The 115,343-nt window shown below is 44.8% G+C and carries 112 protein-coding genes, 3 pseudogenes and 1 riboswitch (2 of these 116 running past the window's edge); of the genes and pseudogenes, 81 read left to right on the forward strand and 34 right to left on the reverse strand.

Going from position 1 to position 115,343, the window contains the following annotated elements; translation table 11 throughout:
- The 17 genes from recD2 to M1E06_RS07155 all read left to right on the forward strand — a co-directional run.
- Positions 1-2,013: the 3' portion of an SF1B family DNA helicase RecD2 gene (gene recD2, locus M1E06_RS07075; protein WP_035338443.1), read on the forward strand. Its footprint begins 384 nt before the window's first position; the window shows 2,013 of its 2,397 coding nt (coding positions 385-2,397); its start codon lies beyond the left edge, outside the window; the stop codon is at positions 2,011-2,013.
- An 88-nt stretch (positions 2,014-2,101) separates the two neighbouring features.
- Positions 2,102-2,566, forward strand: a complete 465-nt coding sequence (locus tag M1E06_RS07080; protein ID WP_023855377.1) for a PRC-barrel domain-containing protein — start codon at positions 2,102-2,104, stop codon at positions 2,564-2,566.
- 15 nt (positions 2,567-2,581) lie between these two features.
- Positions 2,582-2,773 (forward strand): hypothetical protein, encoded by a 192-nt coding sequence (locus tag M1E06_RS07085; protein WP_016885531.1) that lies wholly within the window; start codon positions 2,582-2,584, stop codon positions 2,771-2,773.
- Between the two features lie 15 nt (positions 2,774-2,788).
- Positions 2,789-2,920, forward strand: coding sequence for a YrzQ family protein (locus tag M1E06_RS07090; RefSeq protein WP_003183926.1), 132 nt, complete (start codon positions 2,789-2,791; stop codon positions 2,918-2,920).
- A gap of 88 nt (positions 2,921-3,008) precedes the next feature.
- Positions 3,009-4,067: an AI-2E family transporter gene (locus M1E06_RS07095; RefSeq protein ID WP_216904361.1), complete on the forward strand. Its 1,059-nt coding sequence runs from the start codon at positions 3,009-3,011 to the stop codon at positions 4,065-4,067.
- Between the two features lie 347 nt (positions 4,068-4,414).
- Positions 4,415-7,051, forward strand: a complete 2,637-nt coding sequence (gene alaS / locus M1E06_RS07100; RefSeq protein WP_020452396.1) for an alanine--tRNA ligase — start codon at positions 4,415-4,417, stop codon at positions 7,049-7,051.
- Positions 7,052-7,134: 83 nt separating this feature from the next.
- Positions 7,135-7,401: an IreB family regulatory phosphoprotein gene (locus M1E06_RS07105; RefSeq protein ID WP_003183920.1), complete on the forward strand. Its 267-nt coding sequence runs from the start codon at positions 7,135-7,137 to the stop codon at positions 7,399-7,401.
- Between the two features lie 6 nt (positions 7,402-7,407).
- A complete protein-coding gene (ruvX, locus tag M1E06_RS07110; RefSeq protein WP_020452395.1) occupies positions 7,408-7,827 on the forward strand; it encodes a Holliday junction resolvase RuvX in 420 nt (139 codons plus the stop codon).
- 10 nt (positions 7,828-7,837) lie between these two features.
- On the forward strand, positions 7,838-8,122 hold the full coding sequence (locus M1E06_RS07115; RefSeq protein ID WP_016885528.1) for a DUF1292 domain-containing protein: 285 nt from the start codon (positions 7,838-7,840) through the stop codon (positions 8,120-8,122).
- Positions 8,123-8,316: 194 nt separating this feature from the next.
- Positions 8,317-9,429, forward strand: coding sequence for an endolytic transglycosylase MltG (mltG, locus tag M1E06_RS07120; protein ID WP_035338442.1), 1,113 nt, complete (start codon positions 8,317-8,319; stop codon positions 9,427-9,429).
- Between the two features lie 146 nt (positions 9,430-9,575).
- A complete protein-coding gene (locus M1E06_RS07125) occupies positions 9,576-10,238 on the forward strand; it encodes an O-methyltransferase (protein ID WP_020452393.1) in 663 nt (220 codons plus the stop codon).
- On the forward strand, positions 10,235-11,164 hold the full coding sequence (locus tag M1E06_RS07130) for a peptidase U32 family protein (RefSeq protein WP_020452392.1): 930 nt from the start codon (positions 10,235-10,237) through the stop codon (positions 11,162-11,164). Before M1E06_RS07125 ends, M1E06_RS07130 begins: the two co-directional genes overlap by 4 nt.
- Before the next feature lie 14 nt (positions 11,165-11,178).
- On the forward strand, positions 11,179-12,447 hold the full coding sequence (locus M1E06_RS07135; RefSeq protein WP_020452391.1) for a peptidase U32 family protein: 1,269 nt from the start codon (positions 11,179-11,181) through the stop codon (positions 12,445-12,447).
- Between the two features lie 4 nt (positions 12,448-12,451).
- The gene (udk, locus tag M1E06_RS07140) at positions 12,452-13,087 is read left to right on the forward strand and encodes a uridine kinase (protein ID WP_020452390.1); all 636 of its coding nucleotides are present in this window, start codon (positions 12,452-12,454) and stop codon (positions 13,085-13,087) included.
- A 238-nt stretch (positions 13,088-13,325) separates the two neighbouring features.
- Positions 13,326-13,802: a transcription elongation factor GreA gene (greA, locus tag M1E06_RS07145; RefSeq protein ID WP_020452389.1), complete on the forward strand. Its 477-nt coding sequence runs from the start codon at positions 13,326-13,328 to the stop codon at positions 13,800-13,802.
- A gap of 54 nt (positions 13,803-13,856) precedes the next feature.
- Positions 13,857-15,611 (forward strand): peptidoglycan D,D-transpeptidase FtsI family protein, encoded by a 1,755-nt coding sequence (locus tag M1E06_RS07150; protein ID WP_025811065.1) that lies wholly within the window; start codon positions 13,857-13,859, stop codon positions 15,609-15,611.
- Positions 15,612-15,669: 58 nt separating this feature from the next.
- Positions 15,670-16,362: a YrrS family protein gene (locus tag M1E06_RS07155; RefSeq protein ID WP_026579203.1), complete on the forward strand. Its 693-nt coding sequence runs from the start codon at positions 15,670-15,672 to the stop codon at positions 16,360-16,362.
- A gap of 39 nt (positions 16,363-16,401) precedes the next feature.
- On the opposite strand, the gene M1E06_RS07160 is transcribed toward M1E06_RS07155, so the two are convergent.
- Positions 16,402-16,605 (reverse strand): YrzA family protein, encoded by a 204-nt coding sequence (locus tag M1E06_RS07160; RefSeq protein WP_023855370.1) that lies wholly within the window; start codon positions 16,603-16,605, stop codon positions 16,402-16,404.
- A 189-nt stretch (positions 16,606-16,794) separates the two neighbouring features.
- On the opposite strand from M1E06_RS07160, the gene M1E06_RS07165 reads away from it, so the two are divergent.
- The 7 genes from M1E06_RS07165 to M1E06_RS07195 all read left to right on the forward strand — a co-directional run bounded on the left by M1E06_RS07165 (position 16,795) and on the right by M1E06_RS07195 (position 21,471).
- Positions 16,795-17,436, forward strand: coding sequence for a class I SAM-dependent DNA methyltransferase (locus tag M1E06_RS07165; RefSeq protein WP_026579204.1), 642 nt, complete (start codon positions 16,795-16,797; stop codon positions 17,434-17,436).
- 21 nt (positions 17,437-17,457) lie between these two features.
- A complete protein-coding gene (gene mtnN, locus M1E06_RS07170) occupies positions 17,458-18,153 on the forward strand; it encodes a 5'-methylthioadenosine/S-adenosylhomocysteine nucleosidase (RefSeq protein ID WP_020452384.1) in 696 nt (231 codons plus the stop codon).
- A gap of 52 nt (positions 18,154-18,205) precedes the next feature.
- The gene (locus M1E06_RS07175; RefSeq protein WP_020452383.1) at positions 18,206-19,129 is read left to right on the forward strand and encodes a PLP-dependent cysteine synthase family protein; all 924 of its coding nucleotides are present in this window, start codon (positions 18,206-18,208) and stop codon (positions 19,127-19,129) included.
- 1 nt (position 19,130) lies between these two features.
- Positions 19,131-20,273, forward strand: coding sequence for a bifunctional cystathionine gamma-lyase/homocysteine desulfhydrase (locus M1E06_RS07180; RefSeq protein ID WP_035338440.1), 1,143 nt, complete (start codon positions 19,131-19,133; stop codon positions 20,271-20,273).
- Between the two features lie 87 nt (positions 20,274-20,360).
- Entirely contained in the window at positions 20,361-20,594 is a 234-nt protein-coding gene (locus M1E06_RS07185) for a YrhC family protein (protein ID WP_011198155.1), read from the forward strand.
- Between the two features lie 405 nt (positions 20,595-20,999).
- A complete protein-coding gene (locus M1E06_RS07190) occupies positions 21,000-21,149 on the forward strand; it encodes a YrzI family small protein (protein WP_020452381.1) in 150 nt (49 codons plus the stop codon).
- A 172-nt stretch (positions 21,150-21,321) separates the two neighbouring features.
- Positions 21,322-21,471, forward strand: coding sequence for a hypothetical protein (locus M1E06_RS07195; RefSeq protein WP_164468297.1), 150 nt, complete (start codon positions 21,322-21,324; stop codon positions 21,469-21,471).
- 96 nt (positions 21,472-21,567) lie between these two features.
- Here M1E06_RS07195 and M1E06_RS07200 read toward each other — a convergent pair whose 3' ends face one another.
- Positions 21,568-21,717, reverse strand: coding sequence for a YjcZ family sporulation protein (locus tag M1E06_RS07200; RefSeq protein ID WP_003183876.1), 150 nt, complete (start codon positions 21,715-21,717; stop codon positions 21,568-21,570).
- Positions 21,718-21,998: 281 nt separating this feature from the next.
- Between M1E06_RS07200 and M1E06_RS07205 the strand changes: the two genes are divergently transcribed.
- The 4 genes from M1E06_RS07205 (at position 21,999) to M1E06_RS07220 (ending at position 30,017) form a co-directional block, all read left to right on the forward strand.
- Positions 21,999-22,604 (forward strand): class I SAM-dependent methyltransferase, encoded by a 606-nt coding sequence (locus tag M1E06_RS07205; RefSeq protein ID WP_035338438.1) that lies wholly within the window; start codon positions 21,999-22,001, stop codon positions 22,602-22,604.
- 170 nt (positions 22,605-22,774) lie between these two features.
- Entirely contained in the window at positions 22,775-25,918 is a 3,144-nt protein-coding gene (locus M1E06_RS07210; protein ID WP_035338436.1) for a S8 family peptidase, read from the forward strand.
- A gap of 265 nt (positions 25,919-26,183) precedes the next feature.
- Positions 26,184-26,759, forward strand: coding sequence for a TetR/AcrR family transcriptional regulator (locus M1E06_RS07215; protein ID WP_023855364.1), 576 nt, complete (start codon positions 26,184-26,186; stop codon positions 26,757-26,759).
- Between the two features lie 33 nt (positions 26,760-26,792).
- Positions 26,793-30,017 (forward strand): bifunctional cytochrome P450/NADPH--P450 reductase, encoded by a 3,225-nt coding sequence (locus M1E06_RS07220; protein WP_035338434.1) that lies wholly within the window; start codon positions 26,793-26,795, stop codon positions 30,015-30,017.
- Between the two features lie 25 nt (positions 30,018-30,042).
- Here the strand turns inward: M1E06_RS07220 and M1E06_RS07225 are convergent, their stop codons facing one another.
- Both M1E06_RS07225 and M1E06_RS07230 read right to left on the reverse strand, forming a co-directional pair.
- On the reverse strand, positions 30,043-30,426 hold the full coding sequence (locus tag M1E06_RS07225; RefSeq protein ID WP_020452375.1) for a YoqO family protein: 384 nt from the start codon (positions 30,424-30,426) through the stop codon (positions 30,043-30,045).
- A 146-nt stretch (positions 30,427-30,572) separates the two neighbouring features.
- Positions 30,573-31,790: an MFS transporter gene (locus M1E06_RS07230; RefSeq protein WP_035338431.1), complete on the reverse strand. Its 1,218-nt coding sequence runs from the start codon at positions 31,788-31,790 to the stop codon at positions 30,573-30,575.
- A gap of 120 nt (positions 31,791-31,910) precedes the next feature.
- Between M1E06_RS07230 and M1E06_RS07235 the strand changes: the two genes are divergently transcribed.
- On the forward strand, positions 31,911-32,810 hold the full coding sequence (locus M1E06_RS07235) for a LysR family transcriptional regulator (protein ID WP_035338429.1): 900 nt from the start codon (positions 31,911-31,913) through the stop codon (positions 32,808-32,810).
- Positions 32,811-32,887: 77 nt separating this feature from the next.
- Positions 32,888-33,841: an iron-hydroxamate ABC transporter substrate-binding protein gene (locus tag M1E06_RS07240; protein WP_020452372.1), complete on the forward strand. Its 954-nt coding sequence runs from the start codon at positions 32,888-32,890 to the stop codon at positions 33,839-33,841.
- Positions 33,842-33,883: 42 nt separating this feature from the next.
- Here M1E06_RS07240 and M1E06_RS07245 read toward each other — a convergent pair whose 3' ends face one another.
- Positions 33,884-34,828 carry a cupin domain-containing protein gene (locus tag M1E06_RS07245; RefSeq protein WP_020452371.1) on the reverse strand — a complete coding sequence of 315 codons (945 nt, stop codon included), beginning with the start codon at positions 34,826-34,828 and terminating at the stop codon, positions 33,884-33,886.
- A 104-nt stretch (positions 34,829-34,932) separates the two neighbouring features.
- On the opposite strand from M1E06_RS07245, the gene M1E06_RS07250 reads away from it, so the two are divergent.
- Positions 34,933-35,760, forward strand: a complete 828-nt coding sequence (locus tag M1E06_RS07250) for a uroporphyrinogen-III synthase (RefSeq protein WP_035338424.1) — start codon at positions 34,933-34,935, stop codon at positions 35,758-35,760.
- Positions 35,761-36,062: 302 nt separating this feature from the next.
- On the opposite strand, the gene M1E06_RS07255 is transcribed toward M1E06_RS07250, so the two are convergent.
- Together M1E06_RS07255 and M1E06_RS07260 are read right to left on the reverse strand one after the other, a co-directional pair.
- Positions 36,063-36,728 carry a peptidase E gene (locus tag M1E06_RS07255; RefSeq protein WP_020452369.1) on the reverse strand — a complete coding sequence of 222 codons (666 nt, stop codon included), beginning with the start codon at positions 36,726-36,728 and terminating at the stop codon, positions 36,063-36,065.
- A gap of 19 nt (positions 36,729-36,747) precedes the next feature.
- Positions 36,748-37,125 carry a winged helix-turn-helix transcriptional regulator gene (locus M1E06_RS07260; RefSeq protein ID WP_020452368.1) on the reverse strand — a complete coding sequence of 126 codons (378 nt, stop codon included), beginning with the start codon at positions 37,123-37,125 and terminating at the stop codon, positions 36,748-36,750.
- Positions 37,126-37,282: 157 nt separating this feature from the next.
- Here M1E06_RS07260 and M1E06_RS07265 point away from each other — a divergent pair, with 157 nt between their 5' ends.
- The 7 genes from M1E06_RS07265 (at position 37,283) to kdpDN (ending at position 45,652) form a co-directional block, all read left to right on the forward strand.
- A complete protein-coding gene (locus M1E06_RS07265; RefSeq protein ID WP_025811076.1) occupies positions 37,283-38,503 on the forward strand; it encodes an MFS transporter in 1,221 nt (406 codons plus the stop codon).
- A 30-nt stretch (positions 38,504-38,533) separates the two neighbouring features.
- Positions 38,534-39,379, forward strand: coding sequence for an aldo/keto reductase (locus M1E06_RS07270; RefSeq protein WP_023855356.1), 846 nt, complete (start codon positions 38,534-38,536; stop codon positions 39,377-39,379).
- A gap of 252 nt (positions 39,380-39,631) precedes the next feature.
- Positions 39,632-39,774, forward strand: a riboswitch (cyclic di-AMP (ydaO/yuaA leader).
- A gap of 254 nt (positions 39,775-40,028) precedes the next feature.
- The gene (gene kdpF, locus M1E06_RS07275) at positions 40,029-40,076 is read left to right on the forward strand and encodes a K(+)-transporting ATPase subunit F (protein ID WP_409333860.1); all 48 of its coding nucleotides are present in this window, start codon (positions 40,029-40,031) and stop codon (positions 40,074-40,076) included.
- Positions 40,077-40,107: 31 nt separating this feature from the next.
- The gene (gene kdpA, locus M1E06_RS07280; RefSeq protein WP_391509924.1) at positions 40,108-41,775 is read left to right on the forward strand and encodes a potassium-transporting ATPase subunit KdpA; all 1,668 of its coding nucleotides are present in this window, start codon (positions 40,108-40,110) and stop codon (positions 41,773-41,775) included.
- A gap of 79 nt (positions 41,776-41,854) precedes the next feature.
- Positions 41,855-43,861 carry a potassium-transporting ATPase subunit KdpB gene (gene kdpB, locus M1E06_RS07285; protein WP_023855353.1) on the forward strand — a complete coding sequence of 669 codons (2,007 nt, stop codon included), beginning with the start codon at positions 41,855-41,857 and terminating at the stop codon, positions 43,859-43,861.
- 12 nt (positions 43,862-43,873) lie between these two features.
- A complete protein-coding gene (kdpC, locus tag M1E06_RS07290) occupies positions 43,874-44,434 on the forward strand; it encodes a potassium-transporting ATPase subunit KdpC (protein ID WP_020452363.1) in 561 nt (186 codons plus the stop codon).
- Positions 44,435-44,503: 69 nt separating this feature from the next.
- Positions 44,504-45,652, forward strand: coding sequence for a KdpD-like non-kinase potassium sensor (kdpDN, locus tag M1E06_RS07295; protein WP_216904356.1), 1,149 nt, complete (start codon positions 44,504-44,506; stop codon positions 45,650-45,652).
- On the opposite strand, the gene M1E06_RS07300 is transcribed toward kdpDN, so the two are convergent.
- Together M1E06_RS07300 and M1E06_RS07305 are read right to left on the reverse strand one after the other, a co-directional pair.
- The gene (locus tag M1E06_RS07300) at positions 45,625-46,194 is read right to left on the reverse strand and encodes a methylated-DNA--[protein]-cysteine S-methyltransferase (RefSeq protein ID WP_039072884.1); all 570 of its coding nucleotides are present in this window, start codon (positions 46,192-46,194) and stop codon (positions 45,625-45,627) included. The genes kdpDN and M1E06_RS07300 overlap by 28 nt on opposite strands.
- A gap of 4 nt (positions 46,195-46,198) precedes the next feature.
- The gene (locus tag M1E06_RS07305; protein WP_020452360.1) at positions 46,199-46,759 is read right to left on the reverse strand and encodes a bifunctional transcriptional activator/DNA repair enzyme AdaA; all 561 of its coding nucleotides are present in this window, start codon (positions 46,757-46,759) and stop codon (positions 46,199-46,201) included.
- 217 nt (positions 46,760-46,976) lie between these two features.
- On the opposite strand from M1E06_RS07305, the gene catA reads away from it, so the two are divergent.
- A complete protein-coding gene (gene catA, locus M1E06_RS07310) occupies positions 46,977-47,627 on the forward strand; it encodes a type A chloramphenicol O-acetyltransferase (protein WP_020452359.1) in 651 nt (216 codons plus the stop codon).
- 82 nt (positions 47,628-47,709) lie between these two features.
- Here the strand turns inward: catA and M1E06_RS07315 are convergent, their stop codons facing one another.
- Positions 47,710-47,970, reverse strand: a complete 261-nt coding sequence (locus tag M1E06_RS07315; RefSeq protein WP_023855347.1) for a YrhK family protein — start codon at positions 47,968-47,970, stop codon at positions 47,710-47,712.
- A gap of 120 nt (positions 47,971-48,090) precedes the next feature.
- Here M1E06_RS07315 and M1E06_RS07320 point away from each other — a divergent pair, with 120 nt between their 5' ends.
- The 7 genes from M1E06_RS07320 to M1E06_RS07350 all read left to right on the forward strand — a co-directional run bounded on the left by M1E06_RS07320 (position 48,091) and on the right by M1E06_RS07350 (position 56,704).
- The gene (locus M1E06_RS07320; RefSeq protein WP_043054414.1) at positions 48,091-48,549 is read left to right on the forward strand and encodes a hypothetical protein; all 459 of its coding nucleotides are present in this window, start codon (positions 48,091-48,093) and stop codon (positions 48,547-48,549) included.
- Positions 48,550-48,954: 405 nt separating this feature from the next.
- Complete coding sequence (locus M1E06_RS07325) at positions 48,955-51,741, forward strand: sigma 54-interacting transcriptional regulator (protein ID WP_216904353.1); 2,787 nt, start codon at positions 48,955-48,957, stop codon at positions 51,739-51,741.
- A gap of 200 nt (positions 51,742-51,941) precedes the next feature.
- Positions 51,942-52,379, forward strand: coding sequence for a mannose/fructose/sorbose PTS transporter subunit IIA (locus M1E06_RS07330; protein ID WP_020452356.1), 438 nt, complete (start codon positions 51,942-51,944; stop codon positions 52,377-52,379).
- A complete protein-coding gene (locus M1E06_RS07335) occupies positions 52,379-52,870 on the forward strand; it encodes a mannose/fructose/sorbose PTS transporter subunit IIB (RefSeq protein WP_023855343.1) in 492 nt (163 codons plus the stop codon). The genes M1E06_RS07330 and M1E06_RS07335 overlap by 1 nt, the downstream gene beginning before the upstream one ends.
- Before the next feature lie 18 nt (positions 52,871-52,888).
- The gene (locus M1E06_RS07340; RefSeq protein WP_020452354.1) at positions 52,889-53,692 is read left to right on the forward strand and encodes a PTS mannose/fructose/sorbose transporter subunit IIC; all 804 of its coding nucleotides are present in this window, start codon (positions 52,889-52,891) and stop codon (positions 53,690-53,692) included.
- Positions 53,693-53,713: 21 nt separating this feature from the next.
- Positions 53,714-54,541: a PTS system mannose/fructose/sorbose family transporter subunit IID gene (locus M1E06_RS07345; RefSeq protein WP_020452353.1), complete on the forward strand. Its 828-nt coding sequence runs from the start codon at positions 53,714-53,716 to the stop codon at positions 54,539-54,541.
- A gap of 129 nt (positions 54,542-54,670) precedes the next feature.
- Entirely contained in the window at positions 54,671-56,704 is a 2,034-nt protein-coding gene (locus M1E06_RS07350; RefSeq protein WP_023855342.1) for a GH32 C-terminal domain-containing protein, read from the forward strand.
- A 37-nt stretch (positions 56,705-56,741) separates the two neighbouring features.
- Here M1E06_RS07350 and M1E06_RS07355 read toward each other — a convergent pair whose 3' ends face one another.
- A complete protein-coding gene (locus tag M1E06_RS07355; RefSeq protein WP_025811081.1) occupies positions 56,742-57,536 on the reverse strand; it encodes an SDR family NAD(P)-dependent oxidoreductase in 795 nt (264 codons plus the stop codon).
- Between the two features lie 226 nt (positions 57,537-57,762).
- Complete coding sequence (locus M1E06_RS07360) at positions 57,763-58,143, reverse strand: hypothetical protein (RefSeq protein WP_020452350.1); 381 nt, start codon at positions 58,141-58,143, stop codon at positions 57,763-57,765.
- A 571-nt stretch (positions 58,144-58,714) separates the two neighbouring features.
- Here M1E06_RS07360 and M1E06_RS07365 point away from each other — a divergent pair.
- The 5 genes and pseudogenes from M1E06_RS07365 to M1E06_RS07385 all read left to right on the forward strand — a co-directional run bounded on the left by M1E06_RS07365 (position 58,715) and on the right by M1E06_RS07385 (position 66,895).
- A complete protein-coding gene (locus tag M1E06_RS07365; protein WP_101561131.1) occupies positions 58,715-60,088 on the forward strand; it encodes an MFS transporter in 1,374 nt (457 codons plus the stop codon).
- A gap of 52 nt (positions 60,089-60,140) precedes the next feature.
- Entirely contained in the window at positions 60,141-61,742 is a 1,602-nt protein-coding gene (gene xynB / locus M1E06_RS07370; RefSeq protein ID WP_020452348.1) for a xylan 1,4-beta-xylosidase, read from the forward strand.
- Between the two features lie 652 nt (positions 61,743-62,394).
- A pseudogene (locus tag M1E06_RS07375) lies at positions 62,395-63,629 on the forward strand (cytochrome P450 family protein).
- A 391-nt stretch (positions 63,630-64,020) separates the two neighbouring features.
- The gene (locus tag M1E06_RS07380) at positions 64,021-64,848 is read left to right on the forward strand and encodes an alpha/beta hydrolase (protein WP_216904351.1); all 828 of its coding nucleotides are present in this window, start codon (positions 64,021-64,023) and stop codon (positions 64,846-64,848) included.
- Between the two features lie 262 nt (positions 64,849-65,110).
- A complete protein-coding gene (locus M1E06_RS07385) occupies positions 65,111-66,895 on the forward strand; it encodes a phosphatase PAP2 family protein (RefSeq protein ID WP_216904363.1) in 1,785 nt (594 codons plus the stop codon).
- 82 nt (positions 66,896-66,977) lie between these two features.
- Here M1E06_RS07385 and M1E06_RS07390 read toward each other — a convergent pair whose 3' ends face one another.
- From M1E06_RS07390 to nikA, 9 genes are all read right to left on the reverse strand, one after another.
- Positions 66,978-67,772, reverse strand: coding sequence for an SDR family NAD(P)-dependent oxidoreductase (locus M1E06_RS07390; RefSeq protein ID WP_216904349.1), 795 nt, complete (start codon positions 67,770-67,772; stop codon positions 66,978-66,980).
- Positions 67,773-67,789: 17 nt separating this feature from the next.
- Positions 67,790-68,797, reverse strand: coding sequence for an AraC family transcriptional regulator (locus tag M1E06_RS07395; RefSeq protein ID WP_023855334.1), 1,008 nt, complete (start codon positions 68,795-68,797; stop codon positions 67,790-67,792).
- A gap of 232 nt (positions 68,798-69,029) precedes the next feature.
- Positions 69,030-70,385, reverse strand: a complete 1,356-nt coding sequence (locus tag M1E06_RS07400; RefSeq protein ID WP_216904347.1) for an MATE family efflux transporter — start codon at positions 70,383-70,385, stop codon at positions 69,030-69,032.
- 60 nt (positions 70,386-70,445) lie between these two features.
- Complete coding sequence (locus tag M1E06_RS07405) at positions 70,446-71,276, reverse strand: MerR family transcriptional regulator (protein WP_023855332.1); 831 nt, start codon at positions 71,274-71,276, stop codon at positions 70,446-70,448.
- 254 nt (positions 71,277-71,530) lie between these two features.
- Positions 71,531-72,349, reverse strand: coding sequence for a nickel import ATP-binding protein NikE (gene nikE / locus M1E06_RS07410; RefSeq protein WP_026579222.1), 819 nt, complete (start codon positions 72,347-72,349; stop codon positions 71,531-71,533).
- 41 nt (positions 72,350-72,390) lie between these two features.
- Positions 72,391-73,209, reverse strand: coding sequence for a nickel import ATP-binding protein NikD (nikD, locus tag M1E06_RS07415; RefSeq protein ID WP_144497907.1), 819 nt, complete (start codon positions 73,207-73,209; stop codon positions 72,391-72,393).
- A gap of 18 nt (positions 73,210-73,227) precedes the next feature.
- Entirely contained in the window at positions 73,228-74,055 is an 828-nt protein-coding gene (gene nikC / locus M1E06_RS07420) for a nickel ABC transporter permease subunit NikC (RefSeq protein ID WP_023855330.1), read from the reverse strand.
- Positions 74,052-74,996: a nickel ABC transporter permease subunit NikB gene (gene nikB / locus M1E06_RS07425; RefSeq protein ID WP_035338411.1), complete on the reverse strand. Its 945-nt coding sequence runs from the start codon at positions 74,994-74,996 to the stop codon at positions 74,052-74,054. Before nikB ends, nikC begins: the two co-directional genes overlap by 4 nt.
- Positions 74,997-75,005: 9 nt before the next feature.
- Positions 75,006-76,628, reverse strand: a complete 1,623-nt coding sequence (nikA, locus tag M1E06_RS07430; RefSeq protein ID WP_020452335.1) for a nickel ABC transporter substrate-binding protein — start codon at positions 76,626-76,628, stop codon at positions 75,006-75,008.
- 287 nt (positions 76,629-76,915) lie between these two features.
- Here nikA and M1E06_RS07435 point away from each other — a divergent pair, with 287 nt between their 5' ends.
- Complete coding sequence (locus M1E06_RS07435; protein ID WP_020452334.1) at positions 76,916-77,965, forward strand: NAD(P)/FAD-dependent oxidoreductase; 1,050 nt, start codon at positions 76,916-76,918, stop codon at positions 77,963-77,965.
- 72 nt (positions 77,966-78,037) lie between these two features.
- Here the strand turns inward: M1E06_RS07435 and desR are convergent, their stop codons facing one another.
- The 3 genes from desR to desE form a co-directional block, all read right to left on the reverse strand.
- Complete coding sequence (gene desR / locus M1E06_RS07440) at positions 78,038-78,637, reverse strand: two-component system response regulator DesR (protein WP_020452333.1); 600 nt, start codon at positions 78,635-78,637, stop codon at positions 78,038-78,040.
- Positions 78,638-78,656: 19 nt separating this feature from the next.
- Positions 78,657-79,769 carry a sensor histidine kinase gene (locus M1E06_RS07445; RefSeq protein ID WP_103749530.1) on the reverse strand — a complete coding sequence of 371 codons (1,113 nt, stop codon included), beginning with the start codon at positions 79,767-79,769 and terminating at the stop codon, positions 78,657-78,659.
- A gap of 121 nt (positions 79,770-79,890) precedes the next feature.
- Positions 79,891-80,949 carry a fatty acid desaturase DesE gene (desE, locus tag M1E06_RS07450; RefSeq protein ID WP_216904345.1) on the reverse strand — a complete coding sequence of 353 codons (1,059 nt, stop codon included), beginning with the start codon at positions 80,947-80,949 and terminating at the stop codon, positions 79,891-79,893.
- Between the two features lie 279 nt (positions 80,950-81,228).
- Between desE and M1E06_RS07455 the strand changes: the two genes are divergently transcribed.
- The 4 genes from M1E06_RS07455 to M1E06_RS07470 all read left to right on the forward strand — a co-directional run bounded on the left by M1E06_RS07455 (position 81,229) and on the right by M1E06_RS07470 (position 83,922).
- Positions 81,229-81,576, forward strand: coding sequence for a winged helix-turn-helix transcriptional regulator (locus M1E06_RS07455; protein ID WP_003183789.1), 348 nt, complete (start codon positions 81,229-81,231; stop codon positions 81,574-81,576).
- Positions 81,577-81,761: 185 nt separating this feature from the next.
- Positions 81,762-82,388, forward strand: a complete 627-nt coding sequence (hxlA, locus tag M1E06_RS07460; protein ID WP_003183787.1) for a 3-hexulose-6-phosphate synthase — start codon at positions 81,762-81,764, stop codon at positions 82,386-82,388.
- Between the two features lie 2 nt (positions 82,389-82,390).
- Positions 82,391-82,948, forward strand: coding sequence for a 6-phospho-3-hexuloisomerase (gene hxlB / locus M1E06_RS07465; RefSeq protein WP_216904343.1), 558 nt, complete (start codon positions 82,391-82,393; stop codon positions 82,946-82,948).
- A gap of 584 nt (positions 82,949-83,532) precedes the next feature.
- Positions 83,533-83,922, forward strand: coding sequence for a tautomerase family protein (locus M1E06_RS07470; protein ID WP_035338409.1), 390 nt, complete (start codon positions 83,533-83,535; stop codon positions 83,920-83,922).
- 85 nt (positions 83,923-84,007) lie between these two features.
- On the opposite strand, the gene erm is transcribed toward M1E06_RS07470, so the two are convergent.
- Positions 84,008-84,871: a 23S ribosomal RNA methyltransferase Erm gene (gene erm / locus M1E06_RS07475; RefSeq protein WP_216904341.1), complete on the reverse strand. Its 864-nt coding sequence runs from the start codon at positions 84,869-84,871 to the stop codon at positions 84,008-84,010.
- A gap of 276 nt (positions 84,872-85,147) precedes the next feature.
- Complete coding sequence (locus M1E06_RS07480; protein ID WP_105980607.1) at positions 85,148-85,192, reverse strand: erythromycin resistance leader peptide; 45 nt, start codon at positions 85,190-85,192, stop codon at positions 85,148-85,150.
- 298 nt (positions 85,193-85,490) lie between these two features.
- Here M1E06_RS07480 and M1E06_RS07485 point away from each other — a divergent pair, with 298 nt between their 5' ends.
- The 12 genes from M1E06_RS07485 to M1E06_RS07540 all read left to right on the forward strand — a co-directional run bounded on the left by M1E06_RS07485 (position 85,491) and on the right by M1E06_RS07540 (position 93,453).
- The gene (locus M1E06_RS07485; RefSeq protein WP_409333861.1) at positions 85,491-85,547 is read left to right on the forward strand and encodes a hypothetical protein; all 57 of its coding nucleotides are present in this window, start codon (positions 85,491-85,493) and stop codon (positions 85,545-85,547) included.
- Positions 85,548-85,802: 255 nt separating this feature from the next.
- Positions 85,803-86,510, forward strand: a complete 708-nt coding sequence (locus tag M1E06_RS07490) for a DNA alkylation repair protein (RefSeq protein WP_216904339.1) — start codon at positions 85,803-85,805, stop codon at positions 86,508-86,510.
- Positions 86,511-86,554: 44 nt separating this feature from the next.
- The gene (locus M1E06_RS07495) at positions 86,555-87,151 is read left to right on the forward strand and encodes a class I SAM-dependent methyltransferase (RefSeq protein ID WP_020452327.1); all 597 of its coding nucleotides are present in this window, start codon (positions 86,555-86,557) and stop codon (positions 87,149-87,151) included.
- A 345-nt stretch (positions 87,152-87,496) separates the two neighbouring features.
- On the forward strand, positions 87,497-87,757 hold the full coding sequence (locus M1E06_RS07500; protein WP_009327831.1) for a metal-sensitive transcriptional regulator: 261 nt from the start codon (positions 87,497-87,499) through the stop codon (positions 87,755-87,757).
- 145 nt (positions 87,758-87,902) lie between these two features.
- Positions 87,903-88,385, forward strand: a complete 483-nt coding sequence (locus M1E06_RS07505; RefSeq protein ID WP_216904337.1) for a DsrE/DsrF/DrsH-like family protein — start codon at positions 87,903-87,905, stop codon at positions 88,383-88,385.
- Between the two features lie 93 nt (positions 88,386-88,478).
- A complete protein-coding gene (locus M1E06_RS07510; RefSeq protein ID WP_075213049.1) occupies positions 88,479-89,057 on the forward strand; it encodes a sulfurtransferase TusA family protein in 579 nt (192 codons plus the stop codon).
- 70 nt (positions 89,058-89,127) lie between these two features.
- A complete protein-coding gene (locus M1E06_RS07515; protein ID WP_216904335.1) occupies positions 89,128-90,258 on the forward strand; it encodes an MBL fold metallo-hydrolase in 1,131 nt (376 codons plus the stop codon).
- A gap of 31 nt (positions 90,259-90,289) precedes the next feature.
- Positions 90,290-90,517, forward strand: a complete 228-nt coding sequence (locus M1E06_RS07520) for a sulfurtransferase TusA family protein (protein ID WP_023855297.1) — start codon at positions 90,290-90,292, stop codon at positions 90,515-90,517.
- A 54-nt stretch (positions 90,518-90,571) separates the two neighbouring features.
- Complete coding sequence (locus M1E06_RS07525; protein WP_023855296.1) at positions 90,572-91,354, forward strand: sulfite exporter TauE/SafE family protein; 783 nt, start codon at positions 90,572-90,574, stop codon at positions 91,352-91,354.
- A gap of 36 nt (positions 91,355-91,390) precedes the next feature.
- Positions 91,391-91,735, forward strand: coding sequence for a thioredoxin family protein (locus M1E06_RS07530; RefSeq protein ID WP_096748253.1), 345 nt, complete (start codon positions 91,391-91,393; stop codon positions 91,733-91,735).
- Between the two features lie 10 nt (positions 91,736-91,745).
- Complete coding sequence (locus tag M1E06_RS07535) at positions 91,746-92,837, forward strand: PAS domain-containing sensor histidine kinase (protein ID WP_043054405.1); 1,092 nt, start codon at positions 91,746-91,748, stop codon at positions 92,835-92,837.
- Positions 92,812-93,453: a response regulator gene (locus M1E06_RS07540; protein WP_367303053.1), complete on the forward strand. Its 642-nt coding sequence runs from the start codon at positions 92,812-92,814 to the stop codon at positions 93,451-93,453. The genes M1E06_RS07535 and M1E06_RS07540 overlap by 26 nt, the downstream gene beginning before the upstream one ends.
- Here M1E06_RS07540 and M1E06_RS07545 read toward each other — a convergent pair.
- From M1E06_RS07545 to M1E06_RS07555, 3 genes are read right to left on the reverse strand one after another with little or no spacing between them, the layout of a single operon-like run.
- Positions 93,399-94,721, reverse strand: coding sequence for an ISL3 family transposase (locus tag M1E06_RS07545; protein ID WP_020452314.1), 1,323 nt, complete (start codon positions 94,719-94,721; stop codon positions 93,399-93,401). The two genes, M1E06_RS07540 and M1E06_RS07545, sit on opposite strands and share 55 nt — an antisense overlap.
- Positions 94,714-94,926 (reverse strand): hypothetical protein, encoded by a 213-nt coding sequence (locus tag M1E06_RS07550; protein WP_040037657.1) that lies wholly within the window; start codon positions 94,924-94,926, stop codon positions 94,714-94,716. Before M1E06_RS07550 ends, M1E06_RS07545 begins: the two co-directional genes overlap by 8 nt.
- Before the next feature lie 31 nt (positions 94,927-94,957).
- The gene (locus M1E06_RS07555; RefSeq protein ID WP_020452313.1) at positions 94,958-95,668 is read right to left on the reverse strand and encodes a GAP family protein; all 711 of its coding nucleotides are present in this window, start codon (positions 95,666-95,668) and stop codon (positions 94,958-94,960) included.
- Positions 95,669-95,756: 88 nt separating this feature from the next.
- On the opposite strand from M1E06_RS07555, the gene M1E06_RS07560 reads away from it, so the two are divergent.
- The gene (locus tag M1E06_RS07560; protein ID WP_020452312.1) at positions 95,757-96,350 is read left to right on the forward strand and encodes a TetR/AcrR family transcriptional regulator; all 594 of its coding nucleotides are present in this window, start codon (positions 95,757-95,759) and stop codon (positions 96,348-96,350) included.
- A gap of 702 nt (positions 96,351-97,052) precedes the next feature.
- Here the strand turns inward: M1E06_RS07560 and hmpA are convergent.
- Entirely contained in the window at positions 97,053-98,273 is a 1,221-nt protein-coding gene (hmpA, locus tag M1E06_RS07565) for an NO-inducible flavohemoprotein (RefSeq protein WP_020452310.1), read from the reverse strand.
- A 309-nt stretch (positions 98,274-98,582) separates the two neighbouring features.
- Here hmpA and M1E06_RS07570 point away from each other — a divergent pair, with 309 nt between their 5' ends.
- From M1E06_RS07570 to narI, 5 genes are read left to right on the forward strand one after another with little or no spacing between them, the layout of a single operon-like run.
- Complete coding sequence (locus M1E06_RS07570; RefSeq protein WP_020452309.1) at positions 98,583-100,079, forward strand: nitrate/nitrite transporter; 1,497 nt, start codon at positions 98,583-98,585, stop codon at positions 100,077-100,079.
- 52 nt (positions 100,080-100,131) lie between these two features.
- The gene (locus tag M1E06_RS07575; protein WP_020452308.1) at positions 100,132-103,815 is read left to right on the forward strand and encodes a nitrate reductase subunit alpha; all 3,684 of its coding nucleotides are present in this window, start codon (positions 100,132-100,134) and stop codon (positions 103,813-103,815) included.
- The gene (gene narH / locus M1E06_RS07580; RefSeq protein ID WP_020452307.1) at positions 103,805-105,355 is read left to right on the forward strand and encodes a nitrate reductase subunit beta; all 1,551 of its coding nucleotides are present in this window, start codon (positions 103,805-103,807) and stop codon (positions 105,353-105,355) included. Before M1E06_RS07575 ends, narH begins: the two co-directional genes overlap by 11 nt.
- Positions 105,327-105,890: a nitrate reductase molybdenum cofactor assembly chaperone gene (gene narJ / locus M1E06_RS07585; protein ID WP_031304763.1), complete on the forward strand. Its 564-nt coding sequence runs from the start codon at positions 105,327-105,329 to the stop codon at positions 105,888-105,890. Before narH ends, narJ begins: the two co-directional genes overlap by 29 nt.
- Positions 105,891-105,910: 20 nt before the next feature.
- Positions 105,911-106,612 carry a respiratory nitrate reductase subunit gamma gene (narI, locus tag M1E06_RS07590; protein WP_020452305.1) on the forward strand — a complete coding sequence of 234 codons (702 nt, stop codon included), beginning with the start codon at positions 105,911-105,913 and terminating at the stop codon, positions 106,610-106,612.
- An 85-nt stretch (positions 106,613-106,697) separates the two neighbouring features.
- Here the strand turns inward: narI and M1E06_RS07595 are convergent, their stop codons facing one another.
- On the reverse strand, positions 106,698-107,039 hold the full coding sequence (locus tag M1E06_RS07595; protein WP_229029915.1) for a hemerythrin domain-containing protein: 342 nt from the start codon (positions 107,037-107,039) through the stop codon (positions 106,698-106,700).
- 462 nt (positions 107,040-107,501) lie between these two features.
- On the opposite strand from M1E06_RS07595, the gene prpF reads away from it, so the two are divergent.
- Positions 107,502-108,656, forward strand: coding sequence for a 2-methylaconitate cis-trans isomerase PrpF (prpF, locus tag M1E06_RS07600; RefSeq protein WP_020452303.1), 1,155 nt, complete (start codon positions 107,502-107,504; stop codon positions 108,654-108,656).
- Between the two features lie 49 nt (positions 108,657-108,705).
- On the opposite strand, the gene M1E06_RS07605 is transcribed toward prpF, so the two are convergent.
- The gene (locus tag M1E06_RS07605) at positions 108,706-109,323 is read right to left on the reverse strand and encodes an RraA family protein (protein WP_020452302.1); all 618 of its coding nucleotides are present in this window, start codon (positions 109,321-109,323) and stop codon (positions 108,706-108,708) included.
- Positions 109,324-109,451: 128 nt separating this feature from the next.
- Between M1E06_RS07605 and M1E06_RS07610 the strand changes: the two genes are divergently transcribed.
- Together M1E06_RS07610 and M1E06_RS07615 are read left to right on the forward strand one after the other, a co-directional pair.
- Positions 109,452-110,024 carry a LysR family transcriptional regulator gene (locus M1E06_RS07610; RefSeq protein WP_306419667.1) on the forward strand — a complete coding sequence of 191 codons (573 nt, stop codon included), beginning with the start codon at positions 109,452-109,454 and terminating at the stop codon, positions 110,022-110,024.
- The gene (locus tag M1E06_RS07615) at positions 109,988-110,314 is read left to right on the forward strand and encodes a LysR family transcriptional regulator substrate-binding protein (RefSeq protein ID WP_152846873.1); all 327 of its coding nucleotides are present in this window, start codon (positions 109,988-109,990) and stop codon (positions 110,312-110,314) included. The genes M1E06_RS07610 and M1E06_RS07615 overlap by 37 nt, the downstream gene beginning before the upstream one ends.
- A gap of 119 nt (positions 110,315-110,433) precedes the next feature.
- Here the strand turns inward: M1E06_RS07615 and M1E06_RS07620 are convergent.
- Positions 110,434-110,616, reverse strand: a pseudogene (locus tag M1E06_RS07620) (hypothetical protein); the annotation flags it as partial.
- Between the two features lie 357 nt (positions 110,617-110,973).
- Here M1E06_RS07620 and M1E06_RS07625 point away from each other — a divergent pair.
- A complete protein-coding gene (locus M1E06_RS07625; RefSeq protein ID WP_023855285.1) occupies positions 110,974-111,819 on the forward strand; it encodes a MerR family transcriptional regulator in 846 nt (281 codons plus the stop codon).
- Between the two features lie 240 nt (positions 111,820-112,059).
- The gene (locus M1E06_RS07630) at positions 112,060-112,629 is read left to right on the forward strand and encodes a flavin reductase family protein (protein WP_020452300.1); all 570 of its coding nucleotides are present in this window, start codon (positions 112,060-112,062) and stop codon (positions 112,627-112,629) included.
- Between the two features lie 170 nt (positions 112,630-112,799).
- Here M1E06_RS07630 and M1E06_RS07635 read toward each other — a convergent pair whose 3' ends face one another.
- Positions 112,800-113,531 (reverse strand): MurR/RpiR family transcriptional regulator, encoded by a 732-nt coding sequence (locus M1E06_RS07635; protein ID WP_050820715.1) that lies wholly within the window; start codon positions 113,529-113,531, stop codon positions 112,800-112,802.
- A gap of 210 nt (positions 113,532-113,741) precedes the next feature.
- Here M1E06_RS07635 and M1E06_RS07640 point away from each other — a divergent pair, with 210 nt between their 5' ends.
- Positions 113,742-115,070, forward strand: a complete 1,329-nt coding sequence (locus M1E06_RS07640) for a 6-phospho-beta-glucosidase (RefSeq protein WP_020452298.1) — start codon at positions 113,742-113,744, stop codon at positions 115,068-115,070.
- Between the two features lie 55 nt (positions 115,071-115,125).
- Positions 115,126-115,343 (forward strand): annotated as a pseudogene (locus M1E06_RS07645) (Cof-type HAD-IIB family hydrolase) (it continues 597 nt past the right edge of the window).

Here is a 115,343-nt window from a genome sequence, read left to right on the forward strand (position 1 = left end):
AACAAAATTTTAAGCGACGGCACCGTCCTGTATGATGTTCCGAAGCTCTCCAAAAAAAAGGCGGATAAGCTTGCCGCTGCCCTGCAGCAGCATCAGGGGCTCGAACAGATTATGATCTCCTTGAGCGAATTCGGCTTCGGCCCCCAGCTGTCCATGAAAATTTATCAGGCGTATGAAGCGGAAACGCTTGATAAAATCCGCGAAAATCCGTACCAGCTTGTCAAGGATGTCGAAGGAATCGGCTTTATCAAGGCGGACGAACTGGGCGGCAGAATGGGGATCTCAGGCAAACATGAAGAGCGGATCAAGGCGGCGATTTTATACACGGTTGAAGCGACATGCCTTCAAGAAGGGCATACATACATAGACACGAGACAGCTCATCATCGAGACGCAAAAACTGTTAAACCAGTCTGCAGGTGATGAAAAAGTAACCGAGATGGATGTGGCGGACGCGATCATTTCTTTAGGGGAGCAAAAAGAGCTGTTCATTGAAGATGAAAGGTGTTATTATCCGTCCCTTTACTACGCTGAACAAAGCTTTGCCAAAAGGGTGCAGAAAATCGCCGGACAGACCGAATACGATGACCAGTTTCCCGAATCGGAATTCCTGCTCGCTTTAGGGGAGCTTGAAGAACGGATGAAAGTGCAGTACGCGCCAAGTCAAAAAGAAGCGATTCAAAAAGCGCTGATGTCGCCGATGCTGCTTTTGACAGGCGGACCGGGAACCGGGAAAACGACCGTCATTAGGGGAATCGTCGAGTTGTACAGCGAGCTGCACGGCTTAAGCTTAAATCCGGCTGATTACAAAAAGGATGAAACGTTTCCGTTTGTGCTCACAGCACCGACCGGCCGGGCCGCTAAGCGGATGAGCGAGTCGACCGGGTTGCCGGCCGTAACGATTCACAGGCTTCTCGGCTGGAATGGAGCCGAAGGATTTACGCACGATGAAGACAATCCGATTGACGGACGGCTGCTCATCATTGATGAAACGAGCATGCTTGATATATGGCTCGCCAACCAATTGTTCAAGGCGATTCCCGACCGGATTCAGGTCATCATGGTCGGAGATGAAGACCAGCTTCCGTCCGTCGGTCCCGGACAGGTGCTGAGGGATCTTTTGGCATCGAATGTCATTCCTTCTGTCAGATTAACCGATATTTACAGGCAGGCTGAAGGCTCTTCCATCGTTGAACTGGCGCATGAAATGAAACAAGGAAAGCTTCCTGAAAACTTGACCGCGCCGACAAAAGACCGTTCTTTCATTCGCTGCCGCCAGCAGCAGATTAAAGAAGTCGTCGAAAAAGTCGTCAAAAACGCGCTGCAAAAAGGGTATTCGGCCAGGGATATTCAGATTTTGGCTCCGATGTACAGGGGAGCAGCCGGTATCAACGAGTTAAACGCGCTTTTGCAGGGCATCCTGAATCCCCCGAAGCCGAAAGGCAGGGAAATGAAGTACGGCGATGTCGTGTACCGTACCGGGGATAAAGTGCTTCAGCTCGTCAACCAGCCGGAACACAACGTGTTTAACGGTGATATGGGTGAGATCGTCTCGATTTTTTATGCAAAAGAAAATACGGAAAAAGAAGATATGGCCGTCGTCTCTTTCGACGGGAATGAAATCACCTTTACAAAAAAAGATTTTAACCAATTTACGCACGCCTATTGCTGTTCAATCCACAAATCGCAGGGCAGCGAATTTCCGATCGTCATCCTTCCGGTCGTCAAAAGCTATTACCGCATGCTGAGAAGGAACTTGCTTTACACGGCCATCACAAGAAGCAAGAAATTCCTGATTTTGTGCGGGGAAGAAGAGGCCCTTGAATGGGGCGTGAAAAATAAGGAATCATCGGAAAGGCAGACATCGCTTAAAAGAAGGCTTCAGCAGGCGGCGCATGAAGAGGATGAAGAGCTCATGGCGCTGCAAAAAGAGCTGCCTTTTAGCGTCTATGACGCCAATATCGGGATGGAAGGCATTACACCTTTTGATTTTATGGAAAAGGAAGCAGAATAAGTGTTTTTCATGGAATCCATTTCATCGTATGAGTCGCGTCGCAACAGCAGATCATAAGAATGTTCGTAAAAAGGTGGTTGATCACACTTTGAGAACATGCAATGAGCTGGAAGGACTCAATGTTTACGACAGACAATCTTCTCTCCCGCTTGGGGTGGTAACAGATATCTGTTTTTCCAATGAAGGGACATGTCTCGGATTGATTATGGAAGAGAAGCGGCGCTTTTACAATCCCCGTTCGCTTCTTCCGCTTCCCGCTGTCACCGAAATCGGACGTGACAGCGTATATGTTGATTTCACCGAATTCAAGCCGATGCAAATTCCGAAGCAGAGTCTTTCTTATGACCAGATGAAACAAAAAATGGTCAAAAACGGAGCAGGAGATACGCTGGGCATGCTGGAAGATGTATACTTTTCTTCCGACACGGGCATAATCGTAGCATATGAACTATCAGACGGTTTTTTTGCCGATTTGTCAGGCGACAAAAAGCAGATTCACTCATCTGGGGAACCGCTTGAAGTAGGCAGAAGCACAATCGTCTTGAACGAATAAGAGGTGTGTGTTCAAATGCTCGTTTGCCCGAATTGCAAAAGCAAAAACATCGGCAAAATCGGTGTAAATCAATATTACTGCTGGGGATGCTTTATTGAGCTGACCCTTTCAAAAGGAAAAATTTCGACTCATCAAGTCGAAGAGGACGGAACATTGAGCAGCCTGGACGATCTGTTTTCAGATGACGAACGAACGATTAACCTTTGAATGGAGGTTAGAAAGTTGAATCGTACAATGACTTCTCTCATTTCTTTAGGAGCCGGGGCTTTGATGTACTACATGGCGTCTCAGAACGATATGATGAACAAGCGAAACATGAGAAAGCTGAGAAGACGCGTCATGAAAATGTTTTAAGCAGAAGGGATACCCTTAAAAAGGGTGTCCCTTTTTTCTTCGGGAATAATTACAAGCAGAAATCAAAAGCTAACAAGGGGTGAAAAAAATGCTGAAAAAACCGCTGCAGCTTTTAATGTGGGTCTCGATCTTCATGCTTTTGCTATTAACCGTCTATATCTTTTTGCAGCTGAGAATGATTTGGGAGCCTGTCTGCGTGCTGCTGAAGTCGATTCTGATCCCGCTTGTGATTGCGGTTTTTATCACCTATCTGCTTTTGCCTGTCGTTGAAAAGATACACCGGGCAGGCGTGCCGAGAACATTGAGTATTTTGCTGATTTATGTTCTGTTTTTTGCCGGTCTCGGCTACGCCTTTTACAAAGGGGTGCCGATTCTCATTAAACAGCTGACAGAGCTATCAGAGGGAATTCCGTTTCTTGCCGCATCTTACGAAAGCATGCTGGATCAGCTGCATCATCATACAGACGGCTGGCCCGACGGCATGCACGACAGGATCGACAGGTTCGTCAATCAGACGGAAGAATTCGTAGCAAGCTGGGTGGAACGGACGATCAGAAGCATCCGGTTCGTTTTTGATTATATGCTCGTGGCTGCGATTATTCCTTTTTTAGTATTCTACATGGTGAAAGATATTGATACGATGAAGAAGGCGGTATGGTATTTGACGCCTTCTTCATGGAGGGCGAGAGGCAGCGAATTCATCCGCGATGTTGATGATTCTCTTGGAGACTACATCAGAGGACAGCTTTTTGTCTGTCTTGTCATCGGCTTGGGAGCGAGCCTGTCATTTTGGTTTTTTGACCTGCCCTATCCGCTGATCCTCGGCCTTGTCATCGGCGCGACAAATGTCATCCCGTATTTCGGTCCCGTCATCGGCGCGATTCCCGCCGTCATGGTGGCTGCCGCTTTATCGACGAGGCTCGTTTTCGTGGTGATCATTACGATTTTGGTGCTGCAGTTTATCGAAGGCAATATTCTCGGCCCTCTTGTCATCGGCAAAAGCCTGCATATGCATCCCGTCGTCATTATGCTTGGTTTGCTGGCGGGCGGGGAGCTTGCCGGCATCATCGGCATGATTCTCGCTGTGCCCGTCATGGCCGTTATCAAAGTGATGTTCGTCCATTTTTTAGCGGCAAGAAAAGCTTGAGCGGCAGAAGTTTGACATAACGGCTTCAGTTGTCTATAATTTCGAAATAGACATACATACGTATCTCGTTTGACGGATCCGAGTATACTGAAGCCCTGTTTGATAGAGAGAAGCTCCATTGCGGTGAAAGAGCTTTAACAGAAGATCAGTAGAAGCTAATCCTGAGTGCAGGCGAAAACCTGCCGTCTTCATCCGGCGTTATTCGGATATCAAGGTGATGGGCGTTTTGTTACGCGCATAATCAGGGTGGTACCGCGAGAGGAGCTCTCGTCCCTGTGTAAACGATGTTTGCATAGGGCGGGGGCTTTTTAATTTGCATGTGCATCATTAAAGGAGGAAAAAAAATAATGAAGACATTAACATCCGCACAAGTGCGCCAAATGTTTTTAGATTTTTTTAAAGAAAAAGGGCATGCCGTTGAACCGAGCGCCTCTCTTATTCCGCATGAAGATCCCTCCCTGCTTTGGATCAACAGCGGAGTCGCGACGCTGAAAAAATATTTTGACGGACGGGTTGTGCCGGAGAATCCGCGCATCTGCAACGCTCAAAAATCAATCAGGACGAACGATATTGAAAATGTCGGGAAAACAGCCCGCCACCATACGTTCTTTGAAATGCTCGGGAACTTTTCGATCGGCGATTATTTCAAAGAAGAAGCGATCGAGTGGGCCTGGGAATTTTTAACCGATCAAAAATGGATCGGCTTCGATCCCGAACGCCTGTCAGTCACGGTCCATCCGGAAGATGACGAAGCGTATGAATTATGGTCAAAAAAAATCGGCGTTCCTGAGGAACGGATCATCAGACTGGAAGGGAACTTCTGGGATATCGGTGAAGGCCCGAGCGGACCGAATACCGAAATTTTCTATGACCGCGGTGAAGATTATGGAAATGACCCGTCTGATCCGGAACTTTACCCGGGCGGGGAGAACGAGCGTTACCTTGAAGTATGGAACCTTGTGTTCTCCGAGTTCAACCACAATCCTGACGGAACATACACACCGCTTCCGAAGAAAAACATCGATACGGGGATGGGGCTTGAACGGATGGTATCTGTTATTCAAGACGCCAAGACGAACTATGATACGGATTTGTTTATGCCGATCATCAAGGCGACAGAAGCCATTTCAGGAGAAAAGTACGGAACATCTGCTGAAAAAGATACGGCATTTAAGGTTGTGGCCGACCATATCCGGACGGCTGCGTTTGCGGTCGGCGACGGAGCGCTTCCGTCAAACGAGGGGCGCGGCTATGTCATCAGAAGGCTGCTTCGCCGTGCTGTCCGCTATGCGAAGTCCATCAATATCAACCGTCCGTTTATGTATGAGCTCGTTCCGGTAGTTGCCGACATCATGGCCGCATTCTACGGCGAAGTCAAAGAAAAAGCGGACTTTATCGCGAAAGTCATCAAAACAGAGGAAGAACGCTTCCATGAAACATTGCACGAGGGCTTGGCGATTCTCTCAGAAGTGATTCAAAAGGAAAAAGCAAAAGGAAACCGCATCATTTCCGGGGAAGATGTCTTTAAACTGTATGATACGTATGGATTCCCTGTTGAACTGACCGAAGAATACGCCGAAGATGAAGGCATGGAAGTCGATCATGACGGATTTGAGCGCGAGATGGACAAGCAGCGCGAACGGGCCCGGCAGGCGCGCCAGGACGTCGGCAGCATGCAGGTTCAAGGCGGCGCTCTCCGCGATATCATGACAGAAAGCGAGTTCATCGGCTATTCCGATATCAAGACGGAAACGAAAATCGCCGAGCTTCTTCAAGACGGGGAACTTGCCGACCTCGTTCAAGAAGGCAAGAAGGTTCAGTTTATCCTGGAAAAAACCCCGTTCTATGCTGAAAGCGGCGGACAAATCGGTGATAAAGGCTGGGTTAAAAGCGGGGATGCCGCTATTCGCGTCACAGACGTTAAAAAAGCGCCGAAAGGCCAGCACCTCCATGAAGGGATCGTGGAAAGCGGCGCAATTAAAAGAGGCATGAGCGTGACCGCAGAAGTCACGGAGCGGCTCAGAAAAGACATCGTCAAAAACCATACCGCGACACACCTGCTTCATCAGGCGCTGAAAGATGTGCTCGGTACGCATGTCAACCAGGCCGGCTCGCTAGTCACTGACAGCCGTCTGCGCTTTGACTTCTCTCACTTTGGACAGGTGACTAAGGAAGAACTCGAACAAATTGAAACAAAAGTGAACGATAAAATTTGGGCATCGATTCCTGTGCAAATCGACTTAAAACCGATTGATGAAGCGAAAGCGATGGGAGCCATGGCGCTGTTTGGCGAAAAATACGGAGACATCGTCCGCGTCGTTCAGGTCGGCGACTACAGCATCGAGCTGTGCGGAGGCTGCCACGTGAGAAACACAGCTGAAATCGGCCTCTTTAAGATCGTGTCCGAATCAGGCATCGGGGCCGGCACCCGCAGGATCGAAGCGGTAACAGGGCAGGGCGCTTACGAAGAGATGAACGCCAAACTGGAGCTTCTCGAGCAGGCGGCAGAAGTCCTGAAAACCAACGTGAAGGAAGTTCCGAAACGGATCGAAGCGCTCCAGTCTGATCTGAGAGAAGCTCAGAGAGAAAACGAATCTTTATTGGCGAAACTGGGAAATAAAGAAGCCGGAGAGATTTTAGAAAAAGTAAAAGAAATTGACGGAATCAAACTGCTCGCAGAAAAAGTGAATGCCAAAGATATGAATCACCTGCGCACAATGGTTGACGATCTGAAGGCGAAACTGGGCTCAGCCGTCATCGTTCTCGGGGCGGTTCAAAACGAAAAAGTGAATATTTCCGCCGGAGTTACAAAAGATTTAATAGAGCGGGGTTTCCACGCAGGCAAGCTTGTCAAGCAAGTCGCAGAAGCATGCGGAGGCGGCGGAGGCGGCCGTCCGGACATGGCGCAGGCGGGAGGAAAACAGCCTGAGCGGCTTGCTGAAGCATTAGCATCTGCGGAAGAATGGGTAAAATCCGTTTTATAAATAGCCGTTGTGGTGTAGAATGGTGATTAGAAGGTAATCAGGCTGAAACTTTGCCTGCGAATTTGGGAAAGAGGTGCAAAACGGTGAGCTCATTTGATAAGACGATGAAATTTAACTTTTCCGACGATTCGATGGAAACCAATGTAAATGAAGTGCTGATAACCGTCCATGATGCGCTTCAGGAAAAAGGCTACAACCCGATCAACCAAATTGTCGGATATCTGCTATCAGGAGATCCCGCTTACATTCCAAGGCATCGAGATGCACGTAACCTGATTCGGAAAATAGAAAGAGACGAGATAATCGAAGAATTGGTTAAATCGTACTTAGAACAGCATAAAGAGGCGTAAACAAGCATGCGAATATTAGGTCTGGATTTAGGTTCGAAAACGCTCGGCGTAGCGCTGAGTGATGAAATGGGCTGGACGGCTCAAGGGATAGAAACGATTAAAATCGACGAGGCGGGCGGTGACTACGGCTTGAACCGCCTCGCCGAATTGACGAAAGACTATGTGATTGACAAGATTGTACTCGGTTTTCCCAAAAACATGAATGGAACCGTCGGCCCGAGGGGGGAAGCGAGCCAGAAGTTCGCGGAAGTGCTTGAAGAAACGTTTCAAGTTCCCGTCGTGCTTTGGGACGAGCGCCTCTCGACAATGGCGGCCGAAAGAATGCTGATTTCAGCAGATGTAAGCAGGCAGAAAAGAAAAAAAGTAATTGATAAAATGGCGGCCGTGATGATCCTTCAAGGATATCTCGACAGCCTAAACTTATGAGGTGATCAAGATGGAACACGGAGAAAAAAACATTACGATTGTAGACGACAAAGGAAACGAACAGCTGTGTGAAGTGCTCTTCACATTTGACAGCGATCAGTTTAACAAGTCATACGTGCTTTATTATCCGGTTGAAGCACAGGACGAGGAAGAGATCGAGATCCATGCTTCAAGCTTCGTACCGAATGAAGCCGGAGAAGACGGCGAACTGATGCCGATTGAAACAGAAGAAGAGTGGGATATGATCGAAGAGACGCTGAACACGTTTTTAGCGGATGAAGACGAAGAAGAATAAAGCAGCGGCTGAACCGCTTGGCAAAATCCTAAAACTTAAACCGTTTTAGGATTTTGTCATTTTTAAATGGGCATCTTGCAATCATTTGCGCCCTGCTGCCGACAGGCGGCTTTTTTTATTAAATCTTTTTGTAATAAATTGCCGAATGATAACGAATCATGTAGTATAGACCGTGGGAGGAGAGGAGGACACCAATGTTTGAAGATCAGACTAAGAAACCGTTTATAAAAAGACTCCTTAAACATAGAATAAAGTTTTGGCTGACTGTGGCCGCGGTTCTGCTGATTTTAACCACAGGCGCTGTTTCGCTCTACATCAAATCGGCGCTCGAACCGGTCGATAAAAATAATGCAAAAACGGTCAGCGTCTATATTCCGGAAGGATCGACCGTTACGTCCATCGCCGCCAAACTGAAAAAAGAGGACCTAATTAAAAACGAAAAAGTATTTATCGCTTATGTGAAATTTAAAAATGCCTCCGGCTTTCAAGCGGGGAACTTTCAGCTCAGCCAGTCGATGGATGCGGCCGGCATGGTCAAAAAGCTGACGAGCGCTTCGCATGTACCGGCATTTAAAATTACCGTTCCTGAAGGAAGACAGCTCCAGGAAATCGCAGCTATCATCGCCGGACAAACCAACTACTCGGCAGCGGACATTATGAAAAAGCTGGATGACCGCGAATTCATCAGCCGATTAAAACAGAAGTATCCGAAACTGATCACCGACGACGTGCTAAACAAGAATATCAAGCATCCGCTTGAAGGATACCTGTATCCTGCGACATATCCGTTTTACGACCCTGAGACGAAGCTGGACGCAATCATCGAAGCGATGATCAAACAAACAGATCAGCTGGCTGAAAAGTATGAAAAGCAGATGAAAGACAAAAAGATGTCCGTCCACAAAGCCTTGACGATGGCTTCGTTAATTGAAGAAGAAGCTACCGAAAAAGCGGACCGGCACAAAATCTCAAGCGTCTTTTACAACCGCATCAGCAAAAACATGCCATTGCAAACGGATCCGACCGTTTTATACGCGCTTGGGGAGCATAAAAACCGTGTCATGTACAAAGACCTTGAAGCGGATTCCCCGTATAATACGTACAAACATGCCGGTCTACCGCCTGGGCCGATTGCTAACGCGGGAGAGAGCTCCTGGGAAGCGGCATTAAATCCGGAGCAAACAGACTATGTTTATTTCCTTGCAAAGAAAAATGGGGAAGTCGTCTTTACAAAAACGCTTGAAGAACACAATAAAGCAAAAGCAAAATACATTACGAACACGCAGGACGAGGAAAAAGGAGAGTAAAAATTACTCTCCTTTTATTCGCAAATACAAAGGTTTTATGATAAAATATATCGGGTTGTTTATTGAGAAAAGACAGTCGACTGCTTTAGGAGAGTGCTGCACATCTGACCTAAGGCTCTTTTTTATGAAAGGGAGGCCATCTGCCCGTGAAGATTGGACACGAAGAATTGACCGGCTATCTTGAAAAGCTGCTGAAGCAAAGGCCGGCTGAAATTATGAAACTGGAGGCCTATGCCGAAAAGCATGGCGTGCCCATTATGGAACCGACAGGAATCGAAGTGCTCCTGCAGCTTCTTTCACTCAAAAATCCGAAAAAAATTCTTGAAATCGGTACCGCCATCGGTTATTCGGCGATTCGGATGGCACTTGCCCTTCCCGAAGCTGAAATCTTTACGATCGAGCGCGATGAAGACAGGTATCGGGAAGCGTTGAAAAACATCCGGTCATTCCAGCTTGAAAACAGAATTCACGTGTTCTTCGGCGATGCGCTCAGCGAATCGGACGCCGTTCAATCGATGGCTCCTTATGATGCGCTTTTTATCGATGCCGCAAAAGGCCAGTATCAGAAGTTTTTCAGTATATATGAAAAAATGCTCGCCGATGACGGCATCATTTTTACTGACAATGTCCTTTTCAAAGGCCTTGTCGCATCAGATTACAATCAGATCGAAAACAAGCGCATCAAAAAGCTTGTATCGAAAATAGATCATTACAATCATTGGCTGATGGAGCATCCTGACTACCACACGGCGATCCTGCCTGTGGGCGACGGATTGGCCGTCAGTCAAAAAAGAGGTGAACGGATATGAAAAAGCCTGAACTGCTTGTGACGCCGACGGCTGTTTCGGATATTAAGCCTTTGGCAGAGGCGGGCGCCGATGCGTTTATCATCGGTGAACAAAGGTTCGGTCTGCGTTTAGCCGGGGAGTTTTCCAGAGAGGAAGTAAAAGAAGCCATCATTCAGGCTCATCAAAAAGGCGCAAAAGTATATGTTGCCGTGAATGCGATTTTTCACAATGACCGGGTTCCAGAACTGAATGACTACCTTTCTTTCTTGGACGAGGCAGGCGCCGATGCGGTTGTCTTCGGCGATCCCGCTGTACTTATGGCTGCACGGGAATCAGCGCCGAATATGAAACTTCACTGGAATACGGAAACGACCGCAACCAACCATTATTCCTGCAACTATTGGGGGCGAAAGGGCGCGAAGCGCGCGGTGCTCGCAAGAGAGCTCAACATGGACAGCATCGTTGAGATTAAAGAGAAAGCAGAAGTCGAGATCGAAATTCAGGTTCACGGCATGACATGTATGTTCCAGTCAAAGCGCTCCCTGATCGGCAACTATTTTGAATACCAGGGAAAAGTCATGGATATCGAAGGAAAGAAAAAAGAAAAAGGCATGTATCTTCATGATAAAGAACGCGGTAACAAATATCCGATTTTCGAAGACGAAAACGGCACGCACATCATGAGTCCGAATGACGTCTGCATCATTGATGAGCTTGAGGATTTAATCGATGCCGGCGTCGATTCATTTAAAATTGAAGGGATTTTAAAATCGGTCGAATACATGACTGAGGTAACGGCCATGTACCGCGAAGCCATCGACCTTTGCATCGCAGACAGAGAAGCATACGAAGACAAGAAAGAAGAATGGATCGAGCGGATTGAACAGCTGCAGCCTGCAAACCGCAGCATCGATACCGGATTCTTTTTCAAAGAAACAGTATACTAAAAGGAGGGATAGCCATGTCTGCAGTAAAAGATAAAATTTCCAAAATCGTTGATGGAAAACGCGTCATTACGAAAAAGCCAGAACTTCTTGCTCCGGCGGGAAATTTGGAAAAACTGAAAATCGCTGTCCACTATGGCGCAGACGCTGTATTTATCGGCGGACGTGAATATGGACTCCGCTCAAACGCAGATAACTTTTCAATTGAAGAAATGGCTGAAGGTGTCGAATTTGCGAAAAAATACGGCGCCAGAATTTATGTGACGACAAACATTTTTGCGCATGAAGAAAATATCGACGGGCTAGAAGACTATTTGCGCGACCTCGAGGGAGCAGGCGTGTCAGGCATTATCGTCGCTGATCCCCTGATCATTGAAACATGCCGCAGGGTCGCGCCGAAGCTGGAAGTGCATTTGAGCACCCAGCAGTCCCTTTCAAACTGGAAAGCCGTTCAGTTCTGGAAGGAAGAAGGCCTTGAGCGGGTCGTGCTCGCGCGCGAAACGAGCGCACTTGAGATCAGAGAAATGAAAGAAAAAGTGGATATTGAAATCGAAACATTCATACATGGTGCGATGTGCATCGCTTATTCCGGCCGCTGCGTGCTCAGCAACCATATGACGGCCAGAGACTCTAACCGCGGAGGCTGCTGCCAGTCATGCCGATGGGACTATGATTTGTATCAGACGGACGGGGCGAATGCACTGCCGCTATATGAAGAAGGCGATGCACCGTTTGCGATGAGCCCGAAAGATCTGAAGCTGATCGAATCGATTCCGCAAATGATTGAAATGGGTATTGACAGCCTGAAAATCGAAGGCCGGATGAAATCGATCCACTACATTGCGACAGTCGTCAGTGTGTACAGAAAAGTGATCGATTCTTATTGTGCTGACCCCGAAAATTTCGTCATCAAAGAAGAATGGCTGAAAGAACTGGACAAATGCGCCAATAGAGACACGGCGCCTGCTTTCTTTGAAGGAACCCCCGGATATGAAGAGCAGATGTTCGGCGTTCACGGCAAAAAGACAACATACGACTTTGCCGGACTTGTCCTTGATTATGATGAAGAGACAAAAATGGTCACGCTCCAGCAGCGGAACTTCTTTAAAACCGGAGATGAAGTCGAATTTTTCGGTCCGGAAATCGAAAATTTCACATGCAAAATTGACACGATATGGGACGAAAAAGGCAATGTGCTTGATGCAGCCCGCCATCCCCTGCAGATCGTCAAATTTAAAGTGGACAACAAGATATATCCTAGCAACATGATGAGAAAGGGGCAGTAATGGCATGGGGAAAAAACCGGTAGTTATCGGCATAGCGGGAGGCTCCGGATCTGGAAAAACGAGCGTCACCAGATCCATTTATGAACAGTTTAAAGGTCATTCGATCTTGATGCTGGAACAGGATTTATATTATAAAGATCAGAGCCATCTGCCGTTTGAAGAGCGGCTGAACACGAACTACGACCATCCGCTTGCATTTGATAATGACTATTTGATCGAGCATTTAAACGAATTGCTTGCCTACAAGCCGATCAAAAAGCCGATTTACGATTACAAGCTGCATACGCGTTCAGAGGAAGTCGTGCACGTCGATCCGAAAGATGTTATTATTTTGGAAGGAATCCTTGTCCTCGAGGATGAAAGGCTCCGCGACTTAATGGACATCAAGCTGTATGTCGATACGGATGCCGACCTGCGGATCATCAGAAGGATGGTCAGAGACATAAAAGAAAGAGGACGTTCGATCGATTCTGTCATCGAGCAGTACATCTCAGTCGTCAGACCGATGCATAACCAGTTTGTCGAACCGACGAAACGCTATGCCGATATCATTATTCCGGAGGGCGGACAAAACCGCGTCGCCATCGACCTGATGGTAACAAAAATACAAACTATTCTTGAACAAAACGCGATTTTATAATAACATAGCATAGACAAACACAACTCTGACCATATTATGTATAGAAATTGAAGGGTTCTCATCCTGAGCCCTTCTTTAACTGTATAAGCACCATTTACCGGAGCCTTCCATCCGGTTTATATGATACTTTACAAATATGGGAGAGAAGAAGGGGACAAGGGTTGTCCTCATTCTTGTATATTCAAGTCTATACCTCACATACAAGTGATGAGGAACCAACTAGAAGGAGTGAAGGAACATGGCACAAGAGAAAGTATTTCCTATGACAGAAACGGGAAAGAAAAAACTGGAAGAAGAACTTGAGTATTTGAAAACGGTTAAACGTAAAGAAGTTGTTGAACGTATTAAAGTGGCAAGAAGCTTCGGAGACCTCTCCGAAAACTCCGAATACGATTCAGCAAAAGAAGAACAAGCTTTTGTAGAAGGGCGCATCACAACCCTTGACAATATGATCCGCAACGCAAAGATCATCGAAGACGATGGTGCAAACTCAGATATCGTCGGCCTCGGAAAAACCGTTACATTTACGGAGCTTCCTGACGGTGAAGAAGAATCTTATACCATTGTGGGCAGCGCGGAAGCCGACCCGTTTGAAGGAAAAATCTCGAACGATTCCCCAATCGCGAAAAGCCTTCTCGGCAAACAGGTCGGGGACGAAGTGACCGTTCAAACACCGGGCGGCGAAATGCTTGTAAAGATTGTGAAAATTTCATAAAATTTGTTTAGCAAACGATGACCTCGTCCACAATGTGGATGAGGTGTTTTTATTATGAAATGGCAAAAGCGCATGAAGTGGGTGTCGATTATCATTTCGGCTGCCCTGTTATTTTTGCTGATCAGGCTCGCTGAAATTCAACTGTTTTTTACCGAATCCTTTTCTAAACGGAATGTGAACTTAATCCAGGAAAGCGTCAAACAGCGCACTGAGGAAGTTCGGATTTCAGACGGGAGAGGATCTTTTTTAGATCGGAACGGCGAACATTTGTCCGTCAGCCAAAAACCGGCCATCGTCTTATTTCCTTTTTTAAAACATCAGCCATGGCCGGCCGAAGAAGCAGCCGAAATTTTAAACATGACAAAAGATGAGCTCGAGAATAAGCTTGAGCATGCGAAAAAACCTGTGATTCTTACAAAACATGAAGGAGCGTCCATTTCAAAGACGGCTCTCGAAAAAATCAATAAACTGAAATATCCCGGCGTTTACGGCGTATACATAGAAGAAACAGAAAAGAACAGGCTGGCTTCGCATACGCTCGGTATGACCAATCAAGACCCGGACCTTCTCCGACGAAAATATCCCGATAAAGAGGGCCTCTCCATCAGCACGAAAATCGGCACCTTCGGCATGGAGCGGACATTTGATGAATTCCTGCTGCCTGAACAAGATACAAAACTGTTGTATCATGTGGACGGATTGGGAAACCCTTTGTTCGGTATGGACGTCAAATATACGGCAGATGCAAATCCGTTTTACCCGCTGCAAGTCAAAACAACGATCGACAAAAAGGTTCAGCGGGCAATGGAAGATGTACTGGCTGACCATCAGCTTGATAAAGGCGGAGCGGTTCTGATTGACATCGAGACGAACGGCGTGGCGGCGATTGCGAGCAAGCCCGATCTCAACATGGCATCGCAAAAAACAAGGCAAAACTATATGCTGACACCGGTATATCCCGGCTCGGTTTTTAAAACCGTGATTGCCGCGGCAGCGATCGAAAACGGCATGGACCATCCGTCAAAAACCTTTAACTGCAATTTGAACCTGTACGGTGAGGCCGGAGAAGACAAAGGGAAGCTCAGCTTGGAAGACAGTTTTGCGGAAAGCTGCAACTACACGTTTACAAATCTTGCTGGGCAGCTCGTTGAAAAAAACAGCTCCGTGATCGAAGATACCGCCGCAAAGCTTGGGCTGACCGGACGGGTCGGCTGGGAAGGGAAGCTGTATCATGAAGATGAGTTCAGACAGTTTCATCATGAAACTGCCGGATCAATCTGGGGGGATGAAAAGGACAAAAAAGTCAAAAAAGCTGTAGCCCAGACCGCCATCGGCCAAAAAAATGTGAAGCTGACCCCGTTGGAAATCGCCAACATGATGGCGACCATTGCAAGAGGCGGAGAGAAAAAACAAGTCAAGATCGCAGACCAGATCGAATATAAAAACGGCACATTGATGACGGCTTTTAAAGATCACAAGCTCCCCGGAGAGAAAATCGATCAGTATACCGCGCAAAAGCTGCAGAAACTGCTCAGAAAAGTCGTCACGTCTGAAAAGGGGACAGGCCGGCGCTTCAGAGATCTTCCGTACGAAGTAGCGGGCAAATCGGGCACAGCTCAGACAGGCCGGACGGCAGATGACAAAAAATCGCTCTATCATAAATGGTTCGCAGGTTATTTTCCGGCGGACAAACCGAAATATGCGCTCGTCGTCGTCCATATGGATACGCCTGATAGCAAGGCTGCGACAAATGCCGTATTTTATGATATTGTTAAAAAAGTATATGAAATTGAAAAGAACCAGACATAGAAGAATGCCTCAGGTGATGATAAAATAGAAAGCGAGGCAAGAGGGAAAAAGGAGTGCAATGAACTTGAGCGAAACAAGGGAATCTCGTTTTGAAAATCGTGATAAGCGCAGGAAAGCGAATCTTGTGCTTAACATTTTAATAGGCATCGTATTGGTATTAATCGTTGTCGTCGCCAGCAGTCTGATGATGAACAGCCCAAAGGAGCAGGCGCAGCAAGATGCTTCGAAAAACGATTCTGAACAGACGACAGAAGCACCTGCTTCCGACAATAAGAAACAAACGTCTGACGAAGATGTAAAAGATGAGGACAAAGGAAAAAGCGATTCTGCCGACAAAGAAGACAGCGATTCCGACTCGGACAAGGATAAAGACTCTGCTTCAGACGAGGACAAATCAACATCAGATGATCCGTTTAAAGGAGCCGAAGTGAAAGAAGGCGGTTCAAGCGCCAATGTTGAAAAAACGATCATCAATCCTGACTGGAAGCCTGTCGGCACACAACAGAGCGGACAGCATACCGCAACATATGATTCGTCTTCACAAGACTGGAAAGAAATGCTTGAAGCCATTTCATATGCGACAGGGGTTTCCCAGGATAACATGACGTTGATCTGGCTCGGAAACAACGGCAGCCCGCAAGATGCGAAAGGAACCATTCAGGCGAAGGACACCGGCGTCAAATACCAGGTAGCCATTACTTGGGTTGACGGGAAAGGCTGGAAGCCGACAAAAGTTGAACAGTTGAAGTAAAGAAAAAAGCGTCCGGTTTTAACAACCGGGCGCTTTTTTTTATGATTCGGCTTTAAAATGCACGACTGCGCTGTAGTGGATCCGTCCGTCAATGACCGCCGTCTGATGGGAAACCGAATGGACCCTCAGCAAAAGCGCCTGGTTGTTTTCAATCTGCTGACTGATCTTTTTTTCAAGCTCCTCTAAGCTCAGCGCCTCAAAAAACTCAATTTTATCTTTGATCAGATCGAGCCCGAAGTTCATAAACCAATCCTCCATTCGTTTCAAGTCATTTTTTATTAAAGCAAAGAAGCGTCCGGGTGACAAGGGAAATATAACCAAGCCTTTTTTGTACCCAAAACGAATGACTTGTGGTAGGATAAGAACTAATCAACCAAATAAATCATACTATACTTATAGGAATTGTAAAAATAGATGGAGAGTGACGATAAAATGGGAAGAGAGTTCATTCCTTTATTTGAGAACTGGGCAAATTCTTATGATGATACAGTAGTTGGCCACGATCTTCAGTACAAAGAAGTGTTTCGCAACTACGACGGCATTCTGGATGATGTCGTCAGCCGCTCCGGGCATAAAGTTCTTGAATTCGGCGTCGGCACTGGCAATCTGACTGCAAAATTGCTGGCAGCCGGAAAGGGAGTCACAGGTGTAGAACCTTCAAAAGCAATGAGGGAAATTGCCGAGGCAAAGCTAGCGGAGACTGCAGTGATCGTTGACGGAGACTTTCTCGACTTTCCGGAACCGCCGTTTTCTCCCGACACGATTGTCAGTTCCTATGCGTTTCACCACCTGACAAACGAAGAGAAACGGGAGGCTGTGAAGCGATATGGAAAAATGCTCGGAAAGCATGGTAAAATAGTGTTTGCTGATACCGTCTTCAAGGATCGGGAAGCCTTCTCTGCCGCTGTTAAAAAAGCGAAGGAAAAAGGGTTCCTGCAATTGGCGGAAGACCTTGAAACGGAACATTATCCGACGCTTTCGGAAATGGAAATGATCTTTACCTCAGAACAATTCAGGATCGCCTTTCAAAAGCATAATGATTTTGTCTGGGTAATGGAAGCGGCAAAATTGTAATTTGAAGGGAAGTTTTAAGATATGAAAATCGCAGTTATCGGAGCAATGGAAGAAGAAGTCACGATTTTGCGAAGCAAGCTCGAACAGACGAACCAAGAAGTCATCGCAAACTGTGAATTTACCAGCGGATTTTATGAAGGAAAAGAAGTCGTACTTTTAAAGTCCGGCATCGGCAAAGTCAATGCAGCCATGAGCACGACGATTCTGCTCGACCGCTTTAAACCGGACGTTGTCATCAACACCGGATCAGCCGGCGGCTTCCATCATTCGCTTAATGTCGGAGACATCGTCATCTCGACCGAAGTCCGCCATCATGATGTCGATGTCACGGCATTTGATTATGAATATGGACAGGTTCCGAATCTGCCGGCCGCATACAAGGCCGACAGTACATTGATCCAAGCGGCGGAAGCCGAAGCGTCTGAACTGGGACACATTCAGGTTGTCAAAGGAACGATTGCAACAGGCGACTCCTTTATGAGCGATCCTGACCGCGTGGCATTCATCCGCGGCAAGTTTGCAGATCTTTACGCGGTTGAAATGGAAGCGGCTGCTGTCGCACAGGTTTCCTATCAATTTAATACGCCGTTCGTTGTCATCAGGGCGCTTTCAGACATCGCCGGAAAAGAGTCTGAAATTTCATTTGACCAGTTTTTGGAGCAGGCTGCCAAGCATTCGACAGATCTTGTGCTCCGCATGATCAAAAGAATCAATTAAAAACAGGGGGGAGCCCCCCCTCTGTTTTGCACCTCTTGAAGGAGGAAGGAACATGAATGTGATCAAGGACATCACCCAATTGATCGGTAAAACGCCGCTTCTGCAGATTTTGAATTTTCATATCCCCAGCGGTGTTAACATATATGCAAAGCTTGAAATGATGAATCCGGGAGGCAGCATTAAAGACCGGCTCGGAGAAGTGATGATTGCTGAAGCCGTCGATTCGGGAAAGCTGAAACCCGGTGGAACGGTTATTGAGGCGACAGCAGGCAATACGGGAATCGGCCTTGCCCTCGCCGCCAGAAAGCACAGGATTAGACCCGTTTTTTGCGTGCCCGAGCATTTCAGCATGGAAAAACAGTCGATCATGAAAGCGCTCGGCGCTCGAATTGTTCATACCCCCAGAAGTGCCGGAATGAAGGGTGCGATTGAAAAGGCACTTGAACTTGAGAAGGAGATTCCTGATTCTTATTGCATTTTGCAGTTTAAAAACCCAGTAAATCCATTGGCTTACTATAAAACGATCGCCCCGGAAATATGGGATGATCTAGAGGGCCGGATTGACGTCTTCGTCGCCGGTGCGGGATCAGGCGGGACATTTGCGGGAACCGCCAAGTTTCTAAAAGAAAAAAATCCGTCCATTAAAACGGTTATTGTTGAACCTGAAGGCTCGATTTTAAACGGAGGAGAACCGCACGGACATAAAACCGAAGGAATCGGAATGGAATTCATTCCGGAATATATGGACGAAAGCCATTTCGATGAGATTTACACCGTGCTTGACGAAGAGGCGTTCCGGCTTGTAAAAGAAGCCGCTGAAAAGGAAGGGCTTCTGATCGGAAGCTCATCAGGCGCCGCGTTGTTTGCCGCGTTGAAAGAAGCCGAAAAAGCGAAAGCCGGCACAAACATTGTGACAATTTTCCCCGACAGCAGCGACCGCTATTTAAGCAAAAAAATTTACGAAGGAGGAATATAAGATGAAGCCAAAAACGAAAATGATCCACGGCGGCATTACAGGAGACGAAAAAACAGGAGCGGTATCGGTTCCTATTTACCAAGTCAGCACGTACAAACAGCCGCGCGCCGGACAGCATACAGGATACGAATATTCCCGGACGGGAAATCCGACAAGAACGGCGCTCGAATCCTTGATCGCGGATGTTGAAGGCGGTAAAGCAGGCTACGCGTTCGGCTCTGGGATGGCAGCGATCACAGCGGTCATGATGCTTTTTAAAAGCGGCGATCACATCGTGTTGACAGATGATGTATACGGCGGCACATACCGCGTGATGACAAAGGTGATGAATCGCATCGGCATTGAAGCGACCTTCAGTGATATGAGCAGCATTGAAGACATCGAAAAAGCGATCAAGCCGAATACAAAAGCGATTTATGTTGAGACGCCGACAAATCCTTTATTGAAAATCACGGACATCAAGAAAGCCGCTGAAACAGCGAAAAAGCACGGCCTGTTGCTGATTGTCGACAACACCTTCTACACACCGTACTTTCAAAACCCAATCTCGTTGGGAGCCGATATCGTCCTTCACAGCGCGACGAAGTACTTGGGCGGACACAGCGATGTCGTCGGCGGACTGGTTGTGACAGCCTCGAAGGAACTCGCAGAAGAGATCCATTTCATTCAAAATTCTACAGGCGGGATTCTCGGGCCTCAGGATTCCTGGCTCTTAATGAGGGGGATGAAAACCCTTGGCTTGAGAATGGAAGCGCATGAGCAAAATGCCAGGAAAATCGCAGCTTTTTTAGATGATCATCCGGCCGTCAAAAAGGTTTATTATCCAGGGCTGCCGTCCCATCCGGGACATGAGCTTGCCAAGCGGCAAAGCATGGGCTTCGGCGGCATGATCTCGTTTGATATCGGAAAAGAAGAGAACGTGGACATTGTCCTTGGCCGTCTGAAATGGTTTACGATTGCCGAAAGCCTTGGCGCGGTTGAAAGCCTGATTTCAGTGCCGGCGCGGATGACTCACGCTTCGATCCCGCGTGAACGCCGGCTGGAGCTTGGCATTACAGACGGATTGATCCGCATTTCCGCCGGGGTAGAAGATATTGACGATCTGTTGGAAGACTTGCAGCAAGCGCTGGCCCCGATTTCTTAAAATGGCTGAATTTACATGTCTGGTCATCTGTCAATCTATGTTATCCTGAATCATATCCATTATGAAACAAAAGCAGGTGATCATGACATGCAGAAGAAAAAAGTCAAATCGCTGATGGAAGACTATAAGCAGTTTGCTTTTACGCTTCTCAGCGTAAGCGCATTTTTATATATCGGATCGGTCATTCCCGGACAAGGTTTGGAAACCGGCCAAAAGATGACAATGATGCTCGCGACATGCGGCTTTTTGGGAGGAGCCTTCTATTGTGTGAAGCGCTCGCTTAAATATAAAAGACAATTAGATGAGATGGAAGAATCGTAAGCGGAGAGACTCAGAGAGGGGCTCTCCGCTTTTTTTGTTTGATTAATCCGTCCATTTATTAAAAAAACGGTTTACAAACAGGAATTTGATGGATATACTTACAAAGTAAACAAAAAGCAAAGGAGGTTGATGAACATGAAACCAGCACTGACTACATACATTAGACTTTGTGAACGCCAATATCATGATTCATCAAACCTGTGGGAGAGATTGTGCACTTCCTTAACCGATGCTTTTTCAGCACAGCCGGTCCGTTAGGAAGTTAGGCATAATCATACGCTGCTCCTCCCGCAAGATAAAGACTCGATTCGTTTTTATCTGGCGGTTTTTGTTTGCGCCCGCAGGTTTGTCAGATAATCTGCGGGCTGTTTTTGTTTTTAGCGAACTTGAAAGGAGGTGAGCGATGTGACAATAAATCTATTCTTCTTAACACTAACCATTCAGAGACGATTTAAAAGTCCGGAAGAGTACGAGCGAGAATACGAAATCGAACAAATGTACAACGAAATGAAAGACCTGCAGCTGAAATATCTTTACATGAACAGCCAGCGCTAGCTTAAAGCGCGAAAAAAAATAAAGGAGGAGATCAAGATGATGCATAGAAGGGAACTGTTGGCACATTACACTCGGGAGAAGGACCAGGTTTAGCCGGGGCTGAAACGAGTTCCGCATCTCCGCTTTTCTGCATAATATGAAGCAAGCAATTCAATGAATGCGGGTGAAAAGCATGCAGAAAAACGGCAGAATGCCTTTTATCGGCCACGGGTATACATCAATGCCTCATTCTTTCAAGCACGGATACGGTAATCCGTACCGGCGCCAAAGAATGGAGATGGCGCGCCAATTCGGGTATTGGCCGCATTATTGGTATTATTGAGAAAGAGCAGAAAACGTTTGTTTTCTGCTCTTTTTCATGTGGACAAACTGAATGGCAAAATAAAAAGGGGGGATTTAAAGCCCCCCTCCTGTTCATTTAGCAGACGTAACAAGCGCCGATGATAATTAACAGAATGAATAGAACCACAACAAGCGCGAATCCGCCTCCATAGCCGTATCCGCCGCCGTATCCGCCAGGGTAGCCACCCCAGCCGCCGCAGCATCCGCCGCCGTAACCAAAGCCCATAAATAGCACCACCTTTTAGTGAAAATTCCATATATACTATGCATGGGTTTGAGTTGTGGAAAGGGCGGATAGACCAATTCATTAAAAAAACAGTTTTCTTAAAGCGAAACATTTTCAAAGCTGAAGCCGTCTAGTTATGGAATGTAACAAAAGAATGCAGTTATTTTTGCTAATGCTTTTAATATTCGGTTTATTGACCGATATGATTGGTGAAAGGCCCGTTTGAACGATTTGCAACCTGAAAAACCGGGCTAATTAGTTAGTAAAGCAGGTGTTATAACGTGTTTGAACAATGGCTTGGAAAACAATTGTGGAGCCCGAGAGGCATTTTGTCGAAATGGGTCGCGTCATATATGGAAAACGGAAATCATGATATAAACGAATGGACCATCAATTTAATGGATGTCTGTCCGCATGAGCGCATCCTTGAAATCGGAACGGGAAGCGGAGCGGCGCTTTATCAGATCGCGGAGATGCTTGAAAGCGGCAAAGCCTGCGGCATAGATGCTTCAAAAAGCATGGTCAAGCAAGGGATGCGGCGAATCCGTCATATGAAAGAAGAAGGAAAAGCCGAATTGAAGCTCGGCCATGCCGAAAACATTCCTTATCCGGACCGTTCTTTTCATAAAGTATATTCAGTCCACACCCTTTATTTTTGGACGGATTTCAAACAAGCATTAAAAGAAATTTACCGTGTTTTACAGGTTGACGGCACGCTGTTTCTCGCCGTCCATCTGGAAGGGCAAATGAAAAAATCGAAAAAAACAAAAGGCTTTTCCTTATACTCAGAAGAGCAAATCAAGCAACTGCTTGAAGAAAGCCATTTCAGAGACATCACGGTACATATGAACGAAAATGACTGCTGCATTTCTGCGGTAAAATCGTGAGCTTTGTACGATCATCCCTTTCATACGAGAGGGATTTTTTATGTTTGATAGAGTTGAAACCGGATCTTAAATATCATATTTTTGATTTTTAAAGAAAAGTATTCCAATAACATAGCAAACATGGTTTAATATCAAAGTGAACGTTTTTACTATATTTTCCGGAGGTATTTATGAACAAAAGGATCGTGAAAAGTTCAATTGCTTTCTTTCTCCTTGTTGCATTGATTTTTGGCCAGCTGCCTCTACCGAAGACTATTGCGGCCGAAGACAGCGTTCCGATTAACGAAACCACACTGACCGGCGCGTCCCCAGTTGAAGCGTCATTTCAAAGCGATGATGAGGTGCATTGGTATAAAATCAATCCTTCAAATCAGGAAATCGCAAACCACACGCATTTCCGCGTTAAACTGAAATCAGATGCAGAGCTGAACATTTCCGTTTACTCCAGCCTGGAAAACGCAGCTGATCACCAAACGTTTGACAGATACAACGGCTACTCCTATGAAAATAATCCCGCTTTAATCGATTTTCCGATTGCCTGGAAAGGTCCTTACTACATAAAAGTAGAAAATCACCATGATGAGGAAAACGAAACCACTTCAATTACAGATATTTCTTACACCATCAGCTATGAAGGCGTCACCCTGCCTCCGGCAAACCAGGAGGCGGAAGAAGAGTGTCCGGCAGAATTAAGCGTCTCCGAAAGGGAAACCGGCAAGGGCATATTAAAACAGTTAAGAACGATCAGGGATGAAGTTCTTTCAAAAACTGAAAAAGGAAAAGAGCTGTCTTCCCTTTACTATAAAGCAGCTCCATTCATCAGCGCAAAAATGCTCTTTAACAAATCGATGAGAGACAGTGTCTACAAAGATTTGGTGCAGCTGAAGCCGCTGTTTGCCGATGTCGCAAAAAACGGACAAGAGAGCGCATACACCATGACGAATGATGATCAAAAAGCGATCAGCAGCCTGTACGAAACAGCACGCGCGTCCGTTCCCGAATCGCTGAAAAAACAGCTGGATCAAGTCGCAAAAGACATCGGCATCGAACAATTAACAGGCAGCAAAGTATCGGCTGTGCTGGAGAAAGCGGGGATGGCGACAGCTTCATCAAGCGCGCCCGAAAAACGCTATATTGTAAAATTGAAAGACGGCAAAAAACTGAGTTCTTTCAAATCTAAAGCCCAATCTTCCGGCGTCAAGGCATTAGAACCCCTTGGTAAAAATAAAACGGAATTTAAAGATATGTATGTTGTGGAAATGAAGGAAAGCCGTTCTGCCGGATTCAAAGCGGCGGCAAAGCAATATCAGACGGCAGCTGCCAAGATCGCCAAGATGCCTGAAGTGGAATTCGTCGAACAGGTTCAGCAATATGAAGCACTGTCAGCGGACACCCAGTATCCATATCAATGGTCGCTCAAAAATAACGGCAAAAACCGTGCTGCGAATGCAGATATACAATTTGAACAGCTTCAAAAGCTGATGAAAGGCAAAAAGCTGAGAGATACAGTAATCGCCGTTGTCGATACGGGTGTTGATCATACGCTTGCCGATTTAAGCGGCAGCGTCAAAAAAGACGAAGGCTATAACTATATCGGCCGCACCGCGGACGCGATGGATGACAATGGCCACGGCACACACGTGTCAGGCATCATCGCAGCTGCGCAAGACAACCATTTTTCAATGGCGGGAATCAATGCCTATGCCAAAATCCTGCCTGTCAAAGTGCTGGATTCCTCAGGCAGCGGAGATACGGAACAGATTGCCAACGGCATCATCTATGCTGCCGACCACGGTGCAAAAGTCATTAATTTAAGCCTTGGCGGACCGTACAGCCGGGTGATGGAATATGCGCTCAAATACGCGGCGTCCAAAAATGTGACGATCGTTGCCGCCACCGGCAATGACGGAGTGTCGGAGATTTCGTACCCGGCATCTTCGAAATATACGCTTTCAGTCGGGGCGACCAATAACCTCGATCTCGTCTCGGACTATTCCAATTATGGAAAAGGTCTCGATATGGTGGCGCCGGGAACCGATATTCCAAGCCTCGTTCCGGACGGAAATGTCACTTATATGAGCGGAACATCCATGGCGGCGCCGCATGTTGCAGCTGCAGCAGGACTTCTTTTGTCACAGAATCCATCTTTGAAACCAAAGCAAGTCGCAAAGCTATTGACCGAGACGACAGCAGATGTGGCATTTGAAGAACAGGATAATCCCAACCCGGACTATGATCTGGATGTAGAACCGGCTGCTCAAATCCCTGGTTATGATTTCGTTTCCGGGTGGGGGAGGCTGAATGTTTATCACGCAGCCAGCGTTTTTGAGCTGAACATGAAGGTTCATCCCGTTTTAAACCGCCATACGGCAGTGACAGGCACAGCCAAAAGCGGTGTGGCGGTCAAAATCTTGCGAGGGAAGCAAGTATTGGGCACGGGAACAGCCGGAAAATCAGGCGCGTTTTCAGTGAAAATTCCGGCCCAGAAGGCGGGGCAAGTTCTTCATGTCGCGGCATCGGGTTATCAGGCGGAAGCCTCGCTCAGAACCGTCGTGGAAAAAGCGCCGAAAAACCCTTCTGTCAAACGCATCACGAACAAAGATACTGCCGTAACGGGGAAAACGGCAGCCGGCTACACGATCAAAGTGAAAAACGCGTCCAAAAAAGTGATCGCGCAAGGCAAAGCGGATGCATCCGGAGCGTTTAAAGTGAACATCAATAAGCAAAAAGAATATGCCGTTTTGTATGTCTCCGCATCTGCTGATGACTACAGAGAAAGCGGCGATGTTAAAATGACGGTTGCTGATGTCATCCCGCCAGGCGCCCCGAAAGTTTATCCGGTTTCCGATAAAAGTACGGTGATTCAGGGAAAAACAGAAGCAAACGCGCAAGTCAGCGCAAAAGTAAAAGGAAAGACGATCGCTTCCGGTAAAGCGAACGGCAAAGGTGAATACAAGCTGAAAATCAGCAGGCAAAAAGCCGGAACGGTCATCAGTGTAACAGCAAAGGATAAAGCCGGGAATGTCAGCAAAGCGAAAGCCGTCACTGTGCTTGACAAAACTCCCCCGCCCGCGCCAAAAGTGAATACAGTAACAAACAAGAGCACGGCCGTTAAGGGGAAAGCAGAGGCAAACGCCGCCATCACCGTCAAAGCAGGAAAGAAAACGCTTGGAACCGGCAAGGCCGATAAAAAAGGCGCGTTCTCCGTTAAAATAAAAAAACAAAAGGCAAACACTGTTTTAGCGGTCACTGCAAAAGATAAAGCCGGCAATACGAGCAAAGCGAGCATATTAAAAGTCAAACAAGCAAAATAATCCGATGGCAGAGGGAACTGATGACATATCAGTTCCTCTTTTTTAATCGAAATTAATATATAAGAATACTATTAAACAGCCGCGCTGCCTGCATTCGATTTATGAATTTCAACTCATGTCAACAGTTGGGTCTATTCTCCCTTTTTTTGTTTTTCTTTAAAAAATTTTATATTAAAAAAGGAATTTTCGAGTGTTCTGTCAAAAAGTGAATGTATTGGAAAAAGCGGAATGAACGTTCATTCCGCTGGCTTGGAGGGCAAAATCAATGGAATCGGAAAGCAAATATCAGAAGATTATCGAGGCTTCGCTCGTCCTTTTCGCAGACCGTGGCTTTGACGCTGCAACCATTCCGATGATTGCCGAGAAGGCAAACGTCGGTGCAGGCACCATCTACCGCTACTTTGACAGCAAGGAAGACCTTGTGAACGTCTTGTTCCAAGACAGTGTGAAGAGATTTAAAGAAAAGATTGAGGAGGACTATCCTGAAGATTCAGCAGGGATAAAAAAACAATTTCAGCATATTTTCCGCTGCCTTTTCGAGTTTTCTCAGGAAAATGTCCATGCGCTTTATTTTTTGGAAATTGACAAAACCTCTCATTACCTGACAGAGAAAAGCCGTGAAGTCTTAAACGAACTGCTGGATTTCGTCTATTTATTTTTTGAAAAAGGGAAAGCGGCCGGCGTGATTCGCCCCTTGCCTTCTCACATCTTGTCGGCTGTGGTATTCGGGGCGTTCGTTCATATTCAGAAATTGGTAAGGGCCGGGGAAATCGAAGATCCTACCGGACTGATCAAAGAGATTGAAGAATGTTCCTGGCATGCTGTCAAACATCATGGATGAAAAGCTTTTTTCAAAACAGAAAGGATGATTTTCATGAACACGTTAAATGGAATTCCAATCCCTAAAACTTACGGACCGCTCGGCAACCTGCCTTTGCTTGACAAAAACAAGGTCTCCCAGTCTCTTTGGAAAATCGCGGATGAGATGGGGCCTATCTTTCAATTTAAGTTTGCAGATGCGATTGGGGTATTTGTGTCCAGCCATGAACTGGTTAAAGAAGTCTCTGACGAATCCCGGTTTGACAAAAACATGGGGAAGGGGCTATTGAAAGTTCGCGAGTTCAGCGGAGACGGGCTGTTTACGAGCTGGACGAAGGAACCCAATTGGCGGAAAGCCCACAATATCCTTCTGCCGAGCTTCAGCCAAAAAGCGATGAAGGGATACCATCCCATGATGCAGGACATCGCCGTCCAGCTCATCCAAAAATGGTCCCGTCTCAATCCGGATGAAAGTATTGACGTACCGGATGATATGACGCGGCTGACGCTGGATACGATCGGCTTATGCGGATTTAACTACCGCTTTAACAGCTTCTACCGCGAAGGGCAGCATCCGTTTATCGAGAGCATGGTCCGGGGTTTGAGCGAAGCGATGAGACAGACGAAGCGCTTTCCGCTGCAGGATAAGCTGATGGTCCAAACGAAGCGTCAGTTTGACAGCGATGTTGAGTCGATGTTTTCTCTTGTTGACCGGATCATCGCTGACCGGAAGCAGGCCGGCAGCGAAAGCGGAAATGACCTTTTATCGCTTATGCTTCATGCGAAAGACCCTGAGACCGGCGAAAAACTGGATGATGAGAATATCCGCTATCAAATCATTACGTTTTTGATCGCAGGGCACGAGACGACGAGCGGTTTATTATCGTTTGCGATCTATCTGCTCCTGAAGCATCCGGATAAGCTTAAGAAAGCGTATGAAGAAGCGGACCGCGTGCTGACCGATCCCGTTCCTTCCTACAAACAGGTTCAGCAGCTGAAATACATTCGAATGATTTTGAATGAATCGATAAGGCTTTGGCCGACGGCGCCGGCTTTCTCTCTTTACGCAAAAGACGAAACGGTTATCGGGGGAAAATACTTGATTCCGAAAGGCCAGAGCGTCACAGTGCTCATCCCAAAACTGCACAGGGATCAAAGCGTCTGGGGAGAAGATGCCGAGGGGTTCCGGCCTGAACGGTTCGAGCAGATGGACAGCATTCCGGCGCACGCATACAAACCGTTTGGCAACGGCCAAAGGGCATGCATCGGCATGCAGTTCGCCCTTCACGAAGCGACGCTTGTGCTCGGCATGATTCTTCAGTACTTTGATCTTGAAGATCATGCAAACTACCAATTGAAGATCAAAGAATCGCTGACATTAAAACCGGATGGCTTCACAATCAGGGTAAGGCCGAGGAAAAAAGAAGCAATGATGGTGACACCGGGTGCTCAACCTGAAGAGAACATGCGGCAGGAAGAAAAGCCTTCCGCACCGGCTGCGGAAAATACGCACGGAACTCCTCTCCTTGTGCTTTACGGTTCAAATCTCGGCACAGCCGAAGAGGTTGCAAAGGAGCTTGCTGAAGAAGCGCGTGAGCAAGGATACCGAAGCCGGACGGCGGAGCTTGATCAATATCCAGGCGCCCTCCCGGCAGAAGGGGCTGTTATCATTGTGACGGCTTCCTATAACGGAAACCCGCCCGATTGCGCAAGGGAATTTGTCAATTGGCTTGAGCATGATCAGACAGGCGATTTGCACGGTGTCAAATATGCGGTATTCGGCTGCGGTAACCGGAGCTGGGCCAGCACCTACCAGCGGATTCCGCGCCTGATTGACAGCGCATTGGAAAATAGAGGCGCCCAAAGGCTGCACAAGCTCGGAGAAGGGGACGCAGGCGATGATTTTGAAGGACAGTTTGAATCATGGAAAAACGATCTGTGGCCGCTTTTAAGAACCGAATTTTCATTGTCCGAACCCGATCCGAATCAAACAGAAACAGACAGGCAAGCCATATCTGTCGAGTTTGTAAGCGCACCTGCGGCTGCGCCGCTGGCTAAAGCTTATCAGGTGTTTACAGCGAAAATATCGGCAAACCGGGAACTGCAGTGTGAAGAGAGCGGAAGAAGCACGAGGCATATTGAAATATCGCTTCCTGAAGGTACCGCATATCAGGAGGGAGACCATCTCGGGGTGCTTCCGCAAAACAGCGGGGTGCTGATTGAACGTGTTTTTCAGCGGTTTGGGCTGAACGGAGATGAACAAATTTTGATCAGCGGCCGGAATCAAGCATCACATTTGCCTTTGGAGCGGCCTGTTCATGTCAAGGATCTTTTTCAACATTGCGTCGAGCTCCAGGAACCGGCCGCAAGGGCCCAGATTCGCGAGTTGGCGGCACATACTGTTTGTCCGCCTCATCAGCGCGAGCTTGAAGACCTGCTGAAAGATGACGTCTATAAGAATCAAGTGTTGAAAAAACGGCTGACAATGCTTGACCTGCTTGAACAATACCCGGCCTGTGAACTGCCGTTCGCCCGCTTTCTGGCGCTTCTGCCTCCGCTAAAACCGAGGTATTACTCGATTTCCAGTTCGCCGCAGCTTAACCCGCGGCAAACAAGCATCACCGTCTCTGTCGTAAGCGGCCCGGCATTGAGCGGCCGCGGGCAATATAAGGGGGTCGCATCGAACTATCTCGCAGGCCTTGCGCCGAAAGACGCGATTTCTTGTTTCATCAGGGAGCCCCAGTCAGGCTTCAGGCTTCCTGAAGATCCTGAAACACCGGTGATCATGGTCGGACCGGGCACCGGAATCGCACCTTACCGCGGATTTCTTCAGGCGCGCCGCATCCAGCGCGATGCCGGGATAAAGCTCGGGGAAGCGCATTTGTACTTCGGCTGCCGCCGTCCGGACGAAGATTTTCTGTATCGAGACGAATTGGAGCAAGCGGAAAAGGACGGAATCGTCCATTTGCATACAGCGTTTTCCAGGCTTGAAGGCCGTCCGAAAACATATGTGCAAGATTTGCTCAGAGAGGATGCAGACATGCTGATTCACTTGTTGAACGAAGGCGGCCGCCTGTATGTGTGCGGAGACGGAAGCCGCATGGCTCCCGCTGTTGAACAAGCTTTGTGTGAGGCGTACCGCATTGTACAGGGAGCGAGTCAGGAAGAGTCGGAAAGCTGGCTGTCCGGACTTTTGGAAGAAGGGCGCTATGCAAAGGATGTGTGGGACGGCGGCGTTTCCCAACATGACGTGAATGCGGACAGCATCGCAAGAACATAAAACAAAAAGAGGCATTCTGAATGGATCAGGATGCCTCTTTTTTAGAGCTTGTGATTTTTTCATTGATATAGATGAAAAGGTTTGATCCCAAGAACAAAACGAGCAAAATATACACCCATTTTGCCGGCGTCTCCCAGCCCTCGAAAAAAGGCAGAGAAGCAATGAATGTTTGCCCTTTCATGATGACAAACACCAATAACGCCACAGAGATGACGAGAACGATTCCTTGTAAAATGAGCGTTTTTGCACTATGTTTTTTCAAATCGCTCCATACGTACATCAGCCCGAACACCAGGGAGGCCATTGAGATAATATCATTCGCTGTGCCGTTGATCTTGAGCCCTGCCCGGAGAAAAAGATTCAAACCTACAGATGCCAAAATTCCGTAAAATCCGATTGTTTTAAGCAAGCTGATACCCCCTCAAACCATTATAGAGGGAGATAAAGGAAAAGCCAACATGACAGGGTGCATTCAATCATTCTAAAAACGGCTGATCTTCAGGAGGATTCGTCATGCTGGCTTTGATTTAAATATCGGCATGCGGTGAAGAAAGTTTAGCTTTTATTTCGGACCTGTGTATCGTCTTGCCGCCTGTTCCTTTTGGCTTCGGCAAAGAAAATTGCCGGATAAGCGGCCAAAAGCAGCAAGGTAATGAAGGAGACGATTCCCGGCCATTTAAAATGAGTCCAGAAGAAGCCTCCGAAAGACCCCGCTAAGCTTGAGCCGAGATAATAGCTCAGCAAATAAAGGGAGGAAGCTTGAACGCGCTGTTCGCCGGCCGTCTGCCCGACCCAGGAGCTTGCGATCGAATGCGACCCGAAAAATCCGAATGTAAAGACAGCGATCCCGGCGATTTTCAGAGAAAGCTGAGGCAAAAGCGTAAGCAATGCGCCTCCCGCGATAATGGCAATCCCGATTTTCAGCATCAACGGGCTGCCAAAACGGTCGGCTTTCTTCCCCATATAAACGGAACTGATTGCCCCTGCCAAATAAACGATAAAGATGAACCCGATGACAGTTTGCGAGAGTCTGTACGGAGGTCCCATCAATTGAAACCCGATATAATTGAACAGCGTAACAAAGCTTCCCATTAATAGAAATCCGAGTGAAATAATCGACAGCAGCCGTTTGTTCATCAAGACGGCAGAGTAGGCGAGGCTCGCCTTTTTCACGCTCGTTTTCCGCTTGGCGGAGTGCTGCGGCCGGGGCAGCAACATCCAAAACAAATAGCTTAATAGCACTGATAATCCCCCGATGATCCCAAGCGCTGCGCGCCAGCTGAACAAGTCTGTCAAAAGGCCGGTCAAAAGCCTTCCGCTCATTCCTCCGAGGCTTGTGCCGCTAATGTATAACCCCATCATTTTGCCGAGTCCTCGCGGATCAAATTCCTCTCCGACATAAGTCATGGCGATCGCGGGTACGCCTGCAAGGAAAAAGCCAAGCAGCCCTCTCATCACCAAGAGCGCCGCGAAGTTCGGACTAAAGGCGGTCAAGAGGCCGAGCACAGATGTCGCAAACAGGGATATTGCCATAATCGTCTTCCGGCCGAATCCGTCAGATAAAGCTGCTGCCGTAAGCAGTGCAAAAGCCAATATACCTGTTGAAATGGATAAAGTTAAGCTTGCAGCTGCAGCCGATATGCCGAATTCCTCCGCAAACAGAGGCATGAGCGGCTGTGTGGTGTAAAGCGTGGCAAATGTCACAAAACCGCTGATGAATAAGGCGATGCTTGCTTTTTGATAATCTTTCGTATGCGGCTGTATGTAAGTCATGGTAGCTCCTCTTTTCCAGAATGACAATCTATGTTTCATGGTACGCTTTCATTTGTGATGTGTCTAATTTATAATATCTATCAACATCATGCATTCTAGTTATGAAGGAGCGGATGAGCATTGGAACTCTATCAAATTGACCATTTTATTGCCGTGAGCAGGCATAAACACTTTACAAAAGCCGCCCTGGAACAAAGGATTTCCCAGCCGGCTTTGAGCAGGTCGATCAAAAAGCTTGAAGAAGAATTGGGCGTCCCGCTGTTTATTCGAAAAACAAAATCGATCCGCCTGACAAAGTACGGCGAGCAGTTCCTCATCAAAGCGAAACAGGCCCGCCTTGCTCTTGACGAAGGCGTCCAGCAAATCAGGGAAAGCGTCAATCCGAATGCCGGGGAAATCTCGGTATCTTTTTTGCATACGCTTGGTTCACGCCTGATGCCGCAGCTGATTGCCGGTTTTAAAAAGAAATACCCGAATGTTGCGTTCCGTCTGTATCAGGCCGCAAATGAACATCTTCAGCATATGGTGGAGACGGGCGAGGCTGATATATGTCTCAGCTCACCACCCCTTCCAAACGAACTTCTTGAATGGACGGTGCTGGATACTGAACCGCTTTACCTGGTGCTTCCCGCCGACCACCCGCTCGCAGATCGGAAAGAAGTCGCGATCAGATCCTTTGCCCATGAGGACTTTGTCGGTTTTAAGCCGGGTTATGGTCTTCGATATGTGTTTGATCAAATGTGCCGGGAACTGTCCATCAGCCCGAAGCTTGCGTTTGAAGGGGAAGAAGTGTCGACGATTTTGGGCCTTGTATCAGCAGGGCTCGGTGCGGCGATCCTGCCGAAAACGGCGGAACACATCCATTCTCCGGTGGCATTTTGCCGAGTGTCAGACTACCGTTCTGAGAGGACGATCGGTCTCGCCGTTTTGAAAGACTATTATTTATCGCCGGCGGCACGCAACTTTAAAGAATTTGTCATCGAATACTATCGACGGAATGAGCGGCCTGATCAGCCGTAAAGCAAATAAAGACTTCTCATGGTGACAATTATCCTGTATATTGATAATGATAATTATTATCAATTGGAGGGTTGAACATGACGAAAAAGCAGTATTCTTATATATTGACCGTTTTACTCGCATTTTCTGTTTTTCTTTCAGGCTGTCAAAGCGGCCAAAAACAGACGGCATCAAAGAACGAAGCGAAAACAAGAGTGGTGAAAACAATCAACGGAAATGTCACTGTACCGGCCAATCCGAAGCGCGTCGTTACGATAGGATATGCCGGGACAATGCTTGCATTCGGAATCAAGCCGCTTGGAGAAACAGGGAAATATCTTGAAAGTCCCTATATTAAAGATCATATTTCAGAAATAAAGAATATCGGGGGAAAAGACGGTTTTTCAGTATCTGTGGAAAAGATTCTTAAGCTTAAACCCGATTTGATCGTATCGATGACAAACGATAAAAAAGAATATGAAAAGCTCTCAAAAATCGCTCCGACTGTCGTTTATCCGTTCGGCACGTTTAAAGATGCACGCGATGAAATGAAAACGTTTGGCAAGCTGCTCGGCAAGGAAAAGGAGGCTCGGGAGTGGACGAAAACGTTTAATCAAAAAATGAAAGCCGCCCGCGCGAAAATCAAAGATGCATCTGTACAAGGTGAAACGTTCTCTTTAATCGGCGCATATGCAAAATCTGTGTATGTCTACGGGGCCTACGGGTATCGGGGCGGAGAAGCGATCTATACGCAGCTGGGACTGACGCCGCCTGAATCTGTTAAAAAGGATGCCATTGATACAGCTGACGGATATAAAGCCATATCTTTCGAAGTTCTGCCGAAATATGCCGGAGACTACATATTTGTCGATGAATCATACAACGGAAAGCTTGATCAGGACAATCCGGTTTGGAAGTCGCTTGACGCGGTGAAAAAAGGCAAGGTCTTTTTCCTCGATCCGGACAGGTTCTGGCCGTATGATCCAAACGCTGTTCAGGCGCAGGCCGAAGAAATCGCGGACATGATTTCCAAGAAAGCGAAAAACGAATAGAAAAGCGGGGAGCCGAAAAGAATGATCCGGCTTCCCGCTTTTTCATTTTTCATAATGCTGAAATTGAATATCCAGTGTCCGGAGGTATGTTTGCAGGCCCGCATCTTGGATGGGGATGATATAGGCCGCTTCACCTGACTCATTATGGTGGGAATGCCATAATCCCGGCGGTGTAATGAAGGCTTTTCCGGTTACCCAGTCAATCCGTTTCGGATCGATGATTTCCTTTGTGGCCGGATCGATTTTGCTTCCGACTAATGTGTACGTCCCTGGTGCGGCATAGGCGACAAAATCGAGAGCCACCGACTTGTGGCTGTGGGGCGCTTGATTGGAGCCGGGAGGCACGATGCCGAACATCGCCCACAATACATGGGTGATCGTCAGCGTTTGATCGAATATATCATTGTTTAAAAGAACGGAAATACGGTTTCGGAAACGGGCGTCAGGAGCGGCGGCCGCTTCAGCCAATTTTGCTTTTGCCTGTTCAGCGGTGTAGATGGTTGGTTGAAAGCGGGATTCCGACGGCTTTACGCCCAAATAATGCAGGAGAGGTGAATCGGTGATGTAATAAATGGCTGCATCTTCTGCTGCGGTATGCTGGCTGCTTGAACCGGCAGGCAAAGTCAAAAAATCGCCTTTCTGCCAGTGAATCGTATCTTCGCCCGCTTCGGTACGCCCTGCGCCGCTGACAATGTAATATAGTTCGCTTGTCGCGCGGGGGGCGGTGTGAATCGTGTCGCCCGAACGAATCTTGATGAAGTGGGCGAGAAGGGAAGGGCTTGAAGCGGGATATTCCGTCTTCAGTTCTTCTGAGATGTCCAGCGGGATGATCCGCGTTTCACCTGTTTCATACAATTCAGGTCCGAACTCTTTCACAGGAATCGGACTGATTATTCCGCTTCCAATCGGGTCAGAGGCAGTGGTATACTCGAAAAAACGGGCATGTTTCGTCAAATGCTCGGCTCGGGTTTCAAATTGAGAATGCATTGAAAAACCTCCTGTTATTTTTTGATAATTCAATCATATCTCATTTGGAAGATGATAGTAAACCATTACATTGATAGAAACAGATACGGAAAAGAGGGATTGGATTGGGAAAAGGATTGAACGGCAGAAGAATTGCCATCGGAGCATCGCGAAAAACGGATGAAATGAGCACATTAATCAAAAAGCAAGGCGGGGTTCCCGTCGTACGTTCCCTTCAGGGTACCGTGTTTTTGGCCGAAAAAGAAGTAGGTCCTGATTTGCGAGCCTTTGTTGAAACGGGAGCCGACTGGGTGATTTTTACGACAGGAATCGGGACGGAGACGCTTGTCAACCTAGCTGATAAACTGGGGATCGGTGAGCGCTATTTACAAGCGATCCGCGGGGCGAAGGCGGCATCGAGAGGCTACAAAACAATCGCCGCATTAAAAAAGCTCGGCATTACGCCGGTTGCGGCGGATGAAGACGGCACCACCAAAGGACTGATCGACTCGCTTCAATCCCATGATTTTTCCGGGAAACGGGTGATGGTACAGCTTCACGGCGAAAACGCACCGTCACTGCTTCAGTTTTTGGAAGAGAAAGGTGCAGCTGTTTTTCCGCTTCTGCCGTATCGCCATGTTGCACCGGACCGGGAAACCGTCGCTTTATTGTGCAGCGAGGTCATCAACCGTGAAGTGGATGCGGTTTGCTTTACAACAGCCGTCCAAGTCCGCTCGCTTTTTCATTTTGCGAAAGAAAACGGCTTTGCGGAGAAAATTGTCCAATCTTTTCAAGACAGCGTGTTGGCAGCCGCTGTCGGAAAAGTGACGGCAGAAGCTTTAAGAGAAGAAGGAGTTGAACGCCTGCTCGCTCCCGGCCTCGAACGAATGGGAGCGATGATTGTGGAGCTGGCCCGGTTTTATGAAACGGAAGAGGAAATCAAAACACAGTAAGTGCGAAGGAAATCAGCAGATTGGGGCGTGAGAGTCTCCTTGGGAGGCGCTGTCATGTATGCAGACCCAAAAGGAAAAAAGCCGCAGACACAGCTTGCCGTGCGGCTATCATTTTCTGGGCTGTGATACTTTTTGTGCATCATGCTTTTGAATATGTTGATCGTGAGCCGTTGATGTCAAATTTTTCTGTTTTGCTGGGTTTGAGTCTCACCGTGTTTTTTCTGACGGAAAGCCTGGTCAAACGGCTTGCAGCCGCAAAAACAAGAAAAACGCTTCGCCGATGAGCCGAAGCGTTTTTTGCTTTATAAAACAAATTGATCTGAAACGAATACCGCGCCGTCTTCATTAAAAATCCGGGCAGGCTTTGTTCCGATGACCCGGATGTCTGAAATGCTTGCGGCGATTCCCGTTTCTTCCGGCAAGGCGATGACGGGAGTGTCAAAGGCATGCCTATACCTTTTAATCAGCGGATCATGTTCAACCTTGTAGTGACACCAAACCGCATAGTCTCCCAGAAGCTTTAATCCGTTAAAATCGCGCAATCCGCAAGCATTGCGGTCCATATAAGAGCAAGTCATGATGTTCTTTCCGAGAATGACGGCGCCTGCGCTTCCGCCGTAAATGACGCCGCCGCTTTCGGCATAGCGCTTTAACACCTCGATAAAATGTGATTCAATGAATTGTTTGAGCAGACGAAACGTATTTCCTCCGCCAATATATACGGCAGAAAATGCGTCTAAATCGTGCACGGTTTTGCCTTTGACATCCGTCCACATCACGATATTTTTAACGCCGAGCGGGTGAAAGAGCCGGCTGATCCAATCGAAGCCTTCATCATACCTGTCGGCGTCCATGGCAATCGGAATATACAACAAAGGCTTATGCGGGCAGAGGCTCCCGGCAAAATGTCGATCCAGCCGTTCAGTTTGGTGCGCATCTCCGCCCCCGGAAAGAAACCATTTTCCCATCCTGACCTCCATCTATTTATTATGTTTCCTTTAATTGTTCATTCAGCACGCTGTCCTCCAAAACGGCAAATTTGTCTCCATACACTTTCGTAATATGTGTTTCTCCCCAGGCGCACAATGAATCCAATATGTCTTTAAGCGTCCATCCGTATTCGCTGAGTTCGTATTCGACCTTCGGCGGCACCTGCTGGTACACGAGCCGATTGATGACGCCGTCCTCCTCCAGTTCGCGCAGCTGCTGGGTCAGCATTTTCTGCGTAATGTTCGGCATCAGCCGCTTCAGCTCGCTCGTGCGTTTTTTGCCGTGCGTCAAATGGCACAAAATCACACATTTCCATTTGCCTCCAATTACTTCAAGTGTAGCTTCGACAGATATATTGTACTTTTTCGGCTTCATGTTCTCCTCCAAACCATAGGAACCGAAAAGTACCTATCTAACTTTTTGGTTCCTATCGCACTTAAAAGTGCGTACTTTTTTTTATAGATGATATGTACCATAATATCATTTGCCGGCAGACATTTGCTATACATTAAAAACGAAAGGGGGAAAAAGAATGACTTCTGTTCATGATAAAAAACGCAGTACATTAGCGCTTTTAGCCTTGGCGGCCAGCGCATTTGCCATCGGAACAACCGAATTCATCAGCGTGGGGCTTCTGCCTTTAATTGCTGATGACATGAACATTTCAGTGACGACCGCGGGGCTGACTGTATCGTTATACGCTTTGGGCGTGACAGTCGGCGCACCCGTATTGACGTCTGTCACATCGAGTATGCCGAGAAAAGCGCTGTTGCTTGTGATTATGATTATTTTTATGATCGGAAACGGGCTTGCGGCATGTGCCGGAAGCATCGGTGTTTTATTAACCGCCCGCGTGATTTCCGCGTTTTCTCATGGCGTATTTATGTCAATCGGTTCAACGATTGCGGCAAGCCTGGTCCCGGCGGATAAAAGAGCCGGAGCGATATCAATTATGTTTACCGGTCTGACGATTGCGATGATTACCGGAGTTCCCATCGGCACGTTCCTCGGTCAGCTGTTCGGCTGGCGGATTGCTTTTGCGGCGATCGTCGCTGTCGGCGCACTGGCGTTTATCGCCAACAGCTTTCTTGTTCCGGCCGATTTGCCGAAAGGCGTCCGAACGTCTTTCAAGAGCCAATTGAAACTTGTAACCAATGGCCGTCTGCTGCTTTTATTCATCATTACGGCGCTTGGTTATGGAGGAACATTTGTTGTCTTTACGTATTTATCCCCGCTGCTTCAGCATGTGACAGGTTTTAAACAGGAAGCTGTTGCCGTCATTTTGCTTGCTTACGGCATTGCCGTCGCGCTCGGAAATATCATCGGAGGTAAAGCGGCCAACCAAAAACCGCTTACTGCATTATTCTATATGTTCATCGCCCAAGCGGTTGTGCTTCTCATCTTAACGGCGGCTGCTCCTTATCAGGCAGCGGGCTTTATCGTCATCATGCTGATGGGATTTTTAGCATTTATGAATGTCCCCGGGCTCCAGTCCTATGTGGTAATTCTGGCTGAACGGTTTGTTCCGGGGGCGGTAGATGTCGCATCAGCTGTCAATATCGCTGCATTCAACGCCGGGATCGCGATCGGATCTTATACAGGAGGCGCCATCACACAGTCGATCGGTTTGATTCACACTCCATGGGCCGGAGCTTTGATGGTGCTCGGCGCCGTCGCGCTGACGGGCTGGAGCAGGGCGCTGGAACGAAATGACCAAAAACAAAATCAAGCTTTAAAGAAAAACTGCGCATGATGTATACAAAAATATGAGGAGGCCAATTAGATGACGGCAAAAAATCTGCAAGATCGAATCACATTGAATAACGGGACGGACATGCCCTGGTTTGGACTAGGCGTGTTTAAAGTAGAGGAAGGGCCCGAACTGGTGCAAGCCGTAAAAACGGCAATCAAGCACGGCTACCGCAGTATCGATACGGCAGCCATCTACGGAAATGAAGAAGGGGTTGGCCAAGGAATTCGCGAAGGGTTGAAAGAAGCCGGAATTTCTAGAGAAGACTTGTTTGTAACGTCAAAGGTCTGGAATGACGATTTAGGCTATGACGAAACGATTGCAGCCTACGAAGCGAGTCTCGAAAAGCTCGGGCTCGATTACCTGGATTTATACCTGATCCACTGGCCTGTTGAAGGGCGCTATAAAGCGGCGTGGAAAGCCCTTGAAACTCTTTATGAACAAGGGCGCGTAAAAGCAATCGGCGTCAGCAATTTTCACGTTCACCATCTGGAAGACTTGCTGAAAGATGCCGCCGTCAAACCGGTGATCGACCAGGTCGAGTATCACCCGCGGCTCACGCAGAAAGAGCTGCAAGCGTTTTGCCGTTCGCACAGCATCCAGCTTCAAGCATGGTCGCCGCTGATGCAAGGCCAATTGCTCAGCCACCCGCTGCTGAAAGATATCGCGGACAAGCACGGCAAGACACCTGCTCAAGTCATTTTACGCTGGGATTTGCAAAACGGAGTCATCACCATTCCAAAGTCGACAAAAGCGGAGCGAATTGCCCAAAACGCGGACGTATTTGATTTTGAACTGACCCTCGAGGAAATGAAGCAAATTGACGGGCTGAATGAAAACACCCGTGTCGGTCCTGATCCTGATAACTTTGACTTTTAACAAAAAACGGCCCCGTTCGAATTTCCGAGCGGGGCTTCGACACATTTTTTATCCGCCGTTTTTCACAGGTAAAAGCCATAACATGAAAGAGAAAACGAGATATTAAGAGAAAATAGAAGGTAATAAGTCATAAACTGTGTAAAAAAGGTTATAAAATTGATAAACGAGGAAATTTGATCATTTATGAAACTTTACACGATGATTGAACGGGCGTAATATAAATCTCATCAAAAAACTGAATAAAATTTCCAATTAACGTAACCGCTGAATTCCAATTGGAAGCGGGGGAACCAATTTTTTGTGGCGCTGCCACTTGGGGTGAATCCTTTTCAAGGTAAGGTGACTCTTTGCACCTGAATCCGACAGCTAACCTCGCAAGCGTTTAAAGAGAACCAAAAAACGTGCATAAAGCACGGTTTCTTAACTGTGCCCAAAAAAGCCGTAAGAGGTTTGTTCTCTTGCGGCTTTTTTTCGTGCAAAAAACATGAAAGGAGGTGAGCGGAGTGCTGGATATCGTGATGCTGGCCATTGTCGCATTTTTAGCGGGGATGATGTTTCTGTTGCTGAGATGGGCGGGGAAAACCGCTGATCAATCATAAATGTGAAAGGAGTGATTGCCATGGCGCTATTGGCAGCGGGAGCAGCCGCCATGTTTGTCTATTTGACTTATGCTTTATTGAATCCTGAGAAATTTTAATTGTACACAAATTGGGGGTATTGAAATGACGATGCTCATATCCATCTGTTTTATCCTGCTTGCCGCATTGCTGGCAGCCAAACCAATGGGGCTTTACATAGCGAAGGTATTTGACGGCGCCCCGTCCAAAATCGACCGGTTTTTCCTTCCGGCGGAACGCTTGCTGCTTGAGCTGGGCGGAGTAAAAGGAGAAAACCAATCGTGGAAGAAATACGCCGCCGCGCTGGTACTCACGAATACGGCGATGATTTTCATCGTTTATCTCGTTTTTCGTCTGCAGGGTGTACTGCCTTTAAATCCTGAAAAGGTCGCGGGAATGGAACCTACACTGGCTTTTAATACGGCAGTCAGTTTTATGACGAATACAAATTTGCAGCATTACAGCGGCGAAAGCGGTCTGTCCATGCTTTCGCAGATGATTGCGATCACCTTTTTAATGTTTGCCGCTCCCGCTACGGCGCTGGCAGCCGCGGTTGCGATGATTCGGGGGCTCGCCGGGAAACCGTTCGGCAACTTTTTTGTCGATTTGGTCCGTTCGATCACGCGGATTTTACTGCCGATCACAGTTGTGGTGTCGCTTGTTTTCGTCGCCCTAGGCGTACCGCAGACGCTTGACGGTTCCGTGACAGCCCATACGGTGAGCGGAGGTGAGCAGTCCATTGTTCGGGGGCCGGTGGCGTCCTTTTTATCCATCAAAGAGCTGGGGAACAACGGCGGGGGGTATTTTGGCGTCAACTCTTCTCATCCATTTGAAAATCCGAATGGATGGAGCAATGCGATACAAATTTTATTAATGCTCTTGATTACCATCTCACTGCCGTTTACGTATGGGAAAATGGTTGGGAATCTGAAGCAAGGCCGCATTCTTTTTGTATCCGCAGGTCTTTTGTTTTTGCTTTCAGCCGGGGCAGCTTTCATGGCGGAATCGCAAGGCAATCCCGTCATCAATCAGCTCGGAATCGAGCACACAGAAGGCAGCATGGAAGGTAAGGAAGTGCGTTTTGGAACATTGAATTCAGCTTTTTATGCGATGGTTACCACCGCGAGCGAGACAGGAGCTGTCAATACGATGCACGACACGCTCACGCCACTAACGGGTCTTTTGGCATTGCTTAATATGATGCTGAACACGGTGTTTGGCGGAATAGGCGCCGGATTGATGAACATGCTTCTATACGCGATGGTTGCGGTTTTTCTGTCGGGTTTAATGGTCGGAAGAACGCCTGAGTTTTTAGGCAAAAAAATTGAAGGAAATGAAATGAAGCTTTTAGCTGTTACTCTGCTGATTCATCCTTTGTTAATCTTAGGGGCGTCAGCGCTTGCCGTCATGACGCAAGCGGGTCAGGCTGCAATTTCAAATCCCGGATTTCACGGGATCAGCCAGATTTTATACGAATATACGTCTTCAGCCGCGAATAACGGTTCAGGATTTGAAGGGCTCGGAGACGCGTCGCCTTTTTGGAATATAACAACGGGAATTGTGATGTTTATCGGCCGTTATTTCTCAATTGTCACACTGCTCGCAGTTGCGGGGTCACTTTTGAAAAAGCAAACCGTTCCGGAAACAATCGGAACATTTCGCACCGATTCAAGCCTGTTCAGCGGGATTTTTATCGCTTCGATCCTGATCGTCGGGGCTTTAACATTCTTTCCGGTGCTTGTGTTGGGACCGGCCGCAGAATATTTAACATTACGATAAGGGGGCTTTACTCATGAACGATTTGCATCATTCCAGTCAACAGGCCACACCGGATGCCGTTCACACAACAAAGCAAACGATGAACGACACGATCATCAAAGATGCGGTCAAACATGCCTTTTTAAAATTAGATCCGCGAACTATGATCAAAAATCCGATTATGTTTGTCGTAGAAGTTGGATTTTTCATAACGGTTCTGCTTTCCGTGTTTCCCCGGTTTTTCGGCAGTACGGCGGCTCCCTGGTTCAATCCGGCGGTTTCTTTCATTTTGCTGATCACCGTGTTATTCGCGAATTTCGCCGAAGCGCTGGCTGAAGGAAGAGGAAAGGCGCAGGCCGATTCTTTAAAACAGACGAAAAAAGGGGTTTCGGCCAATAAAGTAATGGATGACCGCATTGAGAAGGTAGCGTCTGCCGAGCTTAGAAAGGGGGACATCGTCATCGTCTCCCAGGGAGAAATGATACCTGGCGACGGTGAAGTCATCGCGGGTCTCGCATCAGTAGACGAATCGGCCATCACGGGAGAGTCTGCTCCGGTCATAAAGGAAGCAGGCGGTGATTTCAGCTCTGTTACGGGAGGCACCCGGGTCGTCAGCGATTCGATTAAAGTCAAGATCACGAGTGATCCGGGTGAAACGTTCCTCGATCAGATGATCGCTTTAGTCGAAGGGGCTGAAAGGCAAAAAACGCCGAATGAAATCGCGTTGAATACGGTTTTAACGAGCTTAACGCTGATTTTTCTGATCGTTGTTGCGACACTCCCGTTTTTCACGTCCTATCTCGGTTTTCAAATTGATCCCGCCGTCTTGATTGCCCTGCTTGTCTGTCTTATACCGACGACGATCGGCGGGCTCCTGTCAGCCATCGGGATTGCGGGAATGGATCGCGTGACCCGCTTCAACGTTCTGGCGATGTCGGGGAAAGCTGTCGAGGCTGCGGGCGACATTAACACGATTGTTCTTGATAAAACAGGGACGATCACTTTTGGAAACCGGATGGCCGGGGAATTTGTTCCTGTCGGAGATGAATCGCTTCAAACCGTTGGTGAATATGCGGCGCTTGGCTCCATCCATGACGAAACACCGGAAGGACGCTCAGTCATCGAACTCGCTGATAAACTCTCGATTCATTATGACTCGTCCGTTGCTGAAGCAGGAGAACCGATTGAATTCAAGGCGGAAACGAGAATGAGCGGCGTGAACCTGCCCGACGGAAGGCACATTCGCAAAGGCGCTGTCGATGCCGTGAAAAAGTGGGTGATCAACAATGGCGGAACGATACCTTCGAATCTCGATCTGGAAAGCGAACGGATTTCGAAAGAAGGCGGAACACCGCTGGCTGTAGCGGCAGACGGAACAATCTTCGGTTTGATCTATTTAAAAGACACCGTTAAACCGGGCATGAAAGAGCGCTTTGCCGAGCTTCGCAAAATGGGGATCAAAACGGTGATGTGCACAGGCGACAATCCGTTAACGGCCGCTACGATCGCAAGGGAAGCGGGCGTTGATGACTTTATTGCCGAAAGCAAGCCCGAAGACAAGATTAATGTGATCAAGCGCGAACAATCTGAAGGAAAGCTTGTCGCCATGACGGGCGACGGAACCAATGACGCGCCCGCACTTGCGCAGGCTGATGTCGGGCTTGCCATGAACAGCGGCACAACAGCTGCCAAGGAAGCAGCGAATATGGTGGACCTTGATTCGAATCCGACAAAAATCATTGAAGTCGTCTCGATCGGAAAGCAGCTGCTTATGACGCGCGGCGCCTTGACTACGTTCAGCATCGCAAACGATATCGCCAAATATTTTGCCATCATCCCGGCGATGTTTATGCTGGCGATTCCCGAGATGAACGCGCTGAACATCATGAGGCTTGGTTCGCCGATTTCAGCAATCTTATCTGCGCTGATATTTAACGCGCTGATCATCCCGCTTCTTGTGCCTTTAGCCATGAAAGGAATTGCTTATAAACCGATGAGCTCAAATGCTTTGCTGGCCCGCAATTTATTGATCTATGGCCTCGGCGGCGTCATCGTCCCTTTCATCGGAATCAAGCTGATCGATATGCTGCTTCAGATTATGTTGTAAGGAGGAATCGTCATGAAAGAAATCGGAGTAATCTTCAGAATCAGCCTGCTGTTAATGCTGGTTTGCGGGCTTGGATATCCGCTCGCGCTGACAGGGATTTCACAGGCCGCCATGCCTGGAAAGTCAAATGGAAGTCTTGTGTATGACCGGCAGGGGAATGTGATCGGCTCTGAACTCATTGGCCAGCGGTTTAGAGACCCGCGGCTCTTTCAAGGAAGGGAATCCAGCATCAAGTATGATGCCGCAGGATCTGGATCCCCAAACGAAGCGCCGTCAAATCCCGATTTGCTGAAACGGATGAAAGCATCGATTGAAAAGTGGAAAGAGGAAAACCCTGATGTTCCTATCAGTAAACTGCCGGTCGATTTAGTCACGAACTCCGCTTCGGGATTAGACCCTGATATCAGTCCCGACGGGGCGATGGCGCAAATTCCGAGAATCAGCCGTCTGACAGGACTGCCGGAGAAAGAGCTTGTGCAGCTTGTTCATCAGCATACCAAAAGCGACTTCTTAAGTGAACCGCGCGTCAACGTGCTGCTTCTCAATATCGATTTAAAAGAAAAACTGAAGTAGAATGCTGCCCGGTGTCTGATCATACGACACCGGGAAAAACAAACTTGATGAGAAAACGGAGATGCTGCAATGCGGAAAAAAAACACCCGTGATTATCGAAGGAAGACGCCGGGAGAGCTGCTGGCCGAAATTGAACAGCCGAAAAGAGGGCATTGGACCATTTATATCGGTTCTGCGCCGGGAGTCGGAAAAACGTATCGGATGCTCCAGGAAGCGCACGATTTAAAGCGGGAAGGGATCGATGCCGTGATCGGCCTTGTCGAAACGCATCATCGAAAAGACACGGCCGCACTCGTCAAAGGTTTAGAAGTCATTCCAAAACGAAACATTTCATATAAAGGGATAACGATGGGAGAAATGGATGTCGATGCGATTATTAACCGGAAGCCAGACCTTGTGCTTGTCGATGAACTGGCTCACACCAATGTGCCAGGTTCGAAAAATGAAAAGCGGTACATGGACGTTGAAGATATTTTACAGGAAGGCATCAACGTGCTGTCCGCCGTCAATATCCAGCATATCGAAAGCGTCCATGATATCGTTCAGCACGTCACCGGGGTGAAAGTGAGAGAACGGATCCCGGACCGCGTGTTGGAATTGGCGAATGAAGTCATCTTGATTGACGTCACTCCGGAAACATTGCAAAAGCGGCTTCAGGAAGGAAAGGTATATGAAAAACATAAGATACAACAGGCTTTAACCCATTTTTTTACGAAAAATAATTTAGCTGCGTTGAGAGAGCTCGCCTTGCGAGAAGTTGCAGATGATGTGGATGATCGTCTGGAGCGGACGAACGGCAGCCTCCGGCCGAGGGGAACGAATGAAAAGATTTTGGTGTGCGTCCAGCACGGAAAAAATGCCGAAAAACTGATACGGCGCGGATGGAGAATCGCAAGCCGGCTGAAGGCCGATCTGCTCGTTTTAAACGTGTCGCGCACGTCAAAGGAGCAGCTGGCCCCGACAGAACGGGATAAAATCGGGCAATGGGAGACGCTCTGTGCACAATTCGGCGCCGAATTCATTTTTAAACACTCAAACAAAAGGCGCATTTCTGAAACGATCACTGATACAGCGAAACAGCACGGCATTACACAAATCGTGCTCGGCCAATCCGCCCGATCGCGATGGGAAGAAATCAGAAAAGGCTCGATTGTCAACAGCATTATGAGGCATACAGACGGAATCGACCTTCACATTGTCTCGGATGAGAAAGCTTGAGATCGGGATGCCGTTGTTAAAGGATGTTCAGCGGCGCCTGCGGCCTCCAGTATCAGCAGTTCTTTTTTCATCTCCAATCCTCCCCGGTATCCCGTGAGCTGTCCGTTTTTGCCGATAACCCGATGGCACGGCACTACCATTAACAGCGGATTTGCGCCGATCGCCGTACCTACGGCCCGGACAGCGTTCCGCTTTTGTATACGCCCGGCGATATCGGAATAGGAACGCGTGCTGCCGAAAGGAATTTCGGAGAGCGCCTGCCACACGGCCAGCTGAAAAGGCGTTCCGGCAAGGTCGACAGGAAAGCTGAAATGAGTCCGCTTGCCATTTAAATACGCCTGAATCTGCTCGGCGTATTCTGCCAATCCTTTGTCATCCCGAATGAAAACTGGCTGTGCGTACCTTTTTTCAGCCCAAGCGGCCAGCTCACCGAATCCTTGATTCCATGCCCCTGTAAAACAGAGCCCGCGGGCAGTCGCCGCAATGTGAATCTGCGAGCGGCGGCAAGTCAGCGTACGCCAGTATACGATTTGATCTTCCATATGTTTACCTCCGTTTCATTTGCCGGTATGACGTCGGTGATTGCCCTGTTTTCTTTTTAAACAAAGCGGCAAAATAATCCGCATTCCCGATGCCTACCATTGAGGCGATTTCTGCGATCGTTCGTTCAGAATGGGCAAGCAAAACGAATGCTTTCTCAATCCTTTTCTGCAGGATGTATTCTGCCGGCGAGACGCCTTTGATTCGTTTAAACGTCCGCTGCAGATGAAAAGGGCTGATATGGCACCTGTCAGCCAAAGCTTGCAGAGACAGCGGATCGCGATAAGATTCCTCGATGATTTGCACCGCCCGCTGTGCCAGCTCTTCATCCGGCAGCAGCATCCCGGCCGGATTGCAGCGTTTGCAGGGGCGGTACCCTTCTGATAAAGCATCTTTTGCATTGAAAAAGATTTGCACATTTTCGATTTGCGGAACTCTCGATTTGCAGGAAGGGCGGCAAAATATCCCGGTCGTTTTGACCGCGTAATAAAAAACTCCGTCATAGGCGGAATCGTTTTCCGTAATCGCCCGCCACCTTTCAGGCGTCAATCGTGATTTGCTGTTCATATCTTCACCCCGATCTATGTCAGTATAACCTAAATGACAGCCGGAGGTGGAGAGGCGGGGAATGGCACAGCAAGAAGACAAAGAAGAAGAGGGACGGTTGCCTGCGTCTCCGAAACGCGCTACAATTCATTTGCAATACAGGATGAGGTGAGAATATTGCCGAAATCAGAGAAGCAGGCCTCCTAAAATAAAAAAGCTATATTTTAGGAGGTAAAACATGAATTTTCAAACAATCGATCTCGACACTTGGTATAGAAAATCTTATTTTGACCATTACATGAAGGAAGCGAAATGTTCTTTCAGTATAACGACAAACGTCAATGTGACCAATTTGCTTGCCGTGCTCAAGAAAAAGAAGATCAAGCTGTACCCGGTTTTTATTTATATCGTATCAAGGGCCATTCATTCGCGTCCTGAGTTTAGAACAACTTTTAACGACAAAGGACAGCTGGGATATTGGGAACAAATGCACCCGTGCTATACGATTTTTCATCAGGACGACCAAACGTTTTCCGCCCTCTGGACAGAATACTCAAATGATTTCTCGCGGTTTTATCGTCAATATCTTCAGGATGCCGAGCGCTTTGGAGACAAAAAGGGCTTATGGGCTAAGCCGGACATCCCGCCCAATGCGTTTTCAGTTTCTTCTATTCCATGGGTGCGCTTTACAAACTTTAATTTAAACCTAGATAACAGCGAACACTTGCTGCCGATTATTACAAACGGGAAATACTTTTCAGAAGGCGGTGAAACATTTTTGCCGGTTTCCCTGCAAGTACACCATGCAGTGTGTGACGGCTATCATGCCGGCGCTTTTATGAACGAGTTGGAACGGCTTGCCGCCGATTGTGAGGAGTGGCTTATGTGACAGAGGAAAGGCCGATAGGATTCGGCCTTTTTTATATGCACTTCTTAGCGGGTCTCCTACCATCTCTCCCTGCTGTTTAAATTTACTCACGGGATTTGGAACGCCGGCTCTCAACAAACTTCCGGTAATGAAAATCATGAACCAAACGGATCGTCGGCCTGATTAACAGCTGAAAGCTGCCGATCACAAACATCCATATTCCCGCCGGCTTCAGTTCCTCGAAGAAAAAACAGAAGCTCCCGACAAGGAATAAAAGACCGATAAGAAAATCGTTTAATGTATGAAGAACTTTGTATCTTTTTTTGAAAAAGAGTTCGTATCGATCATTGTGGTTTTGCGGCATTGCTTGATCCCTCCAGTCCTTTTATTACCCTGCCGGAAGCAGGAGTGAAACGTCGGTATGCATAGGATTTATGAATAAGGAAAAACATATGGGGACATCGACCATCGAGGAGTGAAAAATATGCGGCTATTCATATGTGCATTGTGCCTGTTCGGCATGATTGTTCCGACATTTGAAACGAAAGCGCTGACGTTTGAAGAATTGCCGGTTAAACAGGCTTCAAAACAATGGGAAGTTCAAATCGGTAAAGCCGAAGCAAAAAACGGAATGGCGAAGCCGGAAAAAGGTAGCTTTCATACTTATGCTGTCGAAATCAAAAACATTGGACACGATGTAGCTTCGGCGGAAATTTATCTCTATCGGAATGAACCCAATTCTTCAACGAAATTTTCGCTTTGGAATATTCCTCACGACAATGCGGTCTCTTTAGCCAAAAGCTTAAATGACGGAAGCCCTGTCAAGCACCGGAATTTGCTATTGGCAGAGAATGCGACCGAATTGGAAGTGGACTTGATTTGGACGGAAAAAGGGAGCGAAGGCAGACTTTTAAAGGAATCGTTTATTTTCAAAGGGAGATGAATCATAAAGATAGAGGCCGTTGAACCGTCAACGGCCTTTTTTGTGAAAGTTAAGGCAGCCGGTCGTTCGGCCAACATGGTATCGAAGTGAACGTTGATCAGCAGAGCTTTCACAAAACATTTACATTTAGAGAAAAATACAGGATGTTTTCACCAATATTTTCTCAATAATGATACACTATTGACAAGCTGCTACTTTGGGTGGGGTGTTTCTGTGGATGCTGATGAAGCAAAAACACCAGACTGTGTCATGAGAGCACGAACAAATCGATATAAAAGTAGGAGAGTCAGGATTGTCAATCTGTAAAAGATCTTTTTTTTATCCCGTGATTCGGCTTTAAAGTTCTGAATCTTCAAGAAGTTTGCCGCCTTTTTGCTGATCAATCGAGAACAAAGGATGATACATATGAAAAGAATAGATAAAATCTACCATCAGCTGCTGGATAATTTTCGCGAAACGAATATCCATCAGCTTTTAAGGATACAAGGGAATTCGGCTCAAGAAATCGCCGGTCAGCTGCAAATGGAGCGTTCAAATGTCAGCTTTGAATTAAACAATCTCGTTCGTGCCAAAAAGGTGATCAAGATTAAAACGTTCCCTGTGCGCTATGTCCCGGTGGAAATCGTTGAAAACATCTTGAACATCAAATGGAACTCAGAGTTGATGGAGGTTGAAGAACTGAAGCGGCTGGCTGACGGCCAAAAAAAGCCGGCGCGCAACGTGTCCGCCGATCCCCTCGAGCTCATGATCGGGGCTAAAGGGAGCTTGAAAAAGGCAATCTCTCAGGCAAAAGCGGCTGTCTTTTATCCTCCGCACGGCTTGCACATGCTGCTGCTCGGTCCGACGGGTTCGGGGAAATCGCTGTTTGCGAACCGGATCTACCAGTTCGCCGTTTATTCGGACATATTGAAGCCCGATTCCCCGTTCATCACATTCAACTGTGCCGATTATTATAACAATCCTCAATTATTGCTCTCGCAATTGTTCGGACATAAAAAAGGGTCGTTTACAGGTGCCGGCGAAGACAAAGCAGGATTAGTCGAACAGGCGGACGGGGGCATTCTGTTTATGGATGAAATTCATCGTCTCCCGCCGGAGGGGCAGGAAATGCTGTTTTATTTCATTGACAGCGGCACATACAACAGGCTTGGTGAAACAGAGCATAAGCGAACGGCAAAAGTCCTGTTTATCTGCGCAACAACAGAAAACCCGAGTTCTGCATTGCTGAAGACATTTTTACGGAGAATTCCGATGACCGTACATATTCCGTCGCTCGATGAACGGTCCCTTGGAGAAAGAGTGGAGCTGACAACGTTTTTATTGGGGAAAGAAGCAGAGCGGATCAAGAAAAACTTAAATGTTCATATCGACGTCTATAATGCATTGATTCATTCTGCAAAATTCGGAAATGTCGGGCAGCTGAAATCAAATGTGCAGCTGGTCTGTGCGCACGGATTTTTAAATAACCTTGACAAAGACGAGGTTGTTGAACTGACCGTCCGGGATCTTCCCGATGAGATCAAACAGGACTGGATGTCCAGCAGCAAAAATATCGAACGGAGCAAAATGATTTCTGAATACGTCAACATTACAACGATCATCTCTCCGATTGTGGAAGATGATACAACGAAAATCGATGACTCATTTAACTTATACCATGTCATAGAAGAAAAAGCGAAAATCCTGAATAAAGAAGGCTTAACAAAAAAACAAATCAATCAATATATTTTAACGGATATTCATTTGCACGTCAGAAGCTTTTTTAATCAGAAAATGCTTCAAAACCACAGCTTGCTCAAATTCGTTGAAGACGACGTGATTCAGATGACGAAAGAATTAAAGGAAGTCGCTGAACATGAGTTAGACTGCAAATTCGACCGTAAATTCATCTATTTCCTGAGCATGCACATCGCCGCATTTTTAAAGCGCGGAAAACAGATTGATGTTTTAAACCCGCAGGAAACAGATGAAATCAGGGAAACCCATGTGAAAGAATATGAGGTCGCACTGATTTTCAAAGATAAAATTCAAGCGTATTTTAAAGTAACCGTTCCGGAAATCGAAGTCATCTACTTGACGATGCTGATTCAGTCGATTAAATCATGGAAAGAAAACAAAAGGACGGGCATTGTCGTGGCGGCCCATGGAAACAGCACGGCGAGCTCTATGGTTGAAGTAGCCACTGAACTGCTGGGGAGCACCCCGATTGCTGCGGTTGATATGCCTTTGACCGTTTCACCTGCGGAAATCGTAAGCAGTCTGGCGGAGAAAGTGAAGCAGGTTGATGAAGGAGAAGGCGTATTAATGCTTGTCGACATGGGATCGCTTGCGATGCTGGAAACAAGGCTCGAACAACAAACGGGCGTAAAAATAAAAACGATCAGCAATGTTACGACATCGATGGTGCTTGATGCTGTCCGCAAGGTGAATTATTTGAATTTGAATTTGCACGCCATCTATGATTCGGTTACAAAGGATTTCATCGATTTATGGGCCGATAAACCGCGGGTCTCAGGCAAAAAGAAGGCGATCGTCTCCATTTGCACGACAGGCGGCGGAACGGCGAAAAAGCTCGAAGAGATCTTAACAGCAATCGTGAGCAGGACATCAGATGAACAAATCAGCATTTTGTCGGTGTCATCGATCAAATTAGCAAGCCGCATGAAAGAAATTGAAAAAACGTATGAGATCCTTGCCACGGTGGGCACGAAGAATCCTAAAATCGATGCTCCGCACGTGCCTTTAGAAGTATTGATTGAAGGCGAAGGAGAAAAAGTGATTCAGCAAGTGATTGGAAACGGCAATGTCCCTGCGAGCGGCGGATTATCCGGTGAAAATGTGGTGGTGAAGGAGCTGTGCGAAGACAGCCTGAAAAAATATCTTGTCTTTTTGAATCCCTATCATATGATAGACATGCTGTTGGAGTGGCTTCAGACGGTTCAAGACGAACTGCGCATCACATTCAGCAACGCGGTGCTGATCAAAGTCATCATGCATACCGCTTTTGCTTTTGAAAGGGTGATCAAACAGAATCCGATCGCTTTTCCTGAGGAAGAAGAAATGAATGATCAGCTTCAAAACGTTCTTCACATCACAGAGAAAACATTAAAGCCTTACGAAGAAAAGCTTGGACTCGCGATCAGCGAAGATGAAAAAATATTTATCGCGACCATCTTTTCTGAAGAGTTATAGCTGTTTTCCATGAGCGATTTTTTCAGGTAAACCTGTATTAAGTGGAATCCCATTTTAATACAGGTTTATTTTTATGCTTGAATGTGTTTCAAACTTGAAAATCATTCGTCTTGAGATGCAGTGAAAGCGCTTAATACAACTTTGTTGGCACGATCCTTGCATTATAAATAAGCGAACGAAAAAAGAAAGGAGCAATGTACATGATTACAGTCATTATCAGCGGCCACGGAAACTTTCCCACAGCATTAAAAGAATCTTCAGGGATGATATTCGGAGAAGAAGACAGCCTGATCGCGGTGCCGTTTCTGAAAGGGGAAGGCATTCAGACACTGCAAGAAAAATATCATCAGACGCTGAAGGACATTCCGGAGGAACACGAGGTGCTTTTTTTAGTGGATATTTTCGGCGGGACGCCATACAACGCAGCGACTCCTTACATCGCGAAGGAGCGGAGATTCGATATGGCAGCCGGCGTGAACCTGCCGATTTTGTTAGAGGCATTGAGCTTGAGGGAGCATATGCCGCTCAAACAACTGCTGAACCAGTTGAAAAAGATGAGCCGGGAATGCTTCCAAATCTGCAGCGAGCAATTGGAAAAATTCAGTCAGTCTAATCAGGGAAGAGAGGATGAATTGTAATGAAAATCGTTTTAGCAAGAATTGATGACCGCTTTATTCACGGCCAAGTATTAACAAGATGGATTAAAATCCACGCTGCTGACCGCATTATCGTCGTCTCTGATGAGGTGGCGCAGGACGAAATGAGAAAAACGCTGATCCTTTCTGTCGCACCTTCAAATGTGAAAGCCAGCGCCGTTTCGATCTCCAAAATGGCCAAAGCGTTTCACAGTCCGCGGTACGAAGATACGACGGCAATGCTGTTATTCGAAAATCCGGGCGACATTGTTTCTTTAATCGAAGCAGGTGTTCCGATCGAAACAGTCAATGTCGGCGGGATGCGCTTCGAGAATAACCGCAGGCAAATCACGAAATCGGTAAGCGTGACTGAAAAGGACATCAAATCGTTTGAACAATTGCACGGATTGGGCGTGAAGCTGGAACTGAGGCAGCTGCCGTCAGATTCGAGCGAAGACTTTATGCAGATTTTAAGAAACGCAATAAAATCCTAGAAGGAGGGTTCTAAAGCCATGTCAACGATTCAAATTATTTTGCTGCTCGTCATTGCAGCTATAACAGGTATCGGTAGTGTATTGGACGAAGGGCAGACACACCGTCCGCTGATTGCCTGCACGTTGGTCGGCCTGGTTCTCGGGGATCTGAAAACAGGCATCATTCTCGGCGGAACGCTGGAGCTGATGGCGCTTGGCTGGATGAACGTCGGTCTTGCAATGGCCCCCGATACGGCTATCGCTTCCGTGATTTCGACCATTTTAGTGATTACCGCCGATCAGGGAGTCGGTGAAGGGATTGCCGTCGCGGTGGCTTTGGCTGCTGCGGGTCAGGCGCTGACGATTTTCGTCAGGACGATCACCGTATTTTTAATTCACCGTGCCGACAAATACGCAAAGGATGGCAATTTTAAAGGAATTGAAATCATGCATATTACCGCCATGGCGTTTCAGGCGCTGCGCGTTATGATTCCGACATTGATTGTGGCTCTGATCAGTGTCAGCGCTGTTCAGGCGTTTTTGGGAAATATTCCGGACGTCATCACAAAAGGTTTGCAAATAGGCGGGGGGATTATCGTTGTTGTCGGATATGCGATGGTCATCAACATGATGAACATTCCGTATTTGAAGCCGTTTTTCTATATCGGTTTTTTGCTGGCCGCGTTTACCGATTTCAATTTAGTCGGCTTCGGTGCCCTCGGGCTTTGTCTGGCATTTTTATATCAGCAAGTGATGCAAAAAAATCATGCGCAGGGGGCGGTGGCTGCCGCCAGTGACAGCAGCGTGGCTGCATATGATGATGACGATGATCTGGATGCTTAACTATTGAAGGAGGGACGAATAATGAGCACAGAAAAAAGGTTAACGAAGAAAGAGATTTTCAGTATGTTTATCCGCTCAAACTTTTTGCTCGGATCATTTAACTTTGAGCGTGTACAGGCGCTCGGCTACTGCTACGTCATGATTCCGGCGATCAAAAAATTGTACGGTCCGGGAGCGAAACGGAGCGAAGCGCTCCAGCGCCACTTGGAATGGTTTAATACGCATCCGTGGCTGACAGCGCCGATATTCGGCGTGACCGCTGCGATGGAAGAAGAAATGGCCAACAATAAAAAGATTGATGCCAAAGCGATTAATGGAATGAAAATCGGCTTAATGGGCCCGTTGGCAGGTGTGGGCGACCCGATTTTCTGGGGGACGCTGCGTCCCGTTCTGGCAGCCTTGGGAGCGTCGCTTGCTTTAAGCGGAAACATCGCCGGCCCGCTTTTGTTTTTCTTTTTAATCAACGCGATCAGGTTAAGTACAAAATACTACGGGTTAAAGTACGGCTATGTGAAAGGCATGGAAATTTTGCAGGACTTGGTCGGGAACCGCATTCAGAAACTGACGGAAGGCGCTTCAATACTCGGGCTGTTTGTGATGGGAGCGCTCGTTTCCAAGTGGACGACGATCAATATCCCGATCGTCGTGTCGAGAATTAAAGATGATGCAGGCAAAGTCGATGTACAGACCGTGCAAAACATTTTAGACAGCATCATGCCGGGGGTACTGCCTCTAGGATTGACATTGCTCGCTGCCTGGATGCTTCGCAAAGGGGTGAATCCTCTTCTCATGATTTTCGGTATTTTTATCATCGGGATTGTCGGCTATTGGGCTGGCTTTTTGGCATAAAATGATTTAGTTGTTCTTTTCTTAGCTTTTGGAGAGGCAGGTCCATTCGGCCGCAAAAAGGGGGAGGCTGTTTGGACTTCCTGCCTTAACCGTCACTAAAAACCGTGTGAAGAAGAGGGGAGAAAAGGGATGAAAAAGAGAATGATTCAGATGGGGATCATAGGGGCTATGATGTTTCCGGAAGCCTTTTCCGCAGCTGCGGCCGACCCGGACTACTATAACGAGGATCATCGGCCCAAGTATCATTTCACGCCGGAAGCAAACTGGATGAATGACCCGAACGGGATGGTGTATTACGCGGGGGAATATCATCTGTTTTATCAATATCATCCGTATGGCTTGCGCTGGGGGCCGATGCATTGGGGGCACGCAGTAAGCAAAGATTTGGTCAAGTGGGAGCATTTGCCGGTCGCGCTGTATCCGGATGAAAAAGGGACAATTTTTTCGGGAAGCGCTGTCGTCGATCGGCATAATACAACAGGGTTTCAAACAGGGACGGAGAAGCCGCTCGTTGCCATTTATACGCAGGACCGGGACGGGGAACAAGTACAAAGCATCGCCTACAGCAATGACAAAGGCAGGACATGGACGAAGTACTCAGGCAACCCCGTCATTCCAAATCCGGGAAAAAGAGATTTCCGAGATCCGAAAGTCGTTTGGCACAAACAGACGAAAAAGTGGGTGATGGTGCTTGCGGGCGGCGACCGAATTTTAATCTATACATCGCCTGACCTGAAGCACTGGACATATGCGAGCGAATTCGGCGAAGGAGAAGGCAGCCATGGAGGCGTGTGGGAATGTCCGGATCTGTTTGAGCTTCCTGTAGAGGGCAGACCGAATGAAACGAAATGGGTGATGCAAGTCAGTGTTGGAGACGGTGCTGTCTCAGGAGGATCAGGCATGCAATATTTCGTCGGAAGCTTTGACGGCACAACCTTTAAAAATGAAAACCCGCCGAATCGCGTATTATGGACAGATTACGGCAAAGACTTCTACGCAGCTGTCAGCTGGTCTGATATCCCGCGGTCTGACGGGCGAAGGCTTTGGTTAGGATGGATGAGCAATTGGCAATACGCAAACGATGTTCCCACTTCCCCGTGGAGAAGCGCAATGTCTATCCCGAGAGAACTAAAATTGAAAGCGTTTTCCGAAGGATTCAGAATTGTTCAGGCTCCGGTAACTGAGCTGAAGTCGATCAGGGGTGCATCGCAAATGTGGAAAAACAAGATCATTTCACCTCGAAACAGAAATTTTTTGAAAGCGCTGTCAGATAATGCGTACGAAATCAATGCGGAATTTCAAGTAAATACCGGAACTGCGGCCGAATTTGGCTTTAAAGTCCGAACAGGGGAAAACCAATATACGAAAATCGGCTACAGCAAAAACAGCGCTTCACTGTTCGTCGACCGAAGCCAATCCGGAAACGTCTCCTTTAATCCGAACTTTAACACCGGAAAGCATGCGGCCCCGCTGCAACCGGTCGGTGGGAAGGTGAAGATGCGCATTTATGTCGACCGCTCTTCAGTTGAAGTATTCGGCAACGACGGGAGGCAGGTGATCACCGACATTATTCTGCCGGACCGATCCAGTAAAGGGCTTGAAGTATACGCATCTAACGGGTTTGTCAAGCTGAATTCAATGACGGTTCATCCTCTGAAAAACGTATGGGGAACGTCACCCTTTCAATCGAATTTGACCGGCTGGACGACCGTAAACGGTGTATGGGCCGACACGATTGATGGAAAACAAGGGCGATCTGACGGGGATTCGTTCATTTTATCTTCAGCAAAAGGAACAGATTTCACATATGAAGCAGATGTCACGGTAAAGGATGGAAATGGCAGAGGGGCGGGTGCTCTCGTGTTTCGGGCCGACAAGGATGTTCAAAACGGATATCTTGCCAATGTGGATGCCAAGCATGATGTGGTGAAGTTTTTCAAATTTGAAAACGGCTCGGCCTCTGTTATTGCCGAACACCGCACACCGATAGAAACCGGCCGGAAATATCACCTGAAGGCGGTGGCCCGCGATTCCAACTTTCATATTTACTTGGACGGCCGATTGGTGATAAGTGCTCGGGATTCCACGTTTACCGAGGGAGCATTTGGCTTGAATGCATGGGATGCGACCGCAGTCTTCCAACATGTTTATGCTGATCGATAACGATGAAGCTGGAATGCCGGGCATTCCAGCCTTTCATTTAAAAGACGCTGCGGACCAATCCGCCGTCCGCCCGCAAGGCTGCACCATTGATCGGCGAGGAAAGCGGACTGCTTAAAAAGGTGACAAAGTGCGCGATTTCTTCCGGCCGAATCAGCCTTTGTATGATAGAGGTCGGCCGGTTTTCTTTCATAAACCGCCTTTCCGCTTCTTCGACCGTCAGGTTTTCATCTGGATAAAGAGTCTTCAGCATCGTTTCAACGCCTTCGGTTAAGGTTGAGCCCGGCATAACGGTATTGACAGTCACATTTGTACCCGTAGCAAGCTCTGCCAAGCTCCGGGAAATCGAAAGCTGCATCGTTTTTGTTGCGCTGTAATGCGCCATTTCCTGTGACGGCATAACCGCAGCTTCGCTCGCAATAAAAATGACCCGGCCTTCTTTTTTCTCGATCATGCTTTGCAAATATCTCCGCGAGAGCCTTACTCCGCTCATAATATTCACTTCGAAAAAGCGGAACCAATCCTCATCCGGAATCTCAAAATATTCCGCCGGCTCAAAAATTCCTAAATTATTAATGAGAATATCAACATGCGGGAACGCTGCTATTAGGTCTTGACACCCTTTCTCAGTGCCAAGATCATAAGGGGCCGGATGAAGAACAGCCTCGGGGAATTGGCCTTTCAATTCGTCTATTATTTGATTGACCTTGTCTTGCCGGCGTCCGTTAATGATGACAGACGCACCTTCTTTCGCAAGTGAAGCGGCAATCGCTTTGCCGATTCCGGACGTTGATCCGGTCACCAATGCTGTTTTTCCTCGTAAGTTCAGGTTCATCATGGATCCCTCCGTTTTCTTTTCAGTATAAACAGAACAATGTCATACAAAACATCATTCATGATTATGGAACAGAAGAACCCGAAACGGAAGTACGCACTTTAAAGTTATATAGGCACTTTTTTGTGCCCCCTCAGTTTAAAGAGGGGACCGTTTGTTTGACCAGGCAAAAAAAGCATCAAAAAACCGCCGTCTGTAAACGGCGGGCTTACTGTTTATGGGGAATTCAATCATAGCAAGTAACGGTGATGTATGTATCGTTCCCTTTAAACAGAACGAGTTCTGCTTTTTTGTTCGCGCCATCTGTAAAATCGCTGACATCGATCACCGGACTGTTGCTTTTCGGTCCGACGTAGATATTTTTTCTAACGATTTCGGGCGTGCTTCCCGCCCCGTCAACTTCATACAGCGTAAAAGTAAAGCCATAAAAGCTGTTGTTGTGAAAATAAAATTTCCCTCCGCCTGATTTAATGATCGGAGTCTGCGATGTCATGCCGTATGTGCCGATATTATCCCATACACCGGAACCTGCTGCAGACGCAGAAGAAAAAGGCAAAAGCAAACACGCCAAAGTGAGCAGTAAGGCACCGATTTTGCTGAATTTCATGATTGGTCCTCCTTTTTAGTCACTACACTGGGGATTGTATCATTCATCACAGATGAAAGAATGAGGCATTGTTCCCTGAAAAATTGGGTTTATCTTTTTCATATGATGCACTTTTTGCGAACGGCATCCATAAATTGTGCTTTTATTAAGAAAAAAGGCCGATCATGGTGCTGCGGCGCTGTAACAAATGAAGCTGATATCCCATGAAGGCCTCCGCGGTTTTTCGAGTTTTTTTCTTTTGAAATTGAAATAGACACTGCTAATGATTGACAACATTTTCAAACTGACTTAAACTTAGTTTGATGATTAAACTAAGTGTGTGCATAAGGAGTGGATGAAAGAGGGAGATCATTTTATGTTCTGATCAAAGCAACCTTAGAAATCTGATTCTTGCGAAAATTGAAAAATGGAGGTGATAAGATGACATAAACCTACAATCTAGTATTCGTGGTTGACGAGTGAAGCATCTGTCTCACTTCGGCTGAAAGGCCGCTTGCCAGGTTATATGTATGCGTTTTCATAAAAACTTATCATAAAGCCGTTTTGAAAGGCTGTGGAGGAGGTAAGAATTATGACGGGTGGACATGTAAACCAAGTTAGTATGTATGAGAAATCCGGTTATGCTTCTGGAGATTTAGCATGTAATTTAATTTACACCACGGTTTCTACATATCTGTTATTTTTCTATACGGATGTTTATGGTTTATCAGCCGCTGCCGCTGGAACAATGTTTCTGATTGTTCGAATCATTGATGCGCTTGCCGATCCTTTTATCGGAACATTAGTAGACCGAACAAACAGCAGATTCGGGAGGTTTAGGCCGTATCTGCTGTTCGGCGCGTTTCCGCTTGCTGTACTTGCCATCCTCTGTTTTACAACTCCAGATTTTTCAGATACCGGAAAATTAATCTACGCTTATATCACGTATGTCGGTTTATCACTCACATATACAGCGATAAATGTTCCATACGGCGCATTAACCTCCGCGATGACGAGAGATAATCAAGAGGTCGTCAGCATTACTTCGGTTCGGATGGTCTTTGCCAATCTTGGCGGACTCATCGTATCTTTTTTTGTTCCTTTACTTTCTACTTATTTAGGTGATACGACAGGAAACACGGCTCTTGGCTGGCAGCTGACGATGAGCATGCTGGGGATAATTGGCGCCTGTCTATTAATCTTTTGTTTTAAAAGTACAAAAGAACGGGTCACTCTGCCAATGTCCGAAGAAAAAATTAAATTTTCCGATCTATTCGAGCAATTCCGGGTGAATCGTCCGTTAGTCGTTTTAAGCATTTTCTTTATCATTATTTTTGGCGTCAACTCGATAAGCAATTCCGTCGGCATCTACTACATGACGTACAATGTAGGCAGAGCCGATCTTGTGAAATGGTACGGCTTGCTTGGAAGCCTTCCTGCATTGGCCATCCTGCCGTTTATACCCCGAATCAATAAGTGGCTGGGAAAGAGAAAGCTATTAAATGCCGCTTTATTATTAAATATCATTGGACTTTTAGCCATTCTCATTGTTCCGCCAAGCAATGTGTTTCTGGTGCTCTTCTTTCGGGTCATTGCCGCAGTTGGAAGCGTGACGGCCGGTGGATATATGTGGGCGCTTATCCCTGAAACAATCGAATATGGCGAATATAAGACAGGGAAACGCTTGAGTGGATTGATTTATGCGATTATCGGCTTCTTTTTCAAGTTTGGCATGGCACTCGGCGGAATCGTTCCAGGACTCATATTGGAGAAGTTCGGCTATGCCGCAGGCCAGGTCCAAACACCTGAAGCGTTGACAGGGATATTATTAACGACAACTGTAGTTCCGGTTATTTTCCTTATATTGGCTATAATCGACATTAATTTTTACAATTTAAGCGATGAAAAATATGCAAAAGTCGTACGTGAATTAGAGAATAGAGATAAAGTGACTTGGACTCTATGAAGAATTTCAGTGGAAATATACATTTTAAAGACAACCGTGAGGAGGAATGAAGATGAAAATTATCAATCCGGTGCTTAAAGGTTTCAACCCGGATCCATCCATATGTAGAGTAGGGGAAGATTATTATATCGCAGTATCCACCTTCGAATGGTTTCCAGGAGTGCAAATCCATCATTCAAAAGATTTGGTGAATTGGCGTTTAATTGCACATCCGTTGCAGAGGGTTTCACAATTGGATATGAAAGGGAATCCCGACTCAGGCGGTGTATGGGCGCCTTGTCTAAGTTATAGTGAAGGAAAGTTTTGGCTTATATATACAGATGTAAAAGTTGTGGACGGAGCCTGGAAAGACTGTCATAACTATTTAGTTACTTGCGAAACCGTCGATGGGGATTGGGGGGAGCCGATTCAACTAAATAGTTCCGGCTTCGATGCTTCATTGTTCCATGATGTCGACGGAAGAAAATATTTGTTAAATATGCTGTGGGATCACCGGATCGGCCGCCATTCATTCGGAGGCATTGTGATGCAGGAATTTTCCGTGCGCGAAAAAAGGCTTATCCATCAACCGAAAATCATTTTTGAAGGCACAGATATTAAACTGACTGAAGCGCCGCACCTTTATCATATCGGGGATTATTACTATTTGTTGACAGCGGAAGGCGGGACCCGTTACGAGCATGCCGCCACAATTGCCCGTTCAAAACATATCGAAGGACCATATGAGATTCACCCCGACAATCCAATTTTAACGTCTTGGCACGAACCTCGGAATCCGTTGCAGAAATGCGGACATGCATCAATTGTGGAAACGCATACAGGTGAGTGGTATTTAGCTCACTTAACCGGGCGTCCTATTCATCCTGCTGATGACTCGGTTATTCACCAAAGAGGATATTGTCCTTTGGGAAGAGAAACCGCGATTCAAAAATTAGAGTGGAAAGACGGCTGGCCTTATGTGGCAGGCGGAAAAGAGGGGAGGGTGGAGGTGGAAGCGCCCCGCATATCTGAAACCAAGTTTCCATCGACCTATCAGGAAGTCGATCAATTTGCTGATCGGACATTAAATATGAACTTTCAGACATTGCGGATTCCCTTTACGAAAGAATTAGGATCATTGACTGAAAGGCCGAATCATTTACGTTTATATGGACGTGAATCACTAACCTCTACATTTACCCAGGCGTTTGTAGCCAGGCGTTGGCAAAGCCTCCGTTTTACAGCGGAGACTGCTGTTGATTTCAACCCGGAGACCTTTCAGCAAGCCGCGGGACTCGTGAATTACTACAACACCGAAAACTGGACGGCTCTTCAAGTGACTTATGATGAAGACCTTGGGCGCATTTTGGATGTAACGATATGCGATAATTTTACATTCTCACAGCCGATAAAAGACAAAATTGTCATCCCGCGGGACATACAATATGTTTATTTAAGAGTAAATGTCGAATGGGAAACATATTATTACTCCTATTCTTTTAATAAAAAAGACTGGTATAAAATTGAGATCCCGTTGGAATCTAAAAAACTGTCAGATGATTATGTGCGCGGAGGAGGATTCTTCACCGGAGCTTTTGTGGGAATGCAATGCCAAGATACAAGCGGAGCACATCAACATGCCGATTTTGATTACTTTATGTACAAAGAGCTATGAGTCAACAAAATACCGCTCCCGACAATCGGGAGCGGTTCAAATTTGTTTTCTTCCCTTCCCATTTTAATGCCTCTTTCCTTCCTCGGTTAATTTAAAAGTTGTCATCCTCGCTCGCTTTGGGGTAAGTGAAACGCAAAAGGAGCAGATGCATTATGAACCTTTCAAATTAAACTTCATTACTAAACAATGATTACAGAAGGTGTTCATTAATGAACATCCATCGCTTGATTGCCGATTGAATTTGAAAGTTGCCCCAACTTATAATAAACACATGTTCATTAGTTGATGAGTGTTCAGAATGGCAAAGGAGGTTTTGCGATGAAGCAATCCGTTTGACTTTTCCAGCGAGCCATCCTCAAGCTCCATGTCGCTTTCTAACCAAAACCTTTGATCAAACGCAGGAAAACGAACTGCTGCGCATGCGTGAACAGGGCTGAAAGCTTTAGATTTACGGAGACGGGCTTGAAGAAAAGTTATGGCGAAAACCAGCTCCTCCAAAGGCAAAGCATAAAGGGGAGAGGCCGTTCGGCCGAACCCTGTCGATCGAATTTAGCAGAATGACGCTTTTGGTATCATGAAATCAGTCAATGTGTGGTTTAATATGTAAAGGTAGGTTTATAATAACAATTTTTCGGAGATGGAGGTTGTAAAAATGTCTTCAAAACATCAAAAAGTCTCTACCATATTATCTGAAAAAGAACTATCTTCTGCTGCATTTAAACATAATGCGTACGATTTTTACAAAAACACACGCGGCTCTCGTTCTGTTTATCCCGTATCCATGGGAGATCTGGGTGAGGGCTGGCTCATTACGAGGTACGATGACGCGGTTCGTATATTAAAGGATGCAAGAATGAAGAAAAACTACGAAAATGTGTTTACAGAAGAAGAATTAGAAAACTTCTCCGCTCTGGGAAATGAAGAACCTTTATCAAAGCATATGCTCAACTTAGATCCTCCTGACCACGGCCGTTTGCGGTCCCTTGTTCAGAAAGCATTTACTCCCCGGATGATATTGCAGCTCGAAGGAAGAATCCAACAAATCGCTGATTCCTTATTGGATGAAGCAGAACCGAACCATTCTATGAATCTTGTAGACGACTACGCTTTTCCCCTGCCGATTATCGTGATCAGTGAGATGCTTGGTATTCCAGTTGAAGATCGGCAAAAATTCAGGGTTTGGTCCCAGGCGATTATTGATTTTTCCGACACTCCTGAAAGCCTGGAGGAATACAAGCATAAAATAGGCGAATTCGCTGAATACCTGGAATATTTGGTCCGCAAAAAAGGGAGGAGCCGGCTGAAGATTTAGTCAGTTCGCTCATTCAGGCAGAAAGCGAAGGAACGAGATTAAGCATAGAAGAGCTGTATTCGACGATTATGCTCCTTATCGTTGCAGGACATGAAACGACGGTAAACTTAATAACCAATATGACCTTTGCCTTGCTGAACCACCCTGATCAGCTGGAAAAGCTTCGTCAAAATCCTGATTTAATCGACTCAGCCATTGAAGAGGCGCTCAGATTTTACAGTCCAGTGGAATTAACCACCCTGCGCTGGGCGGCCGAACCATTTACATTGCACGGGCAGGAGATTAAGCGAAAAGATGTGATCATCGTTTCATTAGCGTCAGCCAACCGCGATGACACGGTCTTCCCGAATGCCGACCGCTTTGATATTGAAAGAAAGGATAACCGCCACCTTGCCTTTGGCCATGGCAGCCATTTTTGCCTCGGCGCACCGCTTGCCCGGCTGGAAGCCAAAATCGCAATTCAAACATTGCTGCGCCGCTTTGAACATATAGAGATCAAAGGTGAAAGGGAGCAGATCAAATGGAAAGGCAATTTTCTGATGAGAGCTTTAGAAGAACTGCCACTATGTTTTTAAATGGTTGGATTTACAGTCAGCCGTGATATGTTTGCTGTCATTTCGGCTCGAAGAAAAAGCAGACGACCATCTATCACAGGACTCATAAAAATCGTACTCCCCGATATGACGGGGAGTACTTTTCTTGCCGGCTTAATTGTCTAATACTTTTTCAGGCCGCTTTTGCGAATGCAGCCTCTCATATTTTCCTCGCAGGTTTACAGCCCTCGACAGTAAAAACCTTTAATTCTCTCATTGATTTTAAAATTTGTAAGTTTCTTGTTTCTGTTTATAATTAGAAACATATGCTAATGTTCCGCCGCCTTAAAACTGATTAACAGATGAGCATTCCCGGAATGTTCCGTGAGACGTTTTAAAATATACTGGCTAAAGAAGAAAGGTGTTTTTAAACTTGAGAGGATTCATCAAATGGACAGGGGTGGCGATTCTGTGTATTGGCTTGATCGCCTGTACTTCCAACAAGAATGCTGAAAATGTTCATTACGCAAAAGACGACAGACAAACATTGGATATTTATACACCGCAAACAAACGAGGATGAAAAACATCCTGTTCTCATCTATCTTCACGGTGGAGGATGGACAAGCGGCGACAAAAGCAGGGCTGCTTCGAAGCCGGCATTGTTCACGGAAAACGGCTATGTTTTCGTATCTGTCAACTATCGGCTTCATCCCGATGTTCAGTATGAAGAGATGGCTGATGATGCGGCTAAGGCCGTTAAATGGGTGATGGATCATGCTGATGAATATCAAATCGATCCGTCAAAAATCAATGTTATGGGACATTCGGCAGGAGGGCACTTGGCCGCCTTAATTGCCGCAAATCCGGCATATTTAAATCGTGTCGGCCTCACGCCGGCCTCGCTCAATTCGATTGTGGTTTTAGATGGACCCTTGGATATGAAACGATTCATCGAAGCGATCCCGTCTTATCAAAAAGTGTTCGGTTCCGACGAAAAGGTATGGACAGAAGCTTCGCCGCTCTCCTACATCAACAACTCAAAATTACCGCCTGCCTATCTTGTGACCCGCTGGGAAGACCCCGCCGTCTACAAATTCGCGGAAACCGTAAACAAAGCGAAAGCAACGGATTTTGTGTATCGGGTCAACAGCTTATCTCACAGTGATTTAAATAAGATGTTCGGCTCACCGGATGCGCCGGCAGAAGCACAGAATCTGACAAAAGCGGTTATGGCGTTTTTAGAGAAGGAAAATAAATAGACTAAACAGGCCGATTTAGCCTCCTATGCACTGGATGAAAATGTATAAACAGCTGTTAAACTAGCAGAGAAAGGCCTGAATTTTAAATCCGGCCTTTCTCACCCCTTGTTACCCTCCTCACTCATAATGCATCAATCTGCAAAATCCCAAAATTTAAACAAAACATTAATAAAATCAAGCCATTTGATTTAACAAATTTACGATACGATCATATAGAACTTGATGGTTGGGAGATTAAGAGCAAGGGGGATATGATGTGAGAATGAAACGATTAAGGATGAGGAAGCATTTACTGATAGCTGTCTGTTCTTTGGCACTTCTTCTAAGTTCTCTGGTTGTAGGCGATGCGAGCGCGGCAACTAAACCAACAACTGCAGCTTCGCCGCAGTCTTCCGGATTTTTCGTAGATCATTACAAAAATAATATCTCTGCTAATATGACGGTGGAATCCAATCCAGTCATCGGGGTGCTTTCCGAATTTAATAAACTTTGGACCCCCGGAAAGACGTGGAATACCGGTACTAAACTGAACAGAAGAGTGTTGGATGCCAACATCCAAAAAGTCGTGGATATTACTGAACACCGCACGATGTTTGAGGAAAATGCTGCATATTTTGATGATCGGAGGGGCCAGAGCTACAGTGTTATTGACGGCCTCGGGAAGCTTGCTGACGTCTATCGAATGAACGCGGGAGCGACGACAACGATCATCAGCATCCCGGCAGATGCCTCGATAAAAAAATATCATGATGAAGGAACCAATTCAGGCAGCACCAGTTCGGAACTTGGACATGTCGTGAGCTTGGTCAATACTTTACGCGGCAACTATTCTTCATCGAATCCGGCTAAAGGCTATTTCAATTATCCCCGTCCGTTTCGCTGGAAAGACAATTCGATCATTGTTCCAACGCTTATTCCCGTCATCAATCCTGATCCGAGCAAAGACGGAGGTTTTCCAAGCGGACATACGAACGCCGCATATCTCAGCGCTTTTGCCATGGCCTATGCGATACCAGAGCGTTATCAGGAGCTGCTGACTCGCGCTTCTGAACTCGGTCATAACCGGATTGTTGCCGGTATGCATTCCCCGCTGGACGTTATGGGGGGGAGGGTCATGGCTACAGCATTGTCAGCTGCGATTCTGTCTGATCCCGACAATGAAAAATTGAAGAAAACGGCTTATGATGAAGCTCATCGTAAACTATTAACGCAAACCGGTACAGGCGAAGACAGATACAGCGATTATGAAACGAATAAAAAACAATATACGGAACGATTGACATATGGATTTCGTCAAATGAAGACAACCGCTAAACCAATGGCAGTTCCAAAGGGAGCCGAAGTCCTGCTGGAAACGCGTTTTCCTTACCTTGACAAAAAGCAGCGCCGTTTGATTTTAGCCACTACCGGTCTTCCGGCCGGCTATCCTGTTCTTGATGATGCGGAAGGATGGGGAAGGCTTAATCTCTTTTCCGCCGCAGATGGGTATGGTGCTTTTACCAAAGATGTTACCGTGAAGATGGATGCTGCCAAAGGCGGCTTCCATGCAACGGATCGCTGGCGCAACGACATCTCCGGCGCTGGAAAGCTGACCAAAAAGGGGACAGGCACTTTGAAGCTGGAAGGGAAAAATACATATTCCGGCGGTACACGGATTGATCAAGGGACGCTTGAGGGCGGTTCGGAGACAGCTTTCGGGAGAGGTGATGTTTCACTGGGAAGAGGCACCCTTAGGGAAGATGTGCCGGGAAAACTGATGATCGGGGGAGACTACAAACAATCTGCTGAAGGAATACTTGAACTTCATCTCAGCGGTAAAAAAGATCAGTTGAAAATTAAAGGAAAAGCAAGATTAAAGGGGACATTACGTCTCAATTTTACAGACAATTACGTTCCGGCTGATGGATCGGCGGTCATAACCTTCCGCAAGCGTCATGGCTCATTTTCTTCCGTCGAAACCAGAGGATTGCCAAGCAAGTATAAAGTGAAGATCATCTATAAGTCCAACAGTATTCAGTTGAAACTTGATCAAAAGGGGAGAAGCTGATCTTCATCATAAGCTGCAAGCTGGCGCTTACTGCCGCCAGCTTGTTTTTCGTTTTGACGAAGTCTATCTTGAACAGGAGATCTTAAAAAATAGTCGGCACCATTCCACCGTCCATACGGATCGGAGACCCTTTAAATGCGGATGCATAAGGACTGCATACAAATGCCGCCAGTCTGCCGATTTCAATAGGTTTGATAAATCGCTGTATTTCGGATTGAGGCAGGTTTGTGGTCATGAATTTCTTCTCTTTTTCTGAAAAAGTCATTCCTTCATCAGGGTACATTCCCTCAATGATTTGCTTCACATTCTCAGAGAGCGTCGGCCCCGGCATGATCGTATTGACCGTCACTTCTGTTCCGATTGTTAATTTAGATAAGCTTTTTGACAATGATAATAGCATTGATTTTGTCATACAATACTGAGGCATCTGCCCTGAAGGCATCATCGCTTCTTCACTCGCAATAAAGATGATGCGGCCAAAATCACTTTTCAGCATTTTCGGCAAATAAAATTTAGTTAAACTGTTTGCGGCCAGAACGTTGGTGCGGAAGTATTTTTCCCATATTTCATCGTCAACGTCCTCATATTCCATGATTTCATAAATGCCCATATTGTTTATTAAAATATCGATTTGAGGGTATTTTTTAAATAAAGCTTCCCTTTGCTTAATATCCACGATGTCAGCCGCGGCGTTTTGGGGAGAGGTGGCAGGAAAAGCTGATTTTATTTCATTGACTGTTCGTTCTGCCTCTTCCTCATTTCGTCCGTTAATGAGGACATGAACACCTTCTTTGGCAAGTTCAATAGCGATGGCTTTTCCTATCCCTTTCGTCGATCCTGTAACTAAAGCTGTTTTGTTTTTTAATCCCATATCCATCAAACATTTCTCCTATTCTAGTTAAGTCCATTCAGCCGGGTTTGCTTACGCCAATTAGAAGGTGTCTCGCCTTCCCAGAGGCGGAAGGCCCGGTAGAACGAGTTCTGATCTTCATATCCGATCAGAAAGGCCACTTCTTTAATATCGAGCGAAGGGTCTGCCAAGTACTCCCGCGCCTGCTCATGTCTGACTTGGATCAACAGCTGTTTGAAGCTAGTGCCTTCATCAGTAAGCCGGCGCTGCAAGGTGCGGCCGCTCATTCCCAATTCGCCCGCGACAGTCTGAATGTCTGGGTGCCCTCCTGTGAGCGTGCGTTTCATGATCCACTTGACCACTTCAGTGATTGAAAGGCTATTTTGCTGATCATTCAACGATTGATCCAGCACAGGAGTCAGAATCTCCAGCAACTCTGCATTATACGAGACAAAGGGGCGGTCCAGATCTCCTCGATGCAGCGTCAGCCGATTCCGATCTGCACCGCTCCGGATACGGCAGCCGAAGTATGCTTCAAGCGCCTGCATGTCGCCCATTGGGTGTGCAAACTCGACCGACTTCGCTGTCAACGGCTGACCTGTACCCCGGCGCCCGAGTTCCAGAAGAAATGCCAGTGTAATGCCAATCAAGAGCGGCGGACCGGGTTGCTTATCATCCAACCATTCCAGTTCGATTGTGCAGTGCTCACTTTCCTCGGTGATACGCAAGCTTTCGGGAGGGCACAATTGTTTATAGCGGGCCATTCGCTTTAGCGCGTCGCGGTAGTCACGAGCATGGTAAGCCGCTAATACGGCTGGAGGGTAATGTGCCGGCTCAAAGCCGGTCGCAAGCTTGATGATTCCTTTGGAAACATCATCAACGAGATCGGAATACGCCTGCCAGATCGCGAGGTATTGGGCGGCGGTGACAACTGGTTCAGTCATCATGGTGAGCGGCAGCTGGGCTTTTCGGAGCACGTCAGAGGCGTTAATTCCTAAGTGACGCAATCCCGCCCAAAACCCTGCCGGGAATTTAATTCGATTATGAGACATCATACGTATGAGCACTCCTTTAACTTTCTGCACCTTCGCTCACTTGGTCGTCATTCCATCCTGCCTTATTGGCGGGACAGTTATAACTTTACCTATCCATTGTCGGACTGTAACTAGCAAAGGACGACATTTAACTTGCCGATTACGCCGAACGTGTCAGCGTACGAAGACTGTGACAGGCAGGCGCCTTATATATAGGAAACAAGCCGGGAGGAAACTCCCGGCTGTAAAATCATCCCTTGCCAAACACGGGATTTCCTGTTTTCATCACATGTTTTCTCGTCATGAAAAAGAGGAGGGCGGCGACAAAAAACTCGGAAAGCGGCAAGGATAGCCAAACTCCCGTGACGCCAATAAACTTAGGCAAAATCCAAAGCAGGATGAGAAGGGACACGAAGCTTCGCAATATGATGATCAAAGCCGATGAACCGGCCCGGCCAATGGATTGAAAGTAACTCATATAGACAAAGTTATAGCCAAGGAAGATATACCCGATAAAAAATAGGCGGATTCCATCGATGGCCAGATCCTGGATTTCGGTTGATTCTATTCCGAATAAACCTACAAGGAACGGTGCAGCCACCCAACCGATAACGAGCAAAAGAATTCCCAGGATAACAGCGGTCTTCTCCCCAATCTTCATGCTGCTTTTGATTCGTTCGCTTTCTTCAGCACCATGATAATAACTGATCATTGGCTGAAGCGCCATTTCAATGCCGAAGAAGGACAGGAACATAAACCCGTGAAGGTAGTTGATGACCGAGAAGGCAGCGACCCCTCCCGTGCCTGCCAATTCGGACATCGCCAGGTTATACCCTGTTACAAATATGAGGAGCCCGGCCTCCGCCAGAAAACTTGGAAACCCGATGGCAAAGATGTGCAGAAGGGATTTCCGGGACCACTGAAACGCCAGCTTTCTCAGTTGCGCTTGACGGTTAAAGAAGTGCAGGGATAATACAAGCAGTCCGGCGAATCCGCCAAGCACCGTTGAAATCGCAGCACCTGTTACCCCCATGTTCAAAATCATGATTGTATAAAAATTCAGAATGATATTCACAATCGATGTTGTTGCAAGAGCTATCATCGAAAGCTTTGGACTGCCGTCATTCCTTACAAAAATACTTAAGACCTGTTCTAATGCGATGACCCAGCCGAATAAAAACATGACGTTTAAGTACTCTATGACGTAAGAAGAGGTGTCGGAGTTAGCGCCAAGCCATAGGGAAATGGCTTGAATATTGAAAAGCCCGAACACCCCTAAAAGCGCACTGATGATTAGTGTAGAGAAGAGAGCCAGAGAAAAAACGCTGCTTGCCTTTTGCGGACGATTCTCCCCGATGCTGATAGAGTACTTCGTTGCTCCGCCTATCCCAATCCACAGAGCGATGGCCATAATCAAAGAAATGACCGGATAGGAAAGGTTCACTCCAGCCAGTGCTGCGGTTCCAATCCCATTTCCAACGAATAGGCCATCAATTAAAATATTCGCTGACATTAAGAGTAATCCAAGCGTTGCAGGGATGAAATATTTAAAAAACACTTGATTAACTGGTAATTTCATTAGCTGCTGATGTGTTTCTGTCATCATGTATTCCTCCTATAATGAGCTACAGGAGTATTCTAAACCTTCAAGTTACTTGAAGGTCAATCAAAACTTTGTCACCGGAATTTGGATTAAAGTGACAAAATGATCGGACTCCTTGATGACAGCCTCATCAAGAACGGAAATCTCAACGGGGATTCCTTCAAGTTTATATCCTTCCTCTTTCAGCTGACGTAAAACAAGCTGATAACTTTTTCTCATGTCCTCGTAGGGGCCAATATGAGGATAGCTTGCATACAAACCTTCGTTTAAATATTCATTGCTGTTTTCGCCGTGCAGCAATTCAAATAAGCCGATGTATTTTACAGGTCCTTCTTGCTTCAAGCTTTCCATATCCACGATCGTTCCGATGTCTCCGGTGAAGAAGCCGTTATTCTCGATCGACTGGCTCGAAAGCGTTTCTCTATCCTTTAAATAGATGTCGTCGCCTTCCTCTATCAGATCAACAGGTTTGTCAAAATACAGATAGGAAACAGGCCGTTTTGGGAAATACTGAAATGTTAAAGCAGGATGACCGGCAAGTTTTATTCCTTCTTCGATTGTGGAAATTTTGTTTTCGATCCTCGCCGCACTGCGTTGGAGCCGGCAAATTTCCATCCTCACTTCCTCAAGCTTCTTCTTCAAAATATCCATCGTCGTTTCCGGAGTCCTTTTATCTAACTGATGCTGAATGTCTTTTAACGAAAATCCATTTTTCCTTAAAAAAATAATGGTATCCAGAACCTGAAATTGTTCAACACCATAATATCGATAGGATGTTTCAGGGTCAGTATACTTTGGCTTGAACAGTCCGATTTCATCATAGTAACGCAGAGTCGATGCGGGCAGCTTGAAAAGCCGTGCTACTTCTCCCACGCGGAATCGATTATTCACCATTTTTCACCTCATTTGTTGGTATGTGAACTTTTTTTAGGGTTATCGGATGTATATCTTAAGCCTACTATTAACATTAGGTGAAAATGCATGCCTGGTCAACAAGGAACCGCAGCCTCTAAAAGGGGCATTACGCCAAATGATAGATTTTCAAAAATAAATGAGGGCTTCATGATTGGAAGCCCTCATTTATTTTTCACAAACGTGAATTAAAGAAGCTCATTTCAGAGAAAAGGTTTGAAATGTTCCCGGCAAGTTTATTGCTGAAGCGCCCTTGTTCCGATTGAACGAAATCGCGGGTGCTCTGCCAGTATGGAACGCTTCATTTCTTTTACAACCGGGTGATCTGACTTTAAAAACCGATCTTTCTCGTAAAGCCCGGTCAATTGGCCGTGATCTAAAACACCTAGTGTATCACTTAATTGATAGGCGGCTTTTAAATCATGCGTTATAAAGAAATACGACATTCCAAAATCGTTTTTGAGCTCTTTTAATAAATCCAATATAAGCGTTTGGGTTACCATGTCCAGGCTGCTGACAGACTCGTCCAATACGATCAGCTTCGGCTTGAGCGAGACTGCTCTTGCAATATTAATTCGCTGCAATTGGCCGCCGCTGAATTGATGCGGATATTTTGTTAAATCCTCTTCAGTTAAGCCTACTCTTTCCAATAGCTCGATAATGGTCCGTTTTTGCTCGGCGATTGTGAGCCTTTCATAGTTTTCCAGCGGTTCTGCTATGATTTGTTCCGCCGTCATTCGCGGGTTGACGGAAGAATATGAGTCTTGAAAAACAGCTTGAAGGTCGCGGCGGATTTTCCGCCGGATGGATTGCTCGGCTTTATATAGATCATGACCTTGAAAAAAGATTTGGCCTGATTGCGGCCGTTCCAAACCGAGCATCACTTTTCCCAATGTGCTTTTCCCGGCTCCGCTTGGTCCAAGCATGCCCAGACATGCGCCTTCTTCAATTGAAAAGCTGACATTGGAAAGGACTTGTTTCGATGGAGCTTTCCATTTGAACAATTTGCGCGCCGTATAATGATGAGTGACGTCTTTCACTTGTAATAAACTCACTTGTTCACCCCATATCAAATGCAGGTCTTCTTCATACTGACTCAAGTGGCAAGTTGATCCATTGGCAAAGTCAACCGTGAACTTAACAGCTTCTTTGTATAGTCATGTTTTGGTTCATCAAACAGCTGAAACACATCTCCATTTTCTACAATTCTCCCATTCTGCATCACAGCGACTTCATCGGCCATTTCAGCAATGACGCCCAGATCATGAGATATAAGCAAAATCGCCGTGCCGAATTCAGATCGCAAGCCGTCTAAATATTTCAGCACCGTCTTCTGATTAAACACGTCGAGCGCAGTTGTGGGTTCATCCGCAATAAGAACGGCCGGCTCCAGGCATGCTGCAATTGCAATCATGACCCGTTGAAGCATTCCGCCGCTTAATTGAAAAGGGTAGGAATGCAAAAGTTTAGCAGGGTGGGGGAGGTTTACATGATGCAATGCTTCGGTCGCGAGCTCTTTCGCCTGTTTTTTGCTAAAAGATGTATGAGAGCGAATCGATTCGATCATTTGCTGGCCGATCGTAAAAACGGGTGTAAAAGCGTTCATCGGATTCTGCATGATATAGGCTATATCTTTGCCGCGGATTTTACGCATGTCCTGTTCTGCTAATCCGTTCAATTCCCGGCCCCGCAAAGCAATACTTCCTTCCACCTTGGTTGTTTTTGGGTCAAGCGTCTGAAGAATAGACATGCTCGTTACCGTTTTTCCGCAACCGCTCTCACCAATTAAACCAAGAACCTGTCCGCACTTCAGTTCAAAATTAATCTCTTGAACGATAGTTGAATTTCCTTTTTGATTGTGAACCTGCACATGCAAATCTCTGACTTGAAGTACTGTTGATTGTTCTGTTCCCAACTTCCTCATTCCTTTTTATCATCGACGTTTGACGCCGTATTGATCTGATAAGGCTTCGCCCAATAAATTGAACGTCACAACGACAACCATGATCATCAGCCCTGGATAAATCATTAACTCGGGGTTCGTCCGAATATACGATTTACCTTCATGAATCATCGCTCCCCATTCAGCTGCCGGGGGCTGGACGCCTAATCCGAGAAAAGACATGGCGGAGATATCCATAATGGCCCAGCCCATTTCCAACGTGCCGATGACGACGAGGGGAGGGAGGACATTAGGGATAATATGCTGTTTAATAATTTTCCATTGTGAAGATCCATTGATTTTTGCCGCCGCAATAAAATTCTCCTCTTTCAGACTAAGCACCATTCCTCTAAAAATTCTTGCATAATAGACCCATTGCACAAGCATGAGGGCCACAATGACTTGAGGAAGTCCAGGACCGAATATGCCCACGAGGCCAAGAACTAAAATTAAGTTCGGAAAGGCCATCACACCATCGCAGCATCTCATTAACAGCTGATCAATCCAGCCGCCTTTATACCCTGAGATCGTCCCGATTATGAGGCCGATAACGAGTGAGGAAATGAAAATGAGCATCGCGAATCCAAGAGAAATCCGGGCGCCGTACAAAAGGCGGGATAAGTTGCATCTTCCCAGATGATCAGTTCCTAAAGGAAACGTCCAGGACGGAGGCTGCAGCTTATAGACCAAATGGACATCAGCAGGGTGATGCGGCGCAATCCAAGGGGCGAATACAGCGATGATAAAAAGGACGGTTAATATGATGGTGCAGATTGCGATCACTTTTGGGCCTTTGAAAATCTTGCGTATACTTATCATCGATGCTGTCCTTCTTTCCTTGAAATGCGCGGGTCAATATACATTTGAATGAGGTCAACAATTAAGTTGCTCAATATAAAAAAGGCGGCGGCTAAGAACACATAGCATTGAATGACAGGGATGTCCCGATTGAAAATGGCCTCAATAAAATAACGGCCAAAGCCCGGCCAAGAAAAAACGACTTCAACAATAATTGTGCCGGTGAGCAGCTTGCCAAGGTTCATTCCCAGCCCCGTAATCATCGGAGAAATGGCCATTCGCAATACATGTTTGGCCATAATGTTCATCCTCGTCATTCCTCTTATGCGAGCAAATTGCACATAGGGTTCTTGCAGGTTTTCGATGACACTTGCACGGAGCAGCCTTGTATACATCGCGATTAAAGGAAGCGCCAAAGTCATCGACGGCAGTACAAGATGCTGCCATGTCCCGATTCCCTCTACCGGCAAAAGGTCTAACTGAACAGAAAAGAAAAAAACCAGCATATACCCTAACCAAAAAGTCGGGATGGATGCTCCGAAAAAGGAAATGAAGCGGCTGATATGATCAACTGCACCGTTTCTTTTAATTCCCGCTAAGAAGCCTAGCGGCACACTGACAAGCACCGCAATCATTAAACTCCCAAGCGCGAGCTCGATCGTCGCCGGCATTCGGTGTGCAACTTCATCCCAAACCGGCTGATTCGAAACATAAGATATGCCAAAATCAAGTTGGCATATCTTCAATACAGAGTTTACATATTGAATAAAGAATGGCTGATCCAAGCCAAACTCATGTCTTTTTTGCGCTAAAATTTCATCGGTTGGCTGGATATGTGCTGCGGCTAAGTATGCTTCAGCTGGGTCAACCGGTGAGAGATGAATCATTCCAGTTGTGAGAAGTGCAGCTAAAAGAAACACTGGAATAATAGACATGATTCGTTTCAATATATAGTTGCCCATAAAAGCCTCCTAGTGTTGCTGCTTGATGCGAATCCCTGTAAATGGATGTTCGTCACGATTGGCAGGGAACGTAAAGTTGCTGATATTCTTTTGATATATCGCCGTCTTTTTAATATAAGAAACAGGAACGATGGCTCCCTGGTCTTGAAGGGATTTTAAAATAGATGAGTAAAGCTCCTGCCGCTCTTTTTCATCAGTCGTTTGAGGTACCTTTGCCATCTGCTTGATCAGCTCGTCCTTGTTTGGATAGGCTGAAATCGCTTCATTAAATCCGAATCCTTTGGAGGAGACAATGTTTAAAAATGTGTGCGGGTCATAAGGCGCACCATAGTTGCTAAAGAAGTTCATATCAAACTCATTCGCTTTAAACCGTTTGACTTGGGTTGCCAATTCTACACCTTCAAGATTCAGCTTTACCCCGATCGCCGCCCATTCTGCCTGCAGCGTTTCGGCCATTGTTTTTTGAATGGATTCCGCTGAATCATACATTAAACTAAATTCAAGAGGCTTTCCGTCTTTCTCGCGCACCGTCTTGCCATTCGGAAGCTTCCAGCCTGCCGCATCTAATAGCGCTTTTGCTTTCTCTGGATCATAGTTGATTTGCTTTACATCAATATCAGACGTGTATGGGAAGTCTGTCGGCAAAATATGATCTGCTTTTTCTTCTAACCCGGAGGTGATGCCTTTTACCAAGGCTTCTTTGTCAAAACCATAGTGGAGGGCTTGACGCACGCGCTCATCAGAGAGCTGTTCTTTTTTCGTATTCATGACAAGCTGTCTCGTCGCCACCGGTTCAGAAAGGCTTGTTTCATATTGGCCTGTCGCTTGCAGCTGCTTGAATGCATCTAAACTGATAACGCCTTCGCCGTAAATGAGGTCAAGCTCGCCTTTTTCAAATGCAAGCACCCTTGTTTCGGCGTCCGGGATGACTTTCACCTTGATTTTCTCGACTTTTGGCTTTTCACCCCAATAATGTTCATTGCGTTTAAAAACCGCATATTCATCAGCTTTATGCTCTTCCAATACCCACGGGCCCGTACCTACCGGTTTTGCGACACCCTTTGATGTATCGCCGTCCTTAGGGAAGCCGGCTTCTCCCAAAAACCGGACCGGCCGTACTACGGCTAGTTCCTGAATGGTCGGGTAATATGGTTCAGTTAATGTCAATTTAAATGTATGATCATCGATTACTTCTGTTTGGGCTATTTTTGAAAGAAACCCTAACCAGCTGTGTAATTCAGTATGTTTTAAAATGGAATCAAAATTCTTCTTCACAATTTTTGCATTAAACGTTGTCCCATCTGAAAATTTTACATTCTTACGCAAATGAAACGTATATACTTTACCGTCATTTGATATATCCCAAGATTCGGCTAAATGCGGTTTAAGCTTTCCTCCCGCTTCATAGGTAACCAAAGGTTCATATACCATCGACTGGGCAAATAATTGGGAAGGATTATACACATGCGGATTCATCTCGCCAATATCTCTAGGCCAAGCCATTGTGACCATGTTTTCATGCGTTTTCTCTGTTGAATTTCCTGAGGTTGTACATCCGGCCAATAAAATAGAAAAGGCGAGCATTAATACAAAAGTAATTTTAATTTTCGAACTAATCCTTCCGCTTATCATGCTTTGTTTCCTCCTAAATGAAGTTGATAATCATTTTCATTCTATGCAGGAAGCATGCCCTTGTCAATGTAAGATATAGGAACTGCTTACATGCTGCGGAATGGGGAAGCGGCGGCATCCCGTGAAGAACGAGCGCAAAGAGGGGGAGGCGAAAATGAAGTGGCGAAGAATGAACTTTTTATTAAAATGGATTGTAAAAACGAAGCAATCAAAGTACACTTAATGATAATGATAATCATTTACGATTGAGGGTGTAAACTCATGACATATACCGGGAGTGAAGAGCGATGAGCAGAAATGAAGTGTTTGATGTGACCGTGATCGGCGGAGGTCCGGCCGGTTTATATTCCGCCTTTTACAGCGGACTGCGGGGAATGAAAACGAAGATTATCGAATATCAGCCGATGCTGGGCGGAAAGGTTCACGTATATCCTGAAAAAATGATCTGGGATGTCGGGGGGCTAACGCCGATTTCCGGAGCCAGGCTGATAGAACAGATCGTGCAGCAGGGGCTAACATTTCATCCTGAAGTGCTGCTGAATGAGAAAGTTGAATCGATTGCCCGCAATGAAGAAGGGTTGTTTGAGTTACATACGGCTGCCTCAGGGGTGCATCTGTCCAAGACGGTCATCGTTGCCGTGGGCGGCGGCATCCTCAATCCGCAAAAGCTTCAGATTGAAGGAGCAGAGCGCTTTGAAGTGTCCAATCTGAATTATACGGTCAAATCGCTGCAGCATTTTAAAGATAAAACGGTCATAGTATCAGGCGGCGGCAATTCGGCTGTCGATTGGGCCAACGAGCTCGAACCTGTAGCGAAAAAGGTCTACCTCGCTTACCGCAAAGATGCGCTCAGCGGGCATGAGGCCCAGGTGGATCAGCTGCTGAACAGCTCGGTGAGCTGCTTCTTCCATACACAGATTACCAAGCTGATCGCTTCGGAAGATCATGAGGTGATCGAACGGGTCGAGCTCACGAACGCTCAAACCGGTGAGGTGATGGAGCTGCCTGTCGACGAAGTGGTTATCAACCACGGCTATGAACGCGACACCTCACTGCTGGAGAACAGCCGGCTTCATATTACCAGGGTTGATGACTATTATATTAAAGGTACCGCCAACTGCCAGTCTTCCGTGCCCGGACTGTATGCGGCAGGGGATATTGTGCATTATGAAGGCAAGCTGCACTTGATCGCCGGAGCGTTTCAGGATGCGGCAAACGCGGTCAACAGCGCCAAGCGCTTTATCGATCCCGAAGCACACAAGAGTGCGATGGTGTCGTCACATAATGAGGTTTTCAAAGAGCGCAACCGCGAGCTTGTGAAGAAGATGTTCGTGTAGAAAAGGAACGTTTCCGCCGTGGGAGCGGCTGATTCGTCGAGGGGATCTTGGAGATATGCCAAGATTCTCTTTTTATTTAAACCAGCCTTTTTCCTTTGAACGGGTAATGGCTTCGATCCGATTTTTGACCTCAAGCTTTTCAAGAATCATTGAGATATAATTTCGCACGGTTCCGCTTTTGATGCTGAGTTCTTGGGCGATTTCTTTTGTGTTTTTTCCGTCAGCCACAAGTTCGAGCACTTCTTTTTCTCTATCTGTGAGGGGATTGGCCTCACTGTACATGTCTTCCATCAATTCAGGCGCATAGATCCGCTTTCCTTTCATGACGCTGCGGATGGCGCTCACAAGCTCTTCGCTTGGGCTGTCCTTTAACAAATAGCCTTTAACACCTGCTTTAATGGCCCGCTGAAAGTAACCGGGGCGGGCAAAAGTGGTTAAGATAATAATGTTGCAGCCTGTATCCTTTAGTTCCTCAGCAGCTTCAAGTCCCGTTTTTCCCGGCATTTCAATGTCCATAATGCATACATCAGGCCGATGTTTTTTTGTGAAATCAACGGCATCCTGTCCGGTTGTGCCTTTGCCGACGACTTCCATATCATCTTCTAAATTCAGTAGTGATCCTAAAGCGCCCAAGAGCATCTGTTGATCTTCCGCAATAAATATACTAATCATGCAAGCCATCCTTTTTTGTTTATTTTGAGTTATTAGGAATTGACATGGTAAGCTTGGTGCCGTTTTTTGTATCAATGTGAAGGCTTCCGTTTGCAAATTCAAGCCGTTCTCTCATGCCAAGCAAGCCGTGTCCTTTTGAAAAGTACTTCTCTTCACCTTGAAACGTTCCATCGTCAGTCACTGTAATGACAACTTCCTTCCAGAGCTGCTGGATGTCAATGCGGCAGGTTTTAGCCTGACTGTGTTTGACGACATTAGTGACAGCTTCCTTTAAGCACATACTCAATATGTTTTCATTAAGCAATGAGATATTTTCCGGCAATTTTTCTTCTTCATAGATGAACGCAATGTCGGCTGCTTCAAGAATTTGTTTGATGTTAATCATTTCATCCTTGAGCCGGATGCCTTTCATGGAGGATACAATTTTTCTGACTTCATTTAAAGAAGTTCTCGCAGTTTGCTGAACGCTTTTCAGTTCACGCGCGGCTTGATCGGGATCTTTGTAAATTAATTTTCTCGCCAAGTCGCTTTTTAAACCGATCAGAGACAGCTTTTGTCCAAGTGTATCGTGAAGGTCGCGGGCAATCCGCTGCCGCTCTTCTAATTTTACCAAATTGGCGATCCGTTCATTAGCATACTCGAGTTTTTCTTCGAGGCGTTCGCGCTCCTTGCGGTTTCTAATACTGAACGGCAATAAAATCGCGCTGATGAGGGTGATGACCACAAAAGGAATTTGTGTCAGGAAAAATTCCTTTTTTAACACGAGGCTGAAGTTGGCAGCGACGGCTGCGCTTATTAAATGAACATAATATAAAATGTGAAAAGGGGCTCGTTTTTTTATGTTCCCTATAAAATACGCGATAAAAAAAGCAAAATAAATATAGCTGAACAGCATAATCGAGGCGGTTGAAATGCCGATTAATATAAACGCCCACAAATAAATGTCCCAGCCTTTTGAAACAAACGCAAATCTGTATACCGCAAAAAATAAAAGTGTCAAAATGATGCCGACGACGATGACAAGGGTAGATGATGATTGCATGATAAAGTAGAAGGGCAGGATGAAAAATATCGTCCATATATACGGCGAGATCCCGTTAAGTTTTTGAAATGCAAAATGCTTTTTGAACATGATATAACCTCGTTTTCAGCTTTTCATCTTTAGAGTAACTTTACCATTGCCTGAGCCGGATTGCATCATCCGACAATAAATAAGGAAGCCTTCTTGTTGATATAAGAAGACCTCCTCATCGTCAGGCGTTCTTTCGCAGTTTCTGTTTTTCCGTTGAATTCTGCGGAAGAGGGGAAGATGTTTGTTTCATGTCCCGAAAGGTTACAAACTGCTTTTTTTCTTCATCCCAAAGCCGGAACGCGAGTGATTGCAGGCTTGTTTTTAAAGTGATGGTCGGGACGTTTTTTAGTGGTTCGTGCTGCTCATGTGCGATTTCAAGTTTATAGTTAGGCACCTTTGGGCTCAGATGGTGAACGTGGTGGTACCCGATATTGCCTGTAAGCCATTGAAGCAGTTTCGGGAGCTTATAAAATGAACTTCCTTCCACAGCCGCCTGAACGTAGCTCCAGTTTTCATCCGCTTCAAAATAAGAATCTTCAAATGTATGCTGAACATAAAACAGCCAAACGCCGATTGAACCTGAGATCAGAAAGATCGGACCCTGTACGAGCAAGAACGATTGCCAGCCAAAGATCAGGCAGCAGACAGCAGCCAATGCCGCGATTGCAAGGTTGGTAAGATATGTGTTCACACGTTCCTTTCGTCTTGCACCTTTTTTGTTAAAGCGGTTTGTGATCAGAAAGACATAAATCGGTCCGAGAATAAACATGATAAACGGATTTCTGTAAAGTCTGTATGCGATTTTTGTGCGTAGAGGTGCGGCTTTATATTCGTTTACCGTCAGCAGCCAGATATCGCCTGTTCCGCGTTTATCCAGGTTGCTGCTTGTCGCATGATGAATCGAATGGCTGTGCTGCCATTGAAGATAAGGAAATAAAGTCAGAACGCCTGTCAAAAAGCCGAGAATATGGTTATGGCGCTTTTGTTTGAAAAAGGATAGATGGCAGCAGTCGTGAAAAATAATGAAAATTCTCGTCAAAAACCCTGCGGCAATCACCGTTATTCCTAATGTAAGGAGGTAGGAGACATCGAGGCTGAGATAGGCAAGAAACCACAGTCCGAAGAAAGGAATAAACGTATTGAAGAGCTGAATCAGACTGTTTTTGGTATCAGGCTGGGCAAATGCAGCAACCTGTTTTGTTAACTGTTTTTGTTTGTGTGTGGTGGTTTGTTCAGTCATAGTAAAGTTATCCTCTCATAAATGGGTCTTAAGTTAAGTTTACGGTACAGAGAGATGTCTTTGTAGTAGCACACATCATGCTTCGAACATGACACTTGTCATGTTTCCTTCACCCGAATGGATAAGAAGATTGACAATGTCATGATGGGCAAATCCGTATGATGATATGGTGAATAATGGAATCTGCAAAAACGCGATGATTGATTAGTTAAACAAAGTTCTTTTACAATGATGTGATAGATGTTCATTGTTTAGTCATTTCATAAGGAGAGAATTCATATGTCACGAATGGAAAATAAAACATTTAATTGTGAGAAGGAGCTGACGCTCAACATTATCGGCGGAAAGTGGAAAATGCTGATTTTGTGGTTTTTAGGAAAAGAAGGTACGAAAAGGTTCGGAGAATTAAAAGCTTTGATGCCCGGCATTACGCAAAGAATGCTGGTGAATCAGCTGCGTGAATTAGAAGAGGATCATATTGTACATAGGGAAGTATATCCGGTTGTCCCCCCAAAAGTTGAATATTCCCTAACGAAACAAGGAGAAAGTTTAATGCCTATATTAGAGGCGATGTATGAATGGGGTAAAAATTATATAGAAACGAACTTTTCAAAAGATGATGAATAGAATGATTGACTTTAAGATACTGTTTTGGAGACAGTATCTTTTTCTATACCATATGAGGAAAAGTATAGTATGTAAAAAAAAAGTGCGTACTATTAATGGAATTTTCCCCTTGTTATACTCTTGATGTAACAAAATATGAAAAGAATAATCCGCGGAATTCTTAATTCAAACAGGAGTGATTGTAAGTGGAATTACAGTTAGCATTAGATTTAGTCAATATACCGGAAGCCATCGAAGTAGTAAAAGAAGTAGAAGAATACATTGATATTGTAGAAATCGGTACGCCGGTTGTGATAAATGAAGGACTCCGTGCAGTGAAAGAGATGAAAGCCGCTTTCCCGAATTTGAAAGTGCTGGCAGACCTTAAGATTATGGATGCGGCGGGGTATGAAGTGATGAAAGCATCAGAAGCAGGAGCCGACATCATCACCATTTTAGGGGCTGCTGAAGACATGTCTATTAAAGGCGCTGTAGAAGAGGCGAAAGCGCAAGGGAACAAAATCCTGGTGGATATGATTGGGATTAAAGACATCAAATCGCGTGCTAAGGAATTGGATGAGCTTGGTGTCGATTATATTTGTGTCCATACCGGTTATGACCTTCAAGCCATTGGCCAAAATTCATTTGAAGACTTAATGACGATTAAAAATGTTGTGAAAAACGCTAAAACGGCTATTGCAGGCGGAATTAAATTAGACACACTGCCCGAAGTCGTTAAATTAAAACCTGATTTGGTTATTGTCGGGGGCGGTATTGCAAATCAAGACGATAAAGCTGCGGCAGCCGCAAAAATGAAGCAGATGATCCAATAAACATGAAGACTTATAATTATGTAAAAGCGATCATCGCAGAGCTTGATCATGCAACGTCTCAAAATCAAGCGGAAGGTATAGAAGACTTAATATCCACTATCATGTCTTCTGAAAAAGTGTTTGTTTCCGGTGCAGGCCGCTCTGGTTTAATGGGGAAATCATTTGCTATGCGATTAATGCACATGGGGATCAATGCGTTTGTAACAGGGGAAACCGTAACACCGGTATTTACCGAAAAAGACTTGCTTATCGTGGGCACGGGATCTGGGAAAACAGAAAGTTTGCTTCATATGGCGGAAAAGGCAAAAGATATCGGAGGCACTGTAGCAACAGTTACGATCTCTCCAGATTCGCCGATAGCTGAAATATCTGACCTGATACTGCAGCTGCCCGGCTCCCCAAAAGATCAAACGACAGGCAATAAACAGACGATACAACCGATGGGCTCGCTTTTTGAACAGACTCTTTTATTGTATTATGACGCTATCATATTGCGAATCATGGAAATGAAAGGGCTGAATACTCATAACATGTATGGAAATCATGCCAACCTTGAATAATAGAAAATCGCCATCCGTAATCTTGGATGGTGATTTTTTTGTATACAAATCTGTTTTTAATATATCATTTACATCTATATTATATTTTTAAAATGTGGATAACGTAAACTGGAGCAGGGACTAAATGGATATATGAAGAAAGGAGCTTATTATGCTTACAAGTTTTAGCTTGGTTGGGTTTATCCCTTTATTTGCTTTTATTATTTTCATCATATTCGTGTTGAGAAAGCTTGTCCTTTTTTTAAGAAATAAGTAGAGTGTTGATAAAGAAGGAGGCGGTCTTCGTAATTTCCGCCTTAACCGCATTCGATTTCATTTGACTGGAAGACAAAAAAAGTGTTTTCTGATTATATTATTGTCATGTTTTGATGAACTATTATGTACATACTCATCTCCTAAAGAACGGGTATCAACTAATTTTTAATAATACAGACCTTATATCTTCGATACTGATAAAGCAGATGAAAAGGTGATTAATTATTGAATATATTTTGGTTATGTGTTATGTTTTTATCAAGTTAACAGACATCATTTCTTGTTATTTTGCTAACGAAATTTAAAATGATCAAAAAGGGGATAAACAAATGCCATTACTACGTTTCGATCTAATAGAAGGCCGTGATGAACAAGCATTAAAAAAATTATTAGATACCGCACACGATGCGATGGTAGAAGCGTTTAACGTTCCGGAGAAAGACCGCTATCAAATTGTCCATCAGCATCCGGCGAATGAGCTCATCATCCAAGATACAGGTTTGGGATTGAATAGATCGAAGGATCTGGTTGTGATCAGCATCACCAGTAAAACAAGAACGGAAAGCCAAAAAGAGAAATTGTACGCTTTACTTGCTGAAAAGCTTGAAGCGGGATGCGGCATTTCACCTGAAGATGTCATGGTGTCCATCACAGAAAATGGAGATGCCGATTGGAGTTTCGGCCTCGGCGAGGCGCAGTTTTTAACTGGAAAGCTGTAAGCGGACAAAAGGAATGTTGACAGGGACATCTGAATCCCTCCAGAAATAGCTAAAGCTGCTGACGGGAAGTCAGCAGCTTTTTTCTTTATATTTCTCCGGGTTTTCGCTTATTTGCTCTTGGCCATTTGTGATGCATTACATACTGAGTCATCGTGTAAAAAATAACCGCCCATTGGTTTTCGGTGAGCGTTCCAACGGTTTTTTCATTGTTGATTTTTAGACTTTTTCTTAAGTGTTTCATTTGACGCGGGGTAAAAATTCCGCGTAAAGCAACACAGAAAGGGGCTTGCGGCTCCTTTAGCGCATATTCGGCAAGCCCAAGAAACGCAATGTAATGTTTATGTGATAGAGGCGCTTCTTTTTTTCGTGTTATTCTGACCATTGCCGAGTCCACTTTTGGAGGGGGAGAAAAATGCTCTTTCGATATTTCTCTGACAATGCCAATATCAAACCACATTCTCCAAGCTAAAACATAGGAATTTTTAATGAATTTTGATGTGAAACGTTTAGCAGCCCCTTTTTCCATTACGATAATCCCTTTTTGAAATCCGCTTGCAGGATTGTTCAAAAGCATTTTCATGATGGGGGTTGTGATGGCATAGGGAATATTAGAGACCACCACAAACTTTTCTTTTGGTAAATGAATCTTCATGATATCTTGATGAATAATTTTCGTATTTGAATGCTGTGCCGTTTTACGTGTGAGTATATCAACGAATTTAGAATCGTTTTCCACTGCCAATACCTTACCGGCTTTTTGACTTAGCACAGTTGTCAAAGCCCCTTTTCCCGCTCCTAACTCTAAAACCGTATCGTCTATGCTAATATTTGCCCGATCCACAATTTCTTCAATTAATTTTTTATTATGCATCAAATGCTGTCCGGAAAAATTCGGAGATTCCCCTCGGTTTAACTTTTTTCCTCTGTACTTATGATTTTTTTTCTTCATGTTTCCTCTTCCTCTCATCATAAAAAATCACAGGCGGTCTGCCTGTGATTCAGAGTAAAGGGAAGAGCCATCCTTTAAGGATGAAGCCGCGGTATTTCCATAACCAAATAAGCCTTTCTCAGCCGTTAGAAAAAAAGGATTAAACAAAAAAGAAAGGCAGAACGATCCGCCTTTCTACAAATTACAAATTTTATATGCAAATTGAAGATTATTAAAAAAGGACAGACTGATCCCGTTTACTCTGCATACACAAACAGAGCCTTTGAACGTATTTAATTACTGGTTCAAAGTTGGGAAACGAAGTCTCATTGAGTGTGTCATTTTTTAATAATCCTCCTGAAAAGTTAAAGTTACGATCTCATTGTAGGGCATTCTTTGGAAAACGTCAACGTCTGGAATTTTCTTCTCCTTACGAATATCGCAGGGGTTAACCAGGCAGTGTTAAGAATAGGAGTCTGCTAACATTGAAATTATAGATGTGATTGTCTATAATTCAAAATACAAATCGTAATATTTATGATTTGCAAATAACTCATAGAAAAGTGGTGCAATAACATTGAATCAGTCATTCGCATTCTCACGGCATCGCAGACTGCGCTCAACACCGGGTATCCGGGATTTGGTAAGAGAAAATCGGCTTTCCGCTGACGATTTCATATATTCTCTGTTTGTCTAAGAGGAAAGGCGGTCAAAAACAACCCCTTTCTGCTTGTTAAAATGTTTCACATAATAAATATAAATGATATGCAGAGGAAATTTAGTTTTTATCAGACTTAGAAACAAAACAGCCGCTAAAAAAGATGAGGATCATGATGTACCGTTTATGGAGAGCAAAAAACAAATAAAGTTGATTTGTATTGATTAGATGAAGCGAAAGAGCATGATAATGGAATCAAAGAAATGAATTTAATTTACAGAGGGAAGTGAAAGCATGGATTTTGAAACGGTTATGAAGGAACTTGAAGCGCTGGGTACCGAAAATATGAAAAAAAGATACATAACGAATGGTGCACACGAACCTCTTTTTGGTGTGGCTACAGGCAAAATGAAGTCGCTCGCAAAGAAAATCAAGAAAAATCAGCCTTTGGCGGAGCAGCTTTACGCTACGGGGAACTACGATGCCATGTATTTTGCCGGCATTATTGCTGACCCAATCACAATGACTGAAGCTGATTTTGAGCGCTGGATCGATGAGGCGTATTTCTATATGCTATCTGATTATGTTGTTGCAGTAACTTTGGCAGAAACCGATTTTGCGCAAGCTGTCGCAGATAAATGGATTTCAAGCGGGGAAGAACTCAGAATGTCGGCAGGCTGGAGCTGTTACTGCTGGCTTTTAGGTAATCGATCGGACGATGAATTTAATGTGACCAAAATTGCCGGTATGCTTGATCAGGTGGAACATGCGATTCACGATTCTCCGGATCGAACAAAATCGGCTATGAATAACTTTATCTACACAGTCGGGATTTCATATTTGCCGCTCCATGAAAAGGCGGTTGAAACCGCAAAAGCAGTAGGCCCGGTCGAACTTCGGCGGGACAAGAAAAAAAGCAGTATCCTGAACGCTTCCAAAAATATTCAAATGGATGTTGAGAGAGGCCGCCTTGGTTTCAAACGGAAATATGTAAGATGTTAGCACAGTCTGCAGTGAAATTTCTAAAAATAACTAGGGAGCGGAGCATGGAAAATAACGTTTTTGAACAGATGGCAAAACGATATGATACAGAAGAAAGAATTGAATTAGCAAAAGTGATCGTGAATGAAGTAAGACAAGAATTGAGAAATAGTCAATCAAAATCTTTAATCGACTATGGGAGCGGTACTGGTCTCATTAGTTTAGAATTATCAGATTTAGTACATTCTATTTTGTTGGTCGATTCGTCAAAACAAATGCTGGAGGTGGCGAAAGCTAAAATTTCTCGCAAAGGAATCGCCAACGCAAAAGTGCTTTATTCAGATTTTACCCAAGAAACTCCTGAACTGAAGGCAGACATCGTTTTAATGTCACTAGTCCTTCTTCATATTCCGGATACGAATAAAATTTTACAAGAATTGTTCGGTGTTTTAAATAATGGCGGAAAGCTCATGATTATTGATTTTGACAAAAACGATAAAATTCAACATCCGAAAGTTCACAGCGGTTTTTCGCACGGAGAATTGAAAAAAAGATTATCCGATGTTGGATTTAAATCAACTGAAATGAAAACATTCTATCACGGCCATCGTATTTTTATGAATCAAGATGCTTCAATGTTTATATCCAGCAGCATAAAGTGATTTCTTGTTTTTGAAATGAAATAGCGGAAGCCGGAAAACGATCCGGCTTTTTCTGCTTCACTTCCCTTCTCCACAAGGTAAAACACATGAAACATCTTCATCAGCGCTCGGGTCCGCGACAGAAGCTTAAAATTTGATTTATCCTCAGCAGTTCAGTATATTATACACATAGGGGTATATGTATTGTGCGGGAGATAGGCTGTTTTGTACAAAAAGTCGTCACAGGCTGGATTCTTAACGAATATGACAGAAATGCAGGACAGTTCATATCCGCATAGTAACGGTTTCGCGAAACTGTTGATAAAAATGATATGCTATCATCATAAGAAAATGGGAGGTAATCTGATGGAATACGATGATCAATTAAAAAATAGGATCAAACGAGTTGAGGGTCAAGTTCGAGGGATATTAAAAATGATGGATGAAGGAAAAGAGTGTAAAGAGCTCGTAAGCCAAATGTCAGCGGTTCGTTCCGCATTAGATCGCGCCATTGGTGTTGTTGTCAGCAGCAACTTGGAGAAATGCGTTCGCCTTCAAATCGAAAGAGGAGAAGATACCGAAGACCTCATTCAAGAAGCCGTTAATTTATTGGTTAAAAGCAGATAGTGTTAAGATGGCTGTTGATAATACAGCCTCTGTACACCCCCCCTGGTTAAAATAAAATCCCTTAAGGGTATAAAGAGCTGAAGCTTATATTTTTTTATTTTTTACATACCCATACGGGTATGAGTATAAATAGGAGGGTTGATCTATGTCAGACCAAAAAGAAAAAACGACCATTGTTTTATTTAGCGGTGACTTAGATAAGGCGATTGCCGCTTTTATTATTGCAAATGGAGCCGCTGCTTATGATCATGAGGTAACAATTTTTCATACATTTTGGGGCCTTAACGCTTTAAGAAAAGATGAACCGGTGCCAGTAAAGAAAGGGCCGCTTGAAAAAGCGTTCGGCTTCATAATGCCCCGGGGTCCAAAGAAATTCGGATTATCTAAAATGAATTTTGCCGGTATCGGGCCTAAAATGATCAAACATGTCATGAAAAAGCACGGCGTGCTGTCTCTGCCTCAGCTGATTGAAATGGCCCAAGAACAAGGAGTTAAGCTTGTTGCCTGTACAATGACAATGGACTTGTTAGGCTTGCAAAAAGAAGAACTTATCGATGGTATTGATTATGCAGGAGTTGCCACATATCTCGGGGATGCCAACGAAGCAAAAGTGAATTTATTTATATAACGGTCTCCAAATTAAACGGTGCTTTAAGGAATATGGTTGCCGGAGCGATCAAATGGAACCGTGATACAGAAAATGAGTATGGAGGGATGATTGATGAACATCAAATCTGACCGCGTGTTAGATGCAAAGGGGCTTGCTTGTCCAATGCCCGTTGTAAAAACGAAAAAGGCCATTAATGAGTTAGAACCGGGGCAGGTAATTGAAGTGCATGCTACTGATAAAGGGTCTCTTGCTGATATACAGGCATGGGCAAAAGGAAGCGGCCACCAGTATCTCGGGACGACAGAAGACGGAGATATATTAAAGCATTTTCTTCGTAAAGCAGGTCACTCGGAAATAAAGAAAGAAAAAACGTTTCCTTATGTGATTCAAAATGAAGAACTTCAAAAAAAGGTAGAGGCGGGAGAACGGATAACAGTCGTTGATGTTCGGGAACCTGCAGAATACCGTCTCGGCCATATTCCAGGAGCGATTTCAATCCCATTAGGTGAACTTGAAAAAAGAGCAAATGAACTGAATAGAGACGGGAAAATGTACGTTGTTTGCCGTACAGGTAATAGAAGCGATCTGGCAGCTAAACAGCTTGCAGCTAACGGCTTTAAAGACGTTGAAAATGTGGTGCGGGGAATGGAGGAGTGGTCAGGGCCTATTGAAAAAGGATCAATAAATTGAACGGCTGCAAAAGTTGCGACCATTGCAACATGATGCCAATGAGATGCTAACAATCTAAGGAGGTTTAGAAGTGGACTTTACAATCATTTCACCAAAAGAAGTAACCGAAAAGCTATTAAGAAAAGAATCGTTTTTTATTTTAGACGTACGAAATAAAGATGCCTTTAGTGATTGGAAAATCGAGGGCAGCCGGGTTGAGCATTTAAATGTTCCGTATTTTGATTTAATTGATGGTGTAGATAAGATTGCAGGCCAAGTTCCTAAAGATCAAGATGTTTTAGTGGCTTGTGCCAAACAAGGGTCTTCAGAGATGGTTGCACAGCATTTAGTGGATGCCGGTTTTGAAAGAGTTTTTGCGCTTGAAGGCGGCATGAAGGCGTGGAGCGAATTTTTACATCCTGTAAAAATCGGAAACTTGAAAGAAGGAGGCTCGATCTATCAATTCGTAAGAATGGGGAAAGGCTGTTTATCCTATTTTATTGAGACTGACGGAGAAGCAATGGTAGTGGACCCTGCTCGTACTGTAGACGCATATATAGATTTTGCAAAAGAGAGAAACGTTACAATTAAACATGTGGTCGATACACATTTACATGCGGATCATATTTCTGGCGCACGTTTACTGCGTGAGCGTACAGGAGCCGCATACTACCTGCCGCCAAAAGATGCAGAGGAAGTGCGATTTTCGCATGAATCGTTAATTGAAGGTCATGATGTTTCGATAGGAAACACAAGCATGAAAGTGGAGCCTATCTACTCACCGGGCCATACGATCGGAAGCACATCTTTAATTGTTGATAATCACTATTTGTTAACAGGAGATATTTTATTTGTTGAATCAATCGGCCGGCCAGACTTGGCTGGAAAAGCCGGGGACTGGGCAGAGGATTTACGTAACACGTTGCATGAAAAATACAAACAAATATCAGGTGACTTGATTGTTCTTCCAGCTCACTTTTCGACAGTCAGTGAATTAGGCGATCAAGGGCAGGTTCAAGCTAAGCTGAGTGATGTATATAAAAAGAATGCCGGTTTAAATCTGGATGAAAATGAGTTCAGACGTGCTGTATCAGAAAACCTGCCGCCACAGCCAAATGCCTATCGGGAAATTCGGCAAACCAACATGGGCAGAATAATGCCTGATGCTGACAGACAAAGTGAGATGGAAATTGGACCAAACCGTTGTGCGGTTCATGGATGAATATAGATTTGAAGATAGGGAGAGATAAAACATGAAATCAGATAAAGTCATAGATGCTAAAGGATTCGCGTGCCCGATGCCAATTGTGAAAACAAAAAAAGCGATGGATGAATTGCAATCCGGAGAAGTGTTAGAAGTACATGCCACTGATAAAGGGGCAAAAAGTGATCTGACAGCATGGGCGAAGTCAGGCGGTCATGAGTTGCTTCAAGGTACTGAGGAAGATGGTGTACTAAAGTTTTGGCTTAAAAAAGGTTAAGGTGATAAAAGGGGGGACTATTCCCCTTTTTATTGAAGAAAAGGGGGAAAGCCGGTGGACATCTCTTTTATTCTTCTCATATTTTTCATCGGATTTGTCGGTTCTTTTATGTCCGGAATGCTTGGTGTCGGCGGGGCAATAATTAATTACCCTCTATTATTATATATTCCTGTGTTATTAGGGTTTACAGGTTTTAATGCTCACCAGGTTTCAGGTATTGTCGCAGCCCAGGTTTTTGTTGCAACATTTTCCGGTGTATGGGCTTACCGGAAAGACGGTTACTTAAATAAAGAACTGATCTCCATCATGGGATTAAGTATTTTGATCGGCAGTCTGATCGGTGGTTATGGGTCACATTTTTTCTCTGAAGACGCCATAAACCTGGTTTACGGATTATTGGCGATTATCGCTGCCATCATGATGTTTATTCCAAAGACAGGAACAGAAGCTCATCAAAGTGATCACGTTCGCTTTCCAAAGATATTAACCTCAATCATGACTTTTGCAGTCGGTTTGACTTCGGGCATAGTCGGTGCGGGCGGAGCTTTTCTGCTTGTTCCGCTCATGTTAGTCGTTTTAAAAATACCTACACGAATCACAATCGCAACATCGCTCGCAGTTACATTTATTTCATCGGTTGGAACAACAGCCACAAAACTTATATTCGGACAGGTGCCCATTTTGCCGGCTTTGATTGTAATGGCTGCCAGTCTAATTGCATCCCCGATCGGTGTTTTCATTGGCAAGAAAATGAATGTCAAAGTTCTTCAAGGTATTTTGATATTCGTTATTTTGCTTACAACAGTGAAAATTTGGGTTGATATCTTCCGTATTTAAGGATTTCTGTATGATCCGTTTTGAAGGAGGGATTGGATGAAAGAGATTACAGAGCTGACTTCAATGGTGGCAATTGAGAAGTTTATAACCGGTCATAAATTAAGTTTTATATATATATCAAGGCCTCAATGTACAGTATGTCACGCTGTTCTGCCTCAGCTTAGAGCGCTGTTGGCCCGCTTTCCAAAGATCAAATTAGGACATATAAATGCTGACATAGTGGAGGAGGTTGCCGGCAGGTTTTCAGTTTTCACAGTTCCTGTGCTTCTTTTGTTTATTGAGGGAACCGAATGTCTAAGAGAAGCGCGTTTTGTTCATTTTGAACAGCTTGAACAGAAGCTAAAAAGAATCTATCAGTTGTACGAGGTAATAGATAGCTGAGGGAGGGGCCATGATGTGTCAAAACCCGACTTTTTTTGAACGGTATAAAGAAGAAGGAAAGTCAATGGAAAGCGGCTATTTAAGGCAGATCTTCGACCATTTGCAGGATGGAATCATCATGATGGATCAGGAACGCAGAATTCTGGTGATGAATCCGTCCGCAGAGAAGATGACGGGATGGAAATTAGGTGACAAGGTTCCGTACTGTTCCTACTGCCAAACGAGAAAATTGGAAGCGGGAGAAGAGCGTTGTTATTTGCTGGCCAAGCGGGAAGTTCCTTATTTTCTTTCCTCGATGCCCACATATGAGGGACGATTCGTTGACATGGAGATGAGTACGGCTGTCATTTCTGAAAACGGCGATCAAATGGAAGTTCTTTTGGTCCTGAAAGATTTAACGATAAAGAAAAAGGAAGAGGAAGCGCGGATCTCCAAGCTGGTTCTGCAAAAAACGCTAGAAACTCAGGAAAACGAACACAAGCGGCTGGCCCAGGAACTGCACGATGGCGTAGGACAATCGCTTTATTCGGTTTCAGTAGGTATTCAAGCGATTCAATCGCGCATGGAGCAGGAAGAAACATTTAGAGAGTACATGCAGGAAATCATCGATGAACTGGAAAAAGCGATCCAAGACGTCAAGCTCTACTCTCTTCAGCTGCGGCCGCACAGTCTCGATCAGCTGGGGCTGATTCCTGCTGTCAAGCACCTTGTGTCCAGCTTAAACAAGACTCATCAGGATGTTTCTATTACGTTTGCCTCAAGCAATGTCAGCATTCGCTTGCTGCCGGTTTTGGAAATCAATTTATACCGCATCATTCAGGAGGCGCTGCATAATGCCCTGAAATATTCGCAGGCGACACATATTAAGGTCATATTGTACAAAGAAGATGGCGAGCTTATTTTGATGATTCAGGACAATGGCATTGGTTTTGATCGCGGGCTGACAGAGGAAGGCTTGGGATTCAAACATATGGAAGAAAGAGTCAATCAGATGGAAGGAAGCCTTCGAATTCACTCCGCACTTCAGAAAGGAACGACAATTAAAGTGAAAGTACAGGACAAGGAGGGGAGGGGGAGTGATCAAGGTATTGCTGGTCGATGACCACATGATGATCCGCAAGGGCATCCGTGTGCTTTTGGAAGGTTTTTCTGAAATCGAAATTGCGGGAGAAAGCAACAATGGCAACGAAGCCGTTTTTAAGGCCGGACAGTTGAAACCGGATGTCGTGCTGATGGATTTGTCGATGCCAAACGGGTTGGACGGATTCACAGCGAGCACTGCGATCCGAAAGATGAACCCTTCTGTTAAAATCGTGATTTTGACAATGCATGATAAAGAAATTTTTATCCAAAAAGCGATAGAGGCGGGGGCCCATGGATACGTCTTGAAAAACAGTCATTATCAGTTGCTTTATCAGGCGATTGTCGAAGTGTACAGGGGAAATCTCTATTATAAGACATCTGTATCGCAGGACATCATTGATCAATGGCTGAATTCAGAGTCCCAAAAGCCGCCTTCTGTTTTAACTGTTCGCGAAAAGGAGATTCTCAGATTCATTGTGCTGGGTTATGCCAATAAGGAGATTGCCGATAAACTCTCAATCAGCGTCAAAACCGTCGAAAATCATAAAACGGGTATTCGGATTATTTGGTGGAAAAGGGCTTATAATTCACCCTTTTCCAATTTCTTAATAAGTGTGGAAAAATCAACACCATAGTTGCCTGTTATGACGTGGTCTGTTACTTCATGCCAATTGAAAGTGTCGTATAATATAGCCTTGCTGAAAGCACTTGAATTAAATCGTGGCTTACGTTTCTTATGGAGGTTCTCATTAAACAGTATTTTGGCTCGTAACGCTTCAAATGAGTAACCTCTACCCATTCGTTCAACTTGCCTAATAATACTGTTTATAGATTCTGTATAAGCGTTTGTAAGTTTTTTATCGAAGTAGTTGAATATTTCGTCTTGCCAGTTGTCTACAGCTCTCACAAGATCTTTATAAGCGTCTTTGGAGTTACTGGACATACAATGTATTCTCCACAGTCTGTAACGGTCTCTGCCTTCTTCAGGATCATCGGTATCCCATATCCAGTAAAATTCTTCTTTGAGTTCATGGGCTTCTTTTAGATCAGGCAGACTACCTAACCAAGTATCTAAGAGAAATGCTTCACGCTCATTTAAATCGTGTTTACGCTTTAGAAGGATAAACCTCTCACGCATAAGGGTACGCCTTTCCAAAGCTGTCATTTTAGCTTTGATAGCCTTTCTAACACCGTCTAAGGCTTGGTTAGCCATTCGGACAACGTGGAACTTATCTACAACCACTTTCGCGTGTGGTAAGACGGTATTAACAGCATCTTTGTAAGGCTTCCACATATCCATTGTGACGTATTCAATATAGGTCCTGTCACTGATTTCTGAAAGGCGTTGAATGACTGTTTCCTTGTTACGGTTGGTCTTGATGTCATAGATAGTCCTACGTTCAACGTTAGTCAATACAAGGCGAGGTTTACGGATAATGTGTATTTCATCTATCCCAAGCCATCTAGGAGTCTCAAACTGGTATTCTCGCTCTTTGAATGATACGTAGTCCTTAAAAACGTTCCTGACGGTCTTCTCGTCAACACCAACGTTTTCTGCAACTTCTACAAAGGTTTTTGACATGGATTGTTCTTCGATAGCTTTTACAAGCCTTTTGGTCATACTACGCTTTTCGTCAATGGATATAAGGCGTTCCCAGAAGGTAGAATCACATTCACAACACTTATAACGTCTACGGTTCAATTGTAAGCCCACTCGCTTTAAACGAATGGGCAAATCCATAATCAATTGCTTTCGTGAACTGTGCTTATATAACTTGTCAAAACCACATTCAGGACAACGTTCTGGTGGGTTGATTGCTTCCACTTTAAACAACATATCGCTTTCATTTTCTTGTGGTGGTTCAATAACTATGAGGTCTTGAAGAGATAATAGGTTAGTCATCTTTACCTTTTATTTTGAGAGAACCTACACCAATAATTGCTCCCAGTATAACTAACACCATACTGGCTATAATTTCATACCCTTGCAAAGCCTCGATGTAATTTACGAGAAACCAACTTGGTCCCCCACCTGCTAATCGGTTTATGATACCTCCAACTCCTTGGATTAATAGAAGTAGACTTACACCGCTTGCAATCTCTTTCATAACACTACATCCCCTTTCCAAATAACTAATATCACGATAGAATTCCCCTAATGCCGATATTGAATAAAACAGCTCCAATAACTGCCACTCCCACTAATAAAGAAGACAATGGAGCTTTTAATAATTTTGTTTTTAGTTTTTCAAGCTTATTCTGTATCCAACCTCTAAATAGAATATAAATGAACAATAATATGATTGAAGGAAGTACCATAAGCACGTTATAGCCAAGTAAAATACTTATGGACAAGCCGGTATTGAACGCTAAACCATCCATTAATAATATCGAGTAAAAATACGGTAAGGCTGTGGTAAACTCGATCGCAAATACAATAATACCGAGTATAATCATCGCACTTATTGATAATTCTTTAGGTAACCACTCTAAAAACCGGGATTCCATTCCTTTTTTAGGCTTATAAAAACTAATGAGTACAAGGACAACTCCAAGTATCGTATAAAACCAACTTGAAATTTGATTGTTAGTCACGCTTTCTATAAAACCAATTATCTGCCCAACTCCCAGGTAAACCAAGATACCCACCATAAAATAGCAAATTTGTGTGGATATTAAAAAAACCATCAAACGCGATGCCAATTTTTCTCTTTGTATTAGAAGGATATAAGCTGTGATGGCCAATACCCCGGGGCTTAAAATGTCAATGAAAGCACAGAGCACAATAATGAGGAGTGCTGTTGTGAAATCTATGTTGGTAGGAATTAATGATTCAATGATTTCAAGCACCTAAATATCCTCCTTATTTATTTATTTCACACACTGTGATAAAATGATAATAACACAGTGTGCGAAATAAAAGCAAGAGGTGATTTAAGTGCCAAAAATCGTTGATCATGATCATAAAAGGAAGATCATCGCTGAAACGGCTTGGAAAATTATCAAAACGGAAGGCATTGAAAGAGCATCTATCCGCAGAATCGCATCTGAGGCTGGAATGTCTACCGGAGCACTAAGACATTATTTCTCAAACCAAGATGAATTACTATTATTTATCATGGAATATTTTCTTGCTCGCGGGAGAGAAAGGTCGGAGAATATATCCTGGTCAACAAACCCTCTTAATGCGGTACGTGAAACGTTGTTAGAATTAGTTCCGGTGAGTCAGGATAAACAAACTGAAACGGGTGTTTGGCTAGTTTTTGCCATCCGCTCACTTACTAGTGCAGCTTTGAACGCAAAAAAAGATGAACTAACTGAAGGAGAATATATTTTAATGGAAGCACTGCTTGAAATATTAATAAAAGCAGGTTGTATAAATAAAACCATAAATATTGAAATCGAAAAATTAAGACTTGCTGTCATCATTGAAGGCATATCCATTCATGCTCTTTTAAGACCGGATATATTCACAATTGAAAAAGCAGAACAAATTATTACACACCACTTAAATGAACTTTGCAATCAATAATATAATAAGTTAAACACTTGTTTTCTAAATAACCCCTGTGGAATGACTCGACAGTGAAAAGAAGTAGAATCCCACCATAAAATCCGAAGAGCCTAAATTAATAAAGGTGAAAATCAAGCAATACAGAACTTCGAAGCCTGTCAAAGATGGAAGCATGTGTTACAAACAATATAAATATAAGCATAAGTCCACATGGCATTATAAGAAAAAACAAAGCAAACAACAAAGCTCAAGCTTGTTTTTACAAAGTAAGCCCTGTTAAGGAGCGGGAAAATGAGTAAATGTCCAGTATGCAGGAAACCGTTTACTTTTAGAGAAAATTCTAAACTGATTAGAACAAAGAGGCCAACTTGTCCCAGATGTAAAAGTCCGCTAAAGGAAACAACAGCTTCAAAATTGCTTTTTAGTTTGATTTTTATTTTGCCAATCCTTTATTTTATGTCTTTTTGGAGCGGATGGGATTCACTATTAAAGTGGCTTTCTCTTTTTATTTGGATTGTGTTTTGTTTATTTATTTTGCAACCTGTACTTTATCGTTATGATAAGACAAAAGCTTAAGTCATTAAGCTAAAGGGCTGAATTGAAGAAGTATTCAGTCCTTTAGCATGTCAGGGGAACCTAAGAATGTGCAAAAAATCTTAAGGGTATTCTTTTTTCATGGGAGGCCTTTTATAGTTTACAACGTCCTAAATTCTCTCCTTTTTATTCTTCCTCTAAAATCGCGACAGGGTTAAACACTTCATAATGAATGTTGTTTTTTGATACGTTCCATTTTTTGAGGGCAGCGTTAATGGCTTTCATAAAGGGAAGAGGGCCGCAAAAATAAAAATCGGCATCCTTTCCCGGCAGGATGGACTGAAGCCACTCCAGGTCAACATAACCTTCCTTATCAAAGTTTAGTAGAGAACGGTCCATGGAGGCAGGTGCTTCGTAGCACACAAATGACCGGATATTCTCATGCTTTTCAGCTAATTTTTCAACATGTTCTTTAAAAGCGTGAAACTCACTGTTTTTTGCTGAATGAATAAATGTTACATGTCTGTTGGGATGTTGTTCAGCCACCGTATTTAACATGCTTAATAATGGTGTGATGCCGACGCCTCCGCTGATCAAAACAAGCGGCAAATCTTTGCTGCTAATGACGAAATCGCCCGCCGGAGCGGAAAATTTGAGAATATCGCCTGTTTGCACTTGCTGATGCAAGTACGTTGAGACGATGCCAGCCGGTGCGCCTCCGCGTCCTTCCTCACGTTTGACGGAGATTCTGTAATAATCTTTGCCGGGAGCGTCGGAAAGGCTGTAATGGCGGATGTGGGTATACGTTTCACCTGGAATCTCTGCTTGTAAAGTTAAATATTGGCCGGCTTTATAAGAAGCGATTGGTTTACCATCCTCCGGCTTTAAATAAAATGATGTAATCAGCCTGCTTTCCTCCACTTTTTGATCAACGCGAAAATCACGATAGCCACTCCAGCCGCCAGGCAGATGTTCAGTTTCTTCATAAAGCTTTTGTTCTATATCGATAAAAGCTTTTGCGATTTCATCGTAAGCTTTTTTCCAGGCTCCAAGCACTTCTTCTGTTGCCGCATCGCCCAGCACATCTTTCACAGCATTGAGCAGAGTTGCGCCCACAATTGGATATTGTTCAGGTTTTATGCCGATTGCTCGGTGCTTTTCAGTAATTCTTTTGATAACGGGATCTATCGCTTCTAAATGATCGATATTTTCGCCAGCGGCATACACAGAATACGCCAAAGCCTCTTGTTGAATACCGCGCTTTTGATTTGTTTGATTAAACAAATTGTGTAACTCAGGCACTTTTGAAAATAATAATTCATAAAAACGTTTGCCGATTTCATGGCTATGCTCCTTTAAGACTGGGGCAGTTGACTTCACAATTTTGATTGTTTTCTCATCAAGCACTATATTCCCTCCTTTTTATTTAGTTTGATTTCTTAAATACGAAATATACAAAACAAGCAAAATAAACATGTGATATCCAGTCATAGGATGTTGCAGGTTCTTTTGTCAACTTCATTCTTTTCTTAAGTGAAGGACATCTTTTTCAACAATACTGCTCTCGAATTATCAATTTCTTTCACAGAAACTGTGTTCCGGGAGGCTATTTAAGAATCCTAAAACACCAAAAAACGGATTCATTGAGGAATGCATAAATAGTACCTGTTTGGGAATTATGGAAATAACGTGAAATTATAAGAAAGGTCATCTGAAATGAAGCAAACAAACATACAGCTGCCTCTTCAAACATTCAGCTTGATTGTGGGGTTTATGGTATGGGTCATTATTTCATCATTAATGACATATATCAAAAAGGATATCGCACTTTCATCAGTGCAATTATCATGGGTGACAGCAATTCCGGTAATATTGGGATCTGTTCTTCGGGTTCCGATAGGCTATTGGACGAATCGGTTTGGCGCGAGGCGGGTTTTTCTTGTAAGCCTCTTATTTTTAATCCTGCCGGTCTATTATTTAAGCCTCGCTGATTCTTTTAACGACTTATTAATAGCCGGTCTTTTTTTAGGTATTGGCGGAGCAATATTCTCTGTCGGAGTTACTTCTTTGACAAAGTACTATTCAAAAGATCGGCATGGATTTGTCAATGGGATATACGGAGTCGGAAACATCGGAACAGCGTTTACTTCATTTGGTGCGCCGATCCTTGCAAACCAATTGGGATGGGAAGTTACTGTCAGGCTTTTTCTCATTCCGCTGATCATATTGGCTGCTCTCAATTTCTTATTGGGCGATAAACATGAACCAAAAGTTAAAACAGCTTTAAAGGAGCAAATCCTCAATGTTTATCGGGATGAAAAACTATGGTTTCTCAGCCTTTTTTACTTTATAACATTTGGCTCATTTGTTGCATTTACCGTATATCTTCCCAATTTTTTAGTTTCTCAATTTAATCTTAGCGAAGTTGATGCAGGATTGCGTACCGCAGGATTTATCACGATTTGTACGTTGTTTCGCCCGCTTGGAGGATGGCTGGGGGATAAATTCAATCCATTTAAGGTTCTTATCATCGTATTTTCAGGATTGACGATTTCTGGTGTGCTACTCTCTTTTTCTCCAACGATGACATTATATACCGTTGGAGTTTTAACAGTGGCGGTTTGTTCGGGAATCGGAAATGGAACCACGTTTAAACTAGTGCCACTCTATTTTTCAAAACAAGGCGGCATTGTGAATGGAATTGTTTCCGCCATGGGAGGACTTGGGGGATTTTTTCCGCCTCTCATTTTAACCGCAGTCAATCAGATGACAGGGAATTATGCCATTGGTTTCATGGCGTTATCAGAGTTTGCCTTGGCAAGCTTAATTATAGTTGTTTGGATGTTTTATTCTGACAAGCTTAGGCTTGCGGACAACATTGTTGAAAGTACTGGACAGGGTGTAATGGTCACCAACACTAAAGGCGTTATTCAAAAAGTAAATCCCGCATTTAGTGCTGTAACCGGATATCAAAAAGAAGAAGCTGTCGGCCAAACCCCGCGGCTTTTAAGGTCTGGAAGACATGATCGAGATTTTTATGAAGAGATGTGGAAGAAACTCAAGGAAAACGGGTATTGGCAGGGCGAGATTTGGAATAAGCGTAAAAATGGAGAAGAATATCTCGAATGGTTGACAATCAGTGCCGTTAAAAATGATGCCGGCGAAGTCATGTATTTTGTAGCAATCTTTAGTGATATTTCTCAAAAAACATAAAAGAAGTCGTTTTGTAATGGACTTCATAAAACGATCGAAAGGGAGTGTTGTCATGAAGAAGAAAATTTCCCCATTGCTCAAAAAGATGACTTTTTTTGGACGCACCGCTGATTTAAACAATCATAGTACGTTATCCAGTGCAGACCGCGAGTCTGAAAAATACTATCGCAGAAGGTGGCAGCATGACAAGGTGGTTCGCACCACTCATGGCGTGAATTGCACCGGTTCCTGCAGCTGGAAAGTTCATGTGAAAGACGGAATCATCACGTGGGAAACACAACAAACAGACTATCCGACTACCGGTCCGAACATGCCTGAATATGAGCCGAGAGGATGCCCGCGCGGTGCGAGTTTCTCATGGTATACATACAGCCCGATACGAGTTCGTTTTCCATATGTGAGAAGCGCTTTGTTAAAAGTGTGGAAAGAAGCCATGCAAAAAACGAACGATCCGGTCGAGGCATGGGAAGTGATTTCTGAGAATCCCGGCATGCAAAAAGCTTATAAACAAGCGCGCGGTAAAGGCGGATTCGTCCGGGCAAACTGGGATGAAGTAAATATGATGATTGCCGCTCAATTAATTTTTACGATCAAAAAATACGGCCCCGACCGCATTGTAGGTTTTTCGCCGATCCCGGCAATGTCCATGGTCAGTTATGCGGGCGGGGCGAGGTTTTTGAATTTAATCGGCGCGCCGCTGCTCAGCTTTTACGACTGGTATGCCGATCTCCCGCCTGCATCGCCGCAAGTTTGGGGCGAACAGACGGATGTTCCTGAAAGCTCTGATTGGTATAACTCCAGCTACTTACTGGTATGGGGTTCTAATTTGCCGCAAACGAGAACGCCTGATGCCCATTTCTATGTTGAAGCAAGGTATAACGGCACTAAAGTAGTTTCTATTAGCCCGGATTATGCTGAGTTTGTTAAATTTGCCGATCATTGGTTAAACGTTAGTCCAGGTATGGATTCAGCGTTGGCGATGGCGATGACCCATGTTATTCTCAAAGAATTTTATGTCGATCAAAAAACGCCCTATTTCGAAGATTACGTCAAGAAATATACTGATTTGCCTTTTCTTATTACATTAAAAAAGCATGGCAATCACTATAAAACAGACCGGTTTTTGCGTGCAAGCGACCTGGGGATGAATGTAAACAAGGCTGAATGGAAAACGATTGTATTTGATAAAAACTCCAATCAATGTGCTGCACCTAATGGAACCGTCGGCCATCGCTGGTCGGAAGGAGGGGAGTGGAATTTACACCTGAAAGATACTGAAAATCAGCTCGGAGATCTTGAGCCTGCACTCTCCTTGTTAGGGATAGAAGACAAAACTGTATTGCTGCAGTTTCCTTACTTTGGTCAAGAACAAAAGCAAATTATCGCAAGAGGAGTGCCAGTCAAGGAAATTCAACAAAACGGAGAGTCTGTTTACGTCACAACCGTTTTCGACCTCATGCTTGCGCAAACTGGCGTAAATCGCGGATTACCCGGTGATTATCCAAAAGACTATGACGATCCAAAGCCATACACACCGGCATGGCAAGAACAAATAACCGGTATTGACCGCAAACTAGCCGCTCAAATTGCAAGAGAATTCGCCCAAAATGCGGTTGATAGCAAGGGACGGTCGATGATTATCATGGGATCAGGCATTAACCATTGGTATCATTCTGATACCATTTACAGGGCGATTCTCAATCTAGTTTTGTTAACAGGCTCCCAGGGAGTAAACGGAGGAGGATGGGCGCATTACGTCGGTCAGGAAAAAGTACGCCCCCTTGAAGGATGGCAAACTGTGGCGATGGCACGTGACTGGGGAGGTCCGCCGCGTTTACAAAATGGAACATCTTTCTTTTATTTCGTGACAGAGCAATGGCGTTATGAGGATCAAAAATCCTCAGATTTAATTTCACCGTTAGTCGAGAAGCCCAGATATCATCATCTGGGAGATTATAATGTACTCGCTGCACGATTAGGGTGGCTGCCTTCCTATCCGCAATTTAATAAAAACTCGATTACGTTGTACGAAGAGGCAAAGGCAGCTAATAATGATGAAGCTGTGAAGTATGTCGTTGATCAAATGAAAAATGGTCAAATGAAATTCGCAATTGAAGAGCCGGGCAATCCTGTTAATTTTCCGAAAACGTTATTTGTATGGAGGGCGAATTTAATTGGAAGTTCTGCAAAGGGGCATGAATATTTTCTGAAGCACCTGCTCGGTACACATTCAAGCATTTTAGGCGAACAAGATCAATCCCTGCATACAGAAGAGGTAGATTCAGCATCTGTTGCACAAGAAGGAAAACTTGATTTGCTTATCAATATGGATTTTCGAATGTCAGGTACGGGGTTGTATTCGGATATTGTCTTGCCGGCTGCAACCTGGTATGAAAAGTATGATATCAGCTCTACCGATATGCACCCTTTTATTCATCCTTTCAATCCAGCGATTACACCGCCGTGGGAGAGCCGATCTGATTGGGATACTTTTAAAAAGCTGGCGAAAACATTTCAATCTTTAGCCGAGAAATATCTGCCGGAGACGGTAAAGGACATTGTCGCTACACCGCTCCTCCATGATACTTCAGACGAGACATCGCAGGCGTTAGGATTAATCCCCGACTGGAAAAATAATGGGGTTGAACCGGTTCCTGGAGAGAATTTCCCGCGCATTCACGTCGTCGAAAGGGAGTATACCAAAGTATACGATAAATTCATTGCGCTCGGGCCGAATATACGGGAAAAAATCGGCGCCAAGGGACTAAGCTGGGATGCTAAAGAGGAATATGACGAATTGAAAGATATTTTAGGCACAGCTAAAACGACAAAAGAATATAAAGATTGCCCCGATATCTCTGCAGATCGAAACGCTGCTGAAGCTATCCTGACATTATCCAGCACGACGAACGGTTCGCTCGCAATGAAAGCATGGGATACTTTAGAAAAGAAAACCGGGCAAAAATTAAAAGACCTAGCCATAGAACGGGCTGAAGAGCACATTTCATTTGACGAGATTACAGCCCAGCCAAGAAAGGTTTTATCATCTCCGGTCTATAGCGGGACAGAGACAGGCAATCGCCGTTACTCGCCTTTTACAACCAATATAGAACGGCTGATTCCATTCCGAACCTTGACCGGCAGGCAGCATTTCTTCTTAGACCATGAAATCATGCGTGAATTTGGGGAGGATCTGCCGACCTTTAAAGCGCCTTTAAGAAAAGCTGCTTTCTATAATAAAGATGGACGTCCGGCATCAACAACCAAAGAAATAAAACTGCGCTATTTAACACCGCATTTTAAGTGGTCTTACCACAGCACATACTACGATACATTGCCGATGCTTACGCTGTTCCGGGGCGGACCGCATGTATGGATGAATAATAAAGATGCCGAGACTGTTGGTATCCGTGATAATGACTGGCTTGAAATGTACAATCGCAACGGGGTTGTCGTCGCAAGGGCCGTCGTCAGCCATCGGTTACCGAGAGGCGTGGCGTTTATGTATCATGTGCAGGACAGAACAATTAATGTTCCCGGTTCAAAAATAACAAAAGAACGTGGGGGAACTTTTAACAGTCCCACTAGGATTCATGTTAAGCCGACACAAATGATAGGGGGATACGCTCAACTAAGCTACGGATTTAATTATTATGGGCCGACCGGAAACCAGAGGGATGAACAAGTCGTTATTCGTAAATTAGAGCGAAACGAGGTGGATTGGCTTGAAGATTAAAGCGCAATTTGGAATGGTGATGAACCTCGATAAATGTATCGGCTGCCACACATGCAGTGTGACATGCAATAATACATGGACGAATCGTAGCGGCGCCGAATATATGTGGTGGAACAATGTTGAAACAAAACCGGGCGTCGGTTACCCGAGGGAATGGGAAAACCAAGAAACCCACCGCGGAGGCTGGGAGTTGAAGAACGGAAAGATTGAATTGAAAGCCGGCGGCCGTGCCAAAAAGCTGCTGAATATCTTTTACAACCCCGATTTGACCCGAATCGATGATTATTATGAGCCATGGACCTATGATTACGAAAATTTAATCAAAAGTCCTCAGAAAAAGCATCAGCCAGTTGCAAGGCCTATCTCTCAGCTTACCGGTGAATACATCGATTTGAAGTGGGGGCCGAACTGGGAAGACGATCTTGCGGGTGTTTATGATACAGGCAAAAAGGATCCGAACATGCACAATGTTGATGAACAGGTGATTCAAGAATATGAACAAGCTTTTATGATGTATTTGCCAAGAATTTGTGAACACTGTATCAATCCGTCATGCCTTTCTTCCTGTCCGTCCGGGGCCATTTACAAACGTGATGAAGACGGCATCGTTCTTGTTGATGAGGATGCATGCCGCAGCTGGCGTTTTTGCATGTCGGGCTGTCCGTATAAAAAAGTTTATTTTAACTGGAAGACGAATAAAGCCGAAAAGTGTACGTTTTGTTTTCCGCGTATTGAAAACGGCCAGCCAACAGTTTGTTCTGAGACTTGCGTCGGCCGCCTGCGTTACATCGGCATCGTCTTATATGACGCGGACAAGATAGAAGAAGCGGCATCTGCTGCCGACCCAAAGGATTTATATGAGTCCCACTTAAACCTATTTTTGGACCCAAATGATCCGGAAATCGTCAAACAAGCAAAGAAGGACGGAATTCCGGAGGATTGGATTGAGGCGGCTCAAGCATCACCTGTATATAAGCTTGCTGTGGAACATAAGGTGGCGCTGCCTTTGCACCCGGAATACAGAACTTTGCCAATGGTGTGGTACATTCCGCCTTTAAGTCCGATTACCAATACGTTCGGCGGTCAAATTGATATGTTGGATCCCGGAATTATTTTTCCGACGATCAAGCAGTTCAGAATCCCCATCCAATACCTTGCGAATTTAATGTCAGCGGGGGATACAAAAGTTATTGAACGCGTATTAAAGAAAATGGTTGCCATGAGGAGTTATATGAGAAGTGTTAACTTGAAGCAATCGTTTGATCAAGCCATCCTTGAAGACGCCGGGTTAACTGAAGAAACCGCTGTCGAATTGTATGAATTATCCGCGATAGCGAAATACAATGATCGTTATGTCATTCCAAAATCTCACAGGGAAGAGGCAGGCAATATGTATTCAGGACAAGGTTCAGCGGGGTACGAGTTTATGGAGGGCTGCTCAGGTTGCAGTTTAGGCACTGAAAAATACGAAGATTTATACGCCTTCAGTGAAGAATATTGGAGTGATCTAAATGGGAACACAATGGATGGAAGAAGATAGATTAGTGTTTAAGCTTTGTTCATTATTCTTGAGATATCCGGATAAAGAATGGACAGAATCGGAAGAAGCAAGTCAAATTGTTGATGAAATAAATGATAAAGGAATGAAGTACTGCCTTCGGCGGTTTCTGACCTATGTAAATGAAACCTCCTTTAAAGAGATGTGCGAGAATTATGTGCGGTGGTTTGATTTTAGCGAACCTAAAACGCTTTATTTAACCCATGGAAGATTTGGAGAGAATAGAGAGCGCGGCCTAGCTTTTGTAAAATTAAAAATGGAGTTTGCAAAAGCCGGGTTTTATATTAAAAATGATGAATTGCCCGACTATTTACCGCTTATATTAGAATTTGCCTCAATTGCGGAAAAAGACTTTGTTCAAAAGGTGTTTTTAATCCACAAAAAAGCAATTGACCTATTGCTGACAGAGCTTGAAAAAGAGGATAATCCGTATGGCTTTTTATTAAAAGCTTGTGTAGCAGCCATTGCAACACATTTGCCACCTAGTGAAAAAGACGCGGATCACCATGCGGGATGACTCAAATTGGAGGGATTGTTATGACAGAACTAGATTATTTCTTATGGGTGATCATTCCCTATTTATCGTTAACCATTTTTGTTGTCGGACATGTTCATCGCTATAATACAGATCAATTCGGTTGGTCGGCACAATCAAGTGAATTTATCCAAAAAGATCAATTATTGAAGTGGGGGAGTACGCTGTTTCACTATGGTGTCATTTTTGTTTTCTTCGGACATGTGGCAGGAGTGCTGATTCCTAAAGCGTTTTATGATGCAGTCGGAATAACTGAACATATGTATCATTTTGGCGCTGTATGGTTCGGGGGAGCCGCCGGGGTGATGATGGTTGTCGGAGGAGCCTTATTGACAGTACGTCGGCTTAGAAGTAAAAGGGTAAGGAGAAACAGCTCAAAGAAAGACCTTTATGTATTGCTTTTAATCGGAGTAGTGACCGTTGTTGGTTTTACAAATACAGTCGCTTATACAGCGACAGGAGGAGAGTTTGATTATCGGGCAACAATAGGTCCGTGGTTCAGGGGAATTTTAAGCTTTCAGCCTTCTCCGTATTTAGTGATGAACGCACCGCTCGGGTTTCAACTTCATATTTTGGCGGCATTTGTTTTATTTGCCGTATGGCCTTACACGAGACTGGTCCATGTGTGGAGTCTGCCTTTAGAATACTTATCTAGAAAGTATATTGTATTCAGAAAAATGAATCCGAAAAAAGCGCTTAAATAGAAAAATGAACCTGCCCAAACACAAAAAGCCACTTCAGTACTCAAGAGTGGCTCATTTCATGATCATTGAATAAAAAGCGCGTTTTTTAATGACCGTCCAGCAAATAGCTTTCCTCATCGCGATTATGTATTTGAACCAGAACATATATCGCTTTAAAACGGTCGATTACATCATCGTTTACCCCTTGTTTATCCAGTTCTTCTTTTATATCGCTTACCAGTATCCTAAGTAAATCATGATCACGCTTAAGCATGCTTAGTGTATGAGAGATATCCGGGTTTTCTTCAAGCTTTCTTTTGTATAAACCCTCTTCTTCTGAATCCGCATGTGCAATTGTACGGGTTTCCCAATGTTCGAGAAGAGCCCTTGCTGCAATCATAGCATGCTTTTTATGTTTTTCGCCATAAACCTGTTCTAATACCTCCATCAAATCCCTTCCTTCTGTTACTGCTCCATCGTGGATGGATCTATGAGAACCTAATTTATTCAAAGATGGACCTGACAATTAAAGTAACCCTCCTTTTTACCCGAAATACGCTAAGGATGTTCATATCCATTATGAACAAATATTATAATTTTCAAACAAGTTCTGCATAGTGATTTATCCATAGAATCGCTGTTTTTAGGAGCTGTCGGCGCTGTTAACGATCGCGTTTCAAGCGCTGGGTAATCTCCTTATGTATCACTAATATCCATTCTGTCGCCAGCCAGAGCTTTTTCTTACGGAGGATCGCTGTTATTCACTTATTTAATAGCTGGGTATCAAATATAGTTATTTTTTTTATTTCAAACACTGAGATAAAATATTTATGATGAGGATGCTAGAGCGTGCTTTTAACAAGAGCCTATCCATTCTTTTTATGAAAAGAACATGGAGGGAACGACAGTGATGAATAAATGGGGAAAACAAATCAAAATTCCAGCAATGTATATGCGAGGCGGGACAAGCAAGGGTGTCTTTTTTCTTAAAGAAGATTTGCCAACCGATCCATCTAAACGTGATAAAGTTTTACTGCGTCCAATAGGCAGTCCAGATCCTTACGGCCAGCAGATCGATGGTTTGGGTGGTGCCACATCGAGTACGAGCAAGGTGGTTATTGTTAGTAAAAGCAATCGTCCTGGATGTGATGTAGACTACCTATTCGGACAGGTGGTCATCGGACAGCCATTGGTTGATTGGAGTGGAAATTGCGGGAATCTTACTTCAGCTGTAGGTCCTTCGATATTTCGAGGTCTGGTAGATGCCCCGCTGGATGGCGTGGCTGAGGTCAATATCTGGCAGGAGAATATCGGGAAGAAGATCGTGGCGCATGTCCCGATGAAGGATGGGGAGGTGCAAGAGCTTGGAGATTTCGCGCTGGACGGAGTCACTTTCCCTGCACCGGAAATAAAGCTTGAATTCCTTGATCCGGGTGCCGATGGGGGAAACATGTTTCCGACCGGGAATCCGATCGATATCATTCATGTGCCAGGCGTAGGAGAAGTCGAGGCTACTTTAATAAACGCTGGAAACCCTGCTGTCTTTGTTTCTGCGTCTTCAATGGGATTATCGGGAACTGAACTGCAAGGAGATATCAACGGCGATGCGGATCTATTGACCCGTTTTGAAGCGATTCGGGCCCATGGAGCGGTGATGATGGGTCTAGCGGAAAGCGTGGAGTACGCAATGACCAATCGTCAGCACACACCTAAAATCGCATTTTTTGAAACCTCTGCGAGCTACACAACATCTGACGGAAAAGAAGTACATGGAGAAGATATCGATATTCTGGCACGCATTCTTTCCATGGGTAAGCTTCATCATGCCATGACCGGTACAGGCGCTGTAGCTATTGCTGCCGCGGCCGCAATACCGGGAACGATTGTCAGCAGGATTATAGGGGATGCGAGGCCGGAGCTCCGTTTCGGTCATCCATCCGGTACTTTGAAAGTGGGTGCAGAAGCTGCTCATGATCAAGCAGGATGGGAAGTGAAGAAAGTAACCATGAGCCGAAGTGCTCGAAGATTAATGGAGGGCTTGGTTCTGATACCGGATCAAGAATAACAGATCATAAAAGGGCTGCATGGATGCCAGCCCTTTTGTTTACACTCAGTTATTTGGAAATCATTGAATCTAAGTATTTGATCGTCGCTTCTTTGTCACCAGAAATCGAGGATTCTCGTTGGTGATCTTTGAGCAGCTTTTCCTTGGCTTTTTTTAGTGTTGCTTCTTCTAATTCCTTCGGGACCACCACAACGCCGTCTGCATCTCCAACAATAATGTCACCGGGTTTAATTGAAACACCCCCGCAAGAAATTGGAACGTTTAATTCGCCGACACCCGCTTTACCGCTTGCAGCAACGGTTGTCCCTTTACAAAAAACAGGAAAATCCAGTTCCTTTATTCCCGTCGAATCCCGGATGACTCCATCCACAACAATTCCGCCTAATTCCAGTGTTTTGGCCATTCCGACGACAAAATCTCCCGCAATCGCTCTATATTCATCGCCTTTCGCATCAATGACAAGAATATCTCCAGGTTTGGCTGTTCGAATGGCTTTAAGTACGGCTAAATTATCACCTACGGGCATTTTTACCGTAAAAGCTCTTCCGCTAAGGACGAAGTCTTCCTTTAGCGGCTTAATACTCGGGTGTAAGTTATTCAAACCGTCCAGAGCATCAGAAATGCAGGTAGTAGGAATGGAGTGAAACTGATCAATTATTTGATCCATGAATTCAAGCACCTCTTTGTTTGAATTTTTTCATAACCATACTATACCGAAAAAATGAGCTGTATCAGTATTCAAAAATGTTATACTTAGCTATAACGAAAACTATTTGTAATGATGGAGTGGCCAGGATGGATGATCGTGATTGGGTAATGCTTGAAAATCTGTATTTTCATAACAACATTTCTAAAACTGCTCAGATTTTATACATATCCCAACCTGCTTTAACAAAGCGCATTAAGCACATCGAGAAAGAGTTTCAAGTACCGATCATAGAACGTGGAACAAGAGGGATTCGATTTACCGCAGAAGGTGAGTACCTCGCCAAATGTGCTGGTGAAATGATTGAAAGAATGCGTCAAATGAAAGAAACCATTTGGAATATGAATCAAGAGGTAGTTGGAACCATCCGGTTAGGCGTGTCTAATATTTTTGCGAAAAATATGCTTCCAAACATACTGAGACTTTTTAAAAACCGCTATCCGAGAGTAGACTATGAGGTTATCACCGGGTTGAGCAGCGAAGTGTATAATCTTGTCTATAATAAAAAAGTTTATTTTGGATTTGTACGTGGAGATTCGCATGGGCGGAATCGAAATGTTTCCTCTTTGAAGAAAATATTTGTATTGCTTCCAAGGAAAAAATCGATCTCGAACAGCTTCCCGAATTGCCGAGGATTGAATATAAAACGGATGCGAACCTAAAGAGGTTAATCGATGATTGGTGGAGAGGAAAATTTTCGCCATCCCCGCGCATAGAGATCGAAGTGGATAGTACCGATACATGTAAAGAAATGGTGAGAAATGGACTGGGATATGGCCTCCTCCCAAGCGTCCTTTTAAAAGAAGATAAAGATATAAAATGTTTTACGATAAAAGATGCACATGATGAACCGCTGATTCGAAAAACTTGGATGATCTATCATAACGAAACCATCAAATTGAAAACGGCAAAAGAATTTGTCTATTTTGTTGAGAATTATAGATTTGATTAGAACCGCGTGGTAAGCAATCACGCGGTTTTAATATTGGGGGGGGGGGAATTAATAAAAAGATGATCAATTCTAAAATAATGTATAAATGGCACGACTTATTAGCTTGCTTTTGGTTGACGTCACTTCTCCTTTTCAGCACGGCAAAACTCATGAGATATCTTCATCAAAGCGTGCTTCCCAGGCCCAGACACGCAGCTTCGCGATTTCACGCTCCGTCTTTTCTTTCTTCAAATCAAGCTGAAGCGGCCGACGATGACTTCTTTTTCTCTCTCCTTAAGGATGTCGATGAATGATTCACTTTTCAAGCTTTATACATGAGCTTGATGGTGACGATGAAGCTTTCGTTTTTTCGACCTTGAGGACATCGTAAGGGTGATTTCGTTGCCACGTTCAGGGAGAGTTTATGGTCATGATCTGCATACAAGATCAGGTGGCGGATTAAACATTGAACTTGAAGATGCTTAGTATGTCGCATATTCTGTTGTTTTTTTCAGCACAATCCCTGGGAATACCGCTATTCAAGACATTATATATGCTCCATCGACCGTGAAATTGCTATAATGTGGTTAATTTCTATTCGCGTTTCGATAATCAGAAGAACCATGAACCTATCGTGAAATACATAAAGAATTAGAAACTAAGAAGAAAGGATGAGATTGTTGAAGGAATATTTTTCAATCGGGGAAACAGCCCGTCTTAATAACATTTCCATTCAAACATTGCGCTATTATGATAAGATCGGAATTTTTAAGCCTCAATGCACAGACCGGGATAATGGCTATCGATATTACCATGTTAAACAGTTCTTTTATTTAGATATTATAAAATATCTCAAATCTATTAAAACGCCGTTGGGAGAAATTAAGCGAATGATTTCGCATACATCTACCCCCGAACGGATGCAAGCCTTTCTTGAGGAGCAAGAAAGCGTGATTGAGCGTGAGATGGAAAGACTCGAACGTGCCAGGCAATTGCTTCAAAGAAGAAAGCACCAGCTTAATGAACAATTGGAGATACGCACTAAAAAAGAAGAAGGTCTAGTTTATGTTCGACATATAGGAGGCCAAACCATTTTAAAAGCAGTGACACCTCAAGTGAATCCTCATGACCAATCAGATTTGTATTACCGAAAATTGGCTGAAGTTCTTGAAGAAAGAGGAGAAATCGTTGATAACTATTATGGATTGATTTATGATTTAAAGCCTTATAAAGATTCCGGTGACATTTATTGCAACAGCGTTTATACTACGATTTATGATGGAGTAAAGATAGATACAGGGGAACAAAACATGAATATAGATATAATCCCATCCGGCGAATATGTATGTATTTCATTTGATTGCACGGCAACAAATTATTTTTCATACTATCAAAAACTGTACGATTTTATTGAATCACATGGCATTCAAACGGATGGAAAAGTATATCAAGTTTCTTTTCCAAACAGCTATAACTCATTAAAAGAAGAAGACTTCCTCACAGAATTTAGAGTGCGGAAAAAATAACGAACCCCTTGACCCTATAGTTGCTATAGGGTTTATGATTTATGCATCGTTCTGATGAATATTTGAAAGGAAGGATGTATAAGATGGCAGAAAATAAGACGCTTCGGTTACTCATGGCGCAAAGCCTGCTGGAAGCCCATTTATTAAATTCTAAACGAATGGTTCATGTGAAGAAGTACCTGACGATTTAGATGTGTGCCTCTCAAATTTAATGAATCTAAAACAAAAGGAGCGATGAAGATGAGAGCACCGATAGATGAACCCATTTGGTACGCCTACCCTGGAATGGTAGCTGTCGTTACGGCTCAATATGAAGGTGAAAAAAACGCCATGGCTTCCGGGTGGCATACGTATATTGGATCTTCTCCCGGGATGTATGGAATATCGATAAATAAAGAGACATATACTTACAAATTGATTGAGAAAAGCGGCGTTTTCGGTGTGAATTTTCTTCCGGGAAGATGTTCGGAACTCATTCAAGCATTAGGCACCCATAGCGGCAGAGATTTAAATAAGTTTGAAGCATTTCATATTCAATACGAAGAAGGACGAAAAGCTGAGATACCGATTTTAACTGATGCGTATTTTGCTTATGAGTGTAAAGTACACAGTATTTCCACTTTGGGCGATCAAGAGTGGATTGCGGGAGAAGTTTTACAGAGATATCAAGATAAAGAGCTTTTCTTAAAAAATGGTATGCCGAATTTAGAAAAATTGGATGTTCCGCTTCATATTGGAGGGTCCAGCTATCGAATATTAAATAGTCAAGCAGAGGAGCGTCAACACGTTTTTTATCCCAAAACTGATTGAAACATTCAGGTTTCTTCGCATTCCGCAAAGCTACTTTAAGAAAGCTTTGCGGTCTTTTTATATAAAAAAGAGGATCATGTCACTCGTTATTTCTCTTTTATTAACGCTTTTGGGAGGAACAGTCCTTAGCTTTGGAGGAGGGCAGAAGCAGCAGGCCGAAGGTAGCGATATTAGTCTTTATTGCTAAGCTTATAGATTTCACGAGCCATTGATTCCAGTATATACATAACGGGGATTTGCGTAGTAATATTAGCATTTTCAAACCACTCTTCTGTCACGTAATACGCAATATTAATGTCAGATATTCTGGCAATGGTGGAGTGCTTATGATTTGTAATACTGATCACTTTAATTCCTTCTTGCTTGAGCTGATGAAGATGAGTGACTGTAGAATGGCCTTCACCTGAGACTGATAAAGCAATCGTTATGCTATTGCGGCGGAATTGGGAGTGTGTCGGAAAGTAAGGATCTTTAATATACATTGAAAATTTGCCTAAACATGAAAAATACCTTGCTCCATACTCGGCAAGAATACCTGAGCTTCCTACGCCGATAAAAATGACACTCTCCGCTTTGGCAATTAGAAGCGCGGCCTCCTCAATCTTTTCTTCTATGTCTCCTCTTAATGTTCTCTCAAAAAACTCGGCTACTGAATGTTGGGAACTCTTCAATACCGTCTTTTTATCTTTTTCTAACTGCATTTTAAGCTTCACTTTAAATTCCGAAAAACCCTCACAATTTAATTTTTTGCAGAAACGCAGAATGGAGGCTGTTGATACGTGGGTTTCATCTGCCAATTCGCGGATTCGCATATAGACGACTTTCTCGCCATTTTGACAAATGTAATTGTATAAAGAAGTTTCCAGTTCATTAAACGAAGCGATGATCTCGTGTGTAAACATGGATGCGGGACTCTCCTTCCCTTGACCCTTTCTGCTAACTCCATCTTAGCATACCTGCTTCATAAGAAACATAGTGTTACATATGTGCGACAAATGACTTCTTGTGTGATTAAAAACAACATGTTACCGACTTATTTACCGGCTTGCTCATCTGCAGATACAATTTATCCATAAGTACTTTTGCTAAAATTACCCGGAGGTGTAAAGAGGATGACACAAGGTATTAAAATTGTCACGATTGGCGGGGGATCGAGTTATACTCCTGAATTAGTAGAAGGGTTTATCAAACGGTACGATGAATTGCCGGTTCGAGAGTTATGGCTGGTAGATATTGAAGCGGGAAAAGAAAAATTAGAAATCGTCGGAAACCTTGCGAAAAGAATGATTGAAAAAGCCGGTCTTCCAATTGAAATTCATTTAACGCTTGACAGGAGATCAGCTTTACACAATGCCGATTTTGTTACGACTCAGTTTCGCGTAGGGCTGCTTGATGCCCGTGCAAAGGATGAAAGAATACCTTTAAGTCATGGAGTTTTGGGCCAAGAAACAAACGGACCGGGCGGATTGTTTAAGGGGCTGCGTACCATTCCGGTTATATTGGATATTGTAAAAGATATGAAAGAACTATGTCCGGATGCCTGGTTAATCAACTTTACAAATCCTGCCGGCATGGTGACCGAAGCTGTCCTTCGCTACACTGACCATAAGAAAATTGTCGGCTTATGCAATGTTCCAATCGGAATTGAGATGGGGATCGCCAAGCTCTTGGATGTTGATCATTCACGGGTTCGCATTGATTTCGCCGGTCTCAATCATATGGTATATGGATTGGATGTATACGTCGACGGAGTCAGCGTAAAAGAGAAAGTGATGGAGCTGTTATCAGATCCCGAGAACAGCAGTTTTGTAAAAAACATCGAAGGGCAAGGCTGGGAGCCGGAATTTATCCGGGCATTAAATGTGTTAACTTGCCCATATCATATGTACTATTATAAGACAGATGAGATGCTCCAAAAAGAATTGGAAAACTTTAAAAAGGGAACAACGAGAGCTGAAGTCGTTCAGAAGCTTGAAGAGGAATTATTTGAGCTGTACAAAGACCCCGATCTGGCCGTTAAACCTCCCCAATTAGAGGAGCGCGGCGGAGCGTATTACAGCGATGCAGCCGTTCGTCTCATTTCGTCTATCTATAACGATAAACGTGATATTCAGCCGGTTAATACAATCAACAACGGAGCGATTGCAAGTATTCCGGATGACTCTGCGGTCGAAGTAAGCTGTGTGATTACAAAAGAAGGTCCAAGGCCAATCGTTCATGGTGATCTGCCAGTTGCAGTCCGGGGACTCGTCCAGCAAATCAAGTCATTTGAACGAGTAGGCGCCGAAGCCGCTGTAACAGGAAGCTATGATACAGCTTTGCTGGCGATGACGATCAATCCGCTTGTCCCTTCTGATAAAATCGGCAAAGCGATTTTAGATGAAATGCTCGAAGCGCATAAAGAGCATTTGCCAAGGTTTTTCAAAAAAATAGAAGCATAAGGGAGGAGCAGTTGGTTAAATTGGGCGTTCACTTTATGCTGATAAGGAGGAAAAAGTGAGCATAAAACTCATAGCGGTTGATATGGACGGAACGTTTTTGGACGATGAAATGAAATATAACAAAGATCGTTTTATGAAACAATATCGTGAATTAAAAGCACGGGGGATAAAATTTGTTGTTGCAAGCGGGAATCAATATGATCAGCTTAAATCCTTTTTTCCATCAATTGAAAATGAAATAGCTTTCGTTGCTGAGAACGGTGCTTATGTAAT

The sequence above is a fragment of the Bacillus sp. AK124 genome, assembly GCF_053903085.1.

What these genes read in the sequence shown, in the direction of transcription:
- M1E06_RS07570 (WP_020452309.1), top strand. Translation starts at nt 98,583, where the DNA reads ATGAAGCAAACAAACATACAGCTGCCTCTTCAAACATTCAGCTTGATT.
- nikB (WP_035338411.1), bottom strand. Translation starts at nt 74,996, where the DNA reads ATGGGCAACTATATATTGAAACGAATCATGTCTATTATTCCAGTGTTT.
- M1E06_RS07185 (WP_011198155.1), top strand. Translation starts at nt 20,361, where the DNA reads ATGCAGAAGAAAAAAGTCAAATCGCTGATGGAAGACTATAAGCAGTTT.
- M1E06_RS07260 (WP_020452368.1), bottom strand. Translation starts at nt 37,125, where the DNA reads ATGAAGCCGAAAAAGTACAATATATCTGTCGAAGCTACACTTGAAGTA.
- M1E06_RS07245 (WP_020452371.1), bottom strand. Translation starts at nt 34,828, where the DNA reads ATGCATTCTCAATTTGAAACCCGAGCCGAGCATTTGACGAAACATGCC.
- M1E06_RS07635 (WP_050820715.1), bottom strand. Translation starts at nt 113,531, where the DNA reads ATGTTTACACACGAGATCATCGCTTCGTTTAATGAACTGGAAACTTCT.
- M1E06_RS07085 (WP_016885531.1), top strand. Translation starts at nt 2,582, where the DNA reads ATGCTCGTTTGCCCGAATTGCAAAAGCAAAAACATCGGCAAAATCGGT.
- kdpB (WP_023855353.1), top strand. Translation starts at nt 41,855, where the DNA reads ATGAACGACACGATCATCAAAGATGCGGTCAAACATGCCTTTTTAAAA.
- M1E06_RS07510 (WP_075213049.1), top strand. Translation starts at nt 88,479, where the DNA reads ATGAACATCAAATCTGACCGCGTGTTAGATGCAAAGGGGCTTGCTTGT.
- M1E06_RS07445 (WP_103749530.1), bottom strand. Translation starts at nt 79,769, where the DNA reads ATGTTCAAAAAGCATTTTGCATTTCAAAAACTTAACGGGATCTCGCCG.
- alaS (WP_020452396.1), top strand. Translation starts at nt 4,415, where the DNA reads ATGAAGACATTAACATCCGCACAAGTGCGCCAAATGTTTTTAGATTTT.
- M1E06_RS07505 (WP_216904337.1), top strand. Translation starts at nt 87,903, where the DNA reads ATGTCAGACCAAAAAGAAAAAACGACCATTGTTTTATTTAGCGGTGAC.
- nikC (WP_023855330.1), bottom strand. Translation starts at nt 74,055, where the DNA reads ATGATAAGTATACGCAAGATTTTCAAAGGCCCAAAAGTGATCGCAATC.
- M1E06_RS07135 (WP_020452391.1), top strand. Translation starts at nt 11,179, where the DNA reads ATGTCTGCAGTAAAAGATAAAATTTCCAAAATCGTTGATGGAAAACGC.
- M1E06_RS07340 (WP_020452354.1), top strand. Translation starts at nt 52,889, where the DNA reads ATGTCAACGATTCAAATTATTTTGCTGCTCGTCATTGCAGCTATAACA.
- M1E06_RS07630 (WP_020452300.1), top strand. Translation starts at nt 112,060, where the DNA reads ATGAGAGCACCGATAGATGAACCCATTTGGTACGCCTACCCTGGAATG.
- M1E06_RS07550 (WP_040037657.1), bottom strand. Translation starts at nt 94,926, where the DNA reads ATGAAAGAGATTGCAAGCGGTGTAAGTCTACTTCTATTAATCCAAGGA.
- M1E06_RS07115 (WP_016885528.1), top strand. Translation starts at nt 7,838, where the DNA reads ATGGAACACGGAGAAAAAAACATTACGATTGTAGACGACAAAGGAAAC.
- M1E06_RS07180 (WP_035338440.1), top strand. Translation starts at nt 19,131, where the DNA reads ATGAAGCCAAAAACGAAAATGATCCACGGCGGCATTACAGGAGACGAA.
- desE (WP_216904345.1), bottom strand. Translation starts at nt 80,949, where the DNA reads ATGACTGAACAAACCACCACACACAAACAAAAACAGTTAACAAAACAG.
- M1E06_RS07335 (WP_023855343.1), top strand. Translation starts at nt 52,379, where the DNA reads ATGAAAATCGTTTTAGCAAGAATTGATGACCGCTTTATTCACGGCCAA.
- M1E06_RS07325 (WP_216904353.1), top strand. Translation starts at nt 48,955, where the DNA reads ATGAAAAGAATAGATAAAATCTACCATCAGCTGCTGGATAATTTTCGC.
- M1E06_RS07535 (WP_043054405.1), top strand. Translation starts at nt 91,746, where the DNA reads ATGATGTGTCAAAACCCGACTTTTTTTGAACGGTATAAAGAAGAAGGA.
- M1E06_RS07215 (WP_023855364.1), top strand. Translation starts at nt 26,184, where the DNA reads ATGGAATCGGAAAGCAAATATCAGAAGATTATCGAGGCTTCGCTCGTC.
- M1E06_RS07210 (WP_035338436.1), top strand. Translation starts at nt 22,775, where the DNA reads ATGAACAAAAGGATCGTGAAAAGTTCAATTGCTTTCTTTCTCCTTGTT.
- M1E06_RS07530 (WP_096748253.1), top strand. Translation starts at nt 91,391, where the DNA reads ATGAAAGAGATTACAGAGCTGACTTCAATGGTGGCAATTGAGAAGTTT.
- kdpA (WP_391509924.1), top strand. Translation starts at nt 40,108, where the DNA reads ATGCTCATATCCATCTGTTTTATCCTGCTTGCCGCATTGCTGGCAGCC.
- M1E06_RS07595 (WP_229029915.1), bottom strand. Translation starts at nt 107,039, where the DNA reads ATGGAGGTATTAGAACAGGTTTATGGCGAAAAACATAAAAAGCATGCT.
- greA (WP_020452389.1), top strand. Translation starts at nt 13,326, where the DNA reads ATGGCACAAGAGAAAGTATTTCCTATGACAGAAACGGGAAAGAAAAAA.
- M1E06_RS07365 (WP_101561131.1), top strand. Translation starts at nt 58,715, where the DNA reads ATGACGGGTGGACATGTAAACCAAGTTAGTATGTATGAGAAATCCGGT.
- M1E06_RS07330 (WP_020452356.1), top strand. Translation starts at nt 51,942, where the DNA reads ATGATTACAGTCATTATCAGCGGCCACGGAAACTTTCCCACAGCATTA.
- M1E06_RS07495 (WP_020452327.1), top strand. Translation starts at nt 86,555, where the DNA reads ATGGAAAATAACGTTTTTGAACAGATGGCAAAACGATATGATACAGAA.
- narI (WP_020452305.1), top strand. Translation starts at nt 105,911, where the DNA reads ATGACAGAACTAGATTATTTCTTATGGGTGATCATTCCCTATTTATCG.
- catA (WP_020452359.1), top strand. Translation starts at nt 46,977, where the DNA reads ATGAATTTTCAAACAATCGATCTCGACACTTGGTATAGAAAATCTTAT.
- M1E06_RS07195 (WP_164468297.1), top strand. Translation starts at nt 21,322, where the DNA reads ATGCAGAAAAACGGCAGAATGCCTTTTATCGGCCACGGGTATACATCA.
- M1E06_RS07150 (WP_025811065.1), top strand. Translation starts at nt 13,857, where the DNA reads ATGAAATGGCAAAAGCGCATGAAGTGGGTGTCGATTATCATTTCGGCT.
- ruvX (WP_020452395.1), top strand. Translation starts at nt 7,408, where the DNA reads ATGCGAATATTAGGTCTGGATTTAGGTTCGAAAACGCTCGGCGTAGCG.
- M1E06_RS07395 (WP_023855334.1), bottom strand. Translation starts at nt 68,797, where the DNA reads ATGTCTCATAATCGAATTAAATTCCCGGCAGGGTTTTGGGCGGGATTG.
- narJ (WP_031304763.1), top strand. Translation starts at nt 105,327, where the DNA reads ATGGGAACACAATGGATGGAAGAAGATAGATTAGTGTTTAAGCTTTGT.
- M1E06_RS07640 (WP_020452298.1), top strand. Translation starts at nt 113,742, where the DNA reads ATGACACAAGGTATTAAAATTGTCACGATTGGCGGGGGATCGAGTTAT.
- udk (WP_020452390.1), top strand. Translation starts at nt 12,452, where the DNA reads ATGGGGAAAAAACCGGTAGTTATCGGCATAGCGGGAGGCTCCGGATCT.
- M1E06_RS07610 (WP_306419667.1), top strand. Translation starts at nt 109,452, where the DNA reads ATGGATGATCGTGATTGGGTAATGCTTGAAAATCTGTATTTTCATAAC.
- M1E06_RS07095 (WP_216904361.1), top strand. Translation starts at nt 3,009, where the DNA reads ATGCTGAAAAAACCGCTGCAGCTTTTAATGTGGGTCTCGATCTTCATG.
- M1E06_RS07300 (WP_039072884.1), bottom strand. Translation starts at nt 46,194, where the DNA reads ATGGAAGATCAAATCGTATACTGGCGTACGCTGACTTGCCGCCGCTCG.
- M1E06_RS07200 (WP_003183876.1), bottom strand. Translation starts at nt 21,717, where the DNA reads ATGGGCTTTGGTTACGGCGGCGGATGCTGCGGCGGCTGGGGTGGCTAC.
- xynB (WP_020452348.1), top strand. Translation starts at nt 60,141, where the DNA reads ATGAAAATTATCAATCCGGTGCTTAAAGGTTTCAACCCGGATCCATCC.
- M1E06_RS07470 (WP_035338409.1), top strand. Translation starts at nt 83,533, where the DNA reads ATGCCATTACTACGTTTCGATCTAATAGAAGGCCGTGATGAACAAGCA.
- M1E06_RS07405 (WP_023855332.1), bottom strand. Translation starts at nt 71,276, where the DNA reads ATGGTGAATAATCGATTCCGCGTGGGAGAAGTAGCACGGCTTTTCAAG.
- M1E06_RS07130 (WP_020452392.1), top strand. Translation starts at nt 10,235, where the DNA reads ATGAAAAAGCCTGAACTGCTTGTGACGCCGACGGCTGTTTCGGATATT.
- M1E06_RS07355 (WP_025811081.1), bottom strand. Translation starts at nt 57,536, where the DNA reads ATGAACCTGAACTTACGAGGAAAAACAGCATTGGTGACCGGATCAACG.
- M1E06_RS07305 (WP_020452360.1), bottom strand. Translation starts at nt 46,759, where the DNA reads ATGAACAGCAAATCACGATTGACGCCTGAAAGGTGGCGGGCGATTACG.
- M1E06_RS07270 (WP_023855356.1), top strand. Translation starts at nt 38,534, where the DNA reads ATGACGGCAAAAAATCTGCAAGATCGAATCACATTGAATAACGGGACG.
- desR (WP_020452333.1), bottom strand. Translation starts at nt 78,637, where the DNA reads ATGATTAGTATATTTATTGCGGAAGATCAACAGATGCTCTTGGGCGCT.
- M1E06_RS07350 (WP_023855342.1), top strand. Translation starts at nt 54,671, where the DNA reads ATGAAAAAGAGAATGATTCAGATGGGGATCATAGGGGCTATGATGTTT.
- M1E06_RS07240 (WP_020452372.1), top strand. Translation starts at nt 32,888, where the DNA reads ATGACGAAAAAGCAGTATTCTTATATATTGACCGTTTTACTCGCATTT.
- M1E06_RS07255 (WP_020452369.1), bottom strand. Translation starts at nt 36,728, where the DNA reads ATGGGAAAATGGTTTCTTTCCGGGGGCGGAGATGCGCACCAAACTGAA.
- M1E06_RS07545 (WP_020452314.1), bottom strand. Translation starts at nt 94,721, where the DNA reads ATGACTAACCTATTATCTCTTCAAGACCTCATAGTTATTGAACCACCA.
- M1E06_RS07455 (WP_003183789.1), top strand. Translation starts at nt 81,229, where the DNA reads ATGTCACGAATGGAAAATAAAACATTTAATTGTGAGAAGGAGCTGACG.
- M1E06_RS07400 (WP_216904347.1), bottom strand. Translation starts at nt 70,385, where the DNA reads ATGATGACAGAAACACATCAGCAGCTAATGAAATTACCAGTTAATCAA.
- M1E06_RS07490 (WP_216904339.1), top strand. Translation starts at nt 85,803, where the DNA reads ATGGATTTTGAAACGGTTATGAAGGAACTTGAAGCGCTGGGTACCGAA.
- M1E06_RS07165 (WP_026579204.1), top strand. Translation starts at nt 16,795, where the DNA reads ATGGGAAGAGAGTTCATTCCTTTATTTGAGAACTGGGCAAATTCTTAT.
- M1E06_RS07155 (WP_026579203.1), top strand. Translation starts at nt 15,670, where the DNA reads ATGAACTTGAGCGAAACAAGGGAATCTCGTTTTGAAAATCGTGATAAG.
- M1E06_RS07265 (WP_025811076.1), top strand. Translation starts at nt 37,283, where the DNA reads ATGACTTCTGTTCATGATAAAAAACGCAGTACATTAGCGCTTTTAGCC.
- hxlB (WP_216904343.1), top strand. Translation starts at nt 82,391, where the DNA reads ATGAAGACTTATAATTATGTAAAAGCGATCATCGCAGAGCTTGATCAT.
- M1E06_RS07315 (WP_023855347.1), bottom strand. Translation starts at nt 47,970, where the DNA reads ATGCCGCAAAACCACAATGATCGATACGAACTCTTTTTCAAAAAAAGA.
- kdpDN (WP_216904356.1), top strand. Translation starts at nt 44,504, where the DNA reads ATGCGGAAAAAAAACACCCGTGATTATCGAAGGAAGACGCCGGGAGAG.
- M1E06_RS07345 (WP_020452353.1), top strand. Translation starts at nt 53,714, where the DNA reads ATGAGCACAGAAAAAAGGTTAACGAAGAAAGAGATTTTCAGTATGTTT.
- M1E06_RS07220 (WP_035338434.1), top strand. Translation starts at nt 26,793, where the DNA reads ATGAACACGTTAAATGGAATTCCAATCCCTAAAACTTACGGACCGCTC.
- kdpC (WP_020452363.1), top strand. Translation starts at nt 43,874, where the DNA reads ATGAAAGAAATCGGAGTAATCTTCAGAATCAGCCTGCTGTTAATGCTG.
- prpF (WP_020452303.1), top strand. Translation starts at nt 107,502, where the DNA reads ATGAATAAATGGGGAAAACAAATCAAAATTCCAGCAATGTATATGCGA.
- M1E06_RS07360 (WP_020452350.1), bottom strand. Translation starts at nt 58,143, where the DNA reads ATGAAATTCAGCAAAATCGGTGCCTTACTGCTCACTTTGGCGTGTTTG.
- nikA (WP_020452335.1), bottom strand. Translation starts at nt 76,628, where the DNA reads ATGATAAGCGGAAGGATTAGTTCGAAAATTAAAATTACTTTTGTATTA.
- M1E06_RS07230 (WP_035338431.1), bottom strand. Translation starts at nt 31,790, where the DNA reads ATGACTTACATACAGCCGCATACGAAAGATTATCAAAAAGCAAGCATC.
- M1E06_RS07160 (WP_023855370.1), bottom strand. Translation starts at nt 16,605, where the DNA reads ATGAACTTCGGGCTCGATCTGATCAAAGATAAAATTGAGTTTTTTGAG.
- M1E06_RS07520 (WP_023855297.1), top strand. Translation starts at nt 90,290, where the DNA reads ATGAAATCAGATAAAGTCATAGATGCTAAAGGATTCGCGTGCCCGATG.
- M1E06_RS07575 (WP_020452308.1), top strand. Translation starts at nt 100,132, where the DNA reads ATGAAGAAGAAAATTTCCCCATTGCTCAAAAAGATGACTTTTTTTGGA.
- M1E06_RS07500 (WP_009327831.1), top strand. Translation starts at nt 87,497, where the DNA reads ATGGAATACGATGATCAATTAAAAAATAGGATCAAACGAGTTGAGGGT.
- M1E06_RS07385 (WP_216904363.1), top strand. Translation starts at nt 65,111, where the DNA reads ATGAAACGATTAAGGATGAGGAAGCATTTACTGATAGCTGTCTGTTCT.
- mtnN (WP_020452384.1), top strand. Translation starts at nt 17,458, where the DNA reads ATGAAAATCGCAGTTATCGGAGCAATGGAAGAAGAAGTCACGATTTTG.
- M1E06_RS07175 (WP_020452383.1), top strand. Translation starts at nt 18,206, where the DNA reads ATGAATGTGATCAAGGACATCACCCAATTGATCGGTAAAACGCCGCTT.
- M1E06_RS07605 (WP_020452302.1), bottom strand. Translation starts at nt 109,323, where the DNA reads ATGGATCAAATAATTGATCAGTTTCACTCCATTCCTACTACCTGCATT.
- M1E06_RS07390 (WP_216904349.1), bottom strand. Translation starts at nt 67,772, where the DNA reads ATGGATATGGGATTAAAAAACAAAACAGCTTTAGTTACAGGATCGACG.
- M1E06_RS07320 (WP_043054414.1), top strand. Translation starts at nt 48,091, where the DNA reads ATGCGGCTATTCATATGTGCATTGTGCCTGTTCGGCATGATTGTTCCG.
- erm (WP_216904341.1), bottom strand. Translation starts at nt 84,871, where the DNA reads ATGAAGAAAAAAAATCATAAGTACAGAGGAAAAAAGTTAAACCGAGGG.
- mltG (WP_035338442.1), top strand. Translation starts at nt 8,317, where the DNA reads ATGTTTGAAGATCAGACTAAGAAACCGTTTATAAAAAGACTCCTTAAA.
- M1E06_RS07435 (WP_020452334.1), top strand. Translation starts at nt 76,916, where the DNA reads ATGAGCAGAAATGAAGTGTTTGATGTGACCGTGATCGGCGGAGGTCCG.